The sequence below is a fragment of the Microbacterium sp. TNHR37B genome (assembly GCF_001620065.1).
GTDB lineage: Bacteria > Actinomycetota > Actinomycetes > Actinomycetales > Microbacteriaceae > Microbacterium.
On sequence record NZ_LQGV01000004.1, the window covers coordinates 1 to 112568 of the forward strand.

Here is a 112568-nt window from a genome sequence, read left to right on the forward strand (position 1 = left end):
AGCGGGCGGCGCGGTGCGGGCGGCGCGGGCGGCGCGGGCGGGGCGGATCGCGGCGGGCGGGGGCGGCGGGCGGGGTAGCGTCGGGGCATGACGTCGACGGCCATCCGCGCCCTGTGGGGAGCCTCGCATCCCGGACCGTCGCTGGTCGTCACGGTCTTGTCGCTCGCGCTCGGGATCGCGGCGGGCGTGGAGCCGTGGCGACTCGCCGTGCTGACGGCCTCGGTGCTGGCGGGGCAGTTCTCCGTGGGCATCTCCAACGACGCGATCGATGCGCGCCGCGACGCGCAGGTCGGCCGCACCGACAAGCCGATCGCGCGAGGCGACGTCGGCCTCCGGGTCGCGTGGTCGGTCGCTTTCGCGTCGGCACTGATGGCGCTCGCCCTTTCCGCCGTGCTGGGCATCGGGCTTCTCGGGGTGCATGCGGTGGCGCTGGCCTCCGCCTGGTCGTACAACGCCGGACTCAAGAACACGCCGATCTCCGTCCTGCCGTTCATCGTCAGCTTCGGGCTGTTTCCTTCCTTCGCGACGCTCGCCGCCACCCCGCCGGGCTTTGCCGCGCCGTGGGCTGCGGTGGCCGGCGGCGCCCTGGGCACCGCGGTGCACCTGACGAACGTGCTTCCCGATCTCGACGACGATGCGCGCACCGGGATCCGGGGCCTCCCGCACCGGCTGGGCGTGCGGGTGGCGTCGATCCTGGCGGCGACGGGAATCCTTCTCGGAGCGGTCGCGGTGCTCCTCGGCCCGGTGATCGGCGGGCCTCAGCCGCGCGCGACGATCACGCCCGTGTCGTGGGCGTTCTTCGGGGGCGTGGCGCTGGTCGCGCTCCTCACCCTGGTGCGCGCTCTCCGACGTCCGCCGGCCCGCGTGCTCTTCCGCTTGACGATGCTGTCAGCTCTCCTCCTGGCCGCGCAGTTGGTGGCTACCTCCGCCGGGTGACCGCGGACGCGTCGCGATCGAAACCCATCGCGTACGCGTGAGCGAACAGGCGGCCAGACGGGCCGGCGAGCATCAGCCGCACCATCGCGGAGCGCGCGGTGTCGCGGAGCGGCGCCTCCGGACGCCCCCGTGTGGGACGTCCCAGGGTCGGACGTCCCAGGGCTGTGTTGGCCGTCGCGAGTGCCGCGGCGACGCGCGCCGACTGCACGCGCCGCCGCTCCCAGGCCTCCAGCTCCGCATCGGGGGCGGTGCCCGTCCGCACCCAGTGGGTGAGAAGCGGTGCGAGACCGACGGCGTCGAGGAGGCCCAGGTTCATCCCCTGCCCGCCGATCGGACTCACCTCGTGGGCGCCGTCGCCGACCACGACGATGCGGTCGCGGCGCAGGCGTGGCGCCACGACCCGGCGCACGCGGAAGGTTGACGCTGATGAGTCCACCTCGACCGACCTGCGCCCCCGCTCCGCGATCGCGTGCTGCAGGCGGCGTGCGGCCTCGTGCGGGGCGGGGTCGTCGCCGCGTCCGTCCCATGCGACGAATCTCCGACGGGAGCCGGGGAGGGGGAAGGACTCGAGCACGCCGTCCGGGGCGAGCGTGACGACGGCGACGTCGGCCTCCGCGCCCGGATCGACATCGAGGTCGGCCATGACGTACCGGTCGGGGTAGTGCCGCACCGCGGCCGCCCCGGGCCGGTAGACGAGGTCGCGTCCGCCCGCGCCCGTCGCCACGACGACGACCGCTGCGGACCACTCCCGCTCGCCGTTCTCGCCCTCCGCGAGAACGCTCACGCGGTCCCCCTCGAGTCGTACCTCTCTGACCGTGACGCCGCGCAGCGGAACGGGGGCACCGACGCCCAGCGCCTCCTCGGTGAGGGGTTGCGGAAGCGTCGCGACGAAGGGGAACCGCGTCGACAGGCGGTCGAATCGGACGGTGCCCAGCAGTCGCCCTGCGCCGTCGCGGGCCTCGCCCCGGTGCACACGGACGGCGGAGGCGAGGATCCGCTCGGCGTGTCCGCTCGGCTCCAGCGCTGCGAGCACGGGCGCATGGATGCCGATGGCGCGGGAGTGGCGCCCTCGGTCGGCGCGTCGTTCGAGCAGCAGCACGTCGACGCCGCGGAGTCCCAGCTGTGCCGCGAGGGTCAGCCCCACCGGCCCGGCGCCGACGACGATGACCTCAGGCACGGCCCGCCCCGACCGCCAGCACCCGGAAGGGCGCGGGGGCTTCGACGCGCCAGCCCGCTCCGAGCGCGGCGGCCAGCTCGTCGGGATGGTAGCTCCGGCGGATGGAGCGCAACCCGTCGGTGCGGAGGAACGTCCCGGGTGCGAGCGGCGTGATCCCGACGGCGTACAGCGCGTAGGCCAGTCGCCCCCGCCGGATGTCGGCATGCAGTACCGGGCCGCGGGAGAGGGCGAGTGAGTCGTCGGCGAACTGCGTGAGCGCGGGCGCGGCGAGGTGGTGGAGCACGTGGTTGGAGAGGACCAGGTCGAAGGTCTCGCCGCTGCCCCGCAGCTCGGTCGAATCGGCGCGGCGGAACCGCACGTCGTCGCGTTCGCGCTCCATCGCGACGTCGAGCGCGCGGGGATCGGGATCGATGCCGAGCCACTGCGCCGCCAGTCCGTCGCGACGCGCGAGGGCGGCGAGCCGCGACACGACGTCGCCGCCGCCGCAGCCGATGTCGAGCACCCGCGCCGCCGTGCCGTGCGGGGCGCGGGCGAGGATCGCCGGGCGGACGTGGCTGCGGTAGAGGCGGTCCCAGGCCGACACGAGACGGTTGACCGCGCCGAAGCGGCGCAGCGTGGCGGCCAGTCGCTCGGGGTCGCAGGCGGGGTCGTCCATGAGCTCGCGCAGCGCGGTGTCGCGGTCGCGCAGGCTCACGGCGCGACGGCCCCGACCGAGGAGAGCGGCACGTCGGCCCGCCGCGGCCGGGCTGCGTGGCGGGTGAGGAGCGCGGATTCCACCGTCAGCCCCGGACCGAAGGCGAGGGCGGCGATGCGTCGGGTCGCCGCCGTGTCCACATCGTCGCCGACCGGCGCGGTCAGCTGCTCGGCCAGGATGAAGAGGATCGTCGCGCTCGACATGTTCCCGTAGTCCCTCAAGATCCGCCGGGACACCGCGAGCGCGTCGGGTGGGAGGGACAGGCCGCTCTCCACCCGGTCGAGCACGCTGCGCCCGCCGGGATGGACGGCCCACGCGTCCGGCGCGTCGCCGGCGAGGAAGCCTCCGACGGCCGCGCGGATCTCCCGTCCGATGATGCGGGGCACTTCGGCCGAGAGGGTCATCTCGAATCCGTGGTCGCCGATGGTCCAGGCCATGTCGTCCTCGCCCTCCGAGGTGACCGTCGTCGCGAAGCGATCCAGGTCGAGCCGGGGGCCGTCGTGGCCCGCGAGGACGTGGGGCGCAGCGGTCACCACGGCGGACGCTGCTCCGTCGGCGAACACGGAGGCCGCGACGATCTGTTCCGGGTCGGCGGAGGGGCGAAAGTGCAGCGTGCACAGCTCCGCGCAGACGACCAGCACCACGGCCTCGGGCCGTGCCGCACAGAGCGCGTCGGCCAGTCGGAGGGCGGGAAGCGCCGCCGCGCAGCCGACGAACCCCAGATGGAAGCGCTCGGTGGTGGCAGGAAGGCCCAGGTCGCGGACGAGGCGGTAGTCGGGCCCGGGCGCGAACAAGCCGGTGCACGAGACGGTGACGACGTGGGTCACCTCGCCGGGGGAGAGTCCGGCGCGGTCGAGGGCGTCGCGACCCGCCGCCGCGAACAGGGCGGGCGCCGTCCGCACGTATGCGGCGTTGCGCGCTCCCGTCGTGGGCCTCTGGAGCACGCCGTGTTCGTCGACGACGGGGAGCCCCCCGGGTGTCGCGTCTCCGGGAGGGCGGAGCGGATGCGGCGCGAGCGCCGACAGGACGGTGTGCCGGGTATCGATCGCCGCGGCGTCGAACGCGGCGTGCACGAGCCGGCGGGTGAGTCGGTCGACATCGGGCTGTTGCGCGAAGAGGTCGCGGACGTGATCCTGCGGCAGGCGGGTCGGCGGGACGGCCGTGCCGATGGCGAGGATGCTGGCGGTCATGGTTCACCGTAACCAGCCGAGGCGCCCGGCGCGACGGGCGTTGCGGATCCGCCGGGCACACGATATGCGGTGTCCGGCGGATCCGCCGGGTCGCGGGTCAGTCGTTGACGATGACGGTCTCAGCGATGGGTCGCCGCGTGCGCGGGGCCAGCTCCCGCTCACGGAGCGCTTCGGGGGCTGCTTCAATGTCGCCGAGCGCGCCGACGGCCATGACCGTCACGGCGGCGAGATCGTCGCCGAACCCGAACGCGCGCGCGATCGCCTCGCGGTCGAAGCCGCCCATCTGGTGGGTGTGCAGACCCGACGCGTGGGCCTGGATCGTGAAGTACGCGGCCGCTTGGCCCGCGTCGTACGACGCCCAGCCGAGGGGCTTGCCGTCGAGCGAGGTGGTCGTGGCGAACACGACGAGCGCGGCGGCGTCCGCGGCCCACGAACGGTTGAAGCCCATGAGAGCCTCCACGATCGCCGCGTGCGCGGTGCCCCCACGGCGGGCGACGACGAAGCGCCACGGCTGCGTGTTGTTGGCGGACGGAGCCCACCGCGCGGCCTCGAGCGCGCTGCTCAGGGCCTCTTCGTCGATCGGGGTCTGGGGGTCGAACACGCGTGTGCTCCAGCGCTCCGCCATCACATCGAGGATGGGGGCGTCGACATCGGCACGGTGGTCGGACGCGGGGTGGTCGAGGGTCATGCTCATGGCGTCTCCTTGGATTCATACGGTCGGGACGCCATCGGCCCATTCCATGCAACCGCATGCGTCGCGGGATTGTTCCCGACCTGACGCGACCCGCCCCGCGGCCGGGCTCAGCGCCCCCAGACCGCCGAGAGCACTCCGGTCGCGAGGAGGGTGAACACGGTCGTCCACCCCGCGATCGCCACAGCCTGCCAGGCGAGGATCCGTCCGCGGGCCACGCCGGCACCGGCCAGCATCACGGCGGTGAAATGCGTGGGCAGGAGCAGCGGGCCGAGCAGGCTCACGCCGGGGACGCCGTATCGGGAGAGGGCGCGCTGGAACTTCTGTCGTCGCGGAGACAGCTCGCGGGCGGTCTTGCTCCGTCCCGCGGTGACCGCCGTGCGCACACCGGCGCCGAGCAGCACGAGGAGCGTGACGCACACGAAGTTGCCGGTCGCTCCGGCCACGGCGGCGACGATGGGTGTCACCCCGCCGAGCACGCCGATGGCCGCTGCCCCCTCTCCTTCGATGAACGGCACCGCACCCGCGACCATGACCCCCAAGGGCTGCAGGGGTCCGGGAAGCTGCGCGACGAGATCCTGGAATCCGGCGATGAGATCGGCGAGAGGGCTGGACACGGGGTCTCCTTCATGAGGGCCGCCCTGGTGGCGGCGAGATGGGGTTGTTCCTCCAGTCCAGCCGCACGGGGAATCTGCGCCCAGTGCCGACGGTGCCCCTCCGGGCGGGAGAGCCGAGCGGTCGGAGGGTGACATTTGTCATGGCCGTACCCTGGGGCCATGACGAACGCGCGGCACGAGAAGGCTCCGCTGCGCCCCGGCCTCGCCTCCGGGCCCGGCGGCGTGACGGCCACCTGGTGGTACACGGTGCTGTCGGCCATGTTCTTCGCCGTCTCGGTGCTCTTCGTCTGGTTCTGGATCGCTCGTGCGACCGCCGCCGAGGCCCCCGCCCTCCTCGTGCTGTACGTCGCCGGGGCGTTGGTGTGGCTCGCCGCTCTGTCGCTCGCGTTGCGTGCCCCGTGGCGAGCGGAGGCGGAGCGACCCGCTCGCGCAGGGCGGAGCGTCACTCTCGCGGTCGCCGGCGTCGCCGCCGTCTCGGCAGGGTTCGGGGCCGGGAGCGTCACGCTGGCCCTTGCGCTCGTGGTCGGCATCGGTGTCCTGTCTCTTCCCCGCGGTGTCCGTGGCCGCGTCACCGTCGTGGCGACGCTCGTCGTGGCCGCAGGGGCGATCATCGAGAGCACGGCGGAGCGCTTCGGTGCCGCGGCGATCAGCTGGCTCGTGCCCTTCCTCTTCGCGACAGCCCTGCCGGGCGCCATCGTCAGCACGCTGTGGTGGTGGGAGATCGTGCGCGAACTGGACCGCTCCCGTGCCGCGCAGGCACGCCTGGCCGCAGTGAGGGAGCGACTGCGTCTGGCCGATGACGTGCACGACCTGCAGGGGCACCACCTCCAGGTCATCGCCCTGCAGCTCGAGCTCGCTCAGCGCCTCTTGATGACCGATCCGGAAGCAGCCCTCCGCCACCTCGCCGACGCGCAACGCTCGGTCGACGACGCGCGGGCCGGGACGCGCGCCCTCGCGACGCGTTTCCGTGGCGTCCCGCTCCCCGACGAGCTCGCCAACGCGGTCGACCTCCTCCGCGCGGCGGGAGTCGATGCGACTCTCGACGTGTCGGCGGATGCGGATGCGGCCCCCCGCGAGGCGCTCGGACCGGTCGTCCGTGAGGCGACGACGAACATCCTCAAGCACGGGGGCGGTGCCTGGGCCCGGCTGAGCCTGCACCGCGACGACGGACGGTGGCGATTCCGCGCCGCCAACGACGCCCCGGCCCCCGTCGGCGTGGGCGACACCGCGGAGGGGTCGGGTCTTCACGGCATGGCGAACCGGATCGCGCAGGCCGGCGGCGAGTTCTCGGCCGCCGCGCGCACGAGCGATCCGGGTGCGGCGGCCGAGGGAGCCGTCGCGGCCGAGTTCGTCCTGCAGGCGGCGGTCCCCGACGAGGGAGAGCCGCAGTGATCCGCGTGCTCATCGCCGACGACGAGGACATGATCCGCTCGGCCCTCTCCGCGCTCCTCCGCCTCGAGGGGGACATCGACGTCGTCGCGGAATGCCGCGACGGCGAAGAGGCGGTCGCCGAGGCGGTGCGCCTCGTCCCCGACGTCTGCCTGTTCGACGTGGAGATGCCCAGGCTCGACGGCATCGAGGCCGCCGCGCGGGTGCGCCGGGTCGTCCGCACCCGCATCGTGGCCGTCACCCGCCACGCCCGCCCCGGGGTGCTCCGCCGCGCGCTCGCCGCCGGCGTCGACGGGTTCCTGCCCAAATCGCGCCGCGCTCAAGACGTGGCCGAGGTGATCCGGCAGGTCGCGGCGGGCCGGCGCTACGTCGACCCCGAGATCGCGGCCGATGCCCTGTCCGACGAACGGTCTCCGCTCACCGACCGGGAGCTGGACGTGCTGCGCGCCGGTCGCCGCGGCGAGACGATCTCGCAGATCGCAGCGGTCCTGCATCTGTCGCCGGGGACGGTGCGCAACCACGTCTCCTCGATCCTCGGCAAGCTGCGCGTCGCGACCCGTCAGCAGGCCGCGATCGAGGCCGAGGAACGCGGCTGGATCTAGGCGCCCGCGCCGGTCGTCCGAGCGCCGGGCGTCATCGCGGGGGAAGACGCGCAACGACCGGGAGGCGATCCCCCCCCGGTCGTTGCGCGAGTGTCGTCGTCCCGAGACGCGCTACCCCTTGAGCGCCTCCGCGAGCTTCACGCGCGCGCCCATCCGCAGAAGGGAGTTCTCGTAGATCCGGGCGCCGACCATGATCGCCGCCACGCAGGTCGCCAGCAGGATCGCCAGCGACAGGAGCGGCTCCCACCACTGCGCCTCGCCGAGGAACACGCGCACCGGCATGCCGACGGGAGCCGAGAACGGCACGTACGACATGACCGAGAGGACCACCGGGTTGTCGTTGAAGAACACCACGAGGAAGTAGGGCGCCATCACGAGCATCGTCAGCGGCGTGGTCGTCGCCCCGATGTCCTCCTGTCGCGACACCATCGCGGCCGCCGCGGCGAACAGCGACGCGAGCAGGACGAATCCGAACAGGAAGAACACCGCGAACCAGACCAGTGGCGCACCGAGGCCGGTCAGGAGCGTGGACTGGTCCGTGACGGTCAGCCCGATGATCGCGATCGCGCCGAGTCCGACGATCTGGCCCATCGCCAGGACCGTGTTGCCGAGCACCTTGCCGGCCAGGAGGGCGCGGGTCGGGATGGCCGAGATCAGCAGCTCGACGACGCGCGTCTGCTTCTCCTCGACCACGCTCTGAGCGATCGTGGAGCCGAACGTGATCGCCGCCATGAAGAAGATGATGCCGAAGCCGAGAGCCACGAAGTAGCGCAGCATGAAGTCGACGCCGCCGGTCTCCAGCAGCTCGACGGGCGGGCTGATGCTCAGGAGCGGCATGAGGCCGCTCGGTACGGACTCGTTCGCGACGAGGGTGTAGCCGAACGGCTCCGCGCCACCGGGGATCAGGGCTGCGTCGACATCGCCCGAGCGCACGAGCTCACGTGCGGCGTCGGCGTCGGTGGCCTCGGTCACCTCCACGGCCGAGGTCAGCTCCGATACCGCGCCGGAGGTCTGTGGCGTGACGGCGACGGGGATCCTGCTGTCGGACTGTGCGGCGAACCCTCCCCACACGACGGCGACGAGCGCGATCGCGAAGAGGATCCCTGTCGAGATCAGGAACGCCTTGCTGCGGAGCTTGGATCCGATCTCCCGCTCGGTGACGAGCCAGACGCTCTGGCCGAAGGACGGGGCGGACGTGGAAGCAGTGGACGAGCTCACTGGATGACCTCCGTGAAGATCTGGGCAAGAGAGGGGTGTCGCGGCGCGAAGCTGGCGACGTCACCGCGCTCGAGGGCGCGTCGGAGGACCTGCTGAGCGGCCTCGTCGGAATCGGCGTCGAAGAGGGCGTAGCCGCCGTCGAACTCGATCACGTGCACGCCGGGCTCGTCGCGAAGCCAGCCCGCGTCGCCGGCCGAGACGAGCTCGAACCGCCGCTGCGCGTGCTGCGCGCGCAGCTCGTCCCGGCTGCCGTCGGCGCGGATCGTCCCCCCGGCGATGATGACGAGGTCGTCGCAGAGACGCTCGACCACGTCCAGCTGGTGCGAGGAGAAGAGCACGGCTGCACCGGCCGCGGCGCGCCGGTGCAGCACCTCGGCCACGACGTCGACCGCGAGGGGGTCCAGGCCCGAGAAGGGCTCGTCGAGGATCAGCACCTCCGGGTCGTGCACGAGCGCGGCGGCGATCTGCGCGCGCTGCTGGTTGCCGAGCGACAGGGTCTCGACGTTGTCCTCCAGACGCTCGCCGAGGCCGAGCTCCTCCAGCAGCGCCGTCGCGCGCGTCGTCGCCTCCGCCTTGGAGAACCCGTGGAGTCGCGCCAGGTAGACGATGTGTTCCCGCACCCGCATCTTCGGGTAGAGGCCGCGTTCCTCCGGCATGTAGCCGAACCGGCGGCGGTCGGCGCTCGTGACCGGCGCCCCGTGCAGGGTCACCTCGCCCGAGTCGCGGGCCAGCACGCCGAGGATGATGCGCATGGTGGTGGTCTTTCCCGCGCCGTTGCCGCCGACGAAGCCGGTCAGGCGGCCGGCGCCGACGGAGAACCCGACGTCGTCGAGCACACGGCGGCCGCCGTAGCTCTTGGTGATCCCGGTCAGTTCGAGCATTCGCTCCTCCTCCAGTGGTGTGATTCCACGCTAGGGAAGCTGCGGCGTCGGGGCCTCCGCCCCCGGGGGGAGATCCCGGGCTCCCCCGTGCGGGGGAGTGAGGGGGACGCCGCGTTCGGGACTCCGGAGATTCGTGTCGTGACGGGCACGTTGGTGCCCCGGGGTGGCGGTGGCGCGGCAGATTTCCGGAGTCGTGAACACCGCGCGCCGCGCGGTGCGGGCGTCGGCGTGGCGCGGGGCGGCGCGAGCGGCGCGGGGTGTCAGGCCAGTCCGTGGCGGTGGGCGTAGACCACGGCGGCGACGCGGTCGCGGGCGCCGAGCTTCTGCAGCACGTTCGAGACGTGGGTCTTCACCGTCGCCTCGCCGATGTAGAGCTCCTGAGCGATCTCCGCGTTGCTGAGCGCGGCGGCCAGCAGCCGCAGCACTTCGGCCTCGCGCTCGGTGAGCTCCACCGGCAGCGTCGGAGGAGCCGGACGAGACGCCCCGGCTCCCGGGGGCGTCGCCGGCGCGGGAGCGCCCTCCGCGACGGCGAACCGCTCGATCACCCGCTTGGTGACCGCCGGAGCGAGCAGCGCGTCGCCGGCCGCCGCCACCCGCACCGCCGTGATCAGTTCCTCGGGGCCGGCGTTCTTCAGCAGGAAGCCGCTGGCCCCCGCCGCCAGGGCCTGGAAGAGGTAGTCGTCACGGTCGAAGGTGGTGACGATGACGACCGAGGCCGCGACGGCGGGGTCGGAGGTGAGTCGTCGTGTGGCTTCCAGTCCGTCCATGTCGGGCATCTGCACGTCCATGCAGACGACGTCCGGTCGATGCGCGGACACCGCCGCCACCGCCTCCGCCCCGGTGCCGGCCTCGCCCACGACGACGATGTCGTCCTCGCTCTCCAGGATCATGCGGAACCCGGCTCGCATGACGGCGTGATCGTCGGCCAGCACGACGCGGATCGGCCCGCTCACGATGTCACCGCCAGGCTCGAGGCGGGCACCCGCACGCGCACCAGATATCCGTCGCCGCGGGGTCGAGGCCCGGCCTCGAGCGTGCCGCCCGATGCGGCCGCGCGTTCCCTCATCCCCACGAGCCCCAGACCCGGGCGCCCGCCGCCGCGGACGACGCCGGTGTTGGTCACGTCGAGCTCGACGGAGTCGCGGGTGTAGCGGAGGCGCAGGTCGGCGGTCGCTCCCGGTCCGCCGTGACGCCGGGCGTTCGTGAGCGCTTCCTGTGCGATGCGATACAGGTTCACCTGCACGAGTTCGGACTGCTCCACCGGGTCGCCGACCACCGTCAACGTGGTCGGCAGGCCGTTGGCGTTCGCGTGTTCGATGAGCTCCGGCAGGGCCGACAGGCGCAGGGTGGACCCGCCGGGGGTGTCGGCATCCGGCGTGCGCAGGGTGTCGAGGAGGTTCCGTAGTTCGTCGAGCGCCGCTCGCGCCGACGTCTCGACACCCGTGAGTGCCGTCCGGGCGGCGGCGGGGTCGCGTTCGAGCACGGCACGGGCGGCGCCGGCCTGCACCCCCATCGCCGACACGTGGTGGGCGACGACGTCGTGGAGCTCGCGGGCGAGCGGCGTTGACGAGGAACTGGATGAGGATCCAGGCGGCGAAGGGGGAGAACAAGCCCGCGCGGGACAGTCCGTTGTCGTCGGGCGCGGTCGCCGCCTGGAAGGTCGTCACCAGGAGCCAGAGGAACATCGCAGCGATCACGAGGAGCCGGACGAGCGTCGCGCGGCGTCGGTGGGAGACGGTTGCACCGACGGAGTACATCGCCGCGAAGAGCACGACGTTCGCGACGTACATCTCGGGGATGCGCGCCGAGACGCCGACGAAGAAGACGAGCGAGACGACGACGAGCACCGCCTCGGGGAAGCGCCGGCGGAGGGCGATCGGCAGAGTGAGGAGGGCGGCGTAGAGCAGCGACCATCCGAACGGCGGGGTGTCGGTGCCGTAGAAGCCCGCGATCTGACCGAGCCAGGAGCTGATGACGGCCGCGACGAACAGCCCGAGGGTCAGCCACGCGTCGCGACGCACCCGCGGGTCGTCGAGCAGGCGCGGCAGGGCGGGAACTCTCATCCTTCCAACGTAGGGTGCGGGGCCATGCCGAGCATCCCCCGTGCGGCGGAGGTGAAAGCGGTCGGCCGGGCGTGCAACCCCCTGTCGATCCGACCCGTGAACGGGCAGGGTGGGAGGGTCGGCCGATCGAAGGGAACCCACATGACCGCGAGCGTCTTCACCGTCGGACTGATCGTCGGATCCGCCTCGGAACACTCGCTCAACCGTCGCTACGCCGAGGCGCTTCGGCGGCTCGCGCCGGCTGCCGGGCTGGACGTCGTCGACATCCCCATCGCGCACCTGCCGTTCTACGGGACGCAGTACGACCGCGAATACCCGCAGGTGGGCGTCGACCTCAAGCGGGCGATCGACGAGGTGGACGGGCTCCTCATCGTCACGCCCGAGTACAACCGCTCGATCCCCGCGGTGCTGAAGAACGCCATCGACTGGGCGACCCGTCCGGGTGGGGAGTCGTCGCTCGCGGGGGTGCCGACGGCGGTGACCGGGGCGAGCAAGGGCGCCGTCTCCACGGCGGTCGCCCAGGCGCACCTGAAGTCGATCCTCTCCGCGCTCGGGGTTCCGTTGGTCGGTGTGCCCGAGGCGTACATCCGTGTCGACGACGGCTTCTTCGCCGATGACGGCTCCTTCGCGCGCGAGGGCACGTCGGAGTTCCTGGCGGGCTTCCTCTCGGCGCTGCACGACCTCATCGCACGGTGGCGCTGAACCGGGGACTCTCTGCGGGAAGGGAATCGTCATGACCGGACGGATCGTGATCGACATCTTCGCCACCCTCGACGGGGTGGGGCAATCGCCGGGCGGCGTGGAGGAGGACCTCGAGGGCGGGTTCCGCTCCGGCGGCTGGCAGGGACCCCTCTCCGACGATGCGGTCGGTCGGGAGGTGATGGCGGGCATCGAGGCCCTCGACGCGCTCCTTCTCGGACGCAAGACGTATGACATCTGGGCCTCGTACTGGCCGCGGTACCGGCAGGGGCCGGCGGATCCGATCGCGCAGAAGTTCAACCGTGTGCCGAAGTACGTCGCTTCCCGCGGACAGCCGCGTCTGGAGTGGGAGGGCTCGGTCCTCCTCGGCAGCGACGTGCTCGGCGAGGTGGCGGCGTTGCGGGCGAGGCACGCGGAGATCCATGTGGTGGGAAGCCTCGACTTCGCCCAGACCCTGCTGCGCGCCCAGGCGTTCGACGTGCTGAATCTGTGGACGTTCCCGATCGTGCTCGGTTCCGGAAAGCGTGTCTTCCCGCCCGGCGTCGAGCCTGCACGCTTGCGCTTGCTCGAGCCGCCGGTGGTCGCGTCGACAGGGGCGGTGCTGCTGCGATACGGCCCCGACGGTCGGCCGCGCTACGGCGACATCGACCCGGATCGGGGAACGCCGGTGCGGAGTGCCTAGAAGATCATCGGACGGTCGTCGTCGTCGGGGCCGTCGAGGTCGAGGTCGACGACGACCGGAACGTGGTCGCTCGGGATCTCGCCCTTGCGTTCGTTGCGGTGGATCGCCGCCCCCACGACCGCGTCGGCGAACGCCCGCGATCCGAGGATGAAGTCGATCCGCATGCCCTCGTTGCGCGGGAAGCGCAGCTGCTTGTAGTCCCAGTAGGTGAAGCCGGTGGGGACGAGGGGACGGACGGTGTCGGAGAGTCCGGCATCCAGCAGCGCCTGGAAGGCTGCGCGTTCGGGCGGCGAGACGTGGGTGGTGACGCCTTCGACGACGGTCGGATCGCCGTTGTCCTCGTCGGTGGGGGCGATGTTGAAGTCGCCGGTGAGGGCGAGCGCGAGGTCGGGATCGGCGGCAAGGGCGTCGCGCGTGTAGCCGCGCAGGGCCTCGAGCCATTCCAGCTTGTAGCGGTAGTGCGGATCGTCGAGCGAGCGTCCGTTGGGCACGTAGAGGCTCCACACCGTCACTCCGTCGATCGTCGCCCCCATCGCTCGCGCCTCTTGCGGGGCGCCGGGCCCGTCGTGCCCCTTGGCGAAGCCGGGCATGTTCGGGAAACCGATCTGGAGGTCGTCGATGGGGGCGCGGCTCGCGATCGCCACGCCGTTCCACTGGTTCAGCCCGTGGGCCTCCACCGTGTACCCGGCTGCCTCGAACTCGGCGTACGGGAACTGCTCGGGCTTGCACTTGATCTCCTGCATCGCCAGCACGTCGATGTCTTCGCGCACGGCGAACTCGACGGTACGGGTGACGCGGGCGCGGATCGAGTTGACGTTCCAGGTGGCCAGGCGCATGTATCCAGCGTATTGGTCCCCACCGACGTCCCGCCCGCGCGAGCGTGGCTCCGCTGTGCGGCCGTGCACAACGGCGGATGCCGAGGCCGACACGCCGTGGTCGACGGCTGATGTGCGGCGTGTCCCCCGCAGGCTCCGCCGTTGTGTCCAGGGGGGGAGTGAGGGTGGTGGGGTCCGGGGGTGGGAGGGGCCGTCGCGTGGCGTCGGGATAGTCCCGGCCAGACGCGCGGCGACGCAGGCGGCGGCGGAGTACGGTCGGCGCCATGACCGCCGCCGATCCCCCCGTCCGGCCCGTCGTCGCCCGCCGGCTTCGGATCGGGCTCCTGATCGTCGCGTGGTTCTCGCTCGCCTCCGCGCTCGCGGGGATGATCGGGCTGACGATCGGCGGGGGAATCGGCATTCCCCTCGAATGGCTCGACGGGTCCGTGTTCGACTCGTACGTCTGGCCCGGCGTGATCCTCGGCGTGGTCGTCGGTGGGGCGCAGGCGCTCGCCCTGGTCGCCGACCATCGACATTTCCGAGTCGCCCTCGGCCTCCACGCGGCCGCCGGCCTCGTCATGATGATCTGGATCTTCGTGGAGATCGCGATCCTGCTCGTGTGGTCGCCGTTGCACGGCATCTACTTCGCGGCCGGTCTGGTGCAGGTGGTCTTGGCGGTGCTGGCCCTCGGCGCCTGGCCGCGCCCGTTCCTCGCCCGCTCGCCGCGCTGACCTCTTCCCCCTCCCCTCCGGGCGGGGACACAACGGCGGACCGGGCGGGCGGCATCCCCTCCTCCCCGGGTGGGGACACAACGGCGGACCGGGCGGGCGGCACGCCGGGGGAGGAACCGGTGGAGGCGGCGTGTCGGGGTGGATCTCCGCCGTTGTGTACCACCGCAGCAGCGCAGCCACACTCCACACCGCGGGCACGCCACCATCCCTCCTCCCCGGGTGGGGACACAACGGCGGGCCGGGCGGGCGACACGCCGGGGGAGGAACCGGTGGAGGCGGCGTGTCGGGGTGGACCTCCGCCGTTGTGCACGCACCGCAGTGCACCGCCACCCGCCGCGTCACCACCACCCACCACCGCCGCACCACCGCACCACCGCGCGGGGTGCGACGGCGGGCGTCAGACGGTCAGGGCGCGGAGGATGTCGTCGACGCGGTCCTTGGCGTCGCCGAACAGCATCTGCGTGTTCTCGCGGAAGAACAGCGGATTCTGCACCCCGGCGTATCCCGACGCCATCGAGCGCTTGAAGACGATGACGTTCGCCGCCTCCCACACGTGGAGCACGGGCATGCCCGCGATCGGCGAACCCGGATCCTCGGCCGCTGCCGGATTGACGGTGTCGTTGGCGCCGATCACGAGCACGACGTCGGTGTCGGAGAAGTCGTCGTTGATCTCGTCGAGCTCCAGCACGATGTCGTAGGGCACCTTGGCCTCCGCGAGCAGGACGTTCATGTGCCCCGGAAGGCGCCCGGCGACGGGGTGGATGCCGAAGCGCACCTCGACGCCACGCGCCCGCAGCGCCGCGGTGAGCTCCGCCACCGGATACTGCGCCTGCGCGACGGCCATCCCGTAGCCGGGGGTGATGATGACCGACCGGGCCGAGGCGAGGAGCTCGGCGACGGATGCCGCGTCGGTCTCCCGATGCTCCCCTGCCACCTCGTCGTCGCCGCGCGGCGCCTCGATGCCGAAGCCGCCGGCGATCACCGAGAGGAAGGACCGGTTCATGGCCTTGCACATGATGTACGACAGGTACGCGCCCGACGAGCCGACGAGGGCGCCGGTGACGATGAGGAGGTCGTTGTTCAGCAGGAACCCCGCCGCTGCCGCTGCCCAGCCCGAGTAGCTGTTGAGCATCGAGACGACCACCGGCATGTCCCCGCCGCCGATCGAGGCGACCAGGTGCCACCCCAGCGCGAGCGCCAGGAGCGTCACGGCGATGAGGAGCCCGAGCGAAGGAGCGATCACGTACCAGACGGTCAGGGCGAGGAAGGCGACGAGCGCGCCGACGTTCAGCACGTTCTTGCCCGGCAGCATGAGGGGCGTGGAGCTCATCCGCCCCGACAGCTTCAGGAAGGCGACGATGGACCCGGTGAAGGTGACCGCGCCGATGAAGACGCCGATGAACACCTCGGCGTGATGGATGTCGACCAGCTGCGCAGGCACGTCGCCGGCCGCCAGGTGCCCGTTCCAGCCGACGAGCACGGCGGCGAGTCCCACGAACGAGTGGAGCAGCGCGATGAGCTCGGGCATCCCGGTCATCTCCACGACGCGTGCGCGCCACAGGCCGATGGCCCCGCCGATGAGCACGGCCGCCACCAGCAGCACGAGGCCGATCGTGCCGCTCGGCGACCCCCACGCTCCGGCCACCGTGAGCCAGACCGTGGCCGCGAGGGCGATCGCCATGCCGGCGATGCCGAACCCCACGCCGCGGCGCGACGTGTCGTGTTTCGAGAGCCCGGCGAGGCTCAGGATGAAAAGCAGTGCGGCCGCGATGTACGCGCCGCCGGCGACGGCCGCCGCGGTGTTCGGACCGATCACTTGGCCGCCCCCTTCTGGAACATCGCGAGCATCCGGCGGGTCACGGCGAAGCCGCCGAACACGTTGATGGATGCCACGAGCACCGCGACCGTCGCGAGCGCCAGCACCACGGGCTCGCTCGAACCGAGCTGGCTGATCGCGCCGACGACGATGATGCCGCTGATGGCGTTCGTCACGCTCATGAGCGGGGTGTGGAGGGCATGGGCGACCTTGCCGATCACGTAGAACCCGATCACCACCGACAGTGTCAGCACGAGGAAGTGCTGGGGAAGCGGCGGGGGCGCGATGGCGCAGACGAGGAAGAGTGCGGCGATGCCGAGGCCGATGAGGCCGGTCTTGGCGCGCGCCGACATCGGGGCCTTCGGCGGGGATGCCGGTGCGGGCTCCACCGCCGCGGCGACCGGTGCGGCCGAGACCTGCACCGGAGGCGGCGGCCAGGTGATCTCGCCCCCGGTGACGACGGTGACCGCGCGCTGCACGACGTCGTCGAGGTCGAGGACGAGCGTGCCGTCTGTGCCGGGGGTGAGGAGCTTCAGGAGGTTGAGCAGGTTCGTGCCGTAGAGCTGCGACGCCTGCTGCGGCAGGCGCCCCGGCAGGTCGGTGTAGCCCAGGATGATGACGCCGTTGTCGGTGACCACCCGCTCGCCGGCGACCGAGCCGACGACGTTGCCGCCCTGCGCGGCCGCCATGTCGACGATGACCGAGCCGGGCTTCATGGCCGCGACGTCGTCGGCCGTCAGCAGCACGGGGGCGGCACGCCCGGGGATGAGGGCGGTGGTGATGACGATGTCGACGTCGGCCGCCTGCTCGGAGTAGATCTCCGCGGCACGGCGGTCGTACGCGGCGCTCGTCGCTTTCGCATAGCCGTCGGCGGACACCTCCTTCTGCTCGTCGGGCACGACGACCTCGAGGTACTCGCCGCCGATCGAGCGCACCTGGTCGGCCACCTCGGGGCGGGGATCGGTCGCGCGCACGATGGCGCCGAGGCTCGATGCCGCGCCGATGGCGGCAAGTCCGGCGACGCCCGCGCCGGCCACCAGCACCTTGGCCGGCGGCACCTTGCCGGCGGCGGTCACCTGACCGGTGAAGAAGCGACCGAACTCGTGGGCTGCTTCCACGACGGCGCGGTAGCCCGCGATGTTCGCCATGGAGCTCAGCACGTCCATCGACTGCGCCCGTGAGATGCGCGGCACGGCGTCCATCGCGAGGGCCGTCACCCCGCGGGCCGCGAGGCCGGCGAGGAGGTCGGGGCTGAAGGCGGGAGCGAGGAGCCCGACGAGCGTCGTCCCGGGTTGGAGCATCGCGATTTCATCGGCCGTGGGTGCCGCGACCTTCAGGACGACGTCGGCTGCCCAGGCCGTGGCCCGGTCGACGGGGAGCGCCCCGGCGGCGGCATACGCGGCGTCGGGGAGGGCCGAGGCGGCTCCCGCTCCGGTTTCCACGACGACCTCGTAGCCGAGCGCGGCGATCTTCGAGACGGTCTGCGGCGTCGCCGCGACGCGCGTCTCTCCCGGTTGCTCCGCGACGATGCCGATTCGGGACATGCGGGTGCTCCTCACACGATGACGGCGCGTCGGGTACGCGCGGGGGATCGATTCCCGACTCTAGGGTGTCTGCCCTCCGCGGTGGGCCGGATGTCCCGGTAAATATCCGGATTCCTTCGCGCGGGACGGACGGCACGGGACGGGAGGCGAGCGCGCCGGAGGTGCGGTGCCCGACGACGAAGCGGCAGCCCGTGGAGACGGACTGCCGCTTCGTGAGGGTCGGGTGCGATCAGGCGATCGGCACCTCGTTGTCATCCGTCCGCTGCATGGCCCGGCGGCGGAGGACGCCGAGCGAGCCGGCCGCGATCAGCGCGACACCGGCGAGGAGCCCGCCGATCAGTCCCGCTCCGTTGCCACCGGACGCGGCGAGACCGTCCTCGCCGTCGTCCTCGCCGTCGTCCTCGCCGGCCGGGCTCGGCGTCGGCGACGGGCTCGGCTGCGGCTCGGGCGTGGGCGTCGGCTCGGGCGAAGGCTCCACCGGGTCGGCGGCCACCCACACGCCCGCGACGGCGCTGACGAGGTCGCCGTCGGCGTTCTCGACGTTGATCTGGATCGAGTGACCGCCCACCTCGGTGCCGGCGGGCAGGGTCACCACGGCGGTGAACGTGCCGTCCTCACCCACCGTCACGCCGCCCAGCAGCTGGTCGGTGTCGAAGAGCCACAGATCGACGAGGCTTCCGGGCAGGAAGCCGCTGCCGGTGATGCGGAACGATCCGCCCAGGGGCGCGGTCGCGACGCCGTCCTCGAGGTCGAGCACGTCGCCGTCGGCATCGAGGCTCTCGATGCGGATGACGTAGCCGGGGCCGGTGAGGATCCAGGTGGAGCCCTCGCGCGTCACCTCGGTCTCCTGGGCGACGCCGCCGACATACGCGGCGCCGTCACCGGCGGTCGCGCCGGGGAGGGGACTGCCGTCGGCGCGAACGGTGACCGCCTCCAGCACCGGGGTGGCGCTCACGGTGGCGCTGCCCGTCGACGAGCCGGCTTCGTTGACCGCACGGACCTGCACGTCGTACTCCGTGCCGTTGTCGAGGCCGCCGATGCGCAGCGGGCTGGAACCCTGGGTCGCGGGAATCCAGGTCTCGCCGCCGTCGATCGAGTACTCGTAGCCGGTGACGGGGCTGCCGCCGTCGTCCTCGGGGGCGGTGAACTCGACGATCAGGGTGCGGTTGCTCTCGGTGACCGTCGTCACCGTGACGGGACCGGGAGTCGTGCGGGGCGTCGCGCGGGCGACGTTCGACGGCTCTCCGGCACCGGCCGCGTTCAGCGGCAGCACCCGGAAGGCCACGGACTGGCCGTTGGTGAGACCCGTGACGGTGTAGCCGGTCGCGTCGGAACCGGTGTCCTCCTCCACGTCCGACCAGGTCTGGCCGCCGTCGGTGGACTGCTGCACGCGGTAGCCGGTGAGGGGCGCTCCGCCGTCGGCGGGTGCCGCCCACGTGAGCTCCACCTTCCCGTCACCCGGGGCGGCCGCCAGCCCCGTGATCGCGTCGGGGGTCGTGCGGGGCGTCGTCGAGACCGGGGCGGACGGGTCGCCCGCGCCCGCGGCGTTGAGCGCGATGACGCGGAACGTCGTCTCGGTGCCGTTCGTGAGCCCGGTGATCGTGCGGGTGGTGTCGGTGGATCCGGTGTCGGCGACGGCCGTGGTCCAGGTGTCACCGCCGTCGGTGGACTGCTCGATGCGGTAGCCGGTGATCGGCGAGCTGCCGTCGTTCTCGGGTGCGGTCCACTCCAGGGCGGCCTGGCCGTTGCCGGGCTCCGCCGTCGGGGTGCCGGGAGCACCGGGAGCCGCATACGGCGTCACCGCGGCCGAGGCGGTGCCCGGGTCGCCGGTGCCGTTGGCGTTGATCGCCGAGACGCGGAAGACCACCGGGGATCCGCTCGTCAGCCCGGTCACCGTGTGGCTCGTGGCGGTGGATCCGGTGTCGGCGACGGCCGTGGTCCAGGTGTCGCCGCCGTCGGTGGACTGCTCGATGCGGTAGCCGGTCACGGGCGATCCACTCGTCCACTCGGGGGCTGTCCAGCTCACCTCGGCGCGCTCGAAACCGCGCACGGCGGAGGTGCCGGTGGGCGCGCCGGGCGCGGTGGCGGGAACGGACACGGTGACCACGAGCGAACGACGCAGGGTCTGTGCCGGCGCGGTGCTGCCGGGGGCGGCATCCGGGGCGGTCAGCTCGACCTCGAACGTCTCGGTGTCGCCGGTCTGTCGGGCGTTCACCGCGGTGGCGTCGGGGACGAAGCGGTAGGCGCCGGTCGACGGGTTCAGCAGCAGCGTGCCGTAGGTCCCCTCGATCGCCTGCGTGTACGTGATGCCGCCGGCGGTCACCGACGCGACCTGACCGTCGATCAGGGCGTAGGTGATCTCGCTGTCGGGGTCGCTTCCCTCGAGGGTTCCCGTCGTGGCGCCGAACGTGTCGGTCGCGGGGGTGTTGGTGAGCGTGATGCCGGGGATCGCCGGGAAGGTCGGGGCATCGTCGACGGGGGTGATGTCGACCGTCGCGGTGGTCGAGCCCGTCGTCGTGCCGCCGTTGTCAGCCGCGGTGATGGTGATCGTGCGGGTGGCGGGCGGGTTGTCCGACGAGTTCTCGTACTGGAGCTTCTTCGACAGCGCGCTGACGACGGCGTTGGTCACCTTCGTGCCGAAGACGCGGACGTTGTCGATGAGCAGACGCGCGCCGGCGACCTGACCGCCGCTCAAGTCGTGGGTGCCGCCGACGAACACGAACCGGTAGGTGCCGCTGGCCGGGATCGTGGTCTCCTTGGTCACGAAGCCGGGCGAGGCGCTGTTGCCGCCGGTCGCGTCGAGCACGGTCGTCTGGGCGCCCGTGACCGTGTTGAGGATGTATCCGAAGACGTGGAAGTTGTCACCACCGAAGTACGCGCGCCAATCGAAGGAGATCTTGTCGCCGGAGCTCGCCTCGAACGGAGAGCTGTACACGGCGGGGCCGTGCACGACGTCGTAGCCGCGCGCGGTCTGGTCGATGTACGAGTAGAGCTCGAGGCTGTAGTCGCCGTCACTCGCGTCCTGCGTGCTGATGGTGGTGGAGTACTCGTCGCCGCTGGGAGCGAAGTTGTCGTTGCCGGGGTTGCCGGCAAGGCCCGAGTAGGTGCTGCGGTCGATGGCGGTGAAGCCCGCGATGCTCGTGACACCCAGGTCGATCCGCTGGTTCATCGCGGTCCAGCCGCCGATGTCGCCGTCCTCGAAGCTGGGGTTGACGAAGGGGCTCGTGAAGTTGACCCGGAGGATGCCGTTGCTGCCGTTGCGGGTGGGGTCGACCGAGCCGATCACATCGGCGGTGGTGCCGTTGCCGAGGTAGACGGTGGAGCCCACGATCGTGGTCACGCCGCTAGCGGTCGAGGCGGTCGCTGCGGTGACGAGGGAGAGGGTCTCGCTGGCCGTGCCGCCGGTGACCCGGTAATCGATGTAGCCGTCGCCGAAGGACGTGCCGCCGGTGACGGTGATGTCCTCGCCGATCAGCACCGGGGGAGCCTGCTCGACGTACGGCACGGGCTGCGACGGCCCGCTGACGGTCGGTGCGGCCCACGCGGCCGCGGGGGTGGCCACGATCGCGGCGACGGTGGTCACGGTAAGCAGCGTGCGGGCGCGACGGGGCGCGCGTGCACGCGGTGAGGGCGAACTCATCGAGTGTGTCTCCGGGGGGTGAGGCACGGCGGATGCCGGGAGGGACACGCTCGGGGACGTGACGGATCTCGGGTGCCGGCGCGCCGAGACGGGGGGTCGCGCTCACGTTATGGTTCGTCGCCCCCGCCGCGCCAGGGAGATTCCTCCTCAATCGACCGGATGCCCGCGCCCGCGACGCCGTCACGGCCACGGCTGCGCACCGTGCCCCGCGATAGGCTGACGGCGAATCATGCATGAGACCACGGTGGTGCGGGTGGCGGTCGTGGAAGACCAGCCGCTGTTTCGCGCACTGCTGGACGACCTCATCGACTCCTCTGAAGGTTTCGACCTCGTCGCCTCGGCCTCCGACGCCCGCGAGGCGCGGCGCCTCCTGCACGCAGAGGAGGTCGACGTCGCCCTGCTCGACATCGAGCTGCCCGACGGCAACGGCTTCGAGCTGGGTCGGGAGCTGCGTCGTCGCCATCCCCGAGCCGGGGTCGTCCTGCTGTCGGGGCACGACATGATGGAGACCCTTCTGGGACTCCCGCCGGCAGAGCGCGCGGGCTGGAGTTACCTCTCCAAGACCTCCGCCACCTCACGCGAGGGCCTGTTGCGGGCGCTGCGTGCGAGTGCCGAGGGGGCGAACGTCCTCGACCCCGCCCTCCTGGAGCGTCGAGTGCCCCGCCGCGGATCGCGGCTCGACGCCCTCACTCCACGGCAGCTGGCCGCGGCGAAGCTCGTGGCGGCGGGACTGGCCAACGACGCGATCGCCCGGGAGATGGGGATCTCGGCCCACTCCGTCGACAACCTCCTCAACGTCGTCTACGCCTCCCTCGGCGTTCGCGAGCACCCCGATGTCAATCCGAGAGTCGCCACGGCGCTGGCCGTGGTGGAACACGCCGTTCCGGAGCGATCGATCCGATGAGCGCCCCGGTCCGCGATGACCGGCGTGCCTTCCTGGTCACTGCCGCCGTCGTCATGGCGGCCTTCAGCATCGGCGCGGCGCTGCAGACCGTCTTCGTCTTCCGCCCGGCGCGCGTCGGCGTGCTGGAGCCGGGAGAGGCCGCGGGCGACCTCGCCGTGCGCCTGAGCATCAACCTCCTGACGGTGTCGCTGGCGCTCGCGGCGTGCCATGTCCTGCGGCTGGGCGAGCGGGCCGCGGGACGCGCCGTGGCGACGGCTCTGGGGCTCGGCCTCGGCGTCGGTGCGATCCGCTACGGCGTGCAGTGCGTCGTGGGGATCTACCGGGAGCCGACCCTGCGCGTGGCGGCCGTGGAGATCGGCGCGACCGTGATGGTCGTCGTGCTCGCGGTCGCGATCGCACACGCGCAGGTCGCCGGTCGTCGGCGGATCCGTGAGCAGGAACGCGAAGCGGTCGAGCAACGGCTGCGTGCGGCGTCGGCGTTCTCCCGCCTCGCGGCGGAGGAATCGCGCGTGCGGCGCGAAGTGGCCGACGACCTCCACGGCACGCTGCAGGGGCAACTCGTGCTCGTCCAGGCCCGAATCGACGCGCTGCTGCGCACGGAACCCGGGGAGCAGGAGGCGACGACTCTGCGGGACGGGATCGTGCGCATCCGAGAGGAGCTCGACCGGATCCGCGAGACGGAGATCCGGGCCGTCAGCCACCGCCTGCATCCGGCGGGGGTCTCGCTGGGACTGGAGCACGCCCTGCGACTGCTCGCGCGGACGATCCCGCCCGAGATCGAGGTGGAGACGGTCGTCGCTCCGCTCGGCCCCGGCGATCCGGTCGCGCCCGCCGACGCCGACACGATCGTGCGGCGCGTGGCGGTGTTGCGGGCCGCGGAGGAAGCGGTGAGCAACGCGGTACGCCACGGGGGTGCCTCCCGACTGCGCCTCGAGCTGGACCGGCCGGCACCCGGCACGGTGCGCGTGCGGGTGGACGACGACGGTACCGGGCTCCCCGAGGTCGTCACGCCGAGCGGGATCCGCCTCGTCTCGGAGCGGCTCGAAGCCCTGGGCGGCGGGGTGCACCTGACCGCGTCGCCGTGGGGTGGCGCGCGGCTGGTCGCCACCGTGCGTGAGCGCGGTGCATCCGTAGACTCGGAAGCATGACCGTCGCCTCCACGCCCGCTCTCGAAGCCGACCGCCAAGACCTCATCGCCCTGATCCGCGACGAGGCTGTCTTCCATGGCGACTTCACCCTGTCCAGCGGCAAGAAGGCGTCGTACTACGTCGACATGCGAAAGCTCACGCTCGACCATCGGGCGGCGCCGGCGATCGGCCGCATCATCCTCGACCTCATCGCCGACATCGACGGGATCGTCGCCGTGGGCGGGCTCACCCTGGGCGCCGACCCGATCGCGAACGCCGTCATGCACGAGTCGGCACGCACCGACGCTCCGCTGGACGCGTTCGTGGTGCGCAAGGAGCCGAAGGACCACGGTCGCGGGCGCCAGGTCGAGGGTGCCGATGTCGTCGGCAAGCGCGTCGTCGTCGTCGAGGACACCTCCACCACGGGGCAGTCGGCCCTCAAAGCCGTCGAGGCACTGCGACGCGAGGGTGCCGAACCGGTCGCGGTGGCCGTGATCGTCGACCGCAAGACCGGCGCTCAGGCCGCCGTGGAGGCTGCGGGTCTGCGCTGGCTCGCCGCGATCGACCTCGACGACCTCGGTCTCCAGCCGCAGTGACCCCGCTCCGCGCGCGTCAGCGGAACACGGGAAGCTGAGAGGCCAGCGCCAGCATCAGTCCCAGGAGGGTCAGGAGCACGAGCGCGCGCCCGTTGGGAAGCGGTGTGCCCTGCGGGGCGTCGCGGCGGCCGCGCAGGAACAGCACGAGGGCCACGATCAGCACGACCATCCCGCTGAGCACGAGGAACAGCGACATCAGTCGTCCTTTCCGCGACCGCGGAAGTACTGCACGACGAACACGACGAGGGTGCCCACGAGCACGACCCCGGTCGCGGCGAACAGGAGCGTCTGCTCGAACTCGGTCATGGCGCCGGCTCCTCTCAGATGCCCTCGGGCATCTCCGACTCCACCGGCTCGTCCGACAGCAGGTCGGCCACCGAGTCGACGATCTCGTCGGGGCGGAACGGATAGCGCTCCACCTCCGCGTCGTCGGAGATCCCGGTGCGGACGAGGATCGTGTGCAGGCCCGCCTCGATGCCGGCCACGACGTCGGTGTCCATGCGATCGCCGATCATGCCGGTGTTCTCGGAGTGCGCTCCGATACGGTTCATGGCCGAGCGGAACATCATCGGGTTCGGCTTTCCCACGACATACGGCGCTTTGCCCGTCGCGTGTGAGATGAGCGCCGCGAACGACCCCGTCGCGGGGACGACGCCGTGGGGCGTGGGCCCGGTCGCATCGGGGTTCGTGATGATGAATCGCGACCCCGCGTTGATCATGCGGATCGCCTTCGTGATCGCCTCGAACGAGTACTGCCGGGTCTCCCCGACGACGACGTAGTCGGGGTCGGTCTCGGTCATCACATAGCCGGCCTCGTGGAGCGCGGTCGTCAGCCCCGACTCTCCGATCACGAACGCCGTGCCGCCGGGCTTCTGCGAGTGCAGGAAGTCGGCCGTCGCCAGCGCCGAGGTCCAGATCCGGTCCTCCGGCACGGTGAGCCCGGACCGGGCCAGGCGCGCGCTGAGGTCGCGTGGCGTGAAGAAGGGGTTGTTCGTGAGCACGAGGAAGGGCGTTCCGGTGTCGCGCCACTGCGCGAGCAGTTCCGCCGCGCCCGGGATGGGGCGGTTCTCGTGGACGAGAACGCCGTCCATGTCCGTGAGCCAGCACTCGATATCGGCGCGTGTCCGCATGGGGCCAGCCTATCGGGGCCTCGCGGGCCTAATGTCGGTTGCGTGGCGAGAGACGACTGGGACCCCGACCGGCTCCCCGACCTGAGCGGTCGGCGGTATCTGGTCACCGGCTCCACGCGGGGACTCGGGTTCTTCGCCTCACTGCAGCTGGCCGGAGCCGGGGCGCACGTCATCATGACGGGTCGGAATCCGCATCGCCTCACGACGGCGCGGGCGGCCCTGCGTCGCCAGGTGCCCGATGCCGAGGTCGAGACCCTGCTGCTCGACACGAGCAACCTCGGCTCGGTGCGTGCCGCCGCCGCGACGGCGCGCGGACGCACCGGGCTGCACGGTCTGCTCTTGAACGCGGGCATCGTCCACCCGCCCCGTCAACGGGAGGTGACCCGCGACGGTCACGAAGTCGTCTTCGCGACCAATGCGCTCGGCCACTACGCCCTCGCGGGGGAGCTGCTCCTCGCCCTCGCCGCCGGTCGCGGTCGTATGGTGTGGGTCGGATCGATGTCCACGGTGATCTCGCCGATGGAGCTCATCGACCCGGAACTGGAGAACGACTACACGCCGTGGCGCGCCTACGTCCAGTCGAAGATCGCCACGACGGCGCTGGGGCTGGAGGCCGATCGGCGGCTGCGCGCCGCGCACGTTCCGATCGCGAGCATCGTCGCCCATCCCGGCTACGCCACCGGGGGCCGCACGCGCGGCATCGCCGGCATCAACACGCCCAGCCGCGGCAAGCGGTTCCTCGACAACCTCCAGGCCCCGATCTCGCAATCCAAGGAGCGCGGCGCGTGGACGCTCGTCCGCGCCCTCGTCGACCCGCTCGCGGAAGGCGGACAGTTCTGGGGGCCGTCGCGGGGCGCCACCGGCCGTCCGGTACCGGCCACGGTGCCCCGGGTGGCCCGTGACGCCGAGCTGGCCGCTCGCCTGTGGAACTACTGCGAGCACGCCACCGGCACGGTCTGGCCGTACCTGAAAGCGAGCAAGACCAAGCGTCGCTGAGCGCCGTGCCGGCGGAGGTCAGGCGCTCAGCCACACGAGCGACGCGGCTCCGGAGGGAAGCTCCACGAGGCTCCCTTCGTCCACGCGCACCGACCGGCGCCCGGTCACCGTGACGGTGTGGCCGACGTCGATCCCGGCGGCCTCCAGGGCGCGGAGGAGGTCGGGGTCGCTGTCGCTCACCCGCAGGACGCGACCGGTGTGGCCGGGCGCCACCTCGTCGAGGCGCACGAACGGTTCGCGATCGACGTGACCGTCCGCGTCGGGGATGGCGTCGCCGTGCGGGTCGAACCGCGGATGACCGAGCCGGGCCGAGATGCCCTCGAGCAACCGGTCGCTGATCGCGTGCTCGAGCACCTCCGCCTCGTCGTGGACCTCGTCCCACGCGTAGCCGAACTCCCGCACCAGCCACGTCTCGATGAGGCGGTGGCGCCGGATGATCGCGGCCGCCCGCCGTTCGCCCGCGTCGGTCAGCGAGATCGGCCCGTAGGGGCGGTGCGACACGAGGTCCTGCGCCGAGAGCTTCTGGACCATCTCGGTCACCGTGGAGGGGGCCAGGCCCAGTTTCGCGGCCAGTTGCGACGGCGTGATCTTCGCCGTCTGCCACTCGGTGTGGTGGTAGATCGTCTTGAGGTAGTCGTCGATCGCAACGGAGGCCACGCTTCAGGCTATCCGGCCCGCCACCCCCGCCCTATCCGCCCGTGAGCACCAGCCAGAGGAGCACCGCGTTGAGGGTGATGAGGAACGCGGACGCGACGATCCCCGCGACGGTCGTCAGACGGCGATTGCGGAACGCGCCGAGCACGTCGCGCTGAGCGGTCAGGCGCACGAGTGGCACGAGGGCGAAGGGGATCCCGAAGCTCAGCACGACCTGGCTGAGCACGAGGGCGAGTGTCGGATCGACGCCCATCGCGAGGATCGCGAGCGCCGGCACCAGCGTCACCAGCCGCCGGGCGAGGAGCGGGACGCGCACGTGCAGGAGCCCGTGCATGATCTCCGCCCCCGCATAGGCCCCCACCGCGGTGCTGGCCAGACCGCTCGCGAGCAGGCCCACCGCGAACAGCGTGGCGACGACGACGCCGAGTCCCTCGTGCAGGGCCGCGTAGGCGCCCTCGAGGCTGTCGGTGCCGGGCACGCCGCCGAGCGCGGAGGCGGCCAGCAGCAGGATGCACAGGTTGACGGTCCCGGCGATCGCGAGCGCGATCGTGACATCCCACCGGGTCGCGCGCAGAAGTCGCGTGGTGGATCGCGTGCTCGTGTGGTCGTCGTGCGCCGGGAGGTCGCCGGGCCCTCCCGGGCGGAAGCGGTCGCGGGCGAGCGCTGAATGCGCGTAGATCGCGTGGGGCATGATGGTCGCGCCCAGGATGGATGCCGCCAGCAGCACGGAGTCGGTGCCCTCGAACCGAGGAAGCAATCCGCCGACGACCCCGGCAGCGCTCGGCGGTGCGGCCACGACGCCGTAGGTGAACCCGATCGCGATGATCGCCATGAGGCCGATCACCACGAACTCGAAGCTGCGTGCACCCCGCCGCTGCTGGACGAGCAGGAGTGCAAGTGACACCGTGCCCGTGATCAACCCGCCCCACAGCAACGGCACGTCGAAGAGGAGCCACAGCGCCACGGCGCCGCCGATCACCTCGGCGACATCGGTGGCCATGGCGACCAGTTCCGCCTGCAGCCAGTACGCGCGTCGCGCCCAGGGGCGGCGGATGCGGGTGCCGAGCGTCTCGGCGAGGGAGCGACCGGTGACGATCCCGAGCTTCGCCGAGAGGTACTGGATGAGCCACGCCATGACGTTGCCGAGCACCACGACCCACACCAGCAGGTACCCGAAGCGCGCTCCCGCGGTCATGTTGCTCGCGACGTTCCCCGGGTCGAGGTAGGCGACCCCCGCCACCAGCGCGGGGCCGAGCAGCCACGCCACGCGGCGCGCGCCGTGGGGGTGGGCGGCGGAGGCGGCGGGACGAGGGCCGGTGGTCGGGTGGGGGGCGTGCGCGGGCGGGGTGCTTCCGGACCGGATGCTTCCCGAGCGGGGAGATTTCGGCATGCCGAAAACCTAGCAGGATTTTTCGGCGAACCGAAAAATGCTGCGAGAGAAGCGCGGACGAGGGGGACGTGCTCGCGGCCGTCGGTCGACGGCGGGCGGTTACGCTGACGGGGTGGATGCCGCCGACTCTCCGCCCGAACCCGAGCCGCAGCTCCCGGTCGGCGTGGGCCCCTGGCCCGGCGGTCCCGACGCCTGGCCGAACGATCCCCGCTTCGATCCCGAGCTCCTCGCGCAGGGCGATCGTCGTAACGTGGTCGACCGCTACCGCTACTGGACGATGGCGGCGATCGTGGCCGACCTCGACGCGCATCGGCACGGCTTCCACGTCGCGATCGAGAACTGGCAGCACGACATGAACATCGGTTCCATCGTGCGCAGCGCCAATGCGTTCGGCGCGGCCGAGGTGCACATCATCGGAAAGCGACGGTGGAACCGGCGGGGCGCGATGGTGACCGACCGCTATCAGCACGTGCAGCACCATCCCGATGTCGCGACGTTCGTCGCCTGGGCGGAGGGGGAGGGCATCCCCGTCGTCGCGATCGACAACGTCGACGGATCGGTGCCGCTCCACGAGGCCGACCTGCCGGAACGGGCGGTCCTCCTGTTCGGTCAGGAGGGCCCGGGCCTGTCGCCGGAGGCGCTGGCGGCGGCGCGGTCCGTCGTGGAGATCACACAGTACGGATCGACGAGGTCGATCAACGCCAGTGCCGCCGCCGCGGTCGTCATGTACGAGTGGTGCCGGCGCTGGGCGTGAGCCCGGTCAGCCTTCGCCGGAATCCTCGCGCGTGATCCGTTCGTCACGCGTGGCCGGGTCTTCCGGGCCCGGGCTCATCCCGCCCGCCCCGCCGAGGAAGACGCCTCCGGCGAGGGGCTGACTCGCGAACCAGCCGAACGATGCGCCGGACGCGGCATCGCCCTGCCCCTCGTCGGGCTCTGCGGAGTGCACGTCGCCGCCGAACAGGGCACGCGAGATGCCCTCCCGGCTCGCCAGCATCTCGTCGAGCGCCTGGCGCAGCCGCTCGTCGTCGACCTCTGCTCCGGCGAGCGTGGCGGCGAGCACGGCGCGACGGATCAGCTCCTTCGCAAACGACGCCGTCACCCCCTCGGCGCGTTCCGCCGCGGCGTCCAGGGCCACCCTCGACAGCGGCAGATCGGCCGCATACGTGCCCAGCAACGCCCGGCGTGCGGCGGCGTCGGGGAGGGGGATCTCGACGGCGAGGTCGACGCGGCCCGGGCGCGCGGCGAGAGCAGGTTCCAGGATGTCGGCGCGGTTGGTCGTGAGCACGAAGGCGACATCGGCGTCACCGTCGAGGCCGTCGAGCGCATCGAGCACCTCGAACAGGAGCGGCTGCAGACCGAACATGCCCCGCTCGGAGGCCACGAGGTCGACGTCTTCCAGGACGACGATCGAGGGGGCCATGGCTCGCGCGAGCCGGGCCGCTTCGCCGATGAGGCTCAACGCGCCGCCCTGGAGGAGGACGGCGGTCGTCCCCGGGGTCTCGTGGAGCAGATGGCGGACAGTGAGCGTCTTGCCGGTCCCCGGCGGGCCGTACAGCAGGACACCACGCTTCAGGTGCTGTCCGCGTGCGCGGAGGGCGTCGGCGTGCTGGCCGATCCCGACGACGTGATCGCGGATGCGTGACAGCACTCCCTCCGGGAGGATCACCTCGTCGGCGGTGACCGTGGGGCGTTCCAGGAACGTCATGCTGCCGATGCCCTGGCCGTACTCGCTCTGGGCGAAGGTGACCACGTTGCCGCGGACGACGCTCAGCTCGTTCATGCGCCGATGGAGCTGGGCGGCCAGGGCCGCGGTGACCTCGGCATCGGCGGTGAGGATCTCCAGCACCGCCGCCTCGCGCCCGTACATGCGGTTGGCAGCGCGCTGGAGCACGGCGACCGGAAGTCCCTCGTGCCGGAACAGGCGCAGCCCGAAGCTGAGCACCCGGCGCGTGGCGCGGGGCCCGGTCGCGGCAGAGGCGAACTCGGGCGGCGCGTCGGCAGAGAAGGACGCATACCGGTGGCGCAGAAGGGAGGGAAGGTCTTCGTGCTGACGCTCCTGCCCTCCCGTGATCCCGTGCACCGTCGCGTCCGGGTCGTCCGCGGCGAGCGCGTCGAGAGCCAGGTCCGCGTCGACCAACCGGTGCGGCGGCAAGGGCTCGGTCAGCACGGGGAGGGTCGTCGGGTCGACGCCGAGGTGCCGCGCCACCCGTTCGCCGACTGCCGTGAGCCGGGGCTCTCGCGCGTCGGGCATCTCGTTGAGGCGGTGGAGGAGCCGCTGCAGATCGGAGAGGAGTGCGGAGTCGCGGTCGGCCTGGTCCATGCCTCCACCGTAGGGGCTCCGCCCGGGCCAGACCCGGGGCGTCGGTGGAGGCCCGGGGTGCAGCGGACACAACGGCGGAGGTCGCGGGCGACACGCCGAGCTGTCGGGCGGGGTCGGCGGCGTGTCGGCGCCGCGGTCCGCTGTTGTGTTCGGCCCGCGGTGCCCGGTCGGGGGTGCCTAGACCTGCACGTGGAGCCACTGTGGGCGGCGGACCCGCCAGCCGAGTGTGCCCAGCCGAGCGAGCATGTACACGCCGAAGAAGCAGATCGCCAGGACGCACAGTCCCCACGATCCCGCGGGCGCCAGCACGGCGACGATCCACAGCGCGGGTGCGTAGGGGAGGAGGTTGAGGAGTCCCGCCAAGGCCAGGTACTTCGCGTCGCCGGCGCCCATGAGCACGCCGTCGAGCACGAACACGGCCCCGCACAGCGGCTGTGCCACCGCCAGGACGAGGAGGGCGGGCTGGATGAGTGCAGCGAGGGCGGGATCGCCCGTGAACACGATCCCGATGACTCCGGACAGGGCGGCGATCACGGCTCCGACCGCGATCCCGAACCACACGCCCCATGCGACCGTCCGGCCCACGACACGGCGGACGAACGCTTCGTCGCCCGCGCCGAGCCCGCGTCCGATGAGGGCCTGCGCGGCGATGGCGAGCGCGTCGAGCGCGAAAGCCGCGGTGGAGAAGATCGTGAAGGCCACCTGCCAGCCGGCGAGTTCCGTGGTGCCCAGTCCCGTGGCCACGGCGACGGTGGCCAGCAGCGCGACGCGCAGGGAGACCGTGCGCAGGAACAGCCAGCCGCCCGACCGCGCCGATCCGCGCACGCCGTCGCGCTGCGGCAGCACCGAGGCGGAGTGCCGGCGGGCGAGCCTGCCGATGACCAGGGCGTAGGCGCCCACCATTCCCCATTGCGCCGCGACGGTGCCCGCGGCCGAGCCGGCGATCCCCCACCCGAACCCGTAGATGAACAGCCAGTTGAGCAGGGCGTTCGCCGCGAAGCCGACCCCGGCGATCCACAGCGGCGTCACGGTGTCCTGCATTCCCCGCAGCAGACCGGTGGCGGCGAAGACGATCAGCATCGCGGGCAGTCCCCACATCGACAGCTGGAGGTAGATCTTGGCCTGTTCCGCGACGTCGGGGGAGGCCCCGAACATGCTGACCAGGGCGGGCGTGAGGGCGGATCCGACGACGGCGAGGAGGGCGCCGAGTCCGAGGGCGAGCCACAATCCGTCGATCCCGGCACGGACCGCGCTGGTGTGGTCGCCCGCCCCGAAGCGCCGGGCGACGGCGGGGGTGGTGGAGTAGGCGAGGAAGACCATGAGACCGACGATCGTCTGCAGCACGGCGGCCGCGATCCCGAGGCCCGCCAGCGGGACGACACCGAGGTGGCCGACGAGGGCGGCATCGACGATCAGGAAGAGCGGCTCGGCGACGAGAGCACCCAGCGCGGGAACGGCCAGACGCAGGATCTCTCGGTTGAGGGTCTGTGCGGCCATGCCCCGAGCCTAGGGCTGGTGGCGGACCTCGTCGGCAGCCCCCTCCTCCACAGGGGCGCGCCCCGGGACGCGGACCCGGCCCGCGTTTAGGCTGGATGCTCGCACGTCCCCGAGGAGTCAGATGTCGTTCCCGCGCGTCACGGACGTCGTCGCGCGTCTGCGGCGGCGGGTCCCGCCGTGGTTGCGCGTCGTGCTCGACATCGCCGCGGTCGTGCTCGGCCTGGTGCTCGTCATCCGGCCGACCACCGCCCTCGATGTGCTCGCGGTGCTGCTGGGAGGCGGCATGGTGCTCACGGGCGTCGTGCAGTTCGCCGATGACGATTCGGTGTCCGACGCGCCGGCCCCCGACGAGGGGGTGTCGGAACGCGAGGCGAACCGGCGCAGCCGATGGCGACTGGTTCTCGGCGTCGTCTGGATCGCCGTCGGCGTCTTCGTGCTGCTGTGGCCCGGACTGACCGTGCGACTGGCCGCGGGGCTCGTCGGCGGGGTCCTGCTGTTCGCCGGAGCGCTCGGGGTCATCGGGGCGTTCGCGCGGGAACGCACGTGGGACCAGCGCGCCTCCGATGGCGCCTTCGGGCTCTCCGGAGTGATCTTCGGGATCGTCGCGTTCTCCTGGCCCGACATCACCCTCCTCGTCGTCGCCGTGGTCTTCGGCGCCTGGCTGCTCATGCTGGGCGTGTCGGGGCTGTGGCGGCAGTGGCGGGCGCGCCGCGCCGCGCACCATCCCGATCTCGTCCCGCGGACCGCGGGCCGGGCGCGGCGGTGGGGTCGGACGATCATCGCCATGGGAACGATCGCGCTCGCCGTGACCACCGCCGTGGTCACCACCCCCCTCCGCGAGGGATCCACGGTGGTGGACGAGTTCTACGCCGCGCCGCGCGACACCCCCGACCAGCCGGGAGCGCTGGTGCGGGCCGAACCGTTCACCCGGGACATCCCCGAGGGCGCGCGCGCCTGGCGGATCCTCTACACGACCACAGGCGTCCACGGCGAGGTGCGCGTGGCGAGCGGCCTGGTCGTCGTGCCGGTGCGGACCGAGCTCGACGGCGCGAAGGCCTGGCCGGTGATCGACTGGAACCACGGGACGACGGGGTACGCCCAGCACTGCGCGCCCTCGTTGCAGGAGCGCCCGCTGTGGTCGGGAGCGATGTACGTCACCCGCCGGGTGATCGCGGAGAGGTGGGCCATCGTCGCGCCCGACTACATCGGTCTCGGCACCGAAGGCTCCCATCCGTACCTCGTCGGCGAGCCGAGCGCCCACGCGTCGCTCGACGCGGTGCGCGCGGCGCGTCAGCTGGAGGAAGCCGAGCTGAGCATGGCCACCGTGATCTGGGGCCACTCGCAAGGAGGGGGTGCGGCGCTGTGGGCCGGAGCGCTGGCTCCGACGTACGGGCGGGAGATCTGGCTGCGAGGGGTGGCCGCGTTGGCACCGGCCAGCGATCCACTCGCCCTCGTCCAGCGCGTCACCAACGTCACGGGAGGCAGCATCTTCGCCTCCTTCGCCTTCGAGGCGTACGCCAAGACCTATCCGGACGTCAGCTATCGCGACTACATCCGACCCGGTGCCGAGACGTTCTTGCGGGAGATGGCGCAGCGCTGTCTGTCCGACCCCGGCACCATCGTCTCGGTGGTCGCGGCGCTGAGCATGGGCGCCGACCTCGGGGTGTTCGCGACCGACCCGACCACCGGAGCCCTCGGCCGTCGACTCGTGGAGAACACGGCGCCGTTGACGATCGACGCGCCGCTGTTCATCGGCCAGGGGGGAGCGGACTCCGTCGTCGTGACGAGCACCCAGACGGCGTTCGTGAACCGGATGTGCGCGGCAGGGCAGCAGGTCGACTACCGCGTGTACGCGGGCTTCGAGCATGCCGCGGTCGTGGAAGGCTACTCGCCGCTGATCCCCGAGCTGTTCGCCTGGACGCGTGCGCGCTTCGACGGCGAACCCCTCCCCGACACCGGCTGCACCCGCACCGACGTCCCCGCTCGGTAGCGCGCGGGGAGATCGGCCCGGAACGGCGTCGCCGCGGACGCCTATCCTGGAAGGCATGACCGACTCTCTCCGCTCGGGCATCGAGCTCGCCGAACTCAGCGCCGACATCCGCCCTCAGGACGATCTCTTCCGCCACGTCAACGGCGCGTGGCTGGAGCGCACCGACATCCCGGAAGACAAGGCCCGCTGGGGCTCGTTCCACCTGATCGCCGAACAGGCCGAGAAAGATGTGCGGGCGATCATCGAGGAGTCGCAGTCGGCCGAGCCGGGGACCGAGGCGCGCAAGCTCGGCGACCTCTACGCCAGCTTCATGGACGTCGAGCGCATCGAGGGCCTGGGTGCTACGCCGTTGGCCGGGCAGCTCGCCCGCGTCGACGCGATCGGCGACGTCCCGTCGCTGCTGCGCACGATCGGCGAGCTGGAGCGGGAAGGCGTCGGCGGCGTCGTCGGCACCTACATCGAGCCCGACCCGGGCAACCCCCAGCGCTACGTCGTGTTCTTCGTCCAGGGCGGGCTGTCGCTCCCCGACGAGAGCTACTACCGCCTCGACAACTTCGACAAGACCCGCACCGCGTTCCGGTCCTACGTCTCCACGATCCTGGGACTCGCGGAGGTGGCCGACGCCGACGCGCAAGCCGACCGGGTGCTGGCGCTGGAGACCGAGCTCGCCACGCACCACTGGGACAACGTGCGCAGCCGCGACGCGGTCGCCACCTACAACCTGATGTCGTGGGAGGCCGTGGGTGAGCTGGTCGGCGTCGACCTGGGACCGTGGCTGACGGCCGTGGCGCCGGGGCACGAGGCGGGCTTCGGCGAGATCAACGTCAACCAGCCGAGCTATCTCGAAGGCCTGGGCTCACTCCTCACGCAAGAGCGCCTCGAGGACTGGAAGGCCTGGCTGCGGCTGCACATCGTGCGGGCATCGGCTCCCTTCCTCTCCAGCGCCTTCGTCGACGCCAACTTCGCCTTCTACGGCACCGAACTCACGGGCGTTCCCGTCAACCGCGAGCGCTGGAAGCGCGGCGTGGGGTTCGTGGAAGCGGCGATGGGCGAGGCGGTCGGCAAGGTCTACGTCGAGCGGCACTTCCCGCCGGCGGCCAAGGGTGCGATGGATGAACTCGTCGCCAACCTCATCGAGGCCTATCGCCAGTCGATCTCGACTCTCGAGTGGATGACCGACGCCACCCGGGAACGCGCGCTGGAGAAGCTCGCGGCCTTCACGCCCAAGGTCGGCTACCCCGTGAAGTGGAAGGACTACTCCGCTCTCGAAGTCGATGCGACCGACCTCATCGGCAACGTGCTGCGCACCAACGCGTGGGAGCACGATCGTCAGCTCGCGAAGCTCGGCGGTCCGATCGACCGCGACGAGTGGTACATGACGCCCCAGACCGTCAACGCCTACTACAACCCGCTGATGAACGAGATCGTGTTCCCGGCGGCCATCCTGCAATACCCCTTCTTCGACCTGGAGCGCGACGCGGCGGCGAACTACGGCGGCATCGGCGCGGTCATCGGCCACGAGATCGGCCATGGCTTCGACGATCAGGGGAGCGCATTCGACGGCACCGGAGCACTGAACGACTGGTGGACCGACGAGGACCGCGCCGCGTTCGAGGAGCGCACTTCGGCCCTCATCGCCCAGTACGACGCCTTGGTTCCTCTGGGCCTGTCCGAGGAGCACACCGTCAACGGTGCGCTCACGATCGGCGAGAACATCGGTGACCTCGGCGGTCTGGGCATCGCGATCAAGGCGTACCGGCTCCACCTGGCCGCCCAGGGCGAGAGCGGCGACGGACCGGTGATCGATGGGCTCACGGGCATTCAGCGACTGCTCCTGAGCTGGGCGCAGATCTGGCAGCAGAAGGGGCGGGATGCCGAGACCATCCGCCTCCTGACGATCGATCCGCACTCGCCCAACGAGTTCCGCTGCAACCAGATCGTGCGCAACGTCGACGAGTTCTACACGGCGTTCGACGTCACCGAGGGCGATGCGCTGTGGCTGCCCGCTGAGCAGCGCGTCACCATCTGGTGACGTCGGGGCCCGAGCACTCCTCGGGCCCCACCGTCCGCGCCCGTCCGGCGCATCCCCTCCGTTGGAAGGACCAGCGTGACCGCGGCCGACTCGCCCGAACCGCAGCCGCCCCTCTCGCGGCGTCGTGCGGCACCTGGGGCCGCCCCGATACCGGATGCCGCACCGGAGTTCCGGCGTCGCCCGCCCGCACGCGCCGGCGGCCGACGTGACGCTCCGCTCCGGCGCTCGCGCCGCGTCGTCGACGGCCGTCGCGCGTTCGCCGCGTCGACGCGGGCGCTCGACGAGCTCGCCGCCGCGGGCGCCCAGGTCTCGGTCCGGGTCGTCGACCTCGACCGCGGCACCGACATCCTCGCCGGAGATGACCATCTCATCCTCCCGGTGGGGGGAATGGGTGTCGTCGCGCTGCTGATCGAGACGGCGGCGCAGTTCGAGACCGGGGCGCTGGACCCGCTCGCGATCGTGGAACGGTCATCGGTCGAGCCCGTGGAGGTCGCGGGGTTGTGGCGGCACCTGAAGGCACCTGCGCTGCCGGTGTGCGATCTCGCGGTCTTGACGGCGGCGACGGGAGACGCGATCGCGGCCAACGCGCTCCTCTCCCGGGTGGGCCTGGATGCGGTGCGCGAGCGACTGGAGCGGATCGGCCTGGTCCGCACGGCGCTTCTCGACGGGTTCCGCGACCGTCGCGGCCCCGACGACGCCCCGCACGTCTCACTGGCCTCCACGGGGGAGCTCGCCACGCTCTTCGCCGCGCTCGTGAACGCGCAGGTGGTCTCGCCCGCCGTGAGCGCTCAGGTGTCGGAGTGGCTGAGCCTCAACACGGACCTCTCGCTCGTCGCGGCCGCCTCGGGTCTCGATCCGTTCGCCCACGACGACGATCGGCACCAGCTGCTGTTCGTGAACAAGACCGGGCGGGCTGACGGCGTGCGCTCCGAGGCGGGCGTGCTCGCGGGCCCCCGCGCCGGCGTCGCGTACGCCTTGACCGTGTGCTTCGACGACCTCTCGATCTCCCACCGGCTCCGCGCCCACGAGGCGTTCCGCCTTCTGGGCGTCGACCTCATGGAGTACATCCACTGACGCGGCACCTCCACCGATTCCTTCCCCTCCTTCCCCTCCTTCCCCCCCTTCCCCTCCTTCCCCCTATGCCGAGAGCACATGCTCTCACCGAGCGCATACGTCTCGTGCGTCACCAACATGTGCGTTGGACGAGAGCATGTGCTCTCGGCGATGAGGCGAGGCGGGGCGAGGCGAGGCGGGGCGACCCGCGCGCGGCCCGTGCGGGTCAGAAGACGATCGTGTGGTTGCCGTGGGGGATCACGCGGTCCTGTGCGTGCCACAGGACGGCGCGCGACAGCACCTGGCGTTCCACGTCGGCGCCGCGGCGCGCGAGCTCGGCGACGGTCTCGGCGTGGGTGACCCGGATGGTGTCCTGCTCGATGATCGGGCCCTCGTCGAGGTCGCTCGTGACGTAGTGGCTCGTCGCGCCGATGAGCTTGACCCCGCGCTCCTTCGCCTTCTTGTAGGGCTCGGCGCCGATGAAGGCGGGGAGGAAGGAGTGATGGATGTTGATGACCGGCACTCCGACCTCGTCCAGGAACTCGGGCGAGAGGATCTGCATGTAGCGCGCCAGCACCACGAAGTCGACGTTGCCGACGAGGAGCTTCAGGATCTCCCGCTCCGACGCCGACTTGTCCGGCCCCGCCACCGACGGGACGTGGAAGAAGGGGACCCCGAAGGTGCGGACGTCTTCCGCGGTGGTCGTGTGGTTGGAGATCACCATCGGAATGGTGACGGGGAGATCGCCCCGGCGGTGCCGCCACAGCAGGTCGAGGAGGCAGTGATCCTGCTTCGACGCGAGGATCGCCATCCGCTTCGGCACCGACTGGTCGGTCAGTGACCATTCCAGCTCGAACGGAGCGAGCGTCTGGGCTACCTCGGCCTCGATCGTGGGCCGGTCGGCGGCGAAGTCGGGGCGGTGGAACACGACCCGCTGGAAGTAGGCGCCGCCGCGGGGGTCATCGGAGTACTGGTCGAACGCAACGATGTTGCCGCCGATGCGCGTGATCATCGCCGAGACGGCGGAGACGATTCCGGGGCTGTCCTTGCCGTGCACGATGAGGCAGGCGTGGGCGGGAAGGAGGTGCGGGTTGTGCACGGGAGGCATGCCTTCGATTCTGCCGTGCATGGCCGCGGAACGCGGCATCGGGCGCGCCCGTTCCCCGGCGCTCCGCCTGCTCAGCGCGGACGGCGGGAGATCGGTCGGCGTCATTCGATGCCGTGCAGACGCCGGATGAGGTTCTCGATCGTCGGGCTCCGCGCGGCGAGCGCATCGCGAATCTCGACGCAGAGGGCATGCTCGCGCCGCGGCTCGTCGGGAAGCAACGCCGAACGCGAGAGCGAGCGGCCGAGGGCCAGCTCGACTTCGACCATCAGGGCGTGGTGAGCGCTGTTGCCTGAGTGCTCCGACAGGGTGGAGAAGAGCTGCCAGCGTGCGAGGGAGGCGGCCGCCGGGTCGTCGAGCGCGTCGATCAGTCGATCGGCGAGAGACACCGCGTGGGCCAATGCCGACGGGCTGGCGCGCTGGACGGCCATGCGCGCCGCGATGCCGGCGGCGTATCCAGCCAGTTCGAGATGCTGGCGGACGGTCGCGGCGTCCACGACGGTCACCCGAGTGAACCGGCTCGGCTCGATCTCCACGAGGCCGACGCGCTCCAGCCGCAGCAAGGCCTCGCGCACGGGCATCCGGGACACATTGAAGCGGTCGGCGAGCTCCTGATCGCGGAGTCGATCTCCCTCGGCGAGCTCACCGCGCACGATGGCGCCTCCGATCCGGCGGAACACCTCGTCGGCCAGCACGCGGCGCCTCGGAGTGAGCACGTCGTCGTCGTCCATCGAAGCCTCCCGCTGGACAGGTCAGCCTAGTCGTCGGTCGCACCGGGGTGGCAAGGGAGGCGTCGGGGTCGGTGCGGACCTGTGCAACCGTCCCCGACGCCGCGCCCCAGCTGAGCCGTGGCGCCTCGGACCGAGACCCCCATCTCGTCGATGTCCGGGCGCTCACCCCCGGGGGTATCTCTCCTCCCGGAGACCCCTGCTCCGTTATCGATCCTGCCGCGGCCGAGCCGATATACCGGTATGAAACAGAGCGGCATCGAGCGCGCCCGTTCCTTGCTCGCGGCGCTCCGTCGGCTCAGCGGGGGAGCGCGGGATGCGCCTCGACGGCGGGCCGGTTCGGGATGAACACGGCGATGACGAGCGCGACCACGGCCGCAGCGCCCCCCAGCACGAACGAGAGCTGGAACGCCCCCGCCGTCGGCACCGCCACGCCGTCCTGCACGGTGGAGACCGTCGCCAGGACGGCGCCGACGACGGCGGCCGCGGTGCTCGTGCCCAGTGAGCGGAACAGAGCGTTGAGCCCGTTGGAAGCGCCCGTCTCGTGCTGGGGCACAGACCGCATGATCAGCATCGGCATCGCGGCATAGCCGAACCCGATGCCGACGCCGACGAGGAGATTGGCCACCAGCAGGTGCCACACCTCTGAGGAGAACGCGAGGGTGAAGCCGTAGGCGGCGATGAGGGCGATCGCTCCGAGGACGAGGAGGCGCCGCGGGCCGACGGTGCGCGCGAGGCGACCGGAGAACGGCGAGAGGACCATCATCACGAGGCCCGCCGGCATGATGATGAGACTGGCGGCCAGGAGTGACAGCCCGAATCCGGCCGGCGGCGGCAGTTCCAGCAGCTGCGGGTACGAGACGTTGGAGGCGAACAGCGAGAAGCCCATCGCGATCGACGCGATGTTCGTCAGGAGCACGGGGCGCCGGGCGGCGACCCGCAGATCGAGGAGGGGCTCCTCGATGCGCAGCTCGAACCAGCCCCACGCCAGGAGCACCACGAGCCCGCCGAGCCCGAGCGCGAGTACCGCCGGGGACGCCCAGCCCCATTCGTTGCCGCGGGAGATCGCCAGGAGCAGTGCCGAGAGCCCGAGCGCGAGCCCGAGAGTGCCGACGTAGTCGAAGCGCCCCGCCGTGCGCAAGACGCTCACCGGCACGATCCACATCACGAGAGCGAACACGACCGCTCCCAGGGCGGCCGACATCCAGAACAGGGCGTGCCAGTCGGCGTACTGGGTGACGAGGGCACTGAGCGGCATGCCGAGGGCACCGCCCACGCCGAGGGTCGCGCTGATCAGGGCGATGGCTCCGTCCACGCGGTCCTCGTGCAGGATGTCCCGCAGGATCGAGATCCCGAGCGGAACGACGCCGGTGACCGCGCCCTGGAGCCCTCTGCCGACGATCACTCCGACGATCCCGGGGGACACCGCGGCAATGATCGAGCCGACCACGAGCGCGGCCAGCAGGGCGAGCACGATACGGCGCTTGCCGTACATGTCGCCGAGCCGCCCCGCGATCGGGGTGACGACCGCGGCAACCAGGAGGGTCACCGTGACCACCCACGCGGTGTCCTCGCGGCTGGCGTGGAGCAGCTCGGGCAGGCGGGCCTGGATCGGAACGACCAGGGTGAACATGAACGAGGAGCACAGCCCCGCGATCGCGAGCACCGCGACGACGGCGCCTTGCGGCGGGATCCGCGTGAGCCGGCGCCGGGCCGAGTCGTCGCGAACCATCGTTTCAGGCTAGTGGCGATCCGCGGGCCCGGGGCCGTCTCCCCCGAGGTCGGTCGTGCGAGCGTCAGACCTCCGCCACGCGTTTCTCGGCCGCGATCGCGCCGCCGGGGTCCGACAAGGCCGAGCGCTGCCGCCGGCCTCGCTCCGGTCTCTGGTCAGTCGACGTCGAGCTCCACAGTGGCGAAGGAGTGCGGGGGAAGCCGCAGCGACAGGATCCCGTCGACGAGCGTCGCCTCGAGGGGAGCCGGGGCGACGGCCTCGGGGGTGTCGACGTCGTTGAACGCGGCCGTCGAGTCGCCCGTCAGCACGCGGGCGCGAGCCACGCGCGCGCCGCGTCCGCGCAGGTCCACCGAGACGTCGAGATCGCTCTCGGCGCCCAGATGAGTGAGGGAGAGGAGCGCCTTCCCGTCCTTCGTCGAGGCCGAGCTCGACACGAGCGGCAGCTCGGCGCCGCGCGCCGTCGTCGAGGGGGTCTCCAGCACGTGCACCGGGAGCGACTGCGCGTCCTGGTGCCCCTTGTTCATCTCGAACACGTGGTACGTCGGCGTGAGCACCATCGCATCGCCATCGGTGAGGATCATCGCCTGGAGCACGTTGAGCGTCTGGGCGATGTTCGCGATCTGCAGGCGGCGGGCGTGCCGGTGGAAGGCGTCGAAGTGAATCCCGGCGACGAGGGCATCGCGGACGGTGTTCTGCTGGAAGAGGAAGCCGGGGTTCGTGCCCTCCTCGACGTTCCACCACGTGCCCCACTCGTCGCACACGAGCGCGATGCGGCCGTCGGGGTCGTAGGTGTCCATGACGGCGATGTGGCCGCGGAGGATGCGATCCACCTCGGAGGCGTAGGCGAGCGTGTCGTAGTACTGCTCGGTGGTGAACGCGGTGGCGTCCTCCGTGTTGATGCCCGATCCGGAGTGCGTATAGAAGTGGAACGACACGGCCTGGTACACCGGCTTGCCGTACATGGTGCAGCCGACGCAGTCCAGCGCCTCCATGAGGGCTCGCGTCCACTGCAGGTCGCCCTCGTTGGCCCCGGCGGCGATCCGCATGAGCGTGTTGCCGCTGTGCTCGCGGCAGAACGTGGCGTACTTGCGCGCCTCGTACGCGTACTGCTCGGCGCTCATGGTGCCGCCGCATCCCCACGGCTCGTTGCCGAGACCCCAGAACGGCACCTTCCACGGCTCGTCGCGCCCGTTCGCGCGGCGCAGGCGCGCCATGGGACTGTCGTCACCGCGGGTGAGGTACTCGACCCACTCGCTCATCTCCTGCACGGTTCCGCTGCCGACGTTGCCGGCGATGTACGGCTCCGCGCCGAGCAGCTCGCAGAGGTCCATGAACTCGTGCGTGCCGAAGTGGTTGTTCTCCACGACGTCGCCCCAGTGGGAGTTGACGACACGGGGCCGCTCGTCGCGCGGGCCGATGCCGTCGCGCCAGTGGTACTCGTCGGCGAAGCAGCCGCCCGGCCAGCGGAGGTTGGGGATGTCCAGCGCACGGAGGGCCGCGACGACGTCGCTGCGGATGCCGCGGACGTTCTCGATCTCGGAGTCCTCGCCCACCCAGAAGCCGTCGTAGATGCAGCGGCCGAGATGCTCGGCGAAGTGGCCGTAGACGTGTCGGTTGATCGTGGCGCCGGTGACGTCGAGATCGACGACGAGTCGGGCGGTCGCGGTCACGGAGTTCTCCATTCGGTAGCGGGCTTCAGCGGCACGAGGTCGGGCCGTTCGACAGTCGTGGTCAGGTGGTGGCGCGTGCCGTCGGCGGCCGCGGCGAGGAGTTCGGTCATGATTTCCAGGACATGGAGGCCCAGGGCGCCGTCGGCGCGGCCGTGACCGCGGACGAAGTCGATGAGGCCAATCCCGCGGGCAGCATCGGCATATCCGGCGCGGGCCGCGATCGGAGTCCAGCCGGGGGTGCCGAGGGCGCTCACGCGCACCTCGCCGTCGAACATGTTCGGGTCGGGCACCGAGACCGAGCCGAGCTCGCCATGCACCTCGATCGGCGACGCGCCCGTGGCGACGGCATCGAAGCTGAAGGTCACCGTCGACAGCGCCCCGTCGGCGTGGGCGAGCACGCCGGTCACGTGGGTGTCGACCTCGACGGGGATCTCCTCGCCCGCCCGGGGACCGGAACCGATCGTCCGTACGGTGCGGGGGCGGGAGGAGGCCCCCACGACCGAGACGACGGGACCCAGGAGGTGCACGAGCGAGGTCACGTAGTACGGCCCCATGTCCAGCAGCGGTCCGCCGCCGGCGCGGTAGTAGAAGTCGGGCTGCGGATGCCAGAGCTCGTGCCCCGGGGCGACCCATGTCGCGACGGCCGAGAGCGGTCGCCCGATCGCGCCCGAGTCGACGACGGCGCGGGCGGTCTGGACGCCGGTGCCGAGCACGGTGTCGGGCGCCGCGCCCACCCACGCCTCGCCGCGGTGCGCGAGGAGGTCCACACCGTCGGCGAAGGCCGCCGTCAGGGGTTTCTCGCCGTAGACGTTCTTCCCGGCGGCCACGGCGGCGCGGGCGATCTCGGCGTGAGCGGCCGGGATCGTCAGGTTGAGCACGGTGGCGACCTCGGGATCGGCCAGCAGCTCCGCGACGGACAGCGCACGGCATCCCGCGATGCCTGCCGCCACGGCGGTCGCCCGCTCGTGGTCGAGGTCGGCGACGGCGACGATCCGGATGCCGGGGTGGCTCGTGAGCGTTTCGAGGTAGGTGCCGGAGATGACGCCGAGCCCGATGATGCCTACGCCGTGCGGGTCGCCCACAGCATTCCCCTCTCGATGACGGTACGGACGGCCGGCTCCCGCAGCACGTCGAGGCTGTGGCCTGGAGTGGCGACGAAGACGCGGCCGCGGCCCCACAGGCGGGTCCAGATCGCGGGCGACGTGATCGGGCGGTGCCACGGGTGGTAGGGCTGGACGGGGTGGGTCGTGGTGGCCAGCACGTCGATCAGGTCGTCGTGCAGCACCCAGTACTGCTCGGTGAGGAGCGGGAAGTCGCCGAGCCCGGCGGTGATCTCGTGATCGCGGCCGAGCTCGGTGATCTCCACGGTGTAGGGCAGGAAGTTGTCCGACTCGTCGCCGCGGCACTCGTCGGGGTGCTTCGATGGGTGCGTGGCGAACTGTCCGCCCACGAGCTGCAAGTAGTCGGAGTTCTCGCGATACGAGTCCGCGATCCCGCCGTGCCAGCCGGCCAGCCCCGTTCCGGCCTCGACCGCGGCGCGAAGGCCCCGGAACGCCTCGGGGGAGATCTTCGACATCGTCACCGATTGCAGCACGAGGTCGGTCGCCGCCATGACCTCGGCATCGGCGTAGACCTCGTTGTCCTCTTCGACGCGCACGTCGTAGCCGTGCTCGCGGAGGAAGGGGAGGAACAGCTCGGTCGCTTCGACGGGACGGTGGCCGTCCCAGCCGCCGCGGACGACGAGTGCCTTCTTGGCGGTCATCGGTGATCCTTTCGGCTTCGCTGCCTGTGACGCGCCCTCACGATGTCACGCCGGGGATGCGCGCCGCTGAAATGTGCGCAAAAATGGCGGGATGACGACGTCGGGACGCGCGACCCTCGCTCAGATCGCCCACGAGGCCGGGGTGAGCACCTCGACGGTGTCGCGCGCGCTGCGCGGGCGAGGGGAGATGGCGGCGCCCACCCGGGCGCGGATCCTCGCCGCGGCTCGGCGCCTCGGCTACGCGCGGGAGGACGAGCCGCGGGGTCGCCCCCGCACCGGGACGGCTCGCCTGTTCGACCTCGTGCTCGGCCACTACCACGACCCCTACACGGACGAGGTGACCGCCGGGGCCCACCAGGCGGCCGCCGAGCTCGGATACGACCTCGTCCTCACCGCCGAGAGCGACGATCCGGGAGACGACTGGCCCATCCGGGTGCGTGGCCGCGGTTCGGCGGGTGTCGTGCTGGGTCTCATCCGGCCCACCCTGAGCCAGCTCACGGTGCTTCGCGACGCGGGCATCCCGATCGTGCTGATGGAGCCCCCGTCGGAGGCGTCGGTCGAGTTGACGAGCGTGCGCACGACCGACCGGGCGGGAGCCGCCGAGGCCGCCGCTCACCTGATCGAGCGGGGTTGCACGCGGTTCATCGTCGTGGCCGGTGCGCCCGCCTACCGCTACGGACGGGCGCGCGTGGAGGGCTTCACCCGCACGGTGGAGGAGCTCCTCCCCGGCGCGCCGCTGATGCGCGTGCAGGCGGGATGGGAGGCCGTCCAGGCGCGCCAGGCGGTGCTGCCCGCGCTGCGATCGCTCCCCGGGAGCGGGCCGGTGGGACTGTTCGCCTGCTCCGACGAGATGGCGGCGGGAGCCTACCGGTCGATCGCGGAGCTCGGGCTGCGGGTGCCCGCAGACGTGCGGGTCGTCGGCTTCGACGACGTGCGCGGCGCGAGATACCTCCAGCCCGGCCTCACCACGGTGCGCCAGCCCATCCGTGAGATGGCCTCGGCCGCGGTCCGCGCGCTCGTCGATCCCGATCTGCCGATCGGCTCGGTGATCGAACTGCCCACCACCCTCGTCATCCGGGGCTCCACTCATGCGGGATGAACCGGGAAGTAGACGCTGAAGCTCTCGTCGGCGATCGTGTGGAGGGGAGCGAACCGGACCGCGCGCGGTTGACCGACGGTGCGGTAGCCGGTGAGCCACTGCGACCACTGGCGCTCGTTGTCGACGGCGAGGAGGGTCTCGGGCCGTGCCGCGTCGCCGGAGAGCGCGATCTCCGCGTCGACGAGTCCCGCGAGGACCACGGGCCCCTCGACGAACGCGACCGTCGTGGGCTCGTCGGGGATCGGCACGGCGCGGACGGTGTGCGCGAAGTCGACCTCGACGGTGGTGACGCCGCCGGCGTGCGGAACCTCCAGGGCGCTCCCCTGGCGGGAGGCACCGTCGGCGCCGCGGACGGCCGGCTCTCCGGCGGTCCACTCGGGAACGCGCAGGCGGAGCGTCTGCGCGACGGGTGAGTCCAGGCGCACCCGCACTCGCCACGCGCGGGGGCGGTGCAGGTCGCCCGCCTCCCCCGCGTTGGAGTCGGGACCGACGTAGCCGGCGTGATCGACCAGCTCGACCGTCAGCCGGCCGCCGCCGGGAAGGCCGGCCTCCACCGGGATGTACTGCGCGACGGTGATGGCTGCCGTTCCGTCGTCGCCGGACGAGGTGTACACCCCGAGCGAGGCGTGGCGGGTGTGCGCCTGCACGAGGGTGCCGTGGCAGCACCAGAAGTCCTCCGTGGGAGAGCCCCACGTCTTGCGTGCGCCGCCGTGGAGCGGCAGGAAGTAGGCGACCATCCCGGTGTCGGGGTGCTGCTGGGCGAGGATGCCGTTGTAGAGGTTCCTCTCGATGTAGTCGGCGTAGGCGAGGTCGCCCGTCCAGCGCAGCAGGGTGTCCGCCAGCCGGATCATGTTGTAGACGGAGCAGTGCTCCTGGGTCTTCTCGCCGCGGCGGGCGGCGAAGGCGTGAGGCGGCGTCCAGATCTCACCCGAGGTCTGTCCGCCCGTGGCGAAGGTGCCCCGCTGGGTCACGGCGCTGTCCCAATACGCGGTCACGATCCGCCGCCACCGCTCGTCGCCGGTCACCTCGTACGCCCGCGCTGCCCCGAGGACCTCGGGGATGGTCGTGTTGGCGTGCATGTTGGTGAGCACGTCCCGCCCCGCCAGCAGCCCGTCGAACAGCGACCGGTGCGTGTACCGGTCGAGGAGCTCGACGTACATCGGGTCACCGGTGGCCTCGAGGAGATCGGCCCACACCTCCAGCATGCCCCCGGTCTCCACCTCGAGGATCCGCTGAAAGGACTCGTCGTCGAACGTCCGTGCCCAGGCGAGCAGACGTCCGGCCGCGGCGTGAGCGATGTCCCGAGCCCGCTCTTCACCGAGCTCGCGCGACACGTCCACGAGTCCCATGAGGGTCTTGTGGATGTCGTACTGGGGCGCCCACACCTCCCGTCCGTCCGCGAGCCGGTCGAGGAAGGCGGGCGGGATCGCGAACACCCACCCGTCGCCGTTCTCCCGCTGGCAGAGCTCCAGGCCGTCCAGCACCTCGGTGAGGGTGGCGCGCAGGTGGGCGTCACCGGTGACGGCGATCTCCCTTGCGGCGGCTGAGAGCCAGTGGCCCACGAAGTGTCCCCGCAGGAGCGATCCGGGTGTCTCCCACCCCCAATGGCGGTCGAGCCCGCGGGATTCGGCGTCGTCGCGCGACGGGTGGAGGTGCCAGGCCTGTGAGCCGATGCCGGCTTCGATCAGGTGGTTCTGGAGCAGATTCGGAGCCCGGAGTGATCGCAGGTAGTCCCGGTTGAGCCGGCGCCGATCCTCGAAGAGACCGGGGCGCAGGCGTGCCGCGCCGGGCGCCAGTGCGGTGAGTGCCGCGAGGGGTCGCGGGGTGTCGACGTCGGACGGAGCAGCGGTGGCCGTCATGGCTCGAACCTCCTCGGTGAGATCGATCTCTCACTGTACTTCGCGGGGTGGATTGCGCAACACTGGGACGCATGCCTTCCGCAAGGATCGTCCATGTCTTCACCGGTGAAGTCTCCGTCGTCATCGCCCAGCGCGGGGCCGCGCTGCCGGCGATCTGTCACTGGGGGGAGCGGATCGACGTCGCCGACGACGCCGTGCTCGCGAGCCTCGCCGATGCCGTCCTCTCCCGCCCTGGAGCCGTGATTCTGCCGGAACACGCCGAGGGGTGGGGCGGCCGCCCGGGACTGTCGGTGCACCGCGCGGGCGTCGCGTGGACGCCGGCGTTCGAGGTCGAGAGCCTCTCGCTCGGCGGTGAGCCGCTGGCTCCGGAGGCGGTCGTGCAGAAGCGGGTCGCGGGGCCGGAGGAGGGCCTCGTCGTCCTGCGCGCGATCGACCGGTGGGCCGGGATCCACCTCGAGCTAGAGATCGATCTCACGCCCGAAGGACTTCTCCGGACGCGTACCGTCGTCCGCAATGTCGGCGACGGCGAGGACCCCCTCGACGTGCTGGAGGTCTCGCCCCTTCTCGCTGTCCCGACGCGGGCGACCGAGATCCTCGACTTCGTCGGACGATGGGCGTTCGAACGGGCGCCGCAGCGTCATCCCGTCGCGATGGGTATCCACGCGCGGGAGTCGCGGCGCGGCCGCACCGGGCTCGACGCGACGGGCGTGATCGCGGTGGGGGAGCCCGGCTTCAGCGGGCCCGCCGGTGCGGTCTGGCTGCTCCACGTCGGCTTCAGCGGAAACCACGTCCACGCGGTGGAGCGCACCGACGGCACGCTGGCGCTCCGCGGCGGTGAGGTGCTCCTCCCCGGCGAGGTGCGGCTGGCGACGGGGGACGCCTACCGCACCCCCTGGGTGTACGGCAGCTTCGGGAACGGTCTCGACGCGGCGTCGTCGCGCTTCCACCGGCACGTGCGCGGTATGAACCGCGCGGCGGCGCGGCCTCGCCCCGTGACGCTCAACATCTGGGAGGCGGTCTACTTCGACCTGCGACCCGATGACCTCATCGATCTGGCCACGGCCGCCGCCGAGGTCGGGGTGGAGCGTTTCGTCGTCGACGACGGCTGGTTCCTCGGGCGCCGCGACGATCATCGCGGCCTCGGCGACTGGATCGTCGACCCCGAGATCTGGCCCGAGGGCATGGGCCCGCTCGCCGACCACGTGCGTGCCACGGGGATGGAGTTCGGCCTCTGGGTGGAGCCCGAGATGATCAACCCCGACTCCGACCTCGCCCGCGCCCACCCCGACTGGATCCTCCGGGCCCGGCCGGAGCTTCCGCCCGAGGCGCGCTTCCAGCAGGTGCTGGATCTCACCAACCCCGAGGCGTTCGCCCACATCCTCGAGGCGCTCGGAGGGCTCGTGCGCGACCTCGGCGTGGCCTATCTGAAGTGGGACCACAACCGCGACCTCGTCGCCGCCGGCCACCCCCACACCGGCACGCCCGCCGTGCACGAGCAGACGTGGGCGCTGTACCGGCTCCTGGACGAGCTGCGCGAGCGGCACCCCGAGCTCGAGATCGAGTCGTGCGCATCGGGCGGGGGACGGGTGGACCTCGGTGTGCTCGCGCGCACCGACCGCGTACACACGTCGGACAACCACGACGCGCTCGACCGCGCGCGCATTCTCCGGTGGACGGGGCTTCTCGTGCCACCCGAGATGCTGGGGTCGCACGTCGCCTCGTCTCCCTCGCATGCCACCGGCCGGCATCACGACCTCCACACGCGGTGCGCCATCGCCTTCCTCGGCCATTTCGGCTTCGAGCTCGACGTGCGGGCCGTGAGCGACGAGGAGCGAGCGCAGCTGCAGCGCTGGGTGGCGCTCTACCGACGGTTCCGCGGCCTGATCCAGCAGGGGAGGGTCGTCACCGACGACGGGCTCGCGTCGCTGCGGGGCGTCGTGGCACCCGATGCCTCCGACGCGCTGTACTCCATCGTCACCCCGCCGCACTCGGCCGACACCTCCGCACGGGTGCGGCTGACGGGCTTGTCTCCGCGCACGTCGTATCGCATCGAGGCGGCGCTTCCGTCGTGGCTCGGTCCGTCGGACTACCGGCCCGCCTGGGCCGATGCCGCGCCCGCGCTCGGCTCCGACGCCACCGGTCCGGTGTTCTCCGGCAGCGCGCTCGCCGCCTTGGGCCTCGAGATTCCGCTCTTCGCCCCCGATCGGGCGCTGCTCGTCCGCGCCGCCGCGGTGGGAGGCGACGCATGAGCGCGTCCGAGACCGCCTCGGCGCACCCGACCGGGATGAATCCGGAACGGCGGGTGCGGGCGGAGCGTCCGCCGATGGGGTGGAACAGCTGGGACTGCTTCGGCGGATCGGTCACCGAGGCGGAGGTGCTCGCCAACGCGGAGTACCTCGCCGACAACCTCCGGGGCTACGGCTGGAACACCGTCGTGGTCGACATCCAGTGGTACGAGCCGGACCCCGGTACCCACGACTACCGCGAGGCGTCCGACGCCGTCCTGGACGACTGGGGGCGGCCGCTGCCGGCGCCGGGCCGGTTCCCCTCGGCGGCGGGCGGCTCCTTCCGGCCCCTCGCCGACCGTGTCCACGCCCTCGGGCTGCGCTTCGGCGTGCACCTCATGCGGGGCGTGCCGCGTCGTGCCGTCGAGCGGGCTCTTCCTGTGCTCGGGACGGAGGTGACCTGCGCCGACATCGCCGACGAGACCCGGCTGTGCCCGTGGAACCCCGACAACGTGGGGGTCGATGTGACCCGCCCGGGAGGACAGGAGTACTACGACTCGCTGATGGCCCTCCTCGCCGAGTGGGGCGTGGACTTCGTCAAGCTCGACGACGTGCTCTATCCGCCGGTCGAGTCCGCGGAGATCGCCGCCGTCTCACGTGCCATCGACCGGAGCGGACGGCCGATGGTCCTCTCGCTGTCTCCGGGGCGGGAACTCTCCCTCGCGCACCTCGAAGAGTTCCGCGACGTGGCACAGATGTGGCGCATCTCCGACGATTTCTGGGACGACTGGGCGCAGCTGCGCGAACAGTTCCAGCGTGCGGCGCGCTGGGCGCCGCACCAACGCCCGGGGGCCTGGGCCGACGCCGACATGCTTCCGCTCGGGCGCATCGGCATCCGCGCGCACGTCGGCGGAGACCGGCTGAGCCGCTTCACGCTCGACGAACAGCGCACCCTCCTGACGCTGTGGTGCCTCTTGCGCTCGCCGCTCATGTTCGGCGGTCATCTTCCCGACACCCCGGACGACACGCTCGCGCTCCTGACGAACGACACCGTCCTCTCGCTCCTGGGCGGCGAGGGCAGCCGTGAGATCGTGCGCGACGGTGACCTCGTCGTGTGGGAGGCCTCGGTGGCGGGCCGGGCGTTCCGTGCCGTCTTCTGGCTCGGAGACGAACCGCGGGACTACCGGGCGCACCTCGCGGGTCTCGGGCTCGCCGACGCCGCGCGTGCGGAGGACGTGTGGACGGGCGAGGAGCTCCCGATAGAGGGCGCGGCGGTCCCGCTCACTGTGCCCGCTCACGGGGTGCGCCTGATCGCCTTCGACTGAGACCCGCGGCGGGGTCACTGGGTCGGCGCGGGTCTCAGCCGCAGTGGACGCGGAAACGGGCGGTCCCTGCGACCGAGCGAAGTCCCCCCGACGCCGACGTCTCGTAGACGTGAGCCTGGACGTTGATGCACTGACCCGACCGCTGTGCGGTCGTGTACACCGGCCCTGCGTAGGAGGCGTACGCTCCCCGGTCCTGTGACCACGTCGTCTGGCCGGCCACTTGAATGCCGACGTAACGCTGGAGCTTCACGCCGCGCGTGGAGCCCACCGCGGTGTGGACCGCGCAGTTCTTCTTGGCGCTTGCGCTCCAGTACACATCGAGTGAGCCGGAACGCGCGGAGGCGTAGCGCCTCGGGTCGCCGTTCCTCCTCAGCGAGGTCGCTTTGCCAAGAGACGGGCACACCATCAGCGTACGGAGGCTCCGTCGGGGCGGGAGAGTCGCGCGTGGCTCAGCGTCGGCGGCGCTCGACGAGGATGGTGTCGCGCCAGGTGCCCGCCCACGGGCCATGGTTCATGTAGGCGATCCGCTCGCGGTGCCCGACACGGCGAAACCCGGCCCGCTCATGAAGGCGGATGCTCGCCGCGTTCTCGGGGAAGATGCTCGACTGGACGGTCCAGATTCCCGCGGCGTCCACGTCGCTCAGGAAAGCGTCCAGGAGCGCTGCGCCGACGCCGTGACCCCGCGCGCTGGCGGCGACGTAGAGGGAATGCTCCACGACGCCGCGATACATCGGGCGCGTGGAGACGGGCGAGGCGGCGATCCATCCGACCACGGCCCCGGTGGGATCGATGGTGACGAGCCTGCCGACGCGGAGCTTCCCCTCGTCGAAGTGCTCCCAGGTCGGAGTCTCGCTCTCGAACGTGGCGTTGCCGCTCAGGATCCCCTCGCGGTAGATCGGCTCGACGTACGGCCAGTCCGCGGCGATCATGGCCCGTACGGCGAGCGTCATGGCCGCAATGCTTGCGAGGCGGCGTCGAGAGCATCCGTGACCACGCGGTAGTAGGCCCACTTGCCGCGTTGCTCGCGGGTGGCAAGACCCGCGTCGACGAGCTGCTTCATATGGTGCGACACCGTCGGCTGTGAGAGCCCCACGGGATCGGTGAGGTCGCAGATGCACGCCTCGCCGCGGGGGGCGGCGGCGATGAGCGAGAGGAGTCGGACGCGGGTGGGATCACCGAGGGCCTTGAACGTGCGCGCCGTGCGTTCTGCGTCCGCCACGGAGATCACGCTTCCCGTGACCGTCGCGCAGCAGACGTTGCCCTCTGTGGAGGCGATCAGGGGCAGCTGAGCGGGCATGGGGCGATCTTCTCACATCATATTGACATTCGTCGATGCATCGGCGAGTGTCTTTCCATCGATGTCCGTCGATGCAAGCGGAGAGGATCGTCATGGACGATGCGTTGCCTGTGGTCGTGATCGGCGCCGTGGGGGCGAAGTCATACGGTCGTGCGCCGACGTTCCTTGCACTCACCGGTTACGAGCAGGTGCGCAGCGTTGTGGCCGAGCTCTCGGGGGATCATGAAGCCGCGCGCCGGATCACGCTCGTGGTGCCGGAGACGGGCGTCTGCGGCGGCAGGGGTTCGTTCGATGCGCCCGCCCCCGTCTCGCCGCGCGATGGGTGTTGCGCGTCGCCGGTACAGCAACGCCTGGACGTCGTCCCGGCCGACGCGACAGCTTGACCCATGGCGATCGATTCCCCGGCGCCGCGACGGGCGCGGCGTCACGTCGCGCGACGACTGGCGGCGGAGTTCGTGGGAACGGGAATGCTCGTCGCCGTCGTCGTCGGATCCGGGATCGCCGCTCAGCGGCTGTCTCCCCACGATGCCGGGCTGCAGCTCCTGGAGAACAGTATCGCGACGGCCCTCGGCCTCGGGGTGCTCATCGTGACGCTCGCGCCGGTGTCCGGAGGGCACCTCAACCCGGTCGTCTCGCTCGTGGACTGGGCGCTCGGTCGCCGTTGGGGCACCGGGCTCCCGCCGAGCGAGGTCGTCTTCTACATCGGCGCACAGATCGTCGGCGGCGTTGCCGGCACCGTCCTTGCGAGCGTCATGTTCGACGTCTCGCCTGCACTCTCCGAGACCCCGCGGTCGACGCCTGGTCAGCTCGTGGGTGAGTTCGTCGCCACCGCTGGCTTGGTCGTGGTGATCTTCACGCTTGCCCGCACGGCAACGCTGCCCGTGACGGCAACGGCCGTCGGCGCGTACATCGGTGCGGCGTACTGGTTCACGAGTTCGACGTCGTTCGCAAACCCGGCTGTCACGATCGCCCGTATGTTCACCGACACCTTCGCCGGGATCTCGCCCGGGTCCATCGTCCCGTTCATCCTGGCCCAACTCGGCGGCGCCGCCGCCGGGATGGTATTCACCCTCGTTCTCCATCGGACTCCGGCCCGCGTCGCCGGCTCCGATGCCCGGCCACCCACGACCATCCCGGAGGAGCACTCATGACCGACATCACCAAGCCCGCCGTCCTGTTCGTCTGCGTCCACAACGCGGGCCGATCGCAAATGGCCGCGGGCTATCTGCGCGCGCTCGCCGGTGATCGTATCGACGTCTTCTCTGCCGGCAGCGAGCCCGGCGATGCGGTGAATCCGGCCGCTGTCGCTGTCATGGCGGAGGAAGGTATCGACCTCGTCGGCGCTGTTCCTCAGATCCTCACGACTGACGCGGTGCGTCAGGCAGATGTCGTGATCACGATGGGATGCGGTGACGCATGCCCGATCTTTCCCGGGAAGAGATACGAAGACTGGCTGCTGACAGATCCTGCCGGTCAGCCCATCGAGGTCGTCCGATCCGTCCGCGACGACATCAAGGTTCGCGTCGAGCAGCTGGTGTCGAGCTTGATCTGAGACGCGAACTGCGGGGCGGCTCAGGAGGCCGGATCGACGTCGTACCTGCTGGTGATGGCGACGCGTCAGGCGCGTCGGGGCGCCGGCTCCGACCATGCCCGCAAGACCGCGGCGACCTCCGAGGGTGCGGCGGCGACGGCGCGCGCGTGGGCGTCGGCGAACAGTTCCGCGAACTCGACGGGGCGGCCCGTCGCGGAAGAGGCGACGGCTCCTTCGACCATGGCCAGGCTCCAGATGTTCGCGTGTACCTCTCCCGAGGGGGGAGCGCCGCCGTCGAGCGCGGTCAGGAACTCGTCGAGGGCTCCGTCGAGTCCCTCGGCGGCGTCGGGGAGCTCCGCCGTCCGTGGCTCGTCGCTCGCCTGCACGCGCACGGTCGTCTCGCCGTCCCACGTCGCCGATCCGCCCGCCGCCGACGCGTGCCAGTCGCCGTTCCACGACGTCATGAGGCCGTCGGCGCACCAGCTCCCCGAGTAGGAGAAGCGCGCGCCGCCCGCGAAGCCGAACACGGCGTCGGCGGCCGCGGCGCCCCGGTACCAGCTCCACGGCGGCGAGAACTCCTCGCAGTACACCCGCGTCGGTTCGTCGTCGAGGAGAAAGCGCGCCTGGTCGAAGGTGTGGATCGCCATGTCGCGCAGGAGCGGGCTGTCCATCTCGTCGCGGAAGCCGCCGAAGCGCGGGTTCTGGAAGAACCTCGCCGAGAGTTGGGCCGCACCGCCGTAGGGGCGGAGCGCGTCGCGGAAGGCGATGATGCCGCGGGAGAACCGCCGAGACTGGCTCGTGGCGACGAGCGTGCCGGTCAGCTCGCTCAGGGCAGTCAGCTCGAGCCCTTCCGCGAGGGTCTCGGTGAGCGGCTTCTCGCTCAGCACGGGCACGCCGGCCCGCAGGGCTGTGGAGCTGACGGCGAGGTGCGCGGCGGGGATCGTGACGTTGAGGACGATGTCGGCGGACCCCGCCGCGAGGGCATCGTCGAGGGAGGCGAAGACGGGCAACTCCATCCCGCGTCGCCCGAGGGCATCGCGGGCGGCGTCGGGGCGGAGGTCGACGACGGCCGCCAGGCGCACGTCGTCGCGGCGGGAGACCGTGTCGATCCAGGCCTCGCCCATCGGGCCTGCGCCGACGAGGACGACGTCTCTCATTCCTGCGGCTCTCCGTTCCACTCGCGCGGCGTCTCGTAGTCGCCCTCCTGGTACATCGCCAGGCGCGGCAGCGTCCGCGGTCGGTCCTGATGCGCCCACCGGGCGGCGTTGGCCAAGACGCGCTGGATCGCGGCATCGTGGTACACCGGGTAGTCCTGGTCGCCGGGGGAGAAGTAGAAGATCCGTCCGTGCCCACGGCGATAGGTCATGCCCGAGCGGAACACCTCGCCGCCGGAGAAGTTCGACACGAACACGAGCTCGTCGGGGGCCGGCACGTCGAACGGCTCGCCGTACATTTCCTGCGCCGAGATCACGAGCGGCTGGGGCACGCCGTCGGCGATCGGGTGCGTGGGATCGATCGTCCACACGAGCTCCCGATCCTGCGCCTGACGCCAGCGCAGCGAGCACGTGGTGCCCATCAGCCGGATGAAGATCTTGGAGAAGTGGGCCGAGTGGAGCGGCACGAATCCCATGCCCGCCAGCACGTGCCGGTGCACGCGGTCCACGACCTCATCGGCGACGGCGTCGTGGCGGATGTGCCCCCACCAGAACAGCACGTCGGTCTGCGCCAACCGCTCCTCCGTGAGACCGTGCTCGGGATCGTCGAGGGTCGCGGTCTCCACCACGGCGTCGTCGCCGAGCACGCGGCGCAGGCCCGCCGCGATCGTGCCGTGCATCGTGTCGGGATAGATCAGCTGCGGCACCTCGTGGTGCTTCTCGTGGTGGTTCTCACCCCAGACGAGGATCCGGATCGGCATCAGCGAGCCCTCTCGAGGTCGGCACGGCAGGAGGCGGACGCGATCATCCCTTGAACGCTCCGTCCATGATGCCGGCCACCATACGCCGACCTACGAAGAAGAAGACGATCAGCAGGGGCAGTGTCGCCATGAACGAGCCGCCCATCGCGAGGGCCACGTCGACGAGACGGTTGGCCTGCAGCTGCTTGAGCGCGATCTGCACCGTGAACAGCTCTTCTGACTTCAGGACGATGAAGGGCCACATGAAGTCGTTCCACACCGCGGTGAACGTGATCAGGCCCAGCACGAACGCGGCCGGCCGCACCACGGGGAACGCGATCCGCCAGAAGATCTGCCACGAGTTCGCCCCGTCGATCCGCGCTGCCTGGATGAGCTCGTCGGTCACGGTCGTGGCCATGTGCTGGCGCATCCAGAAGATGCCGAAGGCGCTCGCGAGTCCCGGGACGATGACCGCCTGGAGGGTGTCGACCCAGTCCAGCGACGAGATGATCAGGTACTGCGGGATCACCGACAGCTGCGCGGGCACGGTCATGGTGAGCAGCACGATCACGAAGAGCACGTCGCGGCCGGGGAAGTGCAGCTTCGCGAAGGCGAAGCCCGCCAGCGCGCAGAGGATCGCGGTCACCACGGCGACCGTCGTGGAGACGTACACGCTGATCAGGAGCGAGTTGATGAACGGCACGGTGTCGAACACCTTTGCCGCCACCTCGAAGAAGTTGCCGCCCGGCAGGAACTTGGGCGGATAGGAGGTGACCGCCGTCGCCCCGATCGAGGCGATGACGAACATGTAGTACAGCGGGAAGACGCTGATGATGACCGCGATCCACAGCGCGAGGTAGACGAGCCAGTGCACGCGCCCGGCGCGGCCGCGACTGCGGCGCGGTGTGCGGCCCTTTCCGCCCAGCGGCGGTGCGGCGGGGAGTCGGGTGGCGGTGTCGAGCGTGTCGGCCATCAGCGGTCTCCTCGCGTGCGGGTGGACAGGAAGAAGTTGATGAGGGCGGCGATGACGACGATGACGAAGAGCGCGACGCCGATCGCCGAGCCGTAGCCGAACTCGAACTGGCCGAAGCCCTGCTCGTAGAGGAACAGCGCGAGCGTCTGGCACTGCCGCGCCGCACCGCAGGTGAGGCCGGTCTCGGGGGCCACGAGGAGCGGTTCGGTGAAGATCTGGAGCCCGCCGATCGTCGACATGATGACCGTGAAGATGATGATCGGGCGGAGCGAGGGGATCGTCAGGTGGATGAACTGCTGCCAGCCGGAGGCGCCGTCCACCGCGGCTGCTTCATAGATCTCGCGCGGGATCGCCTGGAGCCCCGCTAGGTACAGCAGGGTGTTGTAGCCGAACCACCGCCAGAACACCATCGCCGAGATCACGGTCCACGATCCGGTCTGGCTAGCGAGGAAGTTGACGGGATCCTGCCCGATGAGCTCGAGGAACCAGTTGACCAGTCCGAAGTTCTTGTCGAAGATCTGGCCGAACACGATCGCGGTCGCCGCCACCGAGGTGATGTACGGGACGAGGAGCGCCATACGGAAGAAGTTCGCCAGCTTGAGCGTCGCGTGGTTGAGGAGGTGCGCCAGCAGGAGCGCGAGGGCGAGCTGGGGGATGGTGGAGAGCAGGAAGATCCCGAAGGTGTTGACGAACGCGTTCCAGAACCGCGGATCTTGCAGGAGCCGCTCGAAGTTGGCGAGGCCCACGAAGGTCTGCTCTCCGATGGGGTTCCAGTCGAACAGCGCCACGTAGAAGGTGAACAGCAGCGGGAATAGCCCGAAGACGAAGAAGATGACGAAGAACGGGGCGACATAGCCATAGGGAGCCAGCCGTTCCAGGCGCGACTCCCGGATGCGCGTCGACGGCGGTCGCTTTCGCCGGCCCTTCTGAACGGGGATCGCGGTCTGAGTGGCGGTCGAGGTCATGTGGCCCTCCGGGGGTCGCAGGATGGTGGGGACCGGCGCGCGCCCGTCCCGACGGAAGGAGGAAGGGGCGGCCCGGTGACCGGACCGCCCCTGGGGACTCAGCCGCCCGCGACCGCCTGGTCGGCGGCGTCGACGCCGGTCTGCCACGCGTCGGCGGGAGCGGTGTTGCCTGCTTCCATCGCGATGAGGGCGTTGAGGAAGGCGCCGCCGATCGCGCTCGTGTCCGGACCGTTGTAGAACGAGCTGAAGTTGAGCACCGAGTCGCTGATGACCCGCCCGATCGGGGAGTCGCCGAAGAACTCGTCGGTGTAGCCCTTCACTGCGTCGCTTTCCAGGGCGGCATCGGCGGCGGGGAAGGTGCCGCTGCGCTCGAAGTGCTCGATCTGGCCCTCGGGTGACTGCATCGTCTGGATGTACTGCCAGGCGCCGGCGGGGTTCTTCGCGCGCGCCGGGATGGCCAGGCAGCTGCCGCCCCAGTTGCCGCCGATGCCGGGGAGGGAGGTGACCCGCCACTTGCCGGCGGTGTCGGGTGCATCGTTCTTCAGGCCGCTGAGGATCCAGGAGGGAGCGGTCGTCACGGCGAAGGCGCCGTTGGCCTTGCCGGGGCCCCATCCGGTCGACCACGCGTCGATGTGCGCGCTGATGCCGGCCTCGTACGCGTCGACGCCCACCTGGAAGGCGTCCTTGACCTCGGGGTTGTCCGCATAGATGGTCTTGCCGTCGGCGGAGTAGTACTTCTGGCTCACCTGGTTGACGGCGGCGAAGAAGATCGTCGTGCTGACGTTGTCGACGAACGGCTCGCCCGTGGCCTCGGTGTACTTCTCTCCGAGGGCGATGAAGTCGTCCCACGTGGACCATGCCGCGGCCACCTCGTCGGGGTCGGTGGGCAGGCCCGCCTTCTCGAACAGGTCGGCGCGGTAGGCGAGCCCGAGCCCGCCGACGTCGGTCGGGAGGCAGATGAACGATCCGTCCTCCGCCGTCGAGGCGTCCACGGCCCAGTCGAGGTAGCCCTCGCCGAGGTCGTCGCCGCCGAGAGTGCGCAGGTCGATGAAGTTGCCGGGGTTGGCGACGAACTTCGGCAGGTCGTCGCCCTGGATGAGCACCAGGTCGGGGACCTTTCCGCCGGCCAGCGCCGCCGTCAGGGCGGTGGCGGTCTCGGTGGTGCTTCCCACCTCGCTGAGCTTGACCTTCGCGTCGGGCTTCTTCTCGAGGTACGCGTTGACGGCGTCCTTCTGCCCGATGCCGGTGAAGGACCAGAACTCGAACTGTGCGTTGGGGTCGCCGTCCTTCGGGGAACCGCCTCCGCCGCTGCAGGCGGTGAGGGTGAGGGCGACCACGCCCAGGGTGGCGACAGTGATGGCGGGCATGCGATATCTCACGACAATTCCTCTTCTCTGGGGAACTTGCGGGCGCCGCGCGTCGGTGCGGGCGCAGAGATCGTTCTCTCGTGCCCCGCAGATTAGCCAGGGCCCTGGGGGCAGACAAGAGAGTTGCGCGAAAATAACCGACACGGCGGATCTGTGCAGGGGAGGGTCGTCGCGGGCCCCGAAACGACGCGTCTCGCAGTGAGGGATCGTTCTCTGAGGCGTGGTTAGACTGAGCCCGTCGTGAAGGAGCCACAGATGTCTCGACCAACGATCGTCGACGTTGCACGAGCCGCCGGAGTCTCGCGCGCCACCGCAGCGCGCGTGCTCTCGGGCGCCACCACCGTCGACCGGCGCATGGCCGAAGCGGTCGAGCGCGAGGCGTCGCGGCTGGGTTACGAGACCAATCACGCCGCGCGGATCCTGCGGGGCGGGCGCGCCGGAGCGATCGGGCTCGTGGTGGCCCTCAACGAGCTCGACAGTCTGCGGGGCACCTTCTTCACGGCGGTCCTCAAGGGGGCCGCGATGGGGCTCTCGGCCGGCGAGGTGCAACCGGTCCTCCTCCCCGCCGAGACCGAGGACCATCGCCGGATCCCGCGATTCCTCCGCTCGGGAGCGGTGGACGGAGCCATCGTCATCCTGCAGCACGAGATCACCCATCTCGCGGACGACCTAGCCGACTCCCCGGTGCCGATCGCATGGGTGGGGCAGCCCGGCGACGTGCTGGCTGCCAACGCGTTCGTCGTCGACTCCGACAATCGCGGCGGGGGCGCGCTGGCGGCTCAGGCGCTCCTGCGCGCCGGGCGTCGCCGGCTCGGCATCATCACCGGCCCGAGCGACATGCTCCCCGCCAACGAGCGCGCCCGCGGGTGGCACGACGAGCTCGCGGCCCAGGGAATCGCCGTCGGCGCGTCGGCGCACGGCGACTTCACGATGGACGGCGGCGCCGCGGCCATGGCGCGTCTCCTGCAGCGCGACCCGCACCTCGACGGCGTCTTCGCCTCGTCGGATCTCATGGCGGCCGGCGCCTTGCCGGTGCTGGAGGCGGCGGGCCGGCGCGTGCCGACAGACGTGGCGCTCATCGGATACGACGACGTGCTGATCGCCGCGACCTCCGACCCGCCGTTGACGACCGTCCGCCAGCCTCTGGAGGAGATGGGGCGTGCGGCCGCGGAGGCGGTGCTCGCCGCCACCCGCGGGGAGGACGCGCCGCGCGTGCAGATCCTGCCCACGAGTCTGGTGACCCGTGAATCGCTCTAGCGCGGAGGACGAGCGATGACCGCTCGCACGCGTTTCGTCAGCACGGACGCAGCCCGTGACTGGGAGCACGGGCTCGTCGTGGGCACCGGGACGGTCGGCGGCGTGCTCTTCGGGGATCCCGCCTGTCACCGTCTCCAGCTGTGTCACGAGGAGTTCTTCGTGCCGCGGAGCGCGCTGCGGCCGGCCCCGCGCTTCGATTCCGTGCTCGGCGCGCTCCGCGACGCGCTCACCGCGGCCCGATACGACGAGGCGGATGCTCTGTTCGACGACGCCATCCGTCGTGACGGTGACGCGGGGCTGGTGTGGACCGACCCCTTTCTCCCCCTCGGCGGCCTCACCTGGACGCCCGCGCCCGCGCCCGATTCCGAAGCCGCGACGCACGAGTACCGGCGAACCGGCGACTTCCGTTCCGGGCGCATCGAGGTGTCGTGGCGGCAGGGTGGGGAACGGGCGGGGATCGCTGTGTCGCCCGACCGGGAGGGCGGGGTGCTGTGGGTGGAGCTCTGGGCCGACGGCGGGGGCGCGGGGCTGCTCGCCCTCGACGGCCCGGATGGCTCGCCTGTGACGGTCTCCACCGATGAGCGATCACCGGCCCACGTCGATCGGGGCGATGCCGTGCGTGCAGAGGCGCCGGAGGTCGCACCCGGTTCGCTCCGGCTGCGCGTGGCGCCCACCCTCGACCCGGAGGTGCCCCGCAGCCCCTGGGCCGCCACCGGCGGAGCGATCTCCGCGACGGTCGAGGGTGAGGCGGTCACGGAGGTGCGGGGTTCCGGTCTCCGCATCACCCTCCCGCCGGGGCAGCGCGTGCGCGTGCGGGTGGAGGTGGCGGTGACCACCGACGCGGCGCCGATGCGACCGCGCGTGCACGCGCCGCATGCCGAGCTGTTCGACCGGAGCCGCCTCGACCTGGGCTCCGGGGTGTCCGAGGACCTCCCGCTGGAGGAACTGCTCCGCCGGGCACGCTCCGGCGACGAATCGGCGCGGCGCGCGGCGATCGAGCTCGCCTTCGCGGCGGGGAGGCACGCGATCATCTCGTCGTCCGGGGCGCTGCCGCCCACACTCGTCGGCCTCTGGCAGGGAAGCAGCCGCCCCGCGTGGTCGGCCGACTACACGCAGAACGGCAACGTCCAGCACGGCGCGATCGCCTCCCTCGTGGCCGGCGGCACCCCCGAGCTCATCCGCGCGTACTTCGATGCGCTGGCCCGTCACCACGACGACTACGCCGCCAATGCCGCGCGGGTCTTCGGCGCGCCGGGGTGGCTCCTCCCGGCTCGGTTCTCCACACACGGCCACGCCAATCACCTGATCCCGGCCTTCCCTCACCCGTTCTGGATCGGCGCCGGAGGCTGGGCGCTTCGTCTCGCGTGGGATTACGTCATCACGACCGGGGACCTCGACTTCGCGCGGGCGGAGGCCTGGCCCCTCGCGGTGCAGACGATGGCGTTCTTCGACACCGCGGCCGTGCCGGTCGAGGGTGGGCGGCGGCTCGTCCCGTCGTACTCGCCCGAGAACACTCCGGCCGGCCGCAACCATCCGCTGTCGCTCGACGCGACGATGGACGTCGCGATCGTGCGCGATGCCGCCCGTCTCACCGAGCGGCTCGCCGACCTCCTCGGGATCGACGACACCGAGACGCGCGCCCGCTGCCGACGCCTGCGCGCAGAGCTTCCTCCCTACCGCGTCGCGGCCGATGGCACCTTCGCCGAGTGGCTCGCCCCCGGGGTGGGGGAGAACCTGGCCCACCGTCATGTGTCGCAGCTCTACCCCTTCTGGTACGAGCAGGACGAGGCGGCAGAGACGCCGCCCCTACGCGCCGCGGCCGTGGAGACGATCCGCCGCAAGCTCGCGTGGCGCGCCTCCCGTCCCTTCGCGCCGCCCGAGGGGAACCTCGAGATGGTGTTCGGCTACGTCGGCCTCGGGTTGGCGGCGGCTCGGTTGGGCGAGGCCGAGCTCGCTCGCGAGTGCGTCGAGCGCATGGCGGTCGACCACTGGCGTCCGAATGCGGTGTCCACCCACGATGCCGATGCCATCTTCAACGTCGACGCCTGCGGAGGGCTGCCCGCGGTCGTCATCGAGATGCTCGTGCAGTCTCAACCCGGCGAGGTGCATCTGCTTCCGGCCTTGCCCGCGGCGTGGCATTCGGGGGCGATCGAGGGGATCCGGTGCCGCGGCGGCGTCGTGGTCGACCGGTTGGAGTGGGAGGGCCGCTCGCTGCGGGCCCGATTCCGGCTGGCGCCGCGCACCGCGGCCATCCGAACGGACGACCGCGTGCGCATCCGCGCGTTCGGGATCGACGAGAGGAGACGACTCGGCGACGAACCGGTCGAGGTCGTCGTCGACGACAGGAGGGCGAGAACGTGACGGAGAACGCCACCGAGACGGTCGAGGTGTGGGAGCCCTGGGAACTGGTCCTCACCGGCGCCGAGGTCGGCAATCCGTTCCTCGATGTCGACCTCCGTGCGCGGCTGGAGCTCGGCGAGCGCGTGGTCGAGGTGGGAGGGTTCGCCGACGGGGCGAGCCGTCACCTCGTGCGGGCGGTGTTCGACGAGCCGGGCGGCTGGACCTATCGCACGACGTCGAACGTTGCTGCGCTCGACGGCATCGAGGGGAGCGTCGAGGTTGTGGCCGGGGAGCGGCCCGGCCCCGTGCGCGTCGACGGGTTCCATTTCCGCACGGCCGACGGCGCGCGGTATCGCCCCGTGGGCACGACGGCCTACGCGTGGATCCACCAATCCGACGACCTCCGCGCGCAGACCCTCGAGACGCTCGCCTCGACCCCGTTCACCAAGCTCCGGATGACCGTGTTCCCCAAGTGGTACCCGTACAACGAGCAGGAGCCGCCTCGCCACGCCTTTCCGGTCGCCGCCGACGGCGGCTGGGATCTCCAGCGCTTCGACGTGTCGTTCTTCCGCGCGCTCGACGATCGCGTCGCCGAGCTCGCCGCGCTCGGTGTCCAGGCCGACGTGATCCTTCTCCACCCGTACGATCGCTGGGGCTACGCGCGACTCGATCCGCTCACCGAGGAGCGGTACCTCCGCTACGTCATTCGCAGGCTGGCGGCGTGGCCGCACGTGTGGTGGTCTCTCGCGAACGGGTTCGACCTCATGCCGGGAAAGACCGACGCCGACTGGGAGCGGATCGCGGCCATCGTCGCCGAGGAAGACCCCTGGGGGCACCTGACGTCGATCCACCATTGTCTGCGGTTCTACGACCAGTCACGTCCGTGGATCACCCATGTGAGCGCCCAGCGAATCGATCGTTACCGCACCGCTGAGAACGTCGATGCGTGGCGGGAGCAGTGGGGCAAGCCGGTCGTGGTCGACGAGTGCGGGTACGAGGGCGACATCGAGCACGGGTGGGGGAACCTCACGGCGCAGGAGCTCGTCCGCCGCGCCTGGGAGGGAGCGGTGCGGGGCGGGTACGTCGGGCACGGCGAGACCTACCGCTCGCCCGACGAGGTGCTGTGGTGGTCCAAGGGCGGGCGGCTTCGCGGCGACAGTGCGCCGCGCCTCGCCTTCCTCGATGAGATCGTGGGATCCGCGCCGGGTGGGGCGATCGATCCGCTCCCCTCGGAGTGGGATCTGCCGGTGGGAGGGGTGGCCGGGACCTTCCTTCTCGCCTACTTCGGCGGCGGGCGGTCGTCGTTCCGCACCTTCGTGCTGCCGGAAGGCACGTGGCGGGCGGAGGTGATCGACACGTGGAACATGACCGTCACCGCCGTTCCGGGGGAGCACGCGGGTTCCGTGCGAGTGGACCTTCCGGCGCGGGAGTTCATGGCGGTGCGCCTGACCGCGGTCGGGGGTGCCGCGGATGGTCGGGCCCGAGAAGCGACCGACTCCGCGGGCGCGTAGGGTGCTGACATGGCCGAACTCCCCGATGCCGACGCCGTATCCCGTCTCTCCGCGGAGGCCGCCGACTCGGCCGGTGGCGGCGACCAGCCCGGCATCGACATCCGACCTCTCGAGACGGTCGAGGAGGTGTTCGCGGCGACCGAGGTGCTTTCGGCGGTCTGGGGCGGTGATCGCACGGGGATGCCGGCGAACCTCCTGCGTGCGCTGGCCCACTCCGGCAACTACGCGGTCGGTCTCTACGATGGCGACCGGATGATCGGGGCCTCCGTCGCCTTCTTCGCCGCACCCGCGGCACGCTCGATGCACTCGCACATCACCGGCGTCCTCGCCGAGTACCGGTCGCAGGGGCTCGGGCGCCTCCTCAAGCAGCATCAGCGGGCGTGGGCGTTCGCCCGTGACGTGGGGCACATCACGTGGACCTTCGACCCCCTCGTCGCCCGCAACGCGCACTTCAATCTGCGGGTGCTGGGGGCGAGGGTCACCGAGTATCTCGTCGATCAGTACGGGCCGATGGATGACGGCGTCAATCGCGGAGACGAGTCCGACCGCCTCATGATCTCGTGGGCGCTCGCCGCCCCCGCCGCCCCGCCGCGCGAGGAAGAGATCGTCACCGCCGTCGCGGTTCCCCACGACATCGAGGCGCTCCGCCGCACCGATCCGCTCGAAGCGGGGGAGTGGCGCTACCGCGTGCGGGACGCCTTCCAGGGTCTCCTAGCCGATGGCTTCGTCGTCGGCGGCTTCGACGACGACCGCGGGTATCTGTTCGTCCGACCCTGATCCGCGGTGCAGACCATGCCCGCCGCCGTTCCCGGCTCCGCGGCCATCGTGCAACCCATCGCCATGCGCGGCTGGAAGCTGGTACCCTAACAGGGCAAGGCCCTATGCGCCCCTCGTGGGTGTTCGGAGGGTCTTGCATCCCGCGAACCCCCGGCCAGGCCGGGGGTTCTTGCGTTAGCGCTCAAGCCAGATGACCCCACGATCCGAGTCGGTAGGCCAATGGGCAGCAACCTTTCGGTACGCGATGATCGCGGCGGGCATCACTCTTGACTGATCTCCCCAAATCTCAGGGTGATCTTGCTTATGGCTGTGATATGCACCATAAGCGATAAGGTCTGCCGCCTGAATCAGTTGGCTGTACTTGCTGTCCTGCATGACGGGATCTTCGAGAATGCGCCGATCGCCTATAGAGAGCGACCGATGCGCCTCTCGGTACGGTGTCGCATCGCGTACTGCTCTCTCCCACAACTCCCTGCTCTGCTCCGTCGTCACCTCCTGATCACCGCTGGAGAGCCCCTGTTGACCGTCGTAGAAGATCATCAAGAACGTATCCCGCTTCGCGGCCCAGTCCTCGAGACGTGCGATCGACTGCGCGTACGCGATCGGTTTGGAGACTTCAGAAGTTGCGAACGTCATCACGGTGAAATCGGCCGCGGACAAACTGCTCAGCAGGATACGCCCGACTGCATCGCGCTTGGATCTGCCAAACTTCTTCCCCTCTGTCTCGTCAGCGCAGTAGCGGCCTCGGCCCTTGTAGAGCGCGCTGGCGTGAACCTCACTGTGTTTGAGGACGCCGAACTCTCTGTGGATGGCTCGGCGTCCTTCCAGCCATGCATCCAGCGTGGATGACCAATTGCGGTCCTCGATGATGAGCGCCGTGATTGTCACGCCATGTCTCGAATCGCCTGAGTCGTCGAGGTAGCACAGGTGCATCCCTTCATCTTGCCGGAATCGGCTACCTCAGGCTCGTGTCTTCACCGCCTACGCGGCCGATCTTGATTCGCGCCGGCGGCGGGTGGCAGAGGAAGTCACCAGTCCGACCCTGATCCTCGGACGGAGCAGGACCCGTTCCGCGTTCCCCTGTCCGCCTCGAGACGCAGGATTCCTGCCGATCGGCGTTCATGCGCGATGGCGGTCGGTCACGGCGGCCGTACGCTGGCGGACATGCCTGCTTCTTCGACCGAGCGCCGTGTCATCGACCTCAGCCACCCCATCCGCGCGGGGCTCGTCACCTACCCCGGCCTCCCCGCCCCCGTGATCACTCCGCACCTCACCCGCGAGGCGTCCCGCGCGGTCTACGCACCGGGGGCCGAGTTTGCGATGGACGTCATCACGATGATCGGGAACACCGGCACCTACCTCGACTCCCCGTTCCATCGCTACCCGGACGGCGCCGATCTCGCGCAGCTCGACCTCGCCACCCTCGTGGGGCTCCCCGCCGAGGTCTTCGACCTCACGACGCTGGACCGCCGCGACATCCGCGCCGCGGACCTCGACGGCCGTGACCTGCGGGGAGCAGCCGTACTCCTGCACACCGGGTGGGACCGACACTTCGGCACCCCGCAGTACGGTGTGGGCTCGCCCTACCTCGCGAACGACGCCGTCGCCCTTCTGGTCTCCTCGGGCGCCCTGCTCGTCGGCATCGACGCCCTCAACATCGACGACACCGAAGGCGGACGGGCCCGCCCCGCGCACTCCGACCTCTTGGGCGCGGGCATCCACGTCGTCGAGCACCTCACGGGCCTGGCGTCGCTCCCCTCCCGGGGCGCCCGATTCACTGCCGCGCCTCCCGCCGTCGAGGGATTCGGCACGTTCCCCGTGCGCGCCTTCGCGGAGCTCCCGTGACCGCTCCGGGCACGGCGCACCGTCGCGAAGACGGCGAGCTCGTGGGATGGATCCGCCCGGCCGGCGATCTCTGGCAGGGGATCGACCTCCTGGGGCGCGTCGTCGGGGACCCCGCCGAATGGCTGGACGTCGAGGCCGCCCTGGAGGAGCGAGGGATCGCCTACCTCGCCGACCCCTGGATGCTGGAGGGGGAAGGGGAACGTCCGCTCCGGGTGCGGCTGGTCGAGGTGACGCCGGAACGAATCGTCGTGAAGGCCGAAGACTTCGGCGCGATCGACCTCCCCGCCCGCGTATGGGAACTGCCGTGGCCCCTTCCGGTGCGGTTGCGGCCGCCGCGCAGCGACGACCCCGACGCGTTCGTGCTTTCCCGGTGAGCTCTCGAGCGACTCAGTCGCCGTAGGGAGCCTTCGGCGGTTCCGTCACGTTCGGCTGTGGTTCCACCAACGTCCCGTCCTCGGTGACGTATGCCGGACTGCCGGGTGGGAAGTAGAACTGCGGCACGGAGCCCGGGCCCTCCGTCGCGGGCAGATATCGCCACGTCAGGGTGTCGTTGCCCCGCTCATCCTCCGCGGAGACCATCGCACTGAGGTCTCCCGCATCGCCGAGGGTGCACGGTGTGTCCACCGACACCTCGACCCGCCCCTCGCTCGGACGGATCGTGGCGACGACGTTGCCCACGGTCTCGTCGTCGGCGATCACGGTCCAGTCCTCCTGCGACCCCGTCCCGGAGGTGATCGGTGCCACCTCGAGACCCGCCTCGCCGAACGCCGCCACCGTCGCGGCACCCACCTGCGCCGCATCCATCTCCGGCAGCTCCACCGACCTCCGATACGAGAACGCATAACCGTACGGTCCGCCGAAGCCCATGGTGCAGCTGTGCGGAATCGCCCCGTACTCGTCGACCGTCCACACCCCCTCGTGAATGCCCATCAGTACCGTGTGCAGCCGTGTCGCCGTCTCGAGGAACCGCTTCTCGCCATCCCGATAGAGGGCATCACCCTGGGGGGCTGCCGCACACCCCGACAACGACAGCACCACGGCCAGCCCCGCCACCGCCGCCCACTCTCGCCTCATGCCGGCCAGCCTAATGTCCCACCCCGCACCCACCGGGGATGAGTCGAGCGATGGGGCTCGCGAATCACGTCACGCGTCACTTGGCGCCGTGTCTCCAGCGGACACGGGCTGGCCTCCTTCTGAAGAGGGGTACGGGACTCGCGTCATAGATGGGCGGTGAGCGCGTCTCTCCTCATGAGGAACAGGGGAGAGGGGGCGCCATGCGGCACCTGTGGGAAAGCTTCGCGCGGCGATTGTCGTTCCTGCGGGCCGAGGCCCCGCGGCGCGCGACGTACGTGCCGCAGCGCGACGGCGTGCTCACGCGCGGGCTGCGCTGAGGGTCGCGTGCGGGCGGGCGTCCGCCGGCACCGTGCCTGTCGTATGTCCGAGGGGCATGGCAGGCTGAGCCGTGAGCAGGGAGGCTCTTATGAGCGGCTTTTCGGATCGGGACCAGACGGCTCTCGTCGTCATCGACATGCAGCGGGGCGTCGTGTCCGGCAATCACGAGGTGGATCGGGTGACACGAACCATCGCCGACCTCGTCGAGCGTGCCCGAGCCGACGGTGCGCCCGTCGTGTGGGTGCAGGATCACGCCGAGCTCGAGCAGGGCTCCGAACCATGGCAGCTGGTCGACGAACTGCAGCCCGCCGAGGGCGAGGTTCGCGTCGACAAGCGCTTCGGCGACTCATTCGAGGCCACCGATCTCGAAGAGCGACTGGCCGAGCGCGGCGTCGGACGCCTCGTGGTCACCGGCGCCCAGACCGACGCGTGTATCCGAGCGACGCTGCACGGCGCGCTCACCCGTGGCTACGACGTCACCCTCGTCGCCGACGCGCACACGACCGAAGACCTCCGGGAGTGGGGCAGCCCGATCAGCCCCGAGCAGGCGATCGCCTACGCCAACCTCTACTGGACGTTCGCGCGCGGCGCGCAGACCAGCGGTCAGGTCGTGCCGGCGGCCGAGGTGTCCTTCCACGCCGACCTGCACGCGTGAGCGCACGCGAAGAGGGCGAGGGTGGCGTGCTGGCCGCTCTTCCGAGCATCGACATCGAGAGCGTGGAGCTCCGGGTGCTCCACCTTCCCCTCGTCCAGCCGTTCACGACGTCGTTCGGCACCGAGACGGTGCGCGAGGTCATCGTCGTGCGTGTGCGGACCTCGGCGGGCGACGGGTGGGGAGAGATCGTCACCCAGCACGCGCCGTTGTATTCGTCGGAGTACACGGGCGGCGCCTGGGACGTCGCGCGACGGTTCCTCGTTCCCGCGCTCTTGGCGCAACGGCGACTCACGCCGCAGCGGGTCGCGAACGTCCTTGCGCCGTTCGTGGGACACCGGATGGTGAAGGCCGGGTTGGAGCTCGCCGTGCTGGATGCGTCGCTCCGCAGGGCCGGGCGCTCGTTGGCGGGGTTCCTCGGCGGTGTGGTGCCCCGGATCCCGGCGGGGGTCTCGGTGGGTATCCAAGCCGATGCCGCTGCGCTCGTCGACGCCGTCGGCGGCTACCTCGGCGAGGGGTATCGGCGGATCAAGATCAAGATCGCCCCGGGTCGCGACGTCGCCGACACGGCGGCGGTCCGCGCCGCCTTCCCCGAGATCGCACTCCAGGTCGACGCCAACTCGGCCTACACGCTCGACGACGTCGATACTCTCGCGGCGCTCGACGCGTACGACCTGCTCCTCATCGAGCAGCCCCTCCAGGAAGACGACCTCGTCGATCACGCACGCCTGGCGGCGCGACTGCGCACGCCGGTGTGCCTCGACGAGTCGATCGTCTCCGACAAGGCGGCCGCCGACGCGCTCGCCCTCGGGGCCGCCGCGATCATCAACATCAAGGCTGGTCGCGTGGGCGGCTATCTCGAAGCCCGCCGCATCCACGACCGCTGCGTCGCCGCGGGAGTCCCGGTGTGGTGCGGCGGCATGCTCGAGACCGGCATCGGCCGCGCCGCGAACGCCGCCCTCGCGTCACTGCCCGGCTTCACCCTGCCGGGCGACGTCTCCGCGTCGTCGCGGTTCTACCGCCACGACATCGTCGCGGAGCCGATCACGCTCGACGACGGGTTCGTCACGGTGCCGTCGGGTGACGGGCTGGGGATCGAAATCGACCACGCGGCGGTGGAGGCGGCGACCGTGGAGCGGCTCGACGTACGGGCCTGACTCCGGTCCGGAGTGGATGGGGCCGGAAACGCCACGACCCGCGGACCGCCGGAGCGGGCACGCGGGTCGCGGGCGGAAAGGACGTCAGGACGCGGGGGTGTCGCCCCCGGCGGCGAACTGACGGCCGGCCTCTTCGGCTCGCGCGAGGGCGGCCTCGGCGTCGGACCCTCCGGCGCTCTGCTGGTCCTGCGCGCTCTCCTGCGCCTGCGTCGGCTGCGTGTCACGGGACTTCTGCGCGCGGGAGCGCGAGCGCGTCGGCGCCGCCTCCTGCTGCATGCCCTGCGCAACGCCGCGACCGGTCGCCTGGCCCTGGATGATCTGGCGCAGATCGATCCCGGTCGCCGCTTCCACGGCGTCGAACGTGGCGCGCATCCCGGAGGCCGACTCGGCCGCGATGTGGCGGGAGGCGCCCTCACCGCCGAGCACCGTGATGGAGCCGACCTTGTCGAAGCCGCGGGCGAACTCCGTCATCATCGGCACGAGTGCCTCGAGCGCACGCTGGGCCAGCAGTGCCTCCTGGTTACGCGAGAGCGCCTCGGCCTCGGCCTCGATGGCCTGCGCGCGAGCCTCACCGGTCAGGCGCACCGCATCGGCTTCGGCCTGAGCGCGCAGCCGAGTGGCCTCGGCTTCCTGTGCGGCGATCTGCGCCCGCGCTTCGGCGGCCTTGACCTCCGCGTACGCCTGCGCGTCGGCGGCGCGCTGCCGCTCGTAGAGAGAGGCGTCGGCGACCTTCTTGATGTCGGCGTCGAGCTGGGCCTGCTTGTTCTCGGCGGCCTGGAGGAGCACGGCCTGCTCACGCTCGGCGCGGGCGAGCGCCTCGGCCTGGTCGGCCTCCGCCCGTGCGCGCCCGACCTCGGCGGCCGCGGCGGCGGAGTTCTTGTCGAACGCCGTCTGCTCCACCAGGTTCTGTTCGTCGGTGGCGATCTGACGCGCCCGCACCTCACGCGCCGCGTTGATGCGGGCGACCTCCGCCTCGCGACGGACGCGCTCGACCTCGGTGGCGCCGAGAGCGTCGATGTAGCCGTTCTTGTCCGTGATCCCCTGGATCTGGAAGGAGTCGAGGATGAGACCCTGCGCCAGCAGGTCGCTCTTGATGCCCTCGGCGATCTGGTCCGACAGCTTCTGCCGGTCCTTCATGAGCTGCTCGACGGTGAGGGTCGCCACCACACCGCGCAGCGCGCCTTCGAGCTGCTCGGTCGTGAACTGCTCGATCGCGCCGTCCTGCGACAGGAAACGCTCGGCCGCACGCCGCACGAACTCGGGATCCGAGCCGATCTTCACGAGAGCGACACCGCTCACGTTGACGGTGACGCCATTGGAGGCCTGGGCCGTCGGCTCCATCTTGATCTGGCGGGCGCGCAGCGAGATCATCTCCGCCCGCTGCGTGAGCGGGTTCACGAGCGCGCCGCCGCCGGTGATCACCGAGATGCGCGACGATTCACCGGTCGCGCTCTTCTGGCTCTTTCCGACGACCACCAGCGCCTGGTCGGCCTTGGCGACCTTGTACCAGGCGCGCACGACGATCAGCAGGATGATGAGGATGATGATCAGCGCGACCACGCCGATGCCGATCAGCACGAATGCGCCTCCGGCTGCGAGCAGTTCTCCCACGGTGTTCCTTCCTGGGGCGAAGCAATGGTCCTTCGACCGTATCGTGTCGGGCGCCGTCGTCTCGGGGCGGATCGGGTCGTCCCGCGGCGTCATTTCGGGATAACCGGGGTGCCGCGCACGGAGGTGCGGTTCTATGCTGGAGCCGTGACCACTCCTTCCGAGCCCCCGCAGCAGCCTCCCGTCCCGCCGGCACAGCCGCCGTTCGGCGCCCCGCAGGGCCAGCCGTCGTACGGTCCGCCTCAGCCCGGTGCCCCGCAGTACGGCGCGCCGCAGTACGCGGCGCCGCAGCCCATGAACCCCGCAGACGAGAAGCTGTGGGCGACGCTCGTGCACGTGGGTGGCATCTTCTTCAGCTTCCTGCCGGCGCTCATCGGCTACCTCGTCCTCAAGGACCGCGGCCCGTTCGTGCGCGCGCACACCGCGACGGCGCTGAACTTCCAGCTGACGCTGCTCATCGCGTACCTGGTGGGAACGATCACCTCGATCCTCATCATCGGGATCTTCATCCTCATCGCGGCGGGCATTCTCGCGATCGTGTTCTCGATCATCGCGGCCGTCAAGGCGAACCGTGGCGAGTGGTACAGCTACCCGCTGACGATCAAGTTCCTCAGCTGACGGGACGACCGTTTCGGGCCAGCGCCCGCGACTAGACTGGACGGATGCCGGTACTCCCGGCATCCGTCTTTTTTCGCCTCCGCGAACCCCCGACCATTTGGAGCCACCTGTGGCCGAGCAGTCCCGTCTCGACAAAGTCATCGCCCTCGCCCGTCACCGCGGTTTCGTGTTCCAAGCCGGTGAGATCTACGGCGGATCGCGGTCGGCGTGGGACTACGGTCCCTTGGGGACCGAGCTCAAGGAGAACATCCGGCGGCAGTGGTGGCAGACGTTCGTACGCGGACGCGGCGACATGGTCGGACTCGACTCGTCGGTGATCCTCCCGAAGCGTGTGTGGGAGGCGTCGGGTCACGTCGCGACCTTCACCGATCCGCTCGTGGAGTGCCTCCACTGTCACAAGCGCTTCCGCGCCGACACCCTGATCGAGGACTTCGAGTCGCGGAAGGGTCGTGCCGCCGAGAACGGCCTCGCCGACGTGCCCTGCCCGAACTGTGGCACGAAGGGGCACTACACCGAACCGAAGGCGTTCTCGGGTCTCGTCAAGACGTATCTCGGTGTCGTCGACGACGAGTCGGGCCTGTATTTCCTGCGCCCCGAGACCGCGCAGGGCATTTTCGTCAACTTCTCCAACGTCCTCACCGCGTCGCGCAAGAAGCCGCCGTTCGGCATCGGCCAGGTCGGCAAGGCGTTCCGCAACGAGATCACGCCCGGCAACTTCATCTTCCGCACGCGGGAGTTCGAGCAGATGGAGATCGAGTTCTTCACGCCGCCGGCCGAGGCCGAGCAGTGGTTCCACCACTGGGTGCAGGCGTGCTGGGACTGGTTCGTCGACCTCGGCATCGACCCGGCCAACATGCGTCAGTTCGACGTGCCGGAGGACGAACGCGCCCACTACTCGGCGGGGACGATCGACTTCGAGTACCGGTTCGGGTTCCCCGGCAAGGAGTGGGGCGAGCTCATGGGAGTCGCCAACCGCACCGACTTCGACCTGTCGAGCCACATCGAGGCGTCCGGACAGTCGCTGACCTACTTCGACCAGGCCTCGGGAGAGAAATACGTCCCCTACGTGATCGAGCCGTCGTTCGGCCTGACCCGTTCGATGATGGCGTTCCTCGTCGACTCGTATCGGGAGGAAGAGGTGCCCAACGCCAAGGGAGGAACCGACACCCGCACGGTGCTCGCGCTCGACCCGCGGCTGGCCCCGGTGAAGGTCGGCGTCTTGCCGCTGTCGCGCAACGAGCGGCTGTCGCCGCTGGCCCGCGACGTGGCCGACCGCCTGCGGGCGCGGGGGTGGAACGTCGATTTCGACGACGCCGGCGCGATCGGTCGCCGCTACCGTCGCCAGGACGAGATCGGCACGCCGTACTGCGTGACGATCGACTTCGACTCCCTCGACGACGACGCCGTCACCGTGCGTGACCGCGACACGATGGCCCAGGAGCGCATCGCTCTCGACGCCCTCGAGGGCTACCTCGCCGAGCGCCTCCGCGGCGCCTGATCCGCCACGACGACGACGCCCCTCCGCGACCGATGCGCGGAGGGGCGTCGTCGTCGACGTCGTCAGGTCAGCGCTTGACCTTGGCCGTCTTGCCGCTCGTCTTGGACGTGGTCAGGTAGCCCTTCTTGCTCACCTTGACCGTCACCGTGATGCGCTTGCCGCGATCAGCCGACTTGATCTTGTAGGTCTTCTTCGTCGCGCCCTTGATCACCTTGCCGTTGGCCTTCCACTGGTAGGTGATCTTGCTGGGCTTGGGCGACCACGTCCCCGGCTTCGCCGTGAGGGTGCGGCCCACCTTCGCCGTTCCCGTCACCTTGGGGCCGGGCTTCTTGGTGAAGACCTTCGCGATGGCGATCGTCCATCCCGAGTACTTCTTGACCTCGGTGAAGGCCGGCCGCTTGCCGGTGACGAGCACGCGGATCTTCTTGCCGGCGTCGGCCTTCGTCAGGACGTACGTCGACTTCGTCGCGCCGGAGATCGCCTTCGACCCGCGATACCACTGGTAGTTCGCCGACTTCACGGCGGGAGTCCAGGAGGTCTTGACCGTGAGCTTGGAGCCCACGGCGCGGGTCCCGGTGATCTTCGGAGCGGGTGTCGCGGTGAAGCGGGCGACCGCGAGATCCTTCATGACCAGTTCACCGCTGCCGAAGACGTTGTCGGTGCCCGCCGCTCCCCGGTCGACGGTCTGGTTCTTGCGCAGATAGTCGATGAGGGCCGCGGGCTTCATCCCGTCGAAGCGCTCCAGCACGACCGCGGCGGCACCGGCCACGACCGGCGTCGCGGCGCTCGTTCCGTTGAAGCGACCGCCCTGAGAGGCATACGCGCGGCTCGTGAAGTTGGAGCCGGCGCTGATCTCCGGCTTCACGCGCCGGTCGTTGGTCGGCCCCTGCGAGCTGTAACCGGCGATGGCGACGCCCGCGACGGGGTCGACCGCGCCGACGGCGGCCATGCCCTTGTTCTTGCTGTCGATGAACGCCTCACCGGCGCTCCCCGGGGAGGACGCGGTGTAGAGGATGTCGGCGGAGTTGCCGGCCAGCTCGAGGACGTCGTCGCTCGTGCCGTTCCCGTTGGCGATCTTGCGGATTCCGACTTCGATCCAGCCGTCCTCGCTGGGGTTCGTGTCGCACCGGAAGTAGTCGTCACTGCCGTTCTGCAGTTCCAGCGGCGCGACGCCGGACTTCGTCTGCTTGTTCGGGGAGTATCCCGGGGTCATGGCCGAGCCGTCGGGGTTGATCCGGAAGATGTCGTAGTCGGTCTTGCTCGAACCCCAGTCGTTCCACCGCAGACGGAAGTACGGGGAGCAGTAGACGTACATCGTCTCGTAGTAGAGGACCTCGCCCGTGGGAGCGCCGTTGGCGTCGAGCGGATAGTGCGCGAACTCCATCCAGCCGTTGTTGTTCGTGTCGCGCCACGCACCGCGCCAGTAGCCGCCGACGAGCAGCTTGTCAGTTCCCGAGCTCACGGCGTACGCGCCGGAGTTCCCCGCGGAGTTGAACCACGCCATGCCCTTGCTGACGGCGTAGTCGACGAGCTTCGCGGACGCACCCGTGCCGTTGCCGGGGCCGTCGTAGAAGCCACCGAGTGAGCGGCTGATGATCTTCACGCCGTTCTTGGCGAAGTAGTCGATGGCCTTCTTGAGGTCCTCATTCGTGGCGACGGTCGCGAGGTAGAGCTTCGCGTTCGGGGCCATGTCGTGGATCGCTTCGGCGACGGCGACGCCGTGGCGGTCCGGGCTCGGCGAGGAGAACACGCTGCAGGAACGACCACCCCACTGGCAGAAGGTGCCGGCCGCGGCCGGGACGTCCTTGGTGGCCTGGGCGGAGCTCCACGTGGACTTGTCGAAGTAGTCGATGATGCCGACGGAGATCCCCCGCCCGCTCAGCCCGCGCTGGTGCCAGCGGGACATCTGGGTCTTGGTGTAGACGTCTCCGCCGTTGGATCCCACGGTCGCCGGGACGATCTCGATGCGCTGTTCCGGGGCGGGCGTGGAGAAGGCGGGAAGCGCGACGCTGTCGACCGCGAGATCGGCGTCGAGGTTCGCGATCTCCTCGGCGGGAACCGACGCCGCCAGCAGACCGTCGGTGATCACGGCGATGTCCGTGCCCTCCGCGCGGTCGAGGGCGGCTCGCGCCGCCTTCTCGTTCGTGAACGTGACTTCGACCCGCACGCGATCGCCGTCGAGACGGACCTTGTCGGCGAGATCGGTCGGCAGTTCGCGGTCCTTCGTCAAGGCGTCGACCACCGTGGCCAGGGCACCGTTTCCGACCCCTGCGTCCACACGCCCCAGGTCGCTCGCGGCAGCGTCCGTCGGGATCACCCGGCGGGGCTCCCGCGTGGGGATCCCGGGAAGCTCGCCGCCCGGCAGCGGCTGGACCGCCTGCACGGGTGCCGCGAGGCCGGCGTCACGGGCTGATGCGGTCGGGGCCGGGCTGCCGGCTGGGAGGACGATGGCGCCCGCGGTGACGAGGGACAGGCAGGCGAGGATGGCCGCAGCGCGGTGTTTCATGCAGTGCTCCTGAGGGGACATTCCGCCCGATCGGGCGCAGGTCCACCCTGGCGCATGACGGTGTCGCGAGGCAAGCGACGAGCAGGTGTCGTGCGATCGAAGGCTGCTTCGGGGGAGAGCGCTCCCAGCCGTGGAGCGCCGGAGACTCCAGAGCCGGTCAGGATCCCTTGGCGGCCGCCTTCATCGCACGCTTGTGCTCACGGACCTTTGTGAGCGACTCCGGCGAGACGATGTCGGCGACGGAACGGAACGAACCCTCTTCTCCGTAGGGTGCCGACGCTTCTCGCCATCCATCCCCGGTGAAGCCGTATTGCTTTCCGAGGAGGGCGAGGAAGATCTTGGCCTTCTGATCGCCGAAGCCCGGAAGGGCCTTCAGACGCCGGAGCACCGTGGGGCCGTCGGCATCGCGCCACAGGGCTGCCGCGTCGCCGCCCCACTCGTCGACGAGCGCCTGGCAGAGCGCCTGGACGCGCGCCGCCATCGATCCCGGGAATCGGTGCACCGCGGGGGTCTCCCGGAAGACCGCGACGAGATCGTCGGGATCGGCTCCGGCCAGCGCACCCGCGTCGAGGCGATCGCCGCCGCCGGTGCGGTCCGCGATCTTCCGGGGACCGGTGAAGGCGGTTTCCATCGCGATCTGCTGGTCCAGGAGCATGCCCACGAGCAGGGCGAGGGGATCGTCGGTCAGGAGGCGGTCGGCGTCGGCGTCACCGGTGATGTGCAGGGCCATGTCTCCATCGTGACACCGATCCTCCGTCCGCGGGATGCCCCGATCGCGGCCATGGCGGAGGATGGGATCATGCCCGATCCCAGCGACCTGATCTCCCGCGCGCAGAGCACCCGCGTCGTCGTGATCGGAGGATCCGTCGCAGGACTGGTCGCCGCCCTCGAATGCGCAAAGGTCGGGATGGACGTCACTCTTCTCGAGGCGACCGGTCGGCTGGGCGACGAGGTGGAGGGCGTCGATCTCGACGGCGTGAGCGTCGATGTCGCCGTGGACTCCTTCGCCGCGGGCGCGACGGCGCTCCGGGCTCTCCTCCATGACGTCGGTCTGGGGTCTCGCCTCCGCCCGGTTGTCGAGCCGTCACGTGCGGTGGGCGGCGCCGACGGTGTGCACCCACTGCCGGCGGGCGCCGTGCTCGGGATTCCCGCGAACGCCTGGGACCCCGCGGTGCGGCGCATCGTCGGGTGGCGCGGGGTGTGGCGGGCCTACCTCGATCGGCTGCGACCCCCGCTGACCATCGGACATCAACGCAACCTCGGCGCGCTCGTGCGTACCCGGATGGGCGAGCGCGTGGCCGAACGGATGGTGGCTCCCGTCACCCGTGGCGTGCTCGGACTCGAGCCCGATCGCGTCGATGTCGAAGCGGTCGCCCCGGGACTCGGTACGGCGCTCACGCGTACCGGATCGCTCGCCGGCGCGATCGACGCTCTCCAGGGACAGGGCGCCCGCGAGACGATCGAGGGGGGAGTTGCGGCCCTCGCGGACGCGTTGGCGGACGCGCTCGCGACACACGCGGTGCGCGTGCTCCGCGACGCGCCGGTCACCGAGCTGGCGCGCGATGGCGACCACTGGCGGATCCTCCTCGACATTCCCGACGAGGCGGCCTCCCGCGACGCGGCGGAAGGCACCGACGCGGAGCAGACCGGGAACGATACCGCCGCGACGGTGCTTCGGGCGGATGTCGTCGTCGTCGCCACGGGCGCTCCCGACGCGGGCCGCCTCCTGTCCGGCACGATCGACCTGCCCGCGCTCGCCTCCCCGGCCGCGCACGACGTCGTTCTCCTCCGCGGCGATGTCGCGCTCGCCCCTGGTCATCAGGTCTTCCCCGGCGGGAGCGGCGGGGCCGTGCTCGTGGAGGGGATCGCCGTGCCCGAGGCCGAGCGCCGGTCTGCCGCCGAGGCGATCGCCCGCATCGTCCTCACGGGATCGGGGCGGGCGGCGGCCGACGCGCTCTCCGACGCTCTGCACGCCCTCGCCGATGCCGTGGGCAGTGCCATCCCGCCCGGCGCCGTGTCGGCCTCCGTCCATCGGTCGGTGAGTCGCGCGGCCGAGGGAGAGCTCGACCAGCGTCGACGCGCCGACGACGTGCGCGTGGCCACGCGATCCGTGCCCGGCCTCGCCCTCGTCGGAGCGGCGATCGCGGGAGGTGATCTCGGCGACGTCGTCGCGGACGCCATCGCCGAGGTCGGACGGATACGACGTCGTGCCCTGTGGGGGGACGAGGCCGTAGCCGTCGATGACGCGGGAGATTCCGCTGCGTCGGGAGCCGGCTCCTAGCACGATGACCGCCCGCGATAAAGGGGGTCATGCCGGAGACGGAATACGGCGTTACCCTGGAGGGACCTACGCATCACCGCCACCAACGTGAGGAGACCCCATGAGGGGCAAGATCGGAATCGTCGTCGGGCTCGCGGCAGGCTACGTGCTCGGCTCGCGTGCCGGACGAGAGCGGTACGAGCAGATCAAGACCGGTTTCCTGAAGGTGTGGAACACCGACCCGGTCCAGCGGCAGGTGGAGAAGGTGGCCGACCTCGGCAAGTCGGCCGCGATGGCCCTGCCCAGCGCCGTCTGGGACGGCGCGGTGAAGATCACCCGCGCCGCCGCGAACAAGAAGACGCCGGGGCAGAAGCTCGACGCGGCGATCAAAGCCGGACGCGACTCCGCCGACGACGTCTCCCGCGGCGCGAAGACGACCGCCGCCGAAGTGAAGCGGGCGTCCGCGGAGGTGGCCGACGAGGTCCAGAAGGCCGCGGAGAGCTGAGATGACCACACCTCGCGGGTTCCGCGATCGCGCGGACGACAGCCTGCTCACCCTCCTCGGCGAGGTTCCCGAGCTCGTCCGCAACCTCGTGATGGCGGAGATCGACTCCGCCAAGAAGTGGCTCGCCAGTGCCGGCAAGAACGCCGGTATGGGAGGCGCCTGGTTCCTCGTCGCGCTGTTCTTCTTGTTCTGGTCGCTGCCGGCTCTGGGCGCGTTCACGATCATCGGGCTGTCGTCGTGGATCCCGGCCTGGGTCGCGAGTCTGATCGTCGTGGGGATCGCCCTGCTGGGCGTCGTGGTGTTCGCTCTTCTGGGCATCGCACGCTTCCGGCGGCTCAGCCGTTCGGAGAACCCGGTCCGCGCCATCGCCACCGACCGCCGCATCGTGAAGGAGTCGTTCGATGAGCTCTGAGCTTCCGCTGCCCCGCACGGCAGTGCCGATCGGCATCACCGATCCGGTGGAGAAGGCCCGCGTCGAGTTGAAGGCGGCCCTGGCGGCCATCGAAGAGAAGGCGAACGTGCCCAAGCGCGTCGCCCGGGCCACCGATCGGGGCGTCGTCCGCGCGCGCCGGTTCGCCCGCCGCAATCCCGGTGGAGCGGTCGCCGGCGTCGTCGGGGCGGCTGCCGTGGCCGGGCTTGCGGTGTGGGGGCTGGTGCGCCTCTACACCCGGTGACCCCCGGTCGCGAGACGCCGGGTCCGACGCCCGGGGGTAGTATCCATCTACAGGCAGTGGCAATGAGGCGGATGCTGCCGGCGATGCACACCCGAGCGCACGCGCATCCGAGCGTCCGGGTATTCGCATTGTCGGGCGCTGTTCGTGCGTCCGACCCCACGCACCACGAGAGTCGACGATGAACGCACACAGCATGGCGAGCACGCCGCAGAAACCCTTGAAGGGGTGGCGTGTGCTCGTTCCCCGCGGCGGGCCCTGGGGTGATTCGGTGGCCGCCACTCTGCGCGCCCAGGGCGCGACACCCGTGATCGCGCCGCTCATCAACTTCGCCCCGTCCACTGACCAGGCCACGCTGGAGGGGGCGCTTGCCGACCTCGCGGCGGGGGCCTTCGACTGGGTGACCCTCACGAGCGCCACCACGGTCGATGTGCTCTACGCCTACCGCGCCGTGATTCCGGCCTCCACGAAGGTGGCCGCCGTCGGGGAGACCACCGCCACGGCGCTCACCGCCGTGGGGTACCGCGTCGACCTCGTCCCCGACGAGGACAACTCCGCCGCCGGGATGGCCAGTCAGCTGATCGAGCTGGAGCCGGAGCCGCGCCGCATCCTGACCCTGCGCAGCGAGATCGCCAAGCCGGTGCTCACCCGCCGTCTCTCAGAGGCCGGACACGACGTCCGCAGCGTCGTGGCGTACCGCACGGTGGGGGTGCCGGTGACCGAGCGCATTGCGGCCGATGTCCGGTCGGGCAGGATCAACGCGATCCTCGTCACGAGTGGATCAGTCGCAGAGCAGGTGCAACTGCAGTTCCCGGACATCCCGGAGGAGACGGTGATCGCCGCCATCGGCCCGCGGACCGCGAAAGACGCCCGCCGCGCCGGTCTGGGCGTGAGCGTGATCGCGCGCGAGCAGACGGTCGACGGTCTCATCGCCGCGGTGTCGTCGTTCCCGCTTCCGCACGCGACGGACGAGTTCTCGGTCTGAAACCGTCCGCGACGCTCCGCTCCGAGCGGCGGTGTGATCGTTAGGGCTCTGTGAGAAAACGCGCAGCCTCGCGCTGGCAGACTTGAGGGCATGGTGACTCTGCTGCTCGACTCGGCGCAGCTCGAGGTCGTGCTCTCGCCGGTGGAGCGTGCGTTCGCCTTCCGCCGGGGCAGCTTGCGGATCGACCGCGCCTCGATCGAGCGCGTCCAGCTGACCGACGACGCCTGGACGTGGTTGCGGGGTGTCCCCACCCCGGGCACCCACGTACCGCGGGTGATGGCGATGGGCACTTGGAAGTCGGCAGGCGGCTCCGACTTCGTCATCGTGCAGCGGAACAAGCCCGCTGTCGTCATCGACCTGGCCGAGACGGACGGCTCGCCCATCGAGTTCCAGCGGGTCGTCCTGTCGACGCGGCACGGGCTCGCGCTCGTGCAGGCCTTGCGACGCGACGCCGATGTCGGACCGGTGGACGTCGCGGAGATCACGACCGGGGCGGTCTCCGCGCCGGGCTCCGAGAAGCCCCGTGCGCGCCGTCCCCGCTCGGTGAGGCCCCGTCCGGGCACGGCGCCCGCGACCTGAGCCGGCCGCCTCTGCCGTGGCGGGCGGCCGGGCCGCGTCGCGCTGGTCAGCCGACGTCGCGCCGCCAGCTCGTCAGATAGCCCAGCACCAGGATGACCGCCGCGTAGGCGAGGAGCACGACGCCGCCCACCCACCACGCCAGCGGCTCGCTCCCCGCGCCCGTTCCTGAGCCCAGCGTCGAGTAGAGGCTCGCGCCGACGAGGGCGTCGGAGGCGGCGCCCGGGAGGAACCGTGCGGCATCGGCGATGCCGTCGACGAAGGCTCCGACCGTCCGGAGGATCGGTTCGACGAACTGCGTGAAGGCAATCACTCCCACCACGGCGGCGACCTGGTTGCGCACGAGCGTGCCGACTCCGATGCCGATCAGCACCCAGAGGGCGAAGGCGAGAGCGATCCGGCCGAACATCGCCCAGGTGTCGAGGTCGCCGAGTTGCGTGTCGACGCCGAAGACCGCGAGGAACCCGGCGCCCGGTCCGACGGTGGAGACCAGCGCGGCGAGGGCGTAGACGAGGCCCATCACGATGCCCGCCACGACCTTGCCCGCGAGCACCGTGGCGCGGCGTGGAGTGGCGAGGAACGTCGGGGTGAGGGTCTTGTGGCGGAACTCGCCGGTGACCAGCAGCGTGCCGATCAGCAGGGGGAAGATGTAGCCGACCGCGGTCGCGAGGCTGTAGATGAGCGGAGGCAGCATGCCCCCGGGGATCGCGGACATGTCGGTCGAGCCGCCGGGGATCGCGCCGGTGGCGACGGCGCCGAAGAACCCGGCGAGGCCGCCTGCCGTGCTGCCGACGTAGGCGACGAGAACGAGCCCCAGGATCCACCACATCGAGGTGGAGAACTGCTTGGTCAGCTCGGAGCGTGTGGCACGGACGAGGCTCATCGCTGCTCACCGCCTTCCTGCGCAGCGGTCGGTTCGGAGTCGGCGCCGACCTCCACGGGGGGCGGGGGTGCGTCTGCGACGGGAGCGGCGGCGGGGGCAGGCAGGGCGTCGAGGTCGACCGTGGCCGGCGCCGATGGCGGTGCCGGCTGGTGTACCCGCACGCCGTTGACGAGGTCGAGGAAGACCTCCTCCAGTGCGGGTCCGCGCCGCTGCAGGGCCGAGAGGGCGACACCCGCGGCTGCGGCGACGGCGCCGACGCGCACGGGGTCCGCCCCGCGCACGGTGAACCCGGTTCGGAGGGTGTCGTAGGAGAGTCCCTCCGCCGAAAGCGCGGCGCCCAGGGCTGCGCGGTCGGGGGCATCGACGATGGTCGCGTACTCGTCCTGTGCGGTGAGCTCGTCGATCGTGCCCTGGAAGACGAGAGAGCCGCGGGCGATGATGAGCAGTGACTGTGCCGTCTGCTGGATCTCGGAGAGCAGGTGCGAGGACACGAGCACGGTGCGTCCCTGCGCCGCGAGGTCCCGGAGGAACCCGCGCATCCACTTGATGCCCTCGGGGTCCAGTCCATTGGAGGGCTCGTCGAGCACGAGCACGCCCGGATCCCCGAGCAGCGTGTAGGCGAGGCCGAGGCGCTGGCGCATGCCGAGCGAGAAGCCGCCGACCTTGCGTCCGGCCACATCCGCCAGTCCGACGGTGCCGAGCGCCTCGTCGACGCGGGAGCGGGGGATCCCCGAGGCGTCGGCGTAGACCGCGAGGTGGTTCGCGGCGCTGCGTCCGGGGTGGAAGCTCGACGCTTCCAGGGCTGCACCGACCGTCTGCAGCGGGTGCGACAGATCACGGTAACGACGCCCGTCGATCGTCGCGCTCCCCGAGGACGCCGAGATGAGTCCGAGCAGGATCCTCAGGGTCGTGGTCTTGCCGGCTCCGTTCGGGCCGAGGAATCCCGTGACCACCCCCGGCTCCACTCGGGCGGTGAATCCGTCGACCGCCGTCACGGCGCCGAAGCGTTTGGTGACGTCGGTGAACTCGAGCACATGTCCTTCGGGCATGGGCGGCCTCTCGTTGCGGGGGTGTCCTCTTATCCTGTCGGATTCCGCGCGGCGCCGCGCGGAGCGTGGCGGCGAGCCCCCAAGAGGCGGGCGACGACGGGGTGTGGACAACTCCGCGGGCCCGTCGGCGGCGCAGCTAAAGTGAGGCATCTGGTACTCATTTATGAGAGGGACTGACGCCCTCTCTCCGATCGAACAGAGGAGATCGAATCATGAGACGTGGCATCCGCAACACGATCGCAGCAGTGGTGCTCTCGGCAGTGGCGCTGGGCGGTGTGGCCGTCCCGGCCTCGGCGGTGAGCAGTTCGTCCTCGGCGAAGCTGCCGGGCACGGGCGCCGTGATTCAGGCGAACGTCTGGCTCTGCAACACGTGGCTCACGTCGTGCGGCTTCCAGACCTCGGCGAAGGCGCTGAAGTCGGGTAAGGCGTACAAGGTGTCCAAGATCCGCAACACCGCCGACTTCAATGCGTGGGGCATCGGCACGGTGACGGTGGGTGCGGTCACCGTGGCCGGTACGAGCGGTTCGGCGCGCAACCTGGTCTGGACCAACTACAAGACGTGGATCTCCGATCACTCCGGCAGCGCCTCGGCGACGTGGTCGATCGTCGCGCTGGGTCTGTGCTCCGGCGCGTATGCGGAGGTCTCGGGCGTTCGTGCGAGCTCCAGCGCGTGCGTGGGGGTGTGATCGGCGCCCGTGTCCTCCCCTGCGCCGTCGCGGCGGTGGCGGCGATGATGCTGACCGCGTGCGCGCCCCCCGCCCCGCCCGACGGTGGCCTCGACGGTGTCTGGGGAGACCTGACGCCGTTCGAGGGCGCTGACGGCCTGCTCTCCAATGTCGCCATCGACGCGTTCTCGACGGCGACCCTCGTCGAGACCGTGGCCGGGATCGATATCGGCCGAGCGCTCGGTTCCGCGGTGCCCTCACCCGATGCCGAGCGTTGGCGGGAGCTCTGGGAGACCGACGAGGAAGATGCGCTGTGGAAAGCGCACCTCGTATGCGGCTCCGTCGGTGCCGAGAGGATGCGAGAGGTCCTGCCGGCGCCGACCGCGGCGAGTCTCGCGCGGGATGCCGATGCCCTCCTCGCGACGGCGCCGGAGCCAACCGCGCAGTCGCAGCCCGGCGATGCCCTCGAACTGGTGGCCGCAGCGCACGTCTCGTGGTGCCTCAGCGATGTCGATGCCGTCGCTGACGGGGTCGTCTCGGCGGCAGGGATGCGGTCCGCCGTCGCCGCCAACGCGGCGCTCGCGCTGCAATGGGTCGACGTGCGCCGGTCTATGGGGGTGTCCCCGGAAGCGTCCGCGGGCCGCGTCGTGAGCGCGATCCTGCCGGGTCTTCCGCCGGCGGACTGCGACGATCGCACGGCGATCGAGGCGGGAGCGCTGCTTCTGCTCCACGCAGTTCCGGAGAAGGACGTCCCTGCCTTCGTCCGGTGCGCGGTCGACGACGCGCTCGACGCGATCGACCTGCCCGTGCTCGTGACCTCCGCCCGCGTCATCGCTCAACGCGAAGCTGTGGGGGGCCGCGGCGTCGTCGCGGACGCGCGCGCGGTGCTCGAGGGGCGCCTCGACGACAGGCGGCTGTCCGACGGCAGCTACCTGCGTCGTCCACTGGTCGCCGGGTCTCTCAGCGGTACTGTCGCAGGTCTCCGGCTGCTCCACGCTCGTGGCACCGAGCTACCGCCGTCGACATCGGTCGCCGTCGTCGAACGCATGATCCAGACAGCGCGCCCAGGATCGGGCGACGCCCTCCTCGTGCTGCAGGGCTGCCTTCTCGTGGATGGCGACTGCGGCGACCTCGCCGCGGCGGGGCTCGCCGACGCGGAGCTCCTCGCGGCGGCGGTGACGCCCGAGACACCGACGCTCGACGGTCTGCTGGCCGCGCTCGCCACGGTGCGCGGGGCCGATCCGGACGGGGTCGACCGGCTCATCGACGGCATCGCCGCGGTTGTGACGGCACCCTGTGCCCGGCGGCAGGTCTCCCTGTTCCGCGAGGCGGCGGCGCCCGGCGGGTGGCCCGACGACGTGTTGCAGGAGGCGCGACGCGCTTTCGCCGACGCCGTCATCGGGGGACGGCTCGATGACTACTGCGACCTCTCCTGGATCTCTCGGCTCGGCGATGAGGGACCGCGACGCGACGGAGACGCAGCCGACCGTTCCATCCCCCCTCTGGATTTCTCTAACGAAGGACTGCTGATGATGAATGAACAGCTGGCGCCGCTGTCGATCGCGGCAGCGGCGGCCGATCTGGGTCTCCATGCGTAGCCCGCGCGGGACCCTGTTCGGCGCCGTGCTCGCCGTGGGGGTGGTGAGTCTCCTGACGGCGTGCGCGCCGGAGCGCCCGGTGGCCTCCTTCGACTTCTCCGGCTTCATCGGCGAGGACGGCCTCTTTCACGACCGAGGCGTCGTGGGGTTCGACGGAGCCCTCCCGGACGGCTCGCCGACCGAGGGCACGTGGACGACGGCCGCGGTGATCCGCACGCGGAGTCTGGCGGGGGAGGAAGCGCGTCTCGCGACGGAGACGTCCCGCGCCCTCGACGCCGCGGCGGAAGCCGCCGTCGGCGCTGGGGATCGCGACGCCGTCCTCGGTGCGGCCCGCGTCTGCGCGCTCGCCGCTCGAACGTCGTCACCGTGCGGTGATGTCCGCGCCCGGGCGATCGATCTCCTGCGGCAGAGCCCTGCCGCCCTCGACCCGGGTGACTCCGCGCGCCCCGTGCTCGTGATCGAGACGGCCGCTGACCTCGGGGTCGTTCCCGCGGGCGCGGGCAGTAGCCTGGCTGCCGCGGTGGCGCGGCGAGGTGACGACCCCTGCATCGACAGCGCCGTGGTTCGCCTCCACGTTCGACGCGATGACGAGGAGCCCCTCCGGGTCGTCGATGATCCGCGCGCACTCACCGACGACGTGCTCGCCGCCCTCCGGGTCGGCGACATCGACACGGCGTACTGCCTCTCGGGCATTGTCGCCGCCACCGCTGGTGCCACGCCGGATCGGGACGAGGACTGGCTGCAGCAGCCGTTCGACGAGGCGGTCGAGGCCGGGTTCACCCGCTCCGACGACGGCCTCTACACGGCGAAGGACCGGACGCGCGGCCGCATCGAGACGACGCGCCGGCTCAGCCAGGTCTCGTTCGACCTCAGCGTCGGGCTCGGCCCGATCCGGGCGGGAGGAGCTTCGTGAAGGCGACGCAGAGTGAGTCGGTGGTCGTCGTCGAGGCGGCGCGCTACACGTACCCGCGCGCGGCGGGGCGCGAGCTCGGACCGTTCGACGCGGAGGTCCGCGCGGGCGAGATGCTCGGCATCGTCGGTCCTTCGGGGGTGGGCAAGAGCACGTTGCTGGGGCTGATCGGAGGACTCCTCACCCCGACCGGTGGCCGCGTGCGGTTCTCTCCGGCGTTTCACGGTGCCGCCTTCGTTCTCCAGACGCATGCCGTGCATCCTTATCTGACGGCGTGGGAGAACGTGGCGGCGGCGTGGGGCATCCCCCGCCGCGGCGACCGCTCGCGCGCCCGCCGGGTGTTGAGCCTGCTCGACCTCGACGATGTCGCCGATCGCCCCGCCGGCGCCCTCTCGGGTGGACAGCGCCAGCGGCTCGCGCTCGGGCGGGCGATCGCCTCCGAGACCGCGGTCATCGTCGCCGACGAGCCGACGGGAAACCTCGATGCCGAGAGCACGGCTGTCGTACTCCGCGCGTTGCGTGCCGCCGCCCGCAGCGGCACCGCGGTGGTGGTCGCGACCCACGACGACGCGGTGCGCGACCGGTGCGACCGCATCCTCACCCTGACGAAGGAACGGACGACGCCGTGACCACGAGGAAGACGCTTCGCACCACACTGGGATGGGCCCTCCTGCGTGTCCGTCGAGGGGAGCATCGCGCCCTTCCCCTCGTCATCGCGGGGTTCATGACCGTGCTGTTGACGGCCACGCTCGGCGCGCTGCTCTGGAACGTCCTGTCGACCGTGACCGCCGGCGAGGTGGGCGGCGGAAGCCTCGCAGTGCTCGAGCTGCGCACCGACGTTGCCGATGCGCGTCCGCTGACCGGGAGCGCGCTCGATCTGCTCGCCGGGCTCCCCGATGTCGCGGCGGTCGAGCCCGCCATCGACGGCGCGTCGATCTACGGGGCCGACGGAGGCTGGGTGCTCCCGGTCGTGGCGTTCCAAGCGTCGCAGGCACCGCCCGGGGTCACGGCCCCTCCCGGCCCGGGCGAGTTCGTCGCACCGAGCGCGGCACAGGGCGTCGACTTCACCGCCCTCGTCGGCGACGACCTCGAGGTGGGGTACACCACCCGCACCGGGATGGACGAGGGGGAATCGGCATCGCGACGACTCACGGTGAGCGGCACCTACGATCCTTCATGGCAGGTGTACGGGCCGGCCGTGGCCCTCACCGACGTCGACACCGCGGTGGAGCTCGTGGCGGCGCGGGAGGGGCTGTCACCGCGCGCATACCTCGATGAGCGTGGAGTGCGCTCCGCGCTGGTCGTCGCCCGCGACCGAGAGGCCGTTCCCGCCCTGACTGCCGACCTCCGCGCCCGAGGGTTCGCCGCCAGCCCCCTGGCAGACCGCCTCGGACTGCTTCCGGGGGTGTTCTCGCTCCTCCCCGCGGCGACCGCGGTCGTAGCCCTCGTGGGACTGCTGCTCTTGGTCGTCTCGACCCTCACCGGGGTCGCGGCGTCGGTGCGGGCGCAGCTCCGCGATCTCGCTCTCCTCCGTGTGCACGGATGGCAGGTGGCGGACATCCGCGCGCTCATCACGACGGAGAGCCTGCTCGTGACCGGGCTGGGTGCCGTGGCGGGCGCTCTCGTGGCGATCGCGCTCGTGCCGCTCTTGTCGGTCGCCGCAGCCGAACAGATCGGGGCCGAACCGGCGCTGGGCGACCTGGTGTGGCAGCCCGTGCTGATCTCGGCGGGGGTGACGCTCATCAGCCTCCTCGCCAGCGCGGGAGCAGCGACGCTCGCGACGCGCCGCTCGCTCTCGGTCGACCCGTACATCGCGGTGCGGGCCGAGGGCGGGTGAGCGCCCCGAGGCGCGACGGAGGGAACCCGGCCACCGACGCGCCTCGGGTAGCGTGAACGTGTGAGCGACGCGTCCCCGACCCCGTCTGCGTCCACGTCGCGGATCCGTGCGGTCGCCGACTCGAGCGTCGGGCATGCCACGCTCGACCGGCCGGAGGCGATCAACGCCCTCGATCTCGGGATGATCGAAGACCTGGGTGCCGCGCTCGACGAGTGGGAGTCGCACCCCGACATCGCGCTGGTGCTCCTCGACGGCGCCGGTGACCGGGGCTTCTGCGCCGGCGGCGACGTCCGCGGGCTCCGTTCTCAGATCGTCGCAGGCCAGGCCGCCGAGACGGCGCGCTTCTTCCGGGCCGAGTACGCGCTCAACGCGCGGATCGCCGAGTATCCGAAGCCCCTCATCGCGATCGCCGACGGGATCACCATGGGGGGCGGCGTCGGACTGGCCGGTCACGCCGCCGTGCGGGTGGTGACCGAACGCTCCGCGCTCGCGATGCCCGAGACCCGCATCGGATTCACGCCCGATGTCGGCGGCTCCTGGCTTCTCGGCCGCGCTCCCGGACGAGTGGGGGAGTACCTCGCGCTCACCGGCGCATCGATGAACGGCGCCGACGCGATCTACGCCGGGTTCGCCGACCACTTCGTCCCGTCCGATCGCCTGGCCGATCTCCACGATGCGTTCGTCACTCGTGCCGATCCGCACACGCCGACTGAGCTCGTCCTCCTGTTCGACGAGACTCCCGACCCGTCGCGCCTCCCGGCTGCACGCCGCTGGATCGACGACGCCTTCTCTGCGGACACGGTGCCCGAGATCCTCGCCCGTCTCCGCGACCGACCCGAGCCGGACGCCGCGGAGACCGTCGCCACGCTCGAGGAGCTGTCTCCGACGGCCCTCGCCGTCACCCTCGCCGCCGTCCGTTCGGCCCGGCGACTTCCCGACCTTCGCGCCGCTCTCGCTCAGGAGTACGGCCTCGTCATGTGGTTCGCGGCGACGCAGCCGGATCTGGCAGAGGGGATCCGGGCGCAACTCGTCGACCGTGACCGTTCTCCGCGGTGGCAGCCGGCATCGTTCGACGATCTGCCGGAGAGCATCGGCGCCGAGGCGCTCGCGTTCACGCCCGACCTTCCTCTGTGGAGCTGAGGACCCGGTGTTCGACAGTCCGCTCTCGGCCTCTGCCTACGACGTGCTCGGGGTGTCCCCTGACGTCGACGAGGAGACGCTCCGTCGGGCGTACCGCTCGCGATTGCGAGAGACGCACCCCGACACGGGTGGTGATGCCACGCGTTTCGTCCACGTGCAGCGAGCCTGGGAGTTGATCGGGACGCCGGCGGCGCGCGCCGCCTACGACCGCGGACACGGCTTCGGAGCGTCGATCTCGCCCTCGTTCGCTCCCGCCGACGCTCCGGGAGAAGGCGGTCCGGTGTGGCGGCCGCCGTCCGCTCGCGCCGACACCCGTCCACGCGCGCGCTCCTTCGGCCAACCGGGCGGCTGGCGCCGGGAACGCTACCTGACCCTGATGCGTGAGTGGGCGGGTCGCGGCGTCACCCTCGACGACCCGTACGATCCCGCTCTCGTCCGGACCGCTCCGCGCGAGCTTCGCCGCCTCCTCGCCGACGCGCTCGCCGAGGAGGCGACGGCGAGGATCGTGGCCGACCTCGGCATGGGCTACACCGTGTGGCACGACGTGGCCGCCGACCCGCGGGATCCCGACGCGAAGATCGACCACGTCGTCCTGGGTCCGAGCGGCCTGTACGCCGTGCTCTCGGAGGACTTCGGCGGCGCGGTGCGTGTCCGTCGTGGAGAGATCATCGGCGAGTCCGTCTCCGGAGCCCCGGTCGCGGCGACCGTCGGGCGCGCCCGGGGTCTTGGCCGCTCGGCCCGAGTGAAGTTCAGCGGCGTCATCGTCGTCCTCCCCGACGACGACGCCCCGGCGGCGATCGAGGAGCTGGGACGGGTGCGTGGTCTGCCCGCGGTCGTCGTCGCGCGGTCGGCGCTGTCCACCGTGCTCCGCCGCGGGATCGCGGGCGCGCGAGCGATCGGCGGCAACGAGCTCTTCGACATCCGCACGCGGCTGCAGCAGACCGTGCGCTTCGTCTGAACGACGCGAACGCAGCCCGCGCCGCGCCCACGCCCTCCGCCGCGGTGGAGCCCCGCCGTAGAGTCGATCCATGGACTCCGCCGCCTGGACCTTCGTCATCCTCGTGGCCGCCGTGGTGGCGTTCGTCAGCTCCCGGGTGCCCCTGGCGATCGTCGCGCTCGGCGTCGCCGTGTCGCTCTGGGCCACCGGCGTCCTCACTCTTCCCGAGGCGCTGTCGGGCTTCGGGGATCCCACGGTCGTCTTCATCGCGACCCTGTTCGTCGTGAGCGAGGCTCTCGACTCGACCGGGGTCACCGCATGGCTCGGCCACCAGGTGATCCGGCGTGCGGGGTCCGGGCGCGGCAGGCTCATCGTGATCGTCGCGCTCCTGGCCGCGGCTCTGTCCGCCTTCATCAGCATCAACGGCGCCGTGGCCGCTCTCCTCCCCGTCGTCGTCGTCGTGGCGGTGCGCGCGGGGATCGTTCCCTCGAAGCTGCTGATCCCGCTCGCCTTCGCCGCCAGCGCCGGATCCCTCCTGACGCTCGCGGGAACCCCCGTCAACATCGTCGTCTCGGAGGCAGCCGAGGCAGCGGGTGGCCGCGCCTTCGGGTTCTTCGAGTTCGCTCTCGTCGGGGCGCCGCTGGTGATCGCGACGACCCTCATCGTCCTCGCGTGGGGCGACCGGCTCCTCCCGGAGCGGGTGGCGGAGCACTTCGCCGATGCCGCCCCCGACCCCCGCTCCCACGCCCGCACGCTCCGCGACGCGTACGACGTCGACCTCGACACCGGCTCGCTGTTCAGCGTCACCGAGGGCGTGCTGGAGGTGCTCATCGCCCCGCGGTCGCCGCTGATCGGACGGACTGTCTGCGCCGGGATGACCACGAGAGGCGAGGACCTCGTGATCCTCGCGGTGCGTCGCGGAGAAGAGGACGGCCCCAACACGTCGCGCGGCGCCGCGGTGGCGGGATCGCTCACGCTCCGCGCCGGCGACGCGGTGCTCGTGCAGGGGCCGTGGGATGCGCTGGACCGCTACGCCGCATCGCCCGATGTCATCGCGGTGACCGCGCCGCGATCGCTCCAGCGCGCGGTGCCGCTCGGCCGGGGCGCGCGACGCTCCCTCGTCGTGCTCGCGGTCATGGTGCTGTTGCTGGCGACGGGACTCGTTCCCCCGGTCGTCGCCGGGCTCCTGGCGGCGGGGGCCCTCGTGCTGAGCGGCGTCCTCACCATTCCGCAGACCTATCGCGCCGTGTCGTGGACCACGGTCATCCTCATCGCCGGGATGGTTCCGCTGTCGTCGGCCTTCATCTCGACGGGCGCCGCCGGCTCCGTCGCCGATGTCGTGCTCGGCGTGATCGGCGACTCGTCACCGCACATCGCCCTGCTCGTCCTGTGCGTGCTCACGATGATCCTCGGCCAGTTCATCTCGAACGTCGCGACCGTGCTCGTGGTGGCACCGATCGCCGTCGCGGTGGCCGACGGGCTCGATGCGAGCGTGCTGCCGTTCCTGATGGCGCTCACCGTGGCCGGAGCCGCCGCCTTCCTCACTCCCATCGCCACCCCGGTGAACCTCATGGTGATGCAGCCGGGCGGGTATCGGTTCGGAGACTATTGGCGCCTCGGTCTGCCGCTGATGGTCGTCTTCCTCCTGACAGCCGTGGTCTACGTTCCGCTGATCTGGCCCTTCTGACGGGGCCGGGTCGGACCCGGGGGCGCTGCCGTGGAGCGGGCTCAGCCGGCGAGGCCGAAGAGTTGGAGCGGATGAGTGAATCGCCACCAGCCGTCGGGTTCACCGAGGTCGCCGGTGAGCGCGACATCGACGGTCGCCGCGTTGAGCGGGCCGGTGAAGGTGAGGGTTCCCACGACGTCCTCGGCCGTGCGCGCGTCGCCCAGGTCGAGCGTGCTCTCCCCGGTGGCGGTCGCGCCGTTCCAGAGCAGCACGGAGGCCTCCGTCGTGGTCGCGACCTCCGCACGCGTTCCCCACGCCGTCGAGACGGTTCCCACCACGGTTCCGGCGGGCAGCGCGTGCGGGGTCTGGAGCTCGGCGACGGCCTGCTGGAGGAGGGCCGCGGTCTCCGATGCGCGGAGCTCCTCGGTCGGCTGGCCGAGGACGGCCACCGACACCTGCACCGCCTGTCCGGCTGCCGTGACCTCGGCGTCGGCGAGCAGGTTGTAGTTCCCGACGAGCCCGCCGGTCTTCAGCCCGATCACGCCGTCATCGCCGAGCAGCGGATTGGTGTTCTCGATCTCGCCGACGCCCGGGATCTCCGCCGTCCGGGTGGCTGCGATCTCGGCGATCACCGGCTGTTGCGCAGCGATCTCGGCGAGGCGGATGAGAGAGGCCGCGTCGGCGGTGTTCTCCCGATCGATGCCGGTGGGCTCCACGACCTGGACGCCCGACAGGTCGTGGCGATCGAGCCAGTCGCGGGCGGCCGCGGCGAACTCCGCGTCCGCCGGCCAGAGCTCTTCCGTGAGCATCGCGACGTAGTTGCCGGCCGACGCGATGAGGGCACCCTGGAGCTGTTGGTACTGCGTCAATGTGCCGCCGACGGGAACGGGAAGCGCTGACTCGCCCCGCGAGACATACGCCCAATACGTGGCGCGGTCGGCCGCGGTGACGGTGCGGGAGGGCCCGGTCTCCCCCTCTGCCAGGGGCATTTCGTCGAGCACCATGAGCGCGGAGACGAGCTTGGTGATGCTCGCCATCGGCGCGGTGTCGGGCGATGACGCGGCGACGGCGTCGATGCCCGCGACGCCGACGGCGGCGTCGCCCTCGGCCGGCCAGGACAGTGCGGACGCGGGAGCCTCCAGACGCGGCGCTTCCGCGGCGGCGATCGTGGGCGCGACCGCATCGAGCGACCACGTCTGCGTCGCGACGGTGTATCCGCCCACCAGGGCGATCAGGACCGCCGCCGTCACCAGCAGGGGCACTCGCGAGCGGCGGCGACGGATGAGCGGCGGAAGGACAGGAACGAAGGGCGCCGAGGCGGCCGTGAGGTCGCGGGGAGCGACCCGGGTGGCGACGATGTCGGGGTCGATCCACGCCAGGGCGATCCTCCCGCTCAGGGACTCCGGCTCGTCGAGCATCCCGTCGTCGACGGCCGCGTCGTGCTCCTCGGCCGTGGCCTGCTCGACGGCGGGTGTGACGCGCTGCCCGGCGGGTGCGACCTGCTCCTCGGCGGGTGCCACGCGTTCCTCGGCGGCGGCGTCGTGCGCCGTCGCGCCGCCGCTCGCTTCCTGCGCCTGCCTCCGCAGCGCGCGCCGGGACGGGGGAGGTGCGTCGGGGGAGGTCACGATAGCCAACGTACCGCGGGCTATACTCGTCGCCAGAACCACGGGAGTCCGGTGAGCCGGGCTGAGAGGAAGCGATCCACGCTTCGACCGTCGAACCTGATCCGGATCATGCCGGCGCAGGGAGGAGAACGAAATGCATGCAGTGACGTCCCCGTCCACCGTCCGTTCATCGTCGGGAGGGAGCGGTCGCGAGCGGTTCCGGTGGCGCATCGTCGACATCGTCGTCGCCAGCGTCATCGGCGTGGCCTGCGCCGCCGTGTTCCTCGTCTGGAACATCGGCTACGAAGGGCCGGCCTCGCTCCTCAAGCCCCTTCTGCCGGGCGTGCAGGGGCTGCTGGCGGGACCCTGGCTCATCGCCGGTGTGCTCGGAGCCCTCGTCATCCGCAAGCCCGGCGCGGCGCTGTACACAGAGCTTCTCGCCGCGGTGATCTCCGCCCTCGTCGGCAACCAATGGGGTCCCCTCACGATCGTCTCCGGCCTCGTGCAGGGCGCCGGCGCCGAGCTCGTGTTCCTCGCGTTCCTCTATGCGTCGTGGCGCCTCCCCGTCGCGATCCTGGCCGGAGCCGGGGCGGGCTTCGCGTGCGGGATCAACGATCGCGTGCTGTGGTATCCCGGTGCCGACGGCCTGTTCACGACGGTGTACATCGCCGCCACCACGATCTCGGGAGCGATTGTGGCCGGTCTCGGTGCGTGGCTCGTGACCCGCGCGCTGGCCCGTACCGGAGCGCTGGCTCGCTTCGCCTCCGGGCGCGACGCCGGCCGACGCGTCTAGCGTGCCGACCGTCGCGGCGTCGCCCGCCGCCGTGGAGGCGCGCGGGTGGGGATGGCGCTACGCGACTCGGCAGGCGTGGGCGGTCCGCGACGTCGACATCCGGATCGAGCCGGGCGAGAGGGTGCTGCTTCTGGGAGCATCCGGCGCCGGGAAGTCCACGCTGCTGCAGGGGATCGGCGGTGTGCTGGGCGGTCACGACGAGGGTGAGGAACTCGGCGCGCTGCTCATCGACGGCGTGCCGGCGGCGACGACGCGCGGGCGTGCCGGGATGGTGCTGCAAGACCCCGACAGTCAGACGATCCTCTCTCGGGTCGGCGACGACGTCGCCTTCGGGTGCGAGAACCTCGGAGTGGGGCGCGACGAGATCTGGCGGCGGGTGCCGGCGGCGCTCGATGCCGTGGGGCTCGATGTCGCACTCGACCGCAGCACCTCGGCGCTCTCGGGCGGGCAGAAGCAGCGACTGGCCCTCGCGGGTGTGCTCGCGATGCGGCCCGGCGTCGTTCTTCTGGACGAGCCGACCGCCAACCTCGACCCGGTCGGGGTGACGGAGGTCCGGGACGCCGTCGCGCGGGTGGTCGCCGCCACCGGGGCGACCCTCGTCGTCATCGAGCATCGCGTCGACGTGTGGCTTCCCCTCGTCGACCGCGTGGTCGTCCTGGGAGCGCAGGGCGGCGTCATCGCCGACGGCCCGCCCGACCGCGTCCTCGTCGACCGTGGGCCGGAGCTCGCCGCGGCGGGGGTCTGGCTGCCCGGCATCCGTCCCCCGGTCCCGGAGCGCCCCGTGACCGCCGTGGGGAGATCGCTCGTCTCTGCGCGAGGCCTCGTCGTGGGCCGTTCGCCCGGCGTTCCGGTCGCAGGGCCCCTCGACCTCGACGTGCGGGAGGGGGAGGTCGTCGGGATCGTCGGCGCGAACGGCGCGGGCAAGTCCACTCTCGGGCTGACCCTCGCGGGTCTCCTTCCTGCCGTCGAGGGAGACGTGCGGGCTGCGGGCGAGCTCTCCCGGGGCGCCGACCTCACCCGCCGCGCCTTCGGCCTCCGCGCACTGCGCCGACGGTCCACCGGCCCGCGCACCGGCCCGCGCACCGACGACCCCGCGGCGTGGACCTCGGCGTCCCTGCTCACCCGGATCGGCACGGTGCTCCAGGAGCCGGAGCACCAGCTCCTGCGCTCGACCGTCCGCGAAGAACTCACCGTCGGCCCCCGGGCCCTCGGCCTGGAGGAACGCGAGGTCGCCGCCCGCGTCGACGAGGCGCTCGTCCGGCTTCGCCTGGCGCCGCTCGCCGCCGCGAACCCCTACACGCTCTCGGGCGGAGAGAAGCGCCGCCTGACGGTCGCGGCCATGCTCGTGACCCGCCCCCGGGTGCTGGTCCTCGACGAGCCGACATTCGGCCAGGACGCCCGGACCTGGGCGGAGCTCGTCGCGATCATCGCCGGCCTCCGCGACGGCGTGGACGAACAGGGGCCGCTCGCGATCGCCGCGATCAGCCACGACAACGAGGTTCTCGACGCTCTGGCCGCCCGCCGATTCCCCCTCCCCGACCCCGTCGGTGCGGACGGTGCCGGGGGAGCCGGCGCATGACGGTCCCCACGTCCACGCCTGCCCGACGGGGCATCGTCGCTCGCCGTCATCCCGTCGCCAAGCTCGTCGCGGCACTCCTCATCGCCCTGCCGCTGGTCGTCACGATCGACCCCGTCTCGGCGGGCGTCGCGCTGGCCCTCGAAGTGCCGTTGCTGTTGTCGGCGGGCCTCACGCCTCGGCAGTTCTGGCTCCGGACGCTGCCCCTGTGGATCGCCGCTCCCGCCGCCGCGGTGACGATCTCGCTGTACGGGCAGTCGAGCGGACGAGTCCTTGTCGAGTGGCTGTTCGTCCACGTCAGCGAGGGGTCGATCCTTCTCGGGCTCTCCGCGATGCTGCGGGTCCTCGCCATCGGTCTTCCCGCCGTGGTCCTGTTCGTCACCGTCGACCCGACCGACCTCGCCGACGGGCTCGCGCAGGTGCTGCGGCTGCCGGCACGGTTCGTCCTGGGGGGATTGGCGGGAATGAGGATGCTCGGCCTGCTGGCGGAGGACTGGCGGGCCCTCGCCCTGGCCCGCCGGGCCCGCGGTGTCGCCGACGCGGGGCGGGTCCGGCGCGTGGCAGGGATGGCATTCGCGCTGCTCGTGCTCGCGATCCGCCGTGGTTCCGCTCTGGCCACCGCCATGGAGGCGCGGGCGTTCGGGGCGCCCGGTCCGCGTACGTGGGCGCGTCCGTCGCGACTCGTCCGGGCGGATGTGGTCCTGATCGTCGCGGCGCTGGCGATCCCCGCCATCGCGCTGGCGGCGGCGGTGGCGACGGGGTCGTTCCGTCCGGTCTTCGGCGCGGGCTGACTCCTCCGCGGCGGAGGGCTTCCTTCTCGTCCCGCGTCCCGAGCGCGACCGGTCAGGTCGCGTTCCACAGAGACCGGTAGTACGCCATCCGTTCCTCGTCGGCGTCGATGCCGTAGGCGTCGAGGAGGGCGTCTTCCCAGCCCGGTCCATAGTTCCAGCCCGTGCTCATCGCCGCGACGGAGATATCGGCCCAGCGGTCGGCGACGCCGAGCACGCCGAGGTCGACGTGCCCCAGCCATCGGCCGTCCTCGCCGAGGAGGGTGTTCGGGCAGCAGGCGTCGGCGTGGCAGACGACGAGTCGGTCGATCGTCGGTGGCTCGTGGAGCGTCGCGTCGACCACGATGCCGCGCTCCGCGGCGCGGGCCAGGCGCGAGGCGACCGACCAGTCGAAGGGGCAGTCGTCGACCGGCAGGGCGTCGTGGAGCGCGCGCAGGCCCTCGCCCACGGCCCGCACCGCGACTTCCGGCTGCGCGCGCCAGTGGGGATCGACAGCAGAGAGGCCGGGAAGGGCTGCCGTGACGAGCCACTCGTGCCGTCCGTCCGTCCCGGTCTCGCGCACGGTGGGGACCGTCGTGTACCGCGCCGCCCAGCCCAGACGCACGGCTTCGTCCGCCAGAGAGGATTCCGCGTTGAGGGGGCCGTACTTGATGAACTCGCCCGCGTCGCTGCGGAACGTGAGTCCGCCGTAATCGTTGCGCCACACCGGCACCAGGGCCGCCCCCCGGGCGAGCATCCGGACGCGCGCGGGCACGTCGACGGGCTCGGAGGGGATCGACATGGTTTCCATCATGGCGGCTCGGGCCGGTCCCTCGGCGGTCCCGCGACGGAGTTCACGTGACACTGAGTCCCGCGTATGGTGGTATGCGATCCCCACTCGTTCGAAGGAGAGCGCATGGACATCGTCGGAGCCACGGCCCTCGTCACCGGCGGCGCCAGCGGCCTCGGGCTGGCGACGGCCCGCCGACTGGCCGCGGCCGGTGCGCGCGTCGTCATCGTCGACCTCCCCTCCTCTCCGGGCGAGGCCGCCGCCGCTGGGCTCGGGGGCGTCTTTGCCGCCGCCGACGTGACGGACGCGAGCCAGGTGGAAGCCGTGGTCCGGGTCGCCGCCGCCGAGGCGCCGCTGCGCGTCGTGGTCAACTGCGCCGGCATCGCGCCTCCCGCCAAGGTCCTGGACCGCGACGGGAACCCCACCTCGATCGCCGACTTCGAGCGCCTCGTCCGTGTCAACCTGATCGGCACCTACACCGTGGTGGCGCACGCGGCAGCCGCGATGGCGCGCACCGAGCCCACCGCGGACGGCGATCGGGGCGTCATCGTCAACACCGCGTCGGTCGCGGCCTTCGACGGCCAGATCGGCCAGCCCGCGTACGCGGCGAGCAAGGGAGGCGTCCACGCGATGACCCTGCCGATCGCCCGCGAGCTCGCCCGGCACGCGATCCGCATCTGCACGATCGCGCCGGGGATCATGGAGACCCCGATGCTCGCTGGCCTGCCCCAGGCCGCGCAGGATTCCCTCGGTCAGCAAGTGCCGTATCCGCAGCGGCTGGGTCGTCCCGACGAGTACGCCGCCCTGGTCCTCAGCATCGTCGAGAACGGCTACCTCAACGGGGAGACCATCCGCCTCGACGGTGCGATCCGGATGGCCCCGAAATGAGGGCGGCCGGGGTGCCGCTCACTCGCCCGCTCTGCATGACTCCTCCACGAACGCGGGGCTTCGCGTCCGTCGTGCCGGGACGACGCGCCCCGCACGGCAGCGCGGCACCACGTGGGAGGAGTTGTGCGACGCCCACTCGGAGGAACCCTCGATGACCGACTCGATCCTGTACACGCGTGAGGGGGCCCTCGCCCGGCTCACGTTCAACCGTCCCGCGGTGCTCAACGCGATGGACTTCGAGATGGGCGCGCGGTGGCGCGACCTGGCACACGAGGTCACCCGTGACCCCGAGGTGGGGGCGGTGCTGCTCGATGCGAACGGCCCGGCGTTCTGTGCCGGGGGTGACGTGCTGCAGATGGGGACCTCCGGGGCATCCGGCGCTGACGTCACCGCCGCCGCGCACGTGATCCACGAGGGGATCCGCGCGTTCGTCACCTCGAGCACCCCGGTGGTGGCCGCCGTCCAGGGAGCTGTCGCCGGCGGCGGCCTCGGCCTCATGCTGACGGCGGACTACATCGTCGCCTCCCGCGCCGCCCGGTTCGTCAGCCGCTACGCCAACATCGGCCTGACACCCGACCTGGGTGTCTCCACGCTCCTCCCCGCCGCGATCGGCCAGCGCCGGGCCCTCTCGCTGCTCCTGCAGGATCGCACGATCGACGCCGAGACGGCCCTGGAGTGGGGACTGGTGTCGGAGCTCGCGGACGACCCCGCCGCGCGGGCCGCGGAGGTCGCGCGGTTCTGGCTCGAGGGTGCGACCGCGGCGTTCGGACAGGCCAAGCGCCTCGTGCGCACGGGCGCGCACCGTCCGTTCACCGAGAACCTCGACGACGAAGCCCGCACGATCGGCGACAGCTTCGACACCCCCGAGGCGACCGCCCGGATCGCCGCCTTCGCCGCCCGCACCCCCAAGGAGACCCGATGAGCACGCCCGACGCGACCCCGGCGCTGGCCGGCAAGACGATCCTCATGTCGGGAGGAAGCCGCGGCATCGGCCTCGCGATCGCGCTCCGCGCCGCGCGTGACGGCGCGCGCATCGCCCTCCTCGCCAAGACGGACACGCCGCATCCCCGGCTCGAGGGGACGGTGCACTCGGCGGCCGAGGCCATCCGGGCGGCCGGCGGCGAGGCGTTGCCGATCGTGGGCGACGTGCGCAACGACGACGACATCACCGAGGCCGTCCTGAAGACGCAGGGCGAGTTCGGCGGGGTCGACATCGTCGTCAACAACGCGTCGGTGATCGACCTCTCCGGCTCGCTGGAACTGGCGACGAAGAAGTATGACCTCATGCAGGACGTCAATGTCCGCGGCACGTTCATGCTCTCCCGCGCTGCTCTCCCGATCCTGAAAGACGCTCCGAACCCGCACATCCTGTCGCTGTCGCCGCCGCTGAACACCACGGCGCGATGGCTCGGCGCCCACACGGGGTACTCGCTCGCGAAGTTCGGCATGACGATGGCCACCCTGGGGATCGCAGCGGAGTTCGCGGCCGACGGTGTCGCCGCGAACACGCTGTGGCCGGAGACGACCATCGCCACCGCGGCGGTGCAGTTCGCGCTCGGCGGCGACCGCATGATGAAGGTCAGCCGCACGCCGGAGATCTACGCCGACGCCGCTTACGAGGTGCTCACGCGTCCGGCGCGCGAGTACACCGGCCAGACCCTCATCGTGGAGGACGTGCTCCGTGAGGCCGGAGTCACCGACTTCTCCCGCTACGCCGCCACCCCCGGCACGCCCGACAGCGACCTCTTCCCCGACATCTTCCTCTGAGGGCTCGGGCCCCGTTCGACGTCCTGCGCGCGATGGTCAGAGGAGCCCGAGGGCGGCGAAGGCGTTGTGGACGCCGTCGTCGAGGACGCCGGTGGTGACGCGGTCGGCGAGGGCCTGCAACTGCGGATCCGCTCCGCCCATCGCGACCGACGTGCCGCACACCTCGAACATCTCGACGTCGTTCCAGCTGTCGCCGATGCCGATCGCGTCGGCCGCATCGAGCCCGAGGAGGCTCAGGACCTCCACGATGGCGGCGCCCTTGTTCGTCCCGCGGAGCGAGATCTCGCCGTTCGATCCTCCCGGCATCGGCATGCTGCCGGGGATGACGTGGAAGCGCTCGCCGAGCGCCCGTTGCGCCCGGTCGACGCTGTCGGAGCGCTCACTGACGAAGACCGCCTTCGCGATGTGGTCGCGGTCGGCCTCTGAAACGGGGAGATAGCGGTCGGCGGCCTCGGTGAGCACCGCGTTCAGGAGGTCCTGCTGATCCTCGTCGATCCCGAGGTGGGCGAGATCCTCGGACCGCCGGGCGGCGCGCATCCGCAGGAAGGACGCCATCATGCCGAGGATCCCCGGGCTGGCGTACACCTGCTGGTTGGCCTGCAGGAAGTAGTGGACCCCGTTTTCCTCGAAGTACGAGGTGAGCCGTTCGACGTCGGCGGGCGGCATGGGGTGGAAGAAGAGCTCCTCGTCGCCGCGCGTCGCGTAGGCGCCCCCGTTGGTGATCGCGCCGTCGAACCCGATCGCCGCGACCTCGGGGTGGATGTCGCCCGCCGACCGGCCGGTGCACAGGTAGACGAGGTGGCCGCGCTCGCGGACGGCGCGGATGGCGGTGACCGTCGAGGGGGCGATGACCGAGCCGTGCTCCAGGATCGTCCCGTCGACGTCGATGAACAGGATGCGGGGCGAGGATTCGGTGCGGGTCACGGTGTCCATCCTTTCAAACCGGTGTGGCCGGAGCCTGTACGCGAGCGGTGCCCGCCGTCCGGCGAGCCAAAAGCAGGCGGAGACGGGGGATCCGGCAGAATTCGGGTGCCGAGGGCCCGCCCCGCCTGCTTTTCGCCCGCGATCAGATGAGCCCGTTGCGGACGAAGGCGTTGCGGATACCGTCGTCGTCGATCGCCGAGGTGACCTGGTCGGCGAGGGCCTGGACGCCGGGCGCCGCGTTCCCCATGGCGATCGACACCCCGCACACCTCGAACATCTCCGCGTCGTTCCAGTTGTCGCCGATCCCGATCGCGTCGGCGGGGTCGATGCCGAGGTGCGCAAGGAGCCGCAGGATCGTGGCGCCCTTGTTCACCCCGACCGCGGAGATCTCGCCGGAGCTTCCGACGGGGAGGGGGATCGTCCCTCCGACGACGGCGAAGGCGCCGTCGAGCTCGGCTACGGCGGCGGCGACCGCCGCGGGGTCTTCGCTGAGGATCACGGCCTTGGCGGCCTCGGCGGGGACGAACTCGTGGGACGTGTCGAACGTCTTCATGCCGACGCTGAAGAACTCCTCGTCGTCGACGTCGCGACCGGTGGCCCGCATTCGGTCCTCGTGCGCGCGCCGGTCGCGGTCGACGTAACGCTGCATGAGGGCGGGAAGCTCCGCGCTCGCGAACATCCGGTCGTACGTCTGGAAGTACCAGTGCACACCGTGGGCGTCGAGGCGCTCCTCCAGGTGACGTACCGAGTCGTGCCCGAGGAGTTCGGCGACGATCACGTCGTCACCGATGCTTCCGAATCCGCCGCCGTTGGTGACGGCGCCGTCGAAGCCGATGTCGAGGATCGGGCCTTCCAGCTCCTTCATCCCGCGCCCCGTGCTGAGGAACACGAGGTGGCCGGCCGCGCGCGCTGCCTGGATCGCCGTGATCGCGGACGGCGGGATGTACCGGCCGTCCTGCATCAGGGTTCCGTCGACGTCGAGGAAGACGGCGCGGCGTCGGAAGGAGGAGGTCATGGGGCGGCTTTCCGGTGAGGCAGGGGCGATGGGCGCGCGAACAGGTGGCGCATATGGTGGCCTCGCGGGGAGAGAGACAACCATATGCGCCACCTGAGCGGGTCAGGAGGTGAGCGAACCGCCGTTCGTGCGGATGACCTCGGCGTACCAGTCGAACGACTTCTTCTTGTAGCGCTCGAGCGAGCCCGAGCCGTCGTCGTTGCGGTCGACGTAGATGAAGCCGTAGCGCTTGCTGAGCTGCGCGGTGGACGCGCTGACGATGTCGATGCAGCCCCACGTGGTGTAGCCGAGCACGTCGACGCCGTCCTTCAGCGCCTCGCCCACCTGCACGAGGTGGTCGTTCAGGTAGGCGATGCGGTAATCGTCGATGACGGTCTTCACCCCGTCGACCTCGACGAGCTCGTCCTTCGCGCCCAGACCGTTCTCGACGATGAACAGCGGCTTCTGCCAGCGGTCCCAGAACTGGTTGAGCACGAGACGCAGACCGATCGGATCGATCTGCCAGCCCCACTCGCTGGCCTCCAGGGTGGGGTTGGGCACACCGCCCATGATGTTGCCCGCGCCGGTCGCCTTCTTCGCGGGATCGGCGGTGGCCGCCACCGACATGTAGTAGCTGAACGAGACGAAGTCGACCGTGTTCGTGAGGTCTTCGCGGTCCTCGTCGGTGATCTCGAGCTCGATGCCCTTCTCCCGAAGCGTCCGCAGGAAGTAGCCCGGGTAGGCACCGCGGGTGTGGACGTCGCCGTAGACGAGGTTGGAGTGGTCGAACTCCATCACCTCGAGTGCGTCGGCGGGCGAGGGCGACAGCGGATAGACCGGCATCGACAGCACCATGCAGCCGATCTGCGCCTGCGGTGCGACCTCGCGGGCGATGCGGGTGGCACGGGCGGAGGCGACGAGCTCGTGGTGCATCGCCTGGTAGAGCTGCTGCTCGGTGAGCTCCTCCTTGGGGGTGTTGATCCCGCCCGACATGAAGGGGGCGTGCAGGAGCGAGTTGATCTCGTTGAAGGTCAGCCAGTAGGTGACGCGCGAGCCGTAGCGCTCGAACAGCGTGCGGGCGTAGCGCTCGTAGAAGCCGATGAGCCGGCGGTCGGTCCAGCCGTCGTAGGTCTCGGCGAGGTGCAGCGGCGTCTCGTAGTGGGAGATCGTCACGAGCGGCTCGATGCCGTGCTTCTCCAGTTCGTCGAGCACGCGGTCGTAGAAGGCGAGGCCCTCTTCGTTGGGCTGTTCCTCGTCGCCGTTCGGGAAGATGCGGCTCCACGCGATCGAGAACCGGTACGTCTTGAAGCCCATCTCGGCGAACAGGGCGATGTCTTCCGCATAGCGGTGGTAGTGGTCGATGCCGACGAGCTTGAGGTTGTCGGGCGTCGGCTCGGCGGTGCGCGCGCCGACGATCCCGCGGGGCATGACGTCCTGGACCGAGAGGCCCTTGCCGCCCTGGTCGTACGCGCCCTCGATCTGGTTGGCTGCCGTCGCGCCGCCCCAGAGGAACGAGTCGGGGAACGGGGTGGTGCTCATGATGCGTCCTTTGTGTGTCTCGGATGGAGAGGGGAAGCCGGGGCGCGGAGGGTGCCGCGCCCCGGCATTGCCGGGCGAGGGCTCAGCGCACGCCGGCGACGGAGTCGACCGACACCGCGGTGAACAGCGGCTCACCGTGCGCGATCGGCCCGGAGGCCTCGTCCCGCACCGCGGGGTAGAGGTCGGGGTTGGTGACGACCACGGGGGTGGTGAGGTCGTATCCCGCCCGGAGGATGGCGTCGCCGTCGAACTCCACGAGGAGGTCGCCCGCCTTCACCTGCTGACCCGCGGTCACCTTGGTGGTGAAGTGCTCTCCGGCCAGCTTCACGGTGTCGATGCCGATGTGGATGAGCACCTCGGTGCCGTCGGCGTGACGCAGCCCGAACGCGTGCCCCGTGGGGAACGCGGCGACGACCGTCGCGTCGAACGGTGCGTACACCGCGCCCGAGCGGGGGGTGATCGCCACACCGCGTCCGAGCGACCCGTCGGCGAACGCCGCGTCGGGCACCTCGGACAGGGGCACGACCGTGCCGTCGACCGGCGCGAGGACCAGCACGTCGTTGCCGGCGGCGGCAGCCGGAGCGGCCGTGTCCTCGGCGGGCTCCTTGAACCCGACGATGGCCGTCAGCAGGAAGGGGACGACGATGGCGACGGCGAGGCCGAGCACCAGCATGATCATGTTGCCGTTGCCGAACAGGGCCGGCAGTGCGAGACCGGAGGGCACGACGAACGCCTTCGAGAAGACACCGCCGAGGGCGATGATCGCCCCGCCGAGAGCGCCACCGGCGATGCCGAACGCGAACGGGCGCTTCAGCGGCAGGTTGATGCCGTAGATCGCGGGCTCGGTGATCCCGGCGAGGAAGCCCGAGAGCGTTGCCGGGGCGGCGAGCGACTTGAGGTTCTTGTTGCGGGCACGCACCCACACGCCGGCGACGGCCGCCGCCTGGGCCAGCACTGCGGCGAACACGGGTCCGAGCAGGAGGATCTGGCCGGTGGTCTGGAACTCGAGCTGGAACAGCGGCACGAGACCCCAGTGCAGACCGAAGATCACGAACACCTGCCACAGGCCGCCCATGATCGCCCCGCCCAGCCACGGGGCGTTCTTGAAGACCCAGCCGATGCCGTCGCCGAGGGCACTCCCGACGATGTCGGAGATCGGGCCGATCACGACGAAGACGAGCGGCACGGCCACGAGCACGACGATCATCGGCGTCACGAACCGGCGGATCGCGCCGGGGAGCTTCGCGTAGAGGAACTTCTCGGCGTGGCTCTGCAGCCAGACGATCACGATGATCGGGATGACGCTGGAGACGTAGCTGACCATCGTGAACGGGATGCCGAAGAAGGTCAGGTCGGGCGCGCCGACCAGCCCCGTGATCGTCGGGTAGACGAGGGCGCCCGCGATGGCGAGCGACGTCCACTCGTTCGCCTTGAAGTAGCGCGCCGACGTGATCGCCAGGGCCATCGGCAGGAAGTTGATGAACGCGTCCGAGAGCGCGTTCAGCACGATGTAGGTGCTCGTCTCGGTGCTGATCCAGCCGAACGTCACCGCCGCCGCGAGGAACGCCTTGAGGAGGCCGGTACCGGCCAGAGCCCACAGCGCCGGGGTGAAGATCGCGGAGATCATCGAGATGAAGCGGTTGAAGAGGTTCCCCTTCGGGCCCGCCTCGGTCGAGGAGCCATCGGCGCCGGCACCGAGCTTCGAGATCTTGCCGATCTCGGCGAAGACCTCGGGAACGTCGTTGCCGATGACCACCTGATACTGACCGCCCGCCTGGGCGGTGGTGATCACCCCGGGAACCGCCTTGATGGCTGCTCCGTCCGCCTTTGCCTCGTCCTTGAGGACGAAGCGCAACCGGGTCGCGCAGTGCACGAGCGACTGCACGTTCTCTTCGCCGCCGACGCCGGCAAGTACGCCGGCCGCGGTCTTCGCGTAATCCGCCATCGGGATCCGCCATCCTTTCGCCGCCCCACTGCGGCACTGTCGTGGTTTCGGGCTCTCCGGGGCGTTTCCGGGCAACAAAAAAACCTGAACTCGTTCATCACCGATTCGGTGATGTGAGTTCAGGTTTCGCCCGCTGCGCGGTAACGATCCGGAGATCTCGGCAGGGACACAGCCCTACGGCGATCACGGTACCACGGTCGGCGGCGGAGTGCCAGGGGCGACCTGTGACTTCAGTCTCTCGACATGGACGATGACGTACAGCAGCTCTTCGTCGGTGAGCTCCGACCCCGTCGCTCCGTGCACGTAGGACTTCACCTGGCGGGCGATCTCGTACGAGACCGGATAGCTGTGCTTGGCGAACTCGAAGAACGAGGTGTCGCCGCTGGAGAGCATGGTGCGGTTCACGAGACGCTGCAGGAGGAACTGGATGTGCAGGATGAAGCGCGCGTAGTCGGGGCTCTCGGTGTCGAGCTTGACGCCGAACGCCTGCTCGACGACCTCGACCACGTGCTGCACGCGGCGGAACAGGAGCGCGGCGGTGCCGTTGGGCTCGTCGCGCGTCGCGTTCAGCAGATGCATCGTGAGGAAGACCGCTTCCTCCGGAGGGAGCTCACGATCCAGCGACGCGGCGATGTCACGGGCCATTGCCTGGGCGGCATCGAACTCGTGGGGATGGAGCACCCGGAGCTCGGGCATCGCCGTCGAGGGGATCCGCAGGCCCTGGTCGAGGCGTTCGATCACGTAGTTCACGTGGTCGATCACGGCCACGGTCAGATGGCGGCCGAGGTGCCTGCCGAGCCGCCGCTCCGCCGCGTCGACGGCGCGGGTCACCGCTTCCACGATCGGATACGGGACGTCGGTGAGGAGGCGACGTTCGTGCTCCCCGGCAGCCCCGGCGTCGAGGATGAACGTCTTCTCGACCTTTCGCGGATCGATGACGTCGTCGGGCTTCAGCTGGAAGCCCAGTCCGCGCCCCATGAGCACGCGCTCGCGCCCCGACTCGTCGATCGCGATGACGACGTTGTTGTTGAGCACCTTGTGCACCGGCACGGCGTGCGCGTGCGCGGAGGCGGCGTCGCCGGGGGTGCTCATGGGGAGAAGTCTAGGAGGTGGATGCAGCTGAATCGATGCGCGGGTCCGATTCGCTTTCCGCGCCGGAGGCACCCGTCGCGGACTCGCGCAGACGCTCCTCCAGGCGCGTCGCGGCGCTGCGCGCGGCGACGAGATGCTTCTCCTGCGATCGTCGCGCCGCCCATCGGTGCCCGGCGACCGTCGACGGCAGGAGAAGCACAACGGCGTAGAGGGCCGACGCGAGCACCGGGCCGATGGCGCCGAGCCACACCACGGCGAACTCGGCGGCCGTCCCGTGGGGCGCGTCGCGCTCCAGGGCGACGGTGATGTACGCGGCGGCGGCGACGGGGGTGAGTGCACCGCCGAGGAGGATGATGCCGGCGATCCAGCCCAGTGCCGTGGGGCGTCTGCCGTGGGGTGCGCGGATACTGAAGTGCCCGGTCGGCGCGGCCACCAGGCTGGCGCCGACGGCCGAGCAGAAGGCCGAGAACGCGAAGACGCCCACGGTGGCGCCCAGGAGAGAAGGAACATACTCGCCGGGCCAGTTCGCGGCAGCGGTGGAGACGAGCCCCACGCCGATGAGGACGAGGGCGAGGAGCGAGGGTACGCCGTAACGGGCCACGCGATACCGCAGCACCTCCGCGGAAGGGCTGAGGCCGGAGAGCTCGACCAGGCCGTCCTCGAGGCGGGCGACCTCGTCGCGAGCGGCGGCGAGGCGCGCGGGAAGCGGGAGGAGCTGGAAACGCCCGGCCGACATCCCCGCCACGACGCCCAGCGGTGCCACGAGGAAGATCCCGCTGACCGCGCCGAACTGCTGCCACACGTCGGGGTTCTCCGGGTGCAGATCCGCGAGCCGTGTCATCGTCACGAGGGCGCACAGCGCCCAGACGGTCAGCGCTGTCGCGATCGCTGCGGAGGCGAGGGCGAACACGGGAACGGGGGAGGCGAAGCCGGCGCGCTCCTGGATGGGGGCCGCGCAGATCGCGGCGAGCGCGAAGGCGGCCGTGACCAGCACCGGTGCGGTCCAGTCGACGTGCCCGGCGGAGGACAGCGTCCATCTCGCCACGACGTCCAGCGCGCCGGGAAAACCGGAGCCGGGTGCCGCGAGCATGCCGCTGATGCCGAAGACGGCGAACAGCGCAACGACCGTCGGCACGAACCAGAGCGCGATGCCCACCTGCCAGTCCTCGCTGATGGCTGACGTGGCGCGCGATTCCTCGGTTCCGGCGGGCACACCCCGAGTCTAGGGACGCCCTCCGAGGGCGTTTCCGAAATGTAAAGGTTTCATTTCGTATTGAAAGTTCGAAAACCACAGCCCCTATGGTGAGCGTACGTACTCACCCCGTACTGCCGCCGCGGCCCGCGCAGCCCGGCCCGTGCCCTCACCCTGGCACCGTGTCCCGCACCATTCCTGTCTCAGCGATTCCCTGTGAGGAAACCATGAACAAGAGGCTCCTCGCGGCGGCAGCAGCCGTCGCCGCCACCGCCCTCGCGCTGTCTGCGTGCAGCGCCGGCACCGCTCCGAAGGGAGACGACGCGATCGATGAGATCCGCGTCGCCGCCACCGATCCGCAGCTCATCATCCCCGGACGCCAGTCGGTGGCGTACGACGTCAACATGGCGGTCTGGGCGCCGCTCGCGTTCCTGAACTCCGATGGCTCGCTCGATTACGTCCAGGCGGAGTCGATCGAGTCCGACGACGCGATCACGTGGACCATCACCCTTCGCGAGGGCTGGACGTTCCAGGACGGCACACCCGTCACGGCGCAGTCCTACGTCGACAGCTGGAACGCCGTCGCCTACGGCCCCAACGCGTTCGAGAACTCCGGCCAGCTCGCCAACATCGTCGGTTACGCCGACCTCAACCCCGCCGAAGGCGAGCCTTCGACCACGGAGATGTCGGGCCTGGCCGTCGTCGACGAGCGCACCTTCACCGTCGAGCTGACCGGCCCCGACAGCCAGTTCCCGCTGCAGGTCACGCAGGCGCAGACCGCGATGTTCCCGATGCCCGCGTCGGCACTGACCGACTTCGACGCCTACAACACCCACCCGATCGGAAACGGCCCCTTCGCCTTCGCCGAGGACTACGTCGAGAACGAGCCCATCGTCCTCGAGGCCTACGACGACTACCAGGGCGAGAAGCCGACGATCGATCGGATCACGTTCGTCCCGTACACCGACAGTGAGACGGCCTACACGGACGTCCTCGCCGGCAACCTCGACGTGGCCGGAGTCCCCGCCTCCAAGCTGACCCAGGCCGCCGGTGACTTCGGCGACCGTCTGTACTCGTTCGAGGCGCCCGGCATCTCCTTCCTCGGGCTGCCGCTGTGGAACGACGCCTACGACGACATCCGCGTGCGCCAGGCCATCTCGATGGCGATCGACCGTGAGGCGATCATCGACGTGATCTACGGCGGCACCTACGACGCCGCGACCGCCTGGACCCCCGCGATCGAACCGGGCACCCCGGCCGGCATCTGTGGGGAGTACTGCGAGTACGACCCCGAGGCCGCCAAGGCGCTGCTCGACGAGGCCGGAGGATTCGACGGCTCCCTGGAGATCTACTTCCCGGGCGGCGGCGGACTCGACCCGCTCTACGAGGCGATCGCCAACCAGCTGCGTCAGAACCTCGGGATCGAGGCGACCGCCAAGCCGAGCGCCGACTGGGCCGAGTTCCTGCAGAACCGCAACGACGAGAACATCGACGGTCCGTTCTTCTCGCGCTGGGGTGCGCTGTACCCCAGCCAGCAGGCGACGCTCCGGGTGTTCTTCATCGAGGGCGGCGGATGCACGAACTGCATCCCCTGGTACAGCGACGAGGTCGCCGACGCGATGGCCGCAGCCGACGCGGACCTCTCCACCGACGGCTCGGCCTACGCCGAGGTGCAGAAGCTGATCCAGGCCGAGTTCCCGGCGGTGCCGCTCTTCTTCGAGAAGTACTCGTACGTGACCTCGGAGAAGGTCGCCGACCTGGTCACCTCACCCGTCGGAAACCCCACCTACCGGTCGATCGTCCTCGACGACTGACCCGCGCGGTGCGGAGCGTCCGCCCCCCGGGGCGCTCCGCACCGCCTCCCTCCCCTCGACACGACCCCGCACCGAGAGATCCCCATGACGCACGATCCCCTGCTCTCGCTCGCGCAGCGCCTTCCGGCCATCCAGGGCTTCCCGACCGTCGATGAGCTCCGGGCCGACCTGCTGTCGCTCCAGAAGGCCCATCCCGATCGGATCGCGCACGCCGTGCTCGGCCGGTCTCGCCTGGACGAGCCCATCGACCACTTCACGATCGGCGACGGGCCCCTGCAGGTGGTCATCGCGGGGGGTGTGCACCCCAACGAGCCCATCGGCTTCCGCACCGTGCAGCAGCTCGTGCGTCTGCTGCTGGAGGCGCCGGAGCTCGCGGACCTCGCCGCCACGTGGCACATCGTTCCGTGTGCCGATCCCGACGGCGCCCGTCTCAATGAGTCCTGGTTCGCCTCGGCGGATCGCGCCGCGTACTTCGAGGGGTTCTACCGGCCGGCACCCGGCGAACAGGTCGAGTGGTCGTTCCCCTTCGAGTACAAGGAGGCGTGGTTCGATCACCCGATCCCGGAGACGCGCGCTCTCATGGCGCTGTTCGACCGCGTGCGGCCGGACGTCTTCGTGGGCCTGCACAACGCCGAGTTCGGCGGCGTCTACTTCTACCTCAACCAGGACGACGCGACCCTCGCGCGGGAACTGCGTGACCTTCCCGCCGCCTTCGGCCTGCCGCTGGATGTGGGCGAGCCGGAGATGGACGGACTGGTCCGCCTCGACGACGCCGTCTTCCGCGCGCCCCTCGCCCGGGAGCGCTACGACCACCGCGAGGCACGGGGACTGCCGCCCGAGACCCGGTCGGGAGGGGCAGGCACCGCCGACTACCTCGAGCGGTACGGCACGACGACGATGATCGCGGAGCTGCCGTACTGGACCCACCCCGACGCCGCCGACACCACGCCGACCGATCGCCTCTACCGGGACGTCGTGGCGGAGAAGGCCGACTCCCTCGACGAGCTGCACGTCCTGCTCCAGCGGATCCTCGACGCCGCGCGCCCCTCGCTGACGATCGACTCGCCGTTCCGGCGCGCGAGCGAAGCGTTCGTGCCGGGGATGGGTCAGGCGGCCACAGCGGAGCGTGCCCGGCTTGGCGACCCCGCGCTGAACCGTCCCGCCACGGTGGCCGAGGTCTTCGGCAACCGCGAGGTGGCCCGCACCTTCCGCCTCCGTTTCGGAGGCATCCTCCGCCGTGCCCTCGCCGCCGAGGTGGACGCCGGAGTCGCCCGCGGCCCCGTGCGCGCGGCATCGGCCGAGATCGACGCCGCCTTCTGGGCGTGGCTGGCCGCCGAGGGCGACACCGAGCTGGTCCCTGCGCCGGTCGAGGCACTCGTGGGCGTCCAACTGGCCGCGGTGCTGGCGACCGTCCGACGGAGGCGGGGATGATCCTCGCGCGTCGGATCGGCGCGCGCATCGCGGAGTTCGTCCTCGTCTTCATCGGCGTCACCTTCATCATCTACGCGACGGTGTGGGCTCTCCCCGGCGACCCGATCGCGGCCCTCGGCGGCGACCGCCCGCTCCCCGATAACGTCGTCGCGCAGCTGCGCGCGCAGTTCCACCTCGACGACCCGCTCTGGCTGCAGTACCTCCGCTACCTCGGCGGCCTGTTCACGGGGGACCTCGGGACGACCTTCTCTGGTGTTCCGGTCGCCGAGCGGATGGCCTCGCGGTGGCCGGTCACGATCACGCTCGCCCTGACCGCATGGATCATCGAGGTCGTCATCGGCGTGGTGCTCGGACTGGTCGCAGGCCTGCGGCGCGACAGTGCGATCGATCGCACGGTGCTGTTCGGCACGATCCTCGCCACCTCGATCCCGATCTTCGTCGTGGCCGTCTCCGCGCAGCTCCTGTTCGGCCTGCATCTGGGCTGGCTGCCGATCGCCGGCACCGATGCCGGGTGGCCGGTGGCCTACATCCTGCCGGCCGCCGTGATCGCGATCTTCGGGCTCGCCTCCATCGCCCGGCTCATGCGGGGAAGCGTGATCGACTCGATGGAGTCCGACTTCGTCCGCACGCTGCGGGCGAAGGGCATGCCCGGCTCCCGCATCGTCGGGTTGCACGTCATGCGCAACTCCGTCGCCCCCGTGCTGACCTTCGTCGCGATCGATCTCGGCTTCCTCCTCGGCGGCGCCGTCGTCGTGGAGGGCATCTTCAACCTGCCCGGGATCGGGCAGCTCCTCTTCAGCGCCATCCGCACCCACGAGGGCCCGACGGTGGTCGGAGTCGGAACGACCCTGATTCTGATCTTCCTCGTGCTGAACGTGGTGGTCGATCTCCTCAACTCGATGCTGGACCCCCGGAGCCGTCATGACTGAGACCGCCGCGGCCGCCCTCGAGCACGTCACCGTCAGCCGGGGCGTGTGGACGAGCCTGCGCCGCCGCCCCTTGTTCTGGATCAGCGCGGCGATCCTCGCCGCGCTCGCGGTGATCTCCCTCCTCCCCGATGCCGTGGGAGGACTGTTCGGCCAGCCCGATCCCCGCGCGTGCGAGCTGCGCGACAGCAAGCAGCCTCCGAGCGCCGTGCACGTCTTCGGCACGGATCTCCAGGGCTGTGACATCTACGCGAACGTCATCCACGGCGCCCGGACATCCCTGTTCATCGGGGTGACGGCGACCGTCATCGCCCTGGCGATCGCGATCGTCGTCGGCACTCTCGCCGCCTACTTCGGCGGCTTCGCGGACATCCTGATCTCCCGGCTGACCGACGTCTTCCTCGGGTTCCCGTTCATCCTCGGCGCCATCATCGTCCTCAACAGCGTGGGGGAGCGAACGCCCCTCGTGGTCGCTGTCGTCCTGGCCGCCTTCAGCTGGCCGACGCTGGCCCGGCTCGTGCGCACCTCGGTGCGGACGGTCCGGAGAATGGACTACATCAGCGCCGCGAGCGCGATGGGCATCTCGCACGCGCGGACGCTCCTCACCCACGTCGTGCCGAACGCGATCGGTCCCGTCCTCGCGATCACCGCGACGATGGTCGGCAGCATCATCGTCGCCGAGTCGACCCTGACCTTCCTCGGCGTGGGCCTGCGATCGCCCTCGATCTCGTGGGGCCTGCAGATGGCCAACGCGCAGTCGTACTTCGGCTCCTCGCCCCACATGCTCGTCTTCCCCGCCCTCTTCCTCAGCGTGACGGTGTTCGCGCTCATCACCCTTGGCGACATCCTGCGGGATGCGCTCGACCCGAAAGGACGCCGACTGTGACCGTGACCTCTCCCGATGTGGACGCTCGCCGACAGGAAGCCGTGCGCAGCGCGGCGGAGTACGCGGCGCGGTGGTTCGCCTTCGCTGGGGAGACCCGCGAGGTCCCCGGCATCCAGGCCGCCATCCGTCACCGCGGCGAGCTGATCATGGAGTTCGCGTGGGGCTCGGCGAACCTCGAGACCGGCGAACCG

The 112568-nt window shown here is 71.0% G+C and carries 104 protein-coding genes, 1 pseudogene and 1 riboswitch (1 of these 106 running past the window's edge); of the genes and pseudogenes, 55 read left to right on the forward strand and 50 right to left on the reverse strand.

The genetic code is table 11. The features are described 5' to 3' along the window. The first annotated feature begins 87 nt into the window (after positions 1–87). Positions 88–936: a UbiA family prenyltransferase gene (locus AVP41_RS14235; RefSeq protein WP_067166078.1), complete on the forward strand. Its 849-nt coding sequence runs from the start codon at positions 88–90 to the stop codon at positions 934–936. Here the strand turns inward: AVP41_RS14235 and AVP41_RS14240 are convergent. From AVP41_RS14240 to AVP41_RS14260, 5 genes are all read right to left on the reverse strand, one after another. Then, a complete protein-coding gene (locus tag AVP41_RS14240; RefSeq protein ID WP_067166080.1) occupies positions 920–2113 on the reverse strand; it encodes an FAD-dependent oxidoreductase in 1194 nt (397 codons plus the stop codon). The genes AVP41_RS14235 and AVP41_RS14240 overlap by 17 nt on opposite strands. Continuing rightward, positions 2106–2807 carry a methyltransferase domain-containing protein gene (locus AVP41_RS14245; RefSeq protein WP_067166082.1) on the reverse strand — a complete coding sequence of 234 codons (702 nt, stop codon included), beginning with the start codon at positions 2805–2807 and terminating at the stop codon, positions 2106–2108. The genes AVP41_RS14240 and AVP41_RS14245 overlap by 8 nt, the downstream gene beginning before the upstream one ends. Further along, the gene (locus AVP41_RS14250) at positions 2804–3997 is read right to left on the reverse strand and encodes a type III polyketide synthase (protein WP_067166086.1); all 1194 of its coding nucleotides are present in this window, start codon (positions 3995–3997) and stop codon (positions 2804–2806) included. Before AVP41_RS14250 ends, AVP41_RS14245 begins: the two co-directional genes overlap by 4 nt. A 97-nt stretch (positions 3998–4094) precedes the next feature. Next, entirely contained in the window at positions 4095–4691 is a 597-nt protein-coding gene (locus AVP41_RS14255) for a nitroreductase family protein (protein ID WP_067166089.1), read from the reverse strand. 107 nt (positions 4692–4798) lie between these two features. Continuing rightward, positions 4799–5305: a small multidrug efflux protein gene (locus tag AVP41_RS14260; RefSeq protein WP_067166092.1), complete on the reverse strand. Its 507-nt coding sequence runs from the start codon at positions 5303–5305 to the stop codon at positions 4799–4801. Positions 5306–5464: 159 nt separating this feature from the next. Between AVP41_RS14260 and AVP41_RS14265 the strand changes: the two genes are divergently transcribed. After that, positions 5465–6697, forward strand: coding sequence for a sensor histidine kinase (locus AVP41_RS14265; RefSeq protein ID WP_067166095.1), 1233 nt, complete (start codon positions 5465–5467; stop codon positions 6695–6697). Beyond that, on the forward strand, positions 6694–7296 hold the full coding sequence (locus tag AVP41_RS14270; protein ID WP_067166097.1) for a response regulator transcription factor: 603 nt from the start codon (positions 6694–6696) through the stop codon (positions 7294–7296). Before AVP41_RS14265 ends, AVP41_RS14270 begins: the two co-directional genes overlap by 4 nt. A 111-nt stretch (positions 7297–7407) precedes the next feature. Here the strand turns inward: AVP41_RS14270 and AVP41_RS14275 are convergent, their stop codons facing one another. The 5 genes and pseudogenes from AVP41_RS14275 to AVP41_RS17145 form a co-directional block, all read right to left on the reverse strand. Further along, the gene (locus AVP41_RS14275) at positions 7408–8514 is read right to left on the reverse strand and encodes an ABC transporter permease (protein ID WP_067166100.1); all 1107 of its coding nucleotides are present in this window, start codon (positions 8512–8514) and stop codon (positions 7408–7410) included. After that, on the reverse strand, positions 8511–9395 hold the full coding sequence (locus tag AVP41_RS14280; protein WP_067166103.1) for an ABC transporter ATP-binding protein: 885 nt from the start codon (positions 9393–9395) through the stop codon (positions 8511–8513). The genes AVP41_RS14275 and AVP41_RS14280 overlap by 4 nt, the downstream gene beginning before the upstream one ends. 260 nt (positions 9396–9655) lie before the next feature. Continuing rightward, positions 9656–10348 (reverse strand): response regulator, encoded by a 693-nt coding sequence (locus AVP41_RS14285; RefSeq protein WP_082829269.1) that lies wholly within the window; start codon positions 10346–10348, stop codon positions 9656–9658. After that, positions 10345–10908, reverse strand: coding sequence for a sensor histidine kinase (locus tag AVP41_RS17065; RefSeq protein WP_331709397.1), 564 nt, complete (start codon positions 10906–10908; stop codon positions 10345–10347). Before AVP41_RS17065 ends, AVP41_RS14285 begins: the two co-directional genes overlap by 4 nt. A gap of 196 nt (positions 10909–11104) precedes the next feature. Beyond that, a pseudogene (locus AVP41_RS17145) lies at positions 11105–11458 on the reverse strand (DUF7134 domain-containing protein); the annotation flags it as partial. Positions 11459–11599: 141 nt separating this feature from the next. On the opposite strand from AVP41_RS17145, the gene AVP41_RS14295 reads away from it, so the two are divergent. Together AVP41_RS14295 and AVP41_RS14300 are read left to right on the forward strand one after the other, a co-directional pair. Continuing rightward, positions 11600–12160, forward strand: a complete 561-nt coding sequence (locus AVP41_RS14295; RefSeq protein ID WP_067166105.1) for an NADPH-dependent FMN reductase — start codon at positions 11600–11602, stop codon at positions 12158–12160. Between the two features lie 31 nt (positions 12161–12191). Continuing rightward, positions 12192–12839 (forward strand): dihydrofolate reductase family protein, encoded by a 648-nt coding sequence (locus tag AVP41_RS14300; RefSeq protein WP_067166108.1) that lies wholly within the window; start codon positions 12192–12194, stop codon positions 12837–12839. On the opposite strand, the gene AVP41_RS14305 is transcribed toward AVP41_RS14300, so the two are convergent. Continuing rightward, entirely contained in the window at positions 12836–13675 is an 840-nt protein-coding gene (locus AVP41_RS14305) for an exodeoxyribonuclease III (protein ID WP_067166110.1), read from the reverse strand. The two genes, AVP41_RS14300 and AVP41_RS14305, sit on opposite strands and share 4 nt — an antisense overlap. Positions 13676–13938: 263 nt before the next feature. Here AVP41_RS14305 and AVP41_RS14310 point away from each other — a divergent pair, with 263 nt between their 5' ends. Next, complete coding sequence (locus AVP41_RS14310; RefSeq protein WP_197464365.1) at positions 13939–14385, forward strand: hypothetical protein; 447 nt, start codon at positions 13939–13941, stop codon at positions 14383–14385. 397 nt (positions 14386–14782) lie between these two features. Here the strand turns inward: AVP41_RS14310 and pntB are convergent, their stop codons facing one another. The 3 genes from pntB to AVP41_RS14325 all read right to left on the reverse strand — a co-directional run bounded on the left by pntB (position 14783) and on the right by AVP41_RS14325 (position 21328). Beyond that, a complete protein-coding gene (gene pntB, locus AVP41_RS14315) occupies positions 14783–16201 on the reverse strand; it encodes a Re/Si-specific NAD(P)(+) transhydrogenase subunit beta (protein WP_067166113.1) in 1419 nt (472 codons plus the stop codon). After that, the gene (locus tag AVP41_RS14320) at positions 16198–17745 is read right to left on the reverse strand and encodes a Re/Si-specific NAD(P)(+) transhydrogenase subunit alpha (RefSeq protein WP_067166116.1); all 1548 of its coding nucleotides are present in this window, start codon (positions 17743–17745) and stop codon (positions 16198–16200) included. Before AVP41_RS14320 ends, pntB begins: the two co-directional genes overlap by 4 nt. Before the next feature lie 229 nt (positions 17746–17974). Further along, complete coding sequence (locus AVP41_RS14325; RefSeq protein WP_157532526.1) at positions 17975–21328, reverse strand: fibronectin type III domain-containing protein; 3354 nt, start codon at positions 21326–21328, stop codon at positions 17975–17977. Between the two features lie 286 nt (positions 21329–21614). On the opposite strand from AVP41_RS14325, the gene AVP41_RS14330 reads away from it, so the two are divergent. From AVP41_RS14330 to pyrE, 3 genes are read left to right on the forward strand one after another with little or no spacing between them, the layout of a single operon-like run. Beyond that, complete coding sequence (locus AVP41_RS14330; RefSeq protein WP_067166121.1) at positions 21615–22289, forward strand: response regulator transcription factor; 675 nt, start codon at positions 21615–21617, stop codon at positions 22287–22289. Then, positions 22286–23437: a sensor histidine kinase gene (locus AVP41_RS14335; RefSeq protein ID WP_067166123.1), complete on the forward strand. Its 1152-nt coding sequence runs from the start codon at positions 22286–22288 to the stop codon at positions 23435–23437. The genes AVP41_RS14330 and AVP41_RS14335 overlap by 4 nt, the downstream gene beginning before the upstream one ends. Continuing rightward, complete coding sequence (pyrE, locus tag AVP41_RS14340) at positions 23434–24012, forward strand: orotate phosphoribosyltransferase (protein WP_067166126.1); 579 nt, start codon at positions 23434–23436, stop codon at positions 24010–24012. The genes AVP41_RS14335 and pyrE overlap by 4 nt, the downstream gene beginning before the upstream one ends. Before the next feature lie 16 nt (positions 24013–24028). On the opposite strand, the gene AVP41_RS14345 is transcribed toward pyrE, so the two are convergent. Then, a complete protein-coding gene (locus AVP41_RS14345; protein WP_231902779.1) occupies positions 24029–24208 on the reverse strand; it encodes a hypothetical protein in 180 nt (59 codons plus the stop codon). A gap of 124 nt (positions 24209–24332) precedes the next feature. Beyond that, on the reverse strand, positions 24333–25142 hold the full coding sequence (locus tag AVP41_RS14350) for an HAD-IIA family hydrolase (RefSeq protein WP_067166132.1): 810 nt from the start codon (positions 25140–25142) through the stop codon (positions 24333–24335). Between the two features lie 42 nt (positions 25143–25184). Here AVP41_RS14350 and AVP41_RS14355 point away from each other — a divergent pair, with 42 nt between their 5' ends. Then, positions 25185–26138: an SDR family NAD(P)-dependent oxidoreductase gene (locus AVP41_RS14355; RefSeq protein WP_067166134.1), complete on the forward strand. Its 954-nt coding sequence runs from the start codon at positions 25185–25187 to the stop codon at positions 26136–26138. A gap of 18 nt (positions 26139–26156) precedes the next feature. Here AVP41_RS14355 and AVP41_RS14360 read toward each other — a convergent pair whose 3' ends face one another. Together AVP41_RS14360 and AVP41_RS14365 are read right to left on the reverse strand one after the other, a co-directional pair. Continuing rightward, positions 26157–26795, reverse strand: a complete 639-nt coding sequence (locus AVP41_RS14360) for a metal-dependent transcriptional regulator (RefSeq protein WP_067166136.1) — start codon at positions 26793–26795, stop codon at positions 26157–26159. 31 nt (positions 26796–26826) lie between these two features. Further along, positions 26827–28182 carry an Nramp family divalent metal transporter gene (locus tag AVP41_RS14365; RefSeq protein WP_082829270.1) on the reverse strand — a complete coding sequence of 452 codons (1356 nt, stop codon included), beginning with the start codon at positions 28180–28182 and terminating at the stop codon, positions 26827–26829. A 112-nt stretch (positions 28183–28294) separates the two neighbouring features. Between AVP41_RS14365 and AVP41_RS14370 the strand changes: the two genes are divergently transcribed. Beyond that, positions 28295–28936 carry a TrmH family RNA methyltransferase gene (locus AVP41_RS14370; protein ID WP_067167147.1) on the forward strand — a complete coding sequence of 214 codons (642 nt, stop codon included), beginning with the start codon at positions 28295–28297 and terminating at the stop codon, positions 28934–28936. Positions 28937–28942: 6 nt separating this feature from the next. On the opposite strand, the gene AVP41_RS14375 is transcribed toward AVP41_RS14370, so the two are convergent. Then, positions 28943–30502, reverse strand: a complete 1560-nt coding sequence (locus AVP41_RS14375) for an AAA family ATPase (protein WP_082829272.1) — start codon at positions 30500–30502, stop codon at positions 28943–28945. Between the two features lie 177 nt (positions 30503–30679). Further along, a complete protein-coding gene (locus tag AVP41_RS14380) occupies positions 30680–31999 on the reverse strand; it encodes an MATE family efflux transporter (RefSeq protein WP_067166139.1) in 1320 nt (439 codons plus the stop codon). A gap of 121 nt (positions 32000–32120) precedes the next feature. Here AVP41_RS14380 and AVP41_RS14385 point away from each other — a divergent pair, with 121 nt between their 5' ends. From AVP41_RS14385 to AVP41_RS14395, 3 genes are all read left to right on the forward strand, one after another. Then, positions 32121–33989 (forward strand): lipase family protein, encoded by a 1869-nt coding sequence (locus AVP41_RS14385; RefSeq protein WP_067166142.1) that lies wholly within the window; start codon positions 32121–32123, stop codon positions 33987–33989. A gap of 55 nt (positions 33990–34044) precedes the next feature. Continuing rightward, positions 34045–36021, forward strand: a complete 1977-nt coding sequence (locus AVP41_RS14390; RefSeq protein WP_067166145.1) for a M13 family metallopeptidase — start codon at positions 34045–34047, stop codon at positions 36019–36021. A gap of 75 nt (positions 36022–36096) precedes the next feature. Further along, positions 36097–37095, forward strand: a complete 999-nt coding sequence (locus tag AVP41_RS14395) for a serine hydrolase (RefSeq protein ID WP_231902780.1) — start codon at positions 36097–36099, stop codon at positions 37093–37095. A gap of 205 nt (positions 37096–37300) precedes the next feature. Here the strand turns inward: AVP41_RS14395 and purU are convergent, their stop codons facing one another. The 6 genes from purU to AVP41_RS14425 form a co-directional block, all read right to left on the reverse strand. Beyond that, positions 37301–38182 carry a formyltetrahydrofolate deformylase gene (gene purU / locus AVP41_RS14400; RefSeq protein ID WP_067166147.1) on the reverse strand — a complete coding sequence of 294 codons (882 nt, stop codon included), beginning with the start codon at positions 38180–38182 and terminating at the stop codon, positions 37301–37303. A gap of 101 nt (positions 38183–38283) precedes the next feature. Next, positions 38284–38910, reverse strand: a complete 627-nt coding sequence (locus AVP41_RS14405) for a GntR family transcriptional regulator (protein ID WP_067166150.1) — start codon at positions 38908–38910, stop codon at positions 38284–38286. A gap of 295 nt (positions 38911–39205) precedes the next feature. Beyond that, the gene (locus AVP41_RS14410) at positions 39206–40600 is read right to left on the reverse strand and encodes an MFS transporter (protein WP_067167154.1); all 1395 of its coding nucleotides are present in this window, start codon (positions 40598–40600) and stop codon (positions 39206–39208) included. A gap of 194 nt (positions 40601–40794) precedes the next feature. Next, complete coding sequence (locus AVP41_RS14415) at positions 40795–42321, reverse strand: alpha-N-arabinofuranosidase (RefSeq protein WP_067166152.1); 1527 nt, start codon at positions 42319–42321, stop codon at positions 40795–40797. Further along, positions 42306–43391 carry a Gfo/Idh/MocA family protein gene (locus AVP41_RS14420; protein ID WP_067166154.1) on the reverse strand — a complete coding sequence of 362 codons (1086 nt, stop codon included), beginning with the start codon at positions 43389–43391 and terminating at the stop codon, positions 42306–42308. The genes AVP41_RS14415 and AVP41_RS14420 overlap by 16 nt, the downstream gene beginning before the upstream one ends. Continuing rightward, the gene (locus AVP41_RS14425; RefSeq protein WP_067166157.1) at positions 43370–44071 is read right to left on the reverse strand and encodes a ThuA domain-containing protein; all 702 of its coding nucleotides are present in this window, start codon (positions 44069–44071) and stop codon (positions 43370–43372) included. Before AVP41_RS14425 ends, AVP41_RS14420 begins: the two co-directional genes overlap by 22 nt. A 91-nt stretch (positions 44072–44162) precedes the next feature. Here AVP41_RS14425 and AVP41_RS14430 point away from each other — a divergent pair, with 91 nt between their 5' ends. Then, positions 44163–45170, forward strand: a complete 1008-nt coding sequence (locus AVP41_RS14430; RefSeq protein ID WP_067166160.1) for a LacI family DNA-binding transcriptional regulator — start codon at positions 44163–44165, stop codon at positions 45168–45170. On the opposite strand, the gene AVP41_RS14435 is transcribed toward AVP41_RS14430, so the two are convergent. Beyond that, positions 45158–47029 (reverse strand): beta-L-arabinofuranosidase domain-containing protein, encoded by a 1872-nt coding sequence (locus AVP41_RS14435; RefSeq protein WP_067166162.1) that lies wholly within the window; start codon positions 47027–47029, stop codon positions 45158–45160. The two genes, AVP41_RS14430 and AVP41_RS14435, sit on opposite strands and share 13 nt — an antisense overlap. A gap of 71 nt (positions 47030–47100) precedes the next feature. On the opposite strand from AVP41_RS14435, the gene AVP41_RS14440 reads away from it, so the two are divergent. Both AVP41_RS14440 and AVP41_RS14445 read left to right on the forward strand, forming a co-directional pair. Next, positions 47101–49278 (forward strand): alpha-galactosidase, encoded by a 2178-nt coding sequence (locus tag AVP41_RS14440; RefSeq protein WP_067166165.1) that lies wholly within the window; start codon positions 47101–47103, stop codon positions 49276–49278. Further along, positions 49275–50579 (forward strand): glycoside hydrolase family 27 protein, encoded by a 1305-nt coding sequence (locus AVP41_RS14445; RefSeq protein WP_231902781.1) that lies wholly within the window; start codon positions 49275–49277, stop codon positions 50577–50579. The genes AVP41_RS14440 and AVP41_RS14445 overlap by 4 nt, the downstream gene beginning before the upstream one ends. Before the next feature lie 34 nt (positions 50580–50613). Here AVP41_RS14445 and AVP41_RS14450 read toward each other — a convergent pair whose 3' ends face one another. From AVP41_RS14450 to AVP41_RS14460, 3 genes are all read right to left on the reverse strand, one after another. Next, positions 50614–50895: a hypothetical protein gene (locus tag AVP41_RS14450; RefSeq protein ID WP_067166168.1), complete on the reverse strand. Its 282-nt coding sequence runs from the start codon at positions 50893–50895 to the stop codon at positions 50614–50616. Between the two features lie 133 nt (positions 50896–51028). Then, positions 51029–51529, reverse strand: a complete 501-nt coding sequence (locus AVP41_RS14455) for a GNAT family N-acetyltransferase (RefSeq protein WP_067166170.1) — start codon at positions 51527–51529, stop codon at positions 51029–51031. Next, positions 51526–51876, reverse strand: a complete 351-nt coding sequence (locus tag AVP41_RS14460; RefSeq protein ID WP_231902782.1) for an ArsR/SmtB family transcription factor — start codon at positions 51874–51876, stop codon at positions 51526–51528. The genes AVP41_RS14455 and AVP41_RS14460 overlap by 4 nt, the downstream gene beginning before the upstream one ends. 92 nt (positions 51877–51968) lie before the next feature. Between AVP41_RS14460 and AVP41_RS14465 the strand changes: the two genes are divergently transcribed. Genes AVP41_RS14465 through AVP41_RS14475 form a run of 3 tightly spaced genes read left to right on the forward strand, consistent with a single transcriptional unit; the run spans position 51969 to position 53428 of the window. Further along, positions 51969–52259 (forward strand): hypothetical protein, encoded by a 291-nt coding sequence (locus AVP41_RS14465; RefSeq protein ID WP_442922797.1) that lies wholly within the window; start codon positions 51969–51971, stop codon positions 52257–52259. Positions 52260–52262: 3 nt separating this feature from the next. Next, positions 52263–53027: an aquaporin gene (locus AVP41_RS14470; protein ID WP_067166175.1), complete on the forward strand. Its 765-nt coding sequence runs from the start codon at positions 52263–52265 to the stop codon at positions 53025–53027. After that, positions 53024–53428 carry an arsenate reductase ArsC gene (locus AVP41_RS14475; protein WP_067166177.1) on the forward strand — a complete coding sequence of 135 codons (405 nt, stop codon included), beginning with the start codon at positions 53024–53026 and terminating at the stop codon, positions 53426–53428. The genes AVP41_RS14470 and AVP41_RS14475 overlap by 4 nt, the downstream gene beginning before the upstream one ends. 65 nt (positions 53429–53493) lie before the next feature. On the opposite strand, the gene AVP41_RS14480 is transcribed toward AVP41_RS14475, so the two are convergent. The 5 genes from AVP41_RS14480 to AVP41_RS14500 all read right to left on the reverse strand — a co-directional run bounded on the left by AVP41_RS14480 (position 53494) and on the right by AVP41_RS14500 (position 58606). After that, positions 53494–54564: a Gfo/Idh/MocA family protein gene (locus AVP41_RS14480; RefSeq protein ID WP_067166180.1), complete on the reverse strand. Its 1071-nt coding sequence runs from the start codon at positions 54562–54564 to the stop codon at positions 53494–53496. Beyond that, positions 54561–55322 carry a ThuA domain-containing protein gene (locus AVP41_RS14485; RefSeq protein ID WP_067166183.1) on the reverse strand — a complete coding sequence of 254 codons (762 nt, stop codon included), beginning with the start codon at positions 55320–55322 and terminating at the stop codon, positions 54561–54563. Before AVP41_RS14485 ends, AVP41_RS14480 begins: the two co-directional genes overlap by 4 nt. Before the next feature lie 43 nt (positions 55323–55365). Then, positions 55366–56274 carry a carbohydrate ABC transporter permease gene (locus AVP41_RS14490; RefSeq protein WP_082829273.1) on the reverse strand — a complete coding sequence of 303 codons (909 nt, stop codon included), beginning with the start codon at positions 56272–56274 and terminating at the stop codon, positions 55366–55368. Beyond that, positions 56274–57239: a carbohydrate ABC transporter permease gene (locus AVP41_RS14495; RefSeq protein ID WP_067166185.1), complete on the reverse strand. Its 966-nt coding sequence runs from the start codon at positions 57237–57239 to the stop codon at positions 56274–56276. Before AVP41_RS14495 ends, AVP41_RS14490 begins: the two co-directional genes overlap by 1 nt. A gap of 98 nt (positions 57240–57337) precedes the next feature. Then, positions 57338–58606: an ABC transporter substrate-binding protein gene (locus tag AVP41_RS14500; protein WP_067166188.1), complete on the reverse strand. Its 1269-nt coding sequence runs from the start codon at positions 58604–58606 to the stop codon at positions 57338–57340. Between the two features lie 255 nt (positions 58607–58861). Between AVP41_RS14500 and AVP41_RS14505 the strand changes: the two genes are divergently transcribed. Genes AVP41_RS14505 through AVP41_RS14520 form a run of 4 tightly spaced genes read left to right on the forward strand, consistent with a single transcriptional unit; the run spans position 58862 to position 64491 of the window. Continuing rightward, positions 58862–59863: a LacI family DNA-binding transcriptional regulator gene (locus AVP41_RS14505; protein ID WP_082829274.1), complete on the forward strand. Its 1002-nt coding sequence runs from the start codon at positions 58862–58864 to the stop codon at positions 59861–59863. Positions 59864–59878: 15 nt separating this feature from the next. Continuing rightward, entirely contained in the window at positions 59879–62224 is a 2346-nt protein-coding gene (locus AVP41_RS14510) for a glycosyl hydrolase family 95 catalytic domain-containing protein (RefSeq protein ID WP_067166193.1), read from the forward strand. After that, positions 62221–63714, forward strand: coding sequence for a DUF5605 domain-containing protein (locus AVP41_RS14515; protein WP_082829275.1), 1494 nt, complete (start codon positions 62221–62223; stop codon positions 63712–63714). The genes AVP41_RS14510 and AVP41_RS14515 overlap by 4 nt, the downstream gene beginning before the upstream one ends. A 9-nt stretch (positions 63715–63723) precedes the next feature. After that, positions 63724–64491 (forward strand): GNAT family N-acetyltransferase, encoded by a 768-nt coding sequence (locus AVP41_RS14520; RefSeq protein ID WP_231902783.1) that lies wholly within the window; start codon positions 63724–63726, stop codon positions 64489–64491. Positions 64492–64665: 174 nt separating this feature from the next. On the opposite strand, the gene AVP41_RS14525 is transcribed toward AVP41_RS14520, so the two are convergent. Continuing rightward, on the reverse strand, positions 64666–65424 hold the full coding sequence (locus tag AVP41_RS14525) for a DUF3800 domain-containing protein (RefSeq protein WP_067166196.1): 759 nt from the start codon (positions 65422–65424) through the stop codon (positions 64666–64668). 231 nt (positions 65425–65655) lie between these two features. On the opposite strand from AVP41_RS14525, the gene AVP41_RS14530 reads away from it, so the two are divergent. Further along, positions 65656–66336 carry a cyclase family protein gene (locus tag AVP41_RS14530; protein ID WP_067167171.1) on the forward strand — a complete coding sequence of 227 codons (681 nt, stop codon included), beginning with the start codon at positions 65656–65658 and terminating at the stop codon, positions 66334–66336. Then, entirely contained in the window at positions 66333–66710 is a 378-nt protein-coding gene (locus tag AVP41_RS14535; RefSeq protein ID WP_067166199.1) for a hypothetical protein, read from the forward strand. Before AVP41_RS14530 ends, AVP41_RS14535 begins: the two co-directional genes overlap by 4 nt. A 13-nt stretch (positions 66711–66723) precedes the next feature. On the opposite strand, the gene AVP41_RS14540 is transcribed toward AVP41_RS14535, so the two are convergent. After that, positions 66724–67410 (reverse strand): hypothetical protein, encoded by a 687-nt coding sequence (locus tag AVP41_RS14540; protein ID WP_157532527.1) that lies wholly within the window; start codon positions 67408–67410, stop codon positions 66724–66726. A gap of 406 nt (positions 67411–67816) precedes the next feature. Between AVP41_RS14540 and AVP41_RS14545 the strand changes: the two genes are divergently transcribed. After that, positions 67817–68383 carry a cysteine hydrolase family protein gene (locus AVP41_RS14545; protein WP_067166204.1) on the forward strand — a complete coding sequence of 189 codons (567 nt, stop codon included), beginning with the start codon at positions 67817–67819 and terminating at the stop codon, positions 68381–68383. A gap of 47 nt (positions 68384–68430) precedes the next feature. Then, positions 68431–69537 (forward strand): o-succinylbenzoate synthase, encoded by a 1107-nt coding sequence (gene menC, locus AVP41_RS14550; RefSeq protein WP_067167174.1) that lies wholly within the window; start codon positions 68431–68433, stop codon positions 69535–69537. 84 nt (positions 69538–69621) lie between these two features. Here menC and AVP41_RS14555 read toward each other — a convergent pair whose 3' ends face one another. Beyond that, positions 69622–71115 carry an SPFH domain-containing protein gene (locus tag AVP41_RS14555; RefSeq protein ID WP_231902799.1) on the reverse strand — a complete coding sequence of 498 codons (1494 nt, stop codon included), beginning with the start codon at positions 71113–71115 and terminating at the stop codon, positions 69622–69624. Between the two features lie 177 nt (positions 71116–71292). Here AVP41_RS14555 and AVP41_RS14560 point away from each other — a divergent pair, with 177 nt between their 5' ends. Together AVP41_RS14560 and AVP41_RS14565 are read left to right on the forward strand one after the other, a co-directional pair. Further along, positions 71293–71763: a DUF4870 domain-containing protein gene (locus tag AVP41_RS14560; RefSeq protein ID WP_231902785.1), complete on the forward strand. Its 471-nt coding sequence runs from the start codon at positions 71293–71295 to the stop codon at positions 71761–71763. 109 nt (positions 71764–71872) lie between these two features. Further along, the gene (locus AVP41_RS14565; protein WP_067166207.1) at positions 71873–73261 is read left to right on the forward strand and encodes a glycine--tRNA ligase; all 1389 of its coding nucleotides are present in this window, start codon (positions 71873–71875) and stop codon (positions 73259–73261) included. A 67-nt stretch (positions 73262–73328) separates the two neighbouring features. Here AVP41_RS14565 and AVP41_RS14570 read toward each other — a convergent pair whose 3' ends face one another. Together AVP41_RS14570 and AVP41_RS14575 are read right to left on the reverse strand one after the other, a co-directional pair. Then, positions 73329–75767, reverse strand: a complete 2439-nt coding sequence (locus AVP41_RS14570) for a S8 family serine peptidase (protein WP_067166210.1) — start codon at positions 75765–75767, stop codon at positions 73329–73331. A gap of 157 nt (positions 75768–75924) precedes the next feature. Next, positions 75925–76497, reverse strand: a complete 573-nt coding sequence (locus tag AVP41_RS14575; RefSeq protein WP_067166213.1) for an HhH-GPD-type base excision DNA repair protein — start codon at positions 76495–76497, stop codon at positions 75925–75927. 69 nt (positions 76498–76566) lie between these two features. On the opposite strand from AVP41_RS14575, the gene AVP41_RS14580 reads away from it, so the two are divergent. The 6 genes from AVP41_RS14580 (at position 76567) to AVP41_RS14605 (ending at position 80767) form a co-directional block, all read left to right on the forward strand. Continuing rightward, a complete protein-coding gene (locus AVP41_RS14580) occupies positions 76567–78048 on the forward strand; it encodes a protoporphyrinogen/coproporphyrinogen oxidase (protein WP_197464366.1) in 1482 nt (493 codons plus the stop codon). Between the two features lie 100 nt (positions 78049–78148). Further along, on the forward strand, positions 78149–78532 hold the full coding sequence (locus tag AVP41_RS14585) for a hypothetical protein (protein WP_067166219.1): 384 nt from the start codon (positions 78149–78151) through the stop codon (positions 78530–78532). Between the two features lies 1 nt (position 78533). Beyond that, positions 78534–78944, forward strand: coding sequence for a phage holin family protein (locus AVP41_RS14590; protein WP_067166223.1), 411 nt, complete (start codon positions 78534–78536; stop codon positions 78942–78944). After that, the gene (locus tag AVP41_RS14595; protein WP_067166226.1) at positions 78934–79206 is read left to right on the forward strand and encodes a hypothetical protein; all 273 of its coding nucleotides are present in this window, start codon (positions 78934–78936) and stop codon (positions 79204–79206) included. Before AVP41_RS14590 ends, AVP41_RS14595 begins: the two co-directional genes overlap by 11 nt. 178 nt (positions 79207–79384) lie before the next feature. After that, complete coding sequence (locus AVP41_RS14600; RefSeq protein WP_157532529.1) at positions 79385–80188, forward strand: uroporphyrinogen-III synthase; 804 nt, start codon at positions 79385–79387, stop codon at positions 80186–80188. A 90-nt stretch (positions 80189–80278) separates the two neighbouring features. Then, positions 80279–80767: a hypothetical protein gene (locus tag AVP41_RS14605; RefSeq protein ID WP_067166229.1), complete on the forward strand. Its 489-nt coding sequence runs from the start codon at positions 80279–80281 to the stop codon at positions 80765–80767. A 46-nt stretch (positions 80768–80813) separates the two neighbouring features. Here the strand turns inward: AVP41_RS14605 and AVP41_RS14610 are convergent, their stop codons facing one another. Together AVP41_RS14610 and AVP41_RS14615 are read right to left on the reverse strand one after the other, a co-directional pair. Next, positions 80814–81647, reverse strand: a complete 834-nt coding sequence (locus tag AVP41_RS14610; RefSeq protein ID WP_067166232.1) for an ABC transporter permease subunit — start codon at positions 81645–81647, stop codon at positions 80814–80816. Next, positions 81644–82696 (reverse strand): ATP-binding cassette domain-containing protein, encoded by a 1053-nt coding sequence (locus AVP41_RS14615; RefSeq protein ID WP_082829278.1) that lies wholly within the window; start codon positions 82694–82696, stop codon positions 81644–81646. Before AVP41_RS14615 ends, AVP41_RS14610 begins: the two co-directional genes overlap by 4 nt. Positions 82697–82908: 212 nt before the next feature. On the opposite strand from AVP41_RS14615, the gene AVP41_RS14620 reads away from it, so the two are divergent. From AVP41_RS14620 to AVP41_RS14655, 8 genes are all read left to right on the forward strand, one after another. After that, on the forward strand, positions 82909–83382 hold the full coding sequence (locus AVP41_RS14620; RefSeq protein ID WP_067166236.1) for a hypothetical protein: 474 nt from the start codon (positions 82909–82911) through the stop codon (positions 83380–83382). Further along, entirely contained in the window at positions 83379–84959 is a 1581-nt protein-coding gene (locus AVP41_RS14625) for a hypothetical protein (RefSeq protein ID WP_157532530.1), read from the forward strand. Before AVP41_RS14620 ends, AVP41_RS14625 begins: the two co-directional genes overlap by 4 nt. Next, the gene (locus AVP41_RS14630) at positions 84952–85872 is read left to right on the forward strand and encodes a hypothetical protein (protein WP_067166242.1); all 921 of its coding nucleotides are present in this window, start codon (positions 84952–84954) and stop codon (positions 85870–85872) included. The genes AVP41_RS14625 and AVP41_RS14630 overlap by 8 nt, the downstream gene beginning before the upstream one ends. Next, positions 85869–86498, forward strand: coding sequence for an ATP-binding cassette domain-containing protein (locus tag AVP41_RS14635; protein ID WP_067166245.1), 630 nt, complete (start codon positions 85869–85871; stop codon positions 86496–86498). Before AVP41_RS14630 ends, AVP41_RS14635 begins: the two co-directional genes overlap by 4 nt. Next, the gene (locus AVP41_RS14640) at positions 86495–87706 is read left to right on the forward strand and encodes an ABC transporter permease (protein WP_067166248.1); all 1212 of its coding nucleotides are present in this window, start codon (positions 86495–86497) and stop codon (positions 87704–87706) included. Before AVP41_RS14635 ends, AVP41_RS14640 begins: the two co-directional genes overlap by 4 nt. A 60-nt stretch (positions 87707–87766) precedes the next feature. Continuing rightward, entirely contained in the window at positions 87767–88846 is a 1080-nt protein-coding gene (locus AVP41_RS14645) for an enoyl-CoA hydratase/isomerase family protein (RefSeq protein ID WP_082829279.1), read from the forward strand. A gap of 7 nt (positions 88847–88853) precedes the next feature. Continuing rightward, a complete protein-coding gene (locus AVP41_RS14650) occupies positions 88854–89804 on the forward strand; it encodes a J domain-containing protein (RefSeq protein ID WP_067166251.1) in 951 nt (316 codons plus the stop codon). A gap of 70 nt (positions 89805–89874) precedes the next feature. Beyond that, entirely contained in the window at positions 89875–91470 is a 1596-nt protein-coding gene (locus AVP41_RS14655) for an SLC13 family permease (protein ID WP_067166254.1), read from the forward strand. A 41-nt stretch (positions 91471–91511) separates the two neighbouring features. Here AVP41_RS14655 and AVP41_RS14660 read toward each other — a convergent pair whose 3' ends face one another. Then, on the reverse strand, positions 91512–93074 hold the full coding sequence (locus tag AVP41_RS14660; RefSeq protein ID WP_067166257.1) for a hypothetical protein: 1563 nt from the start codon (positions 93072–93074) through the stop codon (positions 91512–91514). Positions 93075–93104: 30 nt separating this feature from the next. Next, positions 93105–93214: riboswitch (TPP riboswitch) on the forward strand. Between AVP41_RS14660 and AVP41_RS14665 the strand changes: the two genes are divergently transcribed. From AVP41_RS14665 to AVP41_RS14675, 3 genes are all read left to right on the forward strand, one after another. Further along, entirely contained in the window at positions 93208–93846 is a 639-nt protein-coding gene (locus AVP41_RS14665) for an ECF transporter S component (RefSeq protein ID WP_067166270.1), read from the forward strand. It overlaps the preceding riboswitch by 7 nt. Before the next feature lies 1 nt (position 93847). After that, positions 93848–95425, forward strand: a complete 1578-nt coding sequence (locus AVP41_RS14670; protein WP_197464367.1) for an ABC transporter ATP-binding protein — start codon at positions 93848–93850, stop codon at positions 95423–95425. Next, positions 95422–96213 (forward strand): energy-coupling factor transporter transmembrane component T family protein, encoded by a 792-nt coding sequence (locus AVP41_RS14675; protein ID WP_067166273.1) that lies wholly within the window; start codon positions 95422–95424, stop codon positions 96211–96213. The genes AVP41_RS14670 and AVP41_RS14675 overlap by 4 nt, the downstream gene beginning before the upstream one ends. Positions 96214–96265: 52 nt before the next feature. On the opposite strand, the gene AVP41_RS14680 is transcribed toward AVP41_RS14675, so the two are convergent. After that, entirely contained in the window at positions 96266–96991 is a 726-nt protein-coding gene (locus AVP41_RS14680) for an aminoglycoside 3'-phosphotransferase (RefSeq protein ID WP_067166276.1), read from the reverse strand. Positions 96992–97105: 114 nt separating this feature from the next. Between AVP41_RS14680 and AVP41_RS14685 the strand changes: the two genes are divergently transcribed. The 3 genes from AVP41_RS14685 to AVP41_RS14695 all read left to right on the forward strand — a co-directional run bounded on the left by AVP41_RS14685 (position 97106) and on the right by AVP41_RS14695 (position 99634). Continuing rightward, positions 97106–97867 (forward strand): SDR family NAD(P)-dependent oxidoreductase, encoded by a 762-nt coding sequence (locus AVP41_RS14685; RefSeq protein ID WP_067166279.1) that lies wholly within the window; start codon positions 97106–97108, stop codon positions 97865–97867. Between the two features lie 151 nt (positions 97868–98018). Further along, a complete protein-coding gene (locus tag AVP41_RS14690; protein ID WP_067166281.1) occupies positions 98019–98789 on the forward strand; it encodes an enoyl-CoA hydratase/isomerase family protein in 771 nt (256 codons plus the stop codon). Continuing rightward, complete coding sequence (locus AVP41_RS14695; RefSeq protein WP_067166284.1) at positions 98786–99634, forward strand: SDR family oxidoreductase; 849 nt, start codon at positions 98786–98788, stop codon at positions 99632–99634. The genes AVP41_RS14690 and AVP41_RS14695 overlap by 4 nt, the downstream gene beginning before the upstream one ends. A 36-nt stretch (positions 99635–99670) precedes the next feature. Here the strand turns inward: AVP41_RS14695 and AVP41_RS14700 are convergent, their stop codons facing one another. The 6 genes from AVP41_RS14700 to AVP41_RS14725 form a co-directional block, all read right to left on the reverse strand. Continuing rightward, positions 99671–100567, reverse strand: coding sequence for a Cof-type HAD-IIB family hydrolase (locus tag AVP41_RS14700; protein ID WP_067166287.1), 897 nt, complete (start codon positions 100565–100567; stop codon positions 99671–99673). Between the two features lie 133 nt (positions 100568–100700). After that, the gene (locus AVP41_RS14705) at positions 100701–101573 is read right to left on the reverse strand and encodes a Cof-type HAD-IIB family hydrolase (RefSeq protein WP_067166289.1); all 873 of its coding nucleotides are present in this window, start codon (positions 101571–101573) and stop codon (positions 100701–100703) included. A gap of 102 nt (positions 101574–101675) precedes the next feature. Beyond that, on the reverse strand, positions 101676–103091 hold the full coding sequence (locus tag AVP41_RS14710) for a glycoside hydrolase family 1 protein (RefSeq protein ID WP_067166292.1): 1416 nt from the start codon (positions 103089–103091) through the stop codon (positions 101676–101678). An 82-nt stretch (positions 103092–103173) separates the two neighbouring features. Further along, positions 103174–105036, reverse strand: coding sequence for a beta-glucoside-specific PTS transporter subunit IIABC (locus AVP41_RS14715; RefSeq protein WP_067166295.1), 1863 nt, complete (start codon positions 105034–105036; stop codon positions 103174–103176). Positions 105037–105219: 183 nt separating this feature from the next. Continuing rightward, positions 105220–106128 (reverse strand): PRD domain-containing protein, encoded by a 909-nt coding sequence (locus AVP41_RS14720; RefSeq protein ID WP_067166299.1) that lies wholly within the window; start codon positions 106126–106128, stop codon positions 105220–105222. Positions 106129–106138: 10 nt separating this feature from the next. Continuing rightward, on the reverse strand, positions 106139–107341 hold the full coding sequence (locus AVP41_RS14725; RefSeq protein ID WP_067166303.1) for a hypothetical protein: 1203 nt from the start codon (positions 107339–107341) through the stop codon (positions 106139–106141). 206 nt (positions 107342–107547) lie between these two features. On the opposite strand from AVP41_RS14725, the gene AVP41_RS14730 reads away from it, so the two are divergent. The 5 genes from AVP41_RS14730 to AVP41_RS14750 all read left to right on the forward strand — a co-directional run. Continuing rightward, a complete protein-coding gene (locus AVP41_RS14730; protein WP_067166306.1) occupies positions 107548–109134 on the forward strand; it encodes a peptide ABC transporter substrate-binding protein in 1587 nt (528 codons plus the stop codon). An 84-nt stretch (positions 109135–109218) separates the two neighbouring features. Further along, entirely contained in the window at positions 109219–110565 is a 1347-nt protein-coding gene (locus AVP41_RS14735; RefSeq protein ID WP_067166309.1) for a M14 family zinc carboxypeptidase, read from the forward strand. Next, complete coding sequence (locus AVP41_RS14740) at positions 110562–111494, forward strand: ABC transporter permease (protein WP_067166313.1); 933 nt, start codon at positions 110562–110564, stop codon at positions 111492–111494. The genes AVP41_RS14735 and AVP41_RS14740 overlap by 4 nt, the downstream gene beginning before the upstream one ends. Further along, the gene (locus AVP41_RS14745) at positions 111487–112377 is read left to right on the forward strand and encodes an ABC transporter permease (RefSeq protein WP_067166316.1); all 891 of its coding nucleotides are present in this window, start codon (positions 111487–111489) and stop codon (positions 112375–112377) included. Before AVP41_RS14740 ends, AVP41_RS14745 begins: the two co-directional genes overlap by 8 nt. Further along, a protein-coding gene (locus AVP41_RS14750) for a serine hydrolase domain-containing protein (protein ID WP_067166319.1) crosses the window boundary here: on the forward strand, positions 112374–112568 show its 5' portion. It continues 1233 nt past the right edge of the window; the window shows 195 of its 1428 coding nt (coding positions 1–195); the start codon lies at positions 112374–112376; its stop codon lies beyond the right edge, outside the window. The genes AVP41_RS14745 and AVP41_RS14750 overlap by 4 nt, the downstream gene beginning before the upstream one ends.

Excerpts from the sequence above, each read along its gene's own strand:
- AVP41_RS14235 (WP_067166078.1), top strand. The coding sequence starts at position 88 with ATGACGTCGACGGCCATCCGCGCCCTGTGGGGAGCCTCGCATCCCGGA.
- AVP41_RS14250 (WP_067166086.1), bottom strand. The coding sequence starts at position 3,997 with ATGACCGCCAGCATCCTCGCCATCGGCACGGCCGTCCCGCCGACCCGC.
- AVP41_RS14255 (WP_067166089.1), bottom strand. The coding sequence starts at position 4,691 with ATGAGCATGACCCTCGACCACCCCGCGTCCGACCACCGTGCCGATGTC.
- AVP41_RS14265 (WP_067166095.1), top strand. The coding sequence starts at position 5,465 with ATGACGAACGCGCGGCACGAGAAGGCTCCGCTGCGCCCCGGCCTCGCC.
- AVP41_RS14280 (WP_067166103.1), bottom strand. The coding sequence starts at position 9,395 with ATGCTCGAACTGACCGGGATCACCAAGAGCTACGGCGGCCGCCGTGTG.
- AVP41_RS17065 (WP_331709397.1), bottom strand. The coding sequence starts at position 10,908 with ATGGGGGTGCAGGCCGGCGCCGCCCGTGCCGTGCTCGAACGCGACCCC.
- AVP41_RS14295 (WP_067166105.1), top strand. The coding sequence starts at position 11,600 with ATGACCGCGAGCGTCTTCACCGTCGGACTGATCGTCGGATCCGCCTCG.
- AVP41_RS14300 (WP_067166108.1), top strand. The coding sequence starts at position 12,192 with ATGACCGGACGGATCGTGATCGACATCTTCGCCACCCTCGACGGGGTG.
- AVP41_RS14305 (WP_067166110.1), bottom strand. The coding sequence starts at position 13,675 with ATGCGCCTGGCCACCTGGAACGTCAACTCGATCCGCGCCCGCGTCACC.
- AVP41_RS14310 (WP_197464365.1), top strand. The coding sequence starts at position 13,939 with ATGACCGCCGCCGATCCCCCCGTCCGGCCCGTCGTCGCCCGCCGGCTT.
- AVP41_RS14320 (WP_067166116.1), bottom strand. The coding sequence starts at position 17,745 with ATGTCCCGAATCGGCATCGTCGCGGAGCAACCGGGAGAGACGCGCGTC.
- AVP41_RS14330 (WP_067166121.1), top strand. The coding sequence starts at position 21,615 with ATGCATGAGACCACGGTGGTGCGGGTGGCGGTCGTGGAAGACCAGCCG.
- AVP41_RS14335 (WP_067166123.1), top strand. The coding sequence starts at position 22,286 with ATGAGCGCCCCGGTCCGCGATGACCGGCGTGCCTTCCTGGTCACTGCC.
- pyrE (WP_067166126.1), top strand. The coding sequence starts at position 23,434 with ATGACCGTCGCCTCCACGCCCGCTCTCGAAGCCGACCGCCAAGACCTC.
- AVP41_RS14345 (WP_231902779.1), bottom strand. The coding sequence starts at position 24,208 with ATGTCGCTGTTCCTCGTGCTCAGCGGGATGGTCGTGCTGATCGTGGCC.
- AVP41_RS14350 (WP_067166132.1), bottom strand. The coding sequence starts at position 25,142 with ATGCGGACACGCGCCGATATCGAGTGCTGGCTCACGGACATGGACGGC.
- AVP41_RS14365 (WP_082829270.1), bottom strand. The coding sequence starts at position 28,182 with ATGCCGAAATCTCCCCGCTCGGGAAGCATCCGGTCCGGAAGCACCCCG.
- AVP41_RS14375 (WP_082829272.1), bottom strand. The coding sequence starts at position 30,502 with ATGGACCAGGCCGACCGCGACTCCGCACTCCTCTCCGATCTGCAGCGG.
- AVP41_RS14380 (WP_067166139.1), bottom strand. The coding sequence starts at position 31,999 with ATGGCCGCACAGACCCTCAACCGAGAGATCCTGCGTCTGGCCGTTCCC.
- AVP41_RS14385 (WP_067166142.1), top strand. The coding sequence starts at position 32,121 with ATGTCGTTCCCGCGCGTCACGGACGTCGTCGCGCGTCTGCGGCGGCGG.
- AVP41_RS14390 (WP_067166145.1), top strand. The coding sequence starts at position 34,045 with ATGACCGACTCTCTCCGCTCGGGCATCGAGCTCGCCGAACTCAGCGCC.
- purU (WP_067166147.1), bottom strand. The coding sequence starts at position 38,182 with ATGCCTCCCGTGCACAACCCGCACCTCCTTCCCGCCCACGCCTGCCTC.
- AVP41_RS14405 (WP_067166150.1), bottom strand. The coding sequence starts at position 38,910 with ATGGACGACGACGACGTGCTCACTCCGAGGCGCCGCGTGCTGGCCGAC.
- AVP41_RS14415 (WP_067166152.1), bottom strand. The coding sequence starts at position 42,321 with ATGGAGAACTCCGTGACCGCGACCGCCCGACTCGTCGTCGATCTCGAC.
- AVP41_RS14425 (WP_067166157.1), bottom strand. The coding sequence starts at position 44,071 with ATGACCGCCAAGAAGGCACTCGTCGTCCGCGGCGGCTGGGACGGCCAC.
- AVP41_RS14430 (WP_067166160.1), top strand. The coding sequence starts at position 44,163 with ATGACGACGTCGGGACGCGCGACCCTCGCTCAGATCGCCCACGAGGCC.
- AVP41_RS14435 (WP_067166162.1), bottom strand. The coding sequence starts at position 47,029 with ATGACGGCCACCGCTGCTCCGTCCGACGTCGACACCCCGCGACCCCTC.
- AVP41_RS14440 (WP_067166165.1), top strand. The coding sequence starts at position 47,101 with ATGCCTTCCGCAAGGATCGTCCATGTCTTCACCGGTGAAGTCTCCGTC.
- AVP41_RS14445 (WP_231902781.1), top strand. The coding sequence starts at position 49,275 with ATGAGCGCGTCCGAGACCGCCTCGGCGCACCCGACCGGGATGAATCCG.
- AVP41_RS14455 (WP_067166170.1), bottom strand. The coding sequence starts at position 51,529 with ATGACGCTCGCCGTACGGGCCATGATCGCCGCGGACTGGCCGTACGTC.
- AVP41_RS14460 (WP_231902782.1), bottom strand. The coding sequence starts at position 51,876 with ATGCCCGCTCAGCTGCCCCTGATCGCCTCCACAGAGGGCAACGTCTGC.
- AVP41_RS14465 (WP_442922797.1), top strand. The coding sequence starts at position 51,969 with ATGGACGATGCGTTGCCTGTGGTCGTGATCGGCGCCGTGGGGGCGAAG.
- AVP41_RS14470 (WP_067166175.1), top strand. The coding sequence starts at position 52,263 with ATGGCGATCGATTCCCCGGCGCCGCGACGGGCGCGGCGTCACGTCGCG.
- AVP41_RS14475 (WP_067166177.1), top strand. The coding sequence starts at position 53,024 with ATGACCGACATCACCAAGCCCGCCGTCCTGTTCGTCTGCGTCCACAAC.
- AVP41_RS14480 (WP_067166180.1), bottom strand. The coding sequence starts at position 54,564 with ATGAGAGACGTCGTCCTCGTCGGCGCAGGCCCGATGGGCGAGGCCTGG.
- AVP41_RS14485 (WP_067166183.1), bottom strand. The coding sequence starts at position 55,322 with ATGCCGATCCGGATCCTCGTCTGGGGTGAGAACCACCACGAGAAGCAC.
- AVP41_RS14490 (WP_082829273.1), bottom strand. The coding sequence starts at position 56,274 with ATGGCCGACACGCTCGACACCGCCACCCGACTCCCCGCCGCACCGCCG.
- AVP41_RS14495 (WP_067166185.1), bottom strand. The coding sequence starts at position 57,239 with ATGACCTCGACCGCCACTCAGACCGCGATCCCCGTTCAGAAGGGCCGG.
- AVP41_RS14500 (WP_067166188.1), bottom strand. The coding sequence starts at position 58,606 with ATGCCCGCCATCACTGTCGCCACCCTGGGCGTGGTCGCCCTCACCCTC.
- AVP41_RS14505 (WP_082829274.1), top strand. The coding sequence starts at position 58,862 with ATGTCTCGACCAACGATCGTCGACGTTGCACGAGCCGCCGGAGTCTCG.
- AVP41_RS14510 (WP_067166193.1), top strand. The coding sequence starts at position 59,879 with ATGACCGCTCGCACGCGTTTCGTCAGCACGGACGCAGCCCGTGACTGG.
- AVP41_RS14520 (WP_231902783.1), top strand. The coding sequence starts at position 63,724 with ATGGCCGAACTCCCCGATGCCGACGCCGTATCCCGTCTCTCCGCGGAG.
- AVP41_RS14525 (WP_067166196.1), bottom strand. The coding sequence starts at position 65,424 with ATGCACCTGTGCTACCTCGACGACTCAGGCGATTCGAGACATGGCGTG.
- AVP41_RS14530 (WP_067167171.1), top strand. The coding sequence starts at position 65,656 with ATGCCTGCTTCTTCGACCGAGCGCCGTGTCATCGACCTCAGCCACCCC.
- AVP41_RS14540 (WP_157532527.1), bottom strand. The coding sequence starts at position 67,410 with ATGAGGCGAGAGTGGGCGGCGGTGGCGGGGCTGGCCGTGGTGCTGTCG.
- AVP41_RS14545 (WP_067166204.1), top strand. The coding sequence starts at position 67,817 with ATGAGCGGCTTTTCGGATCGGGACCAGACGGCTCTCGTCGTCATCGAC.
- AVP41_RS14570 (WP_067166210.1), bottom strand. The coding sequence starts at position 75,767 with ATGAAACACCGCGCTGCGGCCATCCTCGCCTGCCTGTCCCTCGTCACC.
- AVP41_RS14575 (WP_067166213.1), bottom strand. The coding sequence starts at position 76,497 with ATGGCCCTGCACATCACCGGTGACGCCGACGCCGACCGCCTCCTGACC.
- AVP41_RS14580 (WP_197464366.1), top strand. The coding sequence starts at position 76,567 with ATGCCCGATCCCAGCGACCTGATCTCCCGCGCGCAGAGCACCCGCGTC.
- AVP41_RS14585 (WP_067166219.1), top strand. The coding sequence starts at position 78,149 with ATGAGGGGCAAGATCGGAATCGTCGTCGGGCTCGCGGCAGGCTACGTG.
- AVP41_RS14590 (WP_067166223.1), top strand. The coding sequence starts at position 78,534 with ATGACCACACCTCGCGGGTTCCGCGATCGCGCGGACGACAGCCTGCTC.
- AVP41_RS14595 (WP_067166226.1), top strand. The coding sequence starts at position 78,934 with ATGAGCTCTGAGCTTCCGCTGCCCCGCACGGCAGTGCCGATCGGCATC.
- AVP41_RS14600 (WP_157532529.1), top strand. The coding sequence starts at position 79,385 with ATGAACGCACACAGCATGGCGAGCACGCCGCAGAAACCCTTGAAGGGG.
- AVP41_RS14605 (WP_067166229.1), top strand. The coding sequence starts at position 80,279 with ATGGTGACTCTGCTGCTCGACTCGGCGCAGCTCGAGGTCGTGCTCTCG.
- AVP41_RS14610 (WP_067166232.1), bottom strand. The coding sequence starts at position 81,647 with ATGAGCCTCGTCCGTGCCACACGCTCCGAGCTGACCAAGCAGTTCTCC.
- AVP41_RS14615 (WP_082829278.1), bottom strand. The coding sequence starts at position 82,696 with ATGCCCGAAGGACATGTGCTCGAGTTCACCGACGTCACCAAACGCTTC.
- AVP41_RS14620 (WP_067166236.1), top strand. The coding sequence starts at position 82,909 with ATGAGACGTGGCATCCGCAACACGATCGCAGCAGTGGTGCTCTCGGCA.
- AVP41_RS14630 (WP_067166242.1), top strand. The coding sequence starts at position 84,952 with ATGCGTAGCCCGCGCGGGACCCTGTTCGGCGCCGTGCTCGCCGTGGGG.
- AVP41_RS14655 (WP_067166254.1), top strand. The coding sequence starts at position 89,875 with ATGGACTCCGCCGCCTGGACCTTCGTCATCCTCGTGGCCGCCGTGGTG.
- AVP41_RS14665 (WP_067166270.1), top strand. The coding sequence starts at position 93,208 with ATGCATGCAGTGACGTCCCCGTCCACCGTCCGTTCATCGTCGGGAGGG.
- AVP41_RS14675 (WP_067166273.1), top strand. The coding sequence starts at position 95,422 with ATGACGGTCCCCACGTCCACGCCTGCCCGACGGGGCATCGTCGCTCGC.
- AVP41_RS14680 (WP_067166276.1), bottom strand. The coding sequence starts at position 96,991 with ATGTCGATCCCCTCCGAGCCCGTCGACGTGCCCGCGCGCGTCCGGATG.
- AVP41_RS14685 (WP_067166279.1), top strand. The coding sequence starts at position 97,106 with ATGGACATCGTCGGAGCCACGGCCCTCGTCACCGGCGGCGCCAGCGGC.
- AVP41_RS14690 (WP_067166281.1), top strand. The coding sequence starts at position 98,019 with ATGACCGACTCGATCCTGTACACGCGTGAGGGGGCCCTCGCCCGGCTC.
- AVP41_RS14695 (WP_067166284.1), top strand. The coding sequence starts at position 98,786 with ATGAGCACGCCCGACGCGACCCCGGCGCTGGCCGGCAAGACGATCCTC.
- AVP41_RS14700 (WP_067166287.1), bottom strand. The coding sequence starts at position 100,567 with ATGGACACCGTGACCCGCACCGAATCCTCGCCCCGCATCCTGTTCATC.
- AVP41_RS14705 (WP_067166289.1), bottom strand. The coding sequence starts at position 101,573 with ATGACCTCCTCCTTCCGACGCCGCGCCGTCTTCCTCGACGTCGACGGA.
- AVP41_RS14710 (WP_067166292.1), bottom strand. The coding sequence starts at position 103,091 with ATGAGCACCACCCCGTTCCCCGACTCGTTCCTCTGGGGCGGCGCGACG.
- AVP41_RS14715 (WP_067166295.1), bottom strand. The coding sequence starts at position 105,036 with ATGGCGGATTACGCGAAGACCGCGGCCGGCGTACTTGCCGGCGTCGGC.
- AVP41_RS14720 (WP_067166299.1), bottom strand. The coding sequence starts at position 106,128 with ATGAGCACCCCCGGCGACGCCGCCTCCGCGCACGCGCACGCCGTGCCG.
- AVP41_RS14730 (WP_067166306.1), top strand. The coding sequence starts at position 107,548 with ATGAACAAGAGGCTCCTCGCGGCGGCAGCAGCCGTCGCCGCCACCGCC.
- AVP41_RS14735 (WP_067166309.1), top strand. The coding sequence starts at position 109,219 with ATGACGCACGATCCCCTGCTCTCGCTCGCGCAGCGCCTTCCGGCCATC.
- AVP41_RS14740 (WP_067166313.1), top strand. The coding sequence starts at position 110,562 with ATGATCCTCGCGCGTCGGATCGGCGCGCGCATCGCGGAGTTCGTCCTC.
- AVP41_RS14745 (WP_067166316.1), top strand. The coding sequence starts at position 111,487 with ATGACTGAGACCGCCGCGGCCGCCCTCGAGCACGTCACCGTCAGCCGG.